Source organism: Pseudomonas sp. 2848 (genome assembly GCF_003253945.1).
Lineage (GTDB): Bacteria > Pseudomonadota > Gammaproteobacteria > Pseudomonadales > Pseudomonadaceae > Aquipseudomonas.
This window is the reverse complement of the sequence record NZ_QKZD01000005.1, coordinates 166,414-281,183: the sequence shown is the minus strand read 5'-3', so window position 1 is coordinate 281,183 and position 114,770 is coordinate 166,414. Positions and strand designations below refer to the sequence as shown.

The following is a 114,770-nucleotide window of genomic DNA, read 5'->3' as shown; positions in this document are numbered from 1 at the left end:
CTTGCTGGTATTCGAGGATCGCCAGGGGCAGCGCATCAGCCTGTTCCTGCGCTCACCGGGCGAGCATTTCGAGCGAATGCCTACCGGCCAGCGCACCGATGGCCAGCTGGAGGCTCGCTATTGGTCCCATGGCGATTACAACTTTGCCCTGGTCAGCGCGGCGGACGATGCCCGTGGCGAGCAGCTGCGGCAGGCGTTGGGGGTCAGTCTGTAGGGCGTGATCAAGGCGCTAAACGAGTGTCCTTTCCATGGCGCCCACCACCAGACCCTCCATCAAGCCCATGCCCTCAGCTTCACCCAGGCCCTTGCCGCGCAACATCCCGGGCAACTGGTTCAACAGCGTTGCCAGCACATGCCCAGTGGCCGCCAGGGTTTCCCCGGCCAACCGCGCCTGTGGCGCAATCAGGCGTAGCAGCCCGGTTTCGTAGCGCTCGCGCAAAGCCGCAAGGCGCGCCTGTTGGTCCTCGCTCAGGCAGCAGAAATCCCGCTCGGCCAGGCGGAACTGCAACGGCCGCTCGCCATGCAACTGCCAGTGCGCGGCGATCAGGCAGGCCAGTACCGGCTTGCCCTGGGCCCGCGCCCGGCGCCCCTGGTCCAGGGTCGCCTGCAGTTCCTCGTACAACTCCTCGATAAGGTCGTACAAAAGGTCCTGCTTGCTGGGGAAGTGGTGGTATAGCGAACCTGCGGTCAAGCCCACGTGCGCCGCCAGCTCACGCATGCTGACCTGGCCGAAGCCTTTCTCGGCGAACAGGGCCATGGCCCGGTCACGCCGCTCCTCGAAATTGGCGCAGCGCAGCGCCGCAGTGACCGGGGCCATGGCGCGGTTCCTCTAGTAGGTGAAGAAGCCGCGGCCGCTCTTGCGCCCCAGGTAGCCGGCGGCAACCATTTCCTTGAGCAGCGGCGCGGGGCGGTACTTGCTGTCGTTGAAGCCTTCATGGAAGGCCTCCATGATCGCCAGCAGCGTGTCCAGGCCCACCAGGTCGGCCAGCGCCAGCGGGCCGATCGGCTGGTTGCAGCCCAGGCGCATGCCGGTGTCGATGTCCTCGGCGCTGGCCAGGCCTTCCTGGAACACGAAGATCGCTTCGTTGATCATCGGCACCAGGATGCGGTTGACCACGAAGCCTGGGCGGTTGCCGGCGGTGATCGGGGTCTTGCCGAGCCGCTCGGTGACCAGCAATGCCTGGGCATAGGTCGCGTCGCTGGTCTGCAGGCCACGGATGATCTCGACCAGCGCCATCATTGGCACCGGGTTGAAGAAGTGCACGCCGATGAAGCGCTGCGGCTGCTCGATGCTGGCCGCCAGCTGGGTCACCGACAGCGACGAGGTGTTGGTGGCGATCAGGCACTCGGCGCCGACGTTGGCCGCCACCTGCTGCAGGATGCGCTGCTTGAGGGCGAGGTTCTCGGTGGCCGCCTCGATCACCAGTTGCGCGCTGGCCAGCTGGGCGTAGTCGGTGCTGGTGCGGATGCGCGCCTTGGCCGCGCTGGCCTTGTCGGCGTCGATGGTGCCCTTGCCGACCTGGCGCTCGAGGTTCTTGCCCAGGGTCGCCACGCCACGCTCCAGCGCCGCGTCGGAAACGTCCACCAGCAGGACCTGGTAGCCGGCCAGCGCGCACACCTGGGCGATGCCGTTGCCCATGGTGCCTGCGCCGATCACGGCGATGTGTTCGATGTTCATGCTGCTGACTCCTGTCAAACGCGTTCGAAGACGATGGCGATGCCTTGACCGCCGCCGATGCACATGGTGGCCAGGGCGTAGCGGCCCTGGACGCGGTGCAGTTCATGGATGGCCTTGGTGGCGATGATCGCGCCGGTGGCGCCGACCGGGTGGCCGAGGGAAATGCCCGAGCCGTTGGGGTTGACCTTCTCCGGGTCGAAGCCCAGGGCGCGGGCCACGGCACAGGCCTGCGAGGCGAAAGCTTCGTTGGACTCGATCACGTCCAGGTCGCTGACCTTCAGCCCGGCTTTCTCCAGCACCTTCTGCGTCGCCGGGATCGGGCCCAGGCCCATCAGCGCCGGCTCCACGCCGGCGTGGGCGTAGGCGACGATCCGCGCCAGCGGCTTGAGGCCCTGGCGGCGTACGGCGTCGCCGCTGGCCAGGACCAAGCCGGCGGCGCCGTCGTTGATGCTGCTGGCGTTGCCGGCGGTGACCGTGCCGTCCTTCTTGAACACCGGCTTCATGCTGGCCAGTTGTTCGGCGCTGGCATCGGTGCGCACGTTCTCGTCCACGGCGAACTGTACGCTGCCTTTGCGGGTCTTGATCTCGATCGGCACGATCTGGCCGTCGAAGCGGCCTTCGGCGATGGCGCGGGCGGCGCGATGCTGGCTGGTCAGGGCGACCTCATCCTGCATCTCGCGGCTGATGCCATGGGCCGCCGCGACGTTCTCGGCGGTGATGCCCATGTGGAAGTGCTCGAACGGGTCCTGAAGAATGCCGACCATGTAGTCGATGCCTTGCAGGTCGCCCATGCGTGCGCCCCAGCGCGCTTGCGGCAGCAGGTAGGGGCCGCGGCTCATGGCTTCGGCGCCGGCGGCCAGGGCGATGTCGCTGTCACCCAGCAGCAAGCCCTGGGCGGCCGAGACAATGGCCTGCAGGCCCGAGCCGCACAGGCGGTTGACGCTGAAGGCCGGGGTTTCCTTGGGGATGCCGGCGTTCATTGCCGCGACCCGCCCCAGGTAGGCATCGCGTGGTTCGGTGGGGATCACGTTGCCCATCACCACATGGCCGATCTGCTCGGCGGACACGCCCGAACGCTCGATGGCGGCGCGGGTGACCTGGGTGGCGAGGTCGGCCAGGGGCAGGTCCTTGAGCGAACCGCCGAAGCTGCCGATGGCCGAACGTACCGCACTGACGACGAAGATTTCTGTGCTGCTCATGGGGGCTCCGTATTCGAAGGCGTGGCGGGGCGCGGGAGGCTCTGCGAGAATGGCGCCCACACCCAGCGGGGGTGGATCGAGTCTAGGCAATGGCCTGCGGGCGGCCTATGCCGGATCTGTTCAGACAACCTGGCATTTTTTGCCACTCAGCATAGACAGCGGACTTTTGCCATGCGCGATAGCGATACGGTCGCGGTGTACTTCCTCAATGCCATGGTTCACGCCCTGCGCGACCGGCCCCAGGCGCGGGACGCCCATCTGCGGGCGGTGGGCATCGACCCGCAGGTACTGGCCCAGCCGCTGGCGCGGGTGCCGGCCAAGGCCTTCGCCCAGTTGTGGCTGGCGCTGATCGACGAGCTGCACGATGAGTTCTTCCAGCTCGACAGCCACGGCATGCCCCTGGGCAGCTTCGCCCTGATCTGCCGCGGGTTGATCCAGGAACCGACCCTGGGCAAGGCGCTACGTCAGTGCCTGGGCAGTTTCGCCCTGTTCCTGCGTGACCTGAACGGCAATGTCACGGTGCGTGGCGCGCGCACCGTGATCAGTGTGGAGTCGAGCATCGCCGATCCGCTGACCCGGGTCTACGCCGAGGAAACCTACCTGGTGCTGGTGATCGGCCTGCTGTGCTGGCTGGCCGGCCGACGCATCGCCATCGACCGTACCGAGCTGGCCCTGGCGCGCCCGGCGCAGGAGGATGACGCATTGCTCTGGGGGCCGGACCTGCGCCTGGGCAGCGGGCGCACCGAGGTGGAGTTCGACAGCGCCTGGCTGCGCCTGCCGGTGGTGCAGGATCTGGCGGGGTTGAAGGGCTTTCTGCGCAGTGCGCCGCAGGGGCTGGTGATCCGCTTTCGCAACCAGAATGGCCGGGTGGCGGAGGTCTATCGTCATTTGCGCGCCCTGCATTACGGGCAGTGGCCGACGCTCGACGCCATGGCCGCACGGCACAAGCTCAGCGCCAGCAGCTTTCGCCGCCAGTTGGAGCGCGAAGGGCGCTCCTACCAGCAGATCAAGGACGAGGTGCGCCGGGCAATGGCCTTCGAGCTGCTGCGCGAAGGCCATCTGAGCATCGCCGAGATCGCCGAGCACACCGGCTTCCAGGAGCCCAGCGCGTTTCACCGGGCGTTCAAGAAGTGGACCGGACAGAGCCCGGGCAGCTACCGGGCCAAGCGTGCCGCATCGGCTTGATCAGCGGTCAGGGCTGCAAGGGCTCGGGCCTGAACAACGGCTTCTTCATCACCGCTTTGATCCACACCACCGCGATCAGTGAAACCACCGCCAGCACCAGCCCGGCGGTGCCATAGATCTTCAGGCTCATCTCGGGGCTGGGCGATGCGTTCCAGATCGCATACAGCATGCCGCCGATGCCGAACAGTTGCGGCAGCGGATAGAACCGCGTGCGGAACGGCCGAGCCAGGTGCGGGTAACGATGGCGCAGGGCGATCACGTCCAGGTGCACGATGATGTAGGCCAGCAGCCAGGCCAGCGCGGCGGCCAGCAGCAACAGGTTGATCGCCGCCGCGTCCTGGCCCATCAGCAGGATCGGCAGCCCGGTGATCGCCGCCACGAACAGCACGGCGACCCACGGTGTGCGGGCGCGCGGGCTGAGCTGCTTGAACTGGGGGAACGCCTGGCCATTGCAGGCCATGCCGTAGAGCATGCGCGGGATGGCCGCCAGCGAGGTGTTGAGGGTGCTGCAGGTGGCGGTGACCGCGGCGATCACCAGGAACACTTCGCCGGTCTTGCCGAACACCGTGGTGGCGAACAGGTAATGGGGCAGGGCATCGCTGCCGAGCGCCTCGCGTGGCACCAGGAATAGCGCGCCCAAACCGTACAGGCCGATGGTGATGAAGATGACGGTGAGGCCGATGATCATCGAGCGCGGGATGTTCCGCTCGGGCTTGCGGGTTTCCTCCACCAGCGAGCAGACGAACTCGGCGCCGACGAAGCCCCACACGGCCATGGCGGTCAGGGCCAGCACCCCGGCGCCCATGGGGTTCCAGTCACCCTGCAGCAGGGTGGTGGTGACACCCTCGGCATGCCCTTCGCTGATCGCGGCAACCCCGAGGATCAGCAGCACGATGACCATGACCACAGCCATGGCGCTCTGCAGCTTGGCGAAGAGGTCGATCCCCATGAGGTTGAGGCCGGTAAACAGGGCGAGCACGCCAAAGGCCACCGAGTATTGCGGGAACACCCCGGGGTAGACCTTGCCGACGATCAGGTCGAGCAGCAGCAACTCGGCCGACAGCGCGAACATGGCCACCACCACGTAGCCGGAAAAGGTCGCGAGGATGGCCGGGAAGTGCCCCAGCGCGACCTCGGTGTAGCTCGACAGGCTGCCGGCGCGCGGCACCAGCAGGGCCAGCTCCGAGAACGAGAACGCATAGCTCAGGGCCAGCAGGTAGGCCAGCCCGAGGGGCACGATGAAGCCCAGGCCGGCGGCGCCGACCCCCTGCAGCATCATCACCATCACCCCTTGCGACACCACCAGGCCGACGGCCACCGCCAGCAGCGAGCCCAGCCCCAGGACCCGGCGAAAGCCGGCTTGATCGTGCTGCACGCTGGCAGGCACGGACGCACTTGCACTCATGACAGTTCCCCGCTCTTTGTTGTTTTAGTGCGCAGATACTGGGACAGGGTGGCAGGCGGGGAAATTAGTAAATATGTGGTTGGTGCAAAGGAAAAAGCTGGGTTGGCCGGGGGTTGTTGCGCATTCCTTTCGCCGTGGTTCGTCGCCACGACAAGCTGGCTCCCACAGGGACAGCGCAAGGTTTGAGGTTTGCGCGGTCGGTGTGGGAGCCGGCTTGCCGGCGAAAGGGCCGCAGGGCGGCCCTGGTGCTCAGAATGTCGCCTTGACCTGCAAGCCGAGCACCAGCGCGTTGTCGATGTCCTTCCCGGAAAACGCCCCCGGCTCGACGATGTACTGCACGTCCGGGCGCAGGTTCAGCCACGGCGTGGCCTGGTAGCCGTAGCTCAGCTCAATCAGTTGCTCGGCGCTGTCGATGTCGGGGAATGGCTGGCCGGCATTGAATGCGGCATCCTCGAGCACGTCGCGGCTGCGCGGGTTCGGCACTGCGCGCCCGTAACCCAGCGCCACGGTATCCCGAGGCCGGCCCGCGAACGGCTGGTACAGCACCACGCCGGCACCGTACCACTTGGTGAATGGCGAGGCAGCCTTGCTCGAGGCCGAGTACTGGCCGAAGGCGTGCAGGCTGCGCCCCGGCAATGCCGGGTCGTTCCACACGGCCTGGTCGACCAGCAGGTAATGGCCACCGCGACCGGCGACTTCCTCGCTGCTGCCGATGCGTTTCACGTTCGAGCTGTCGTAGTAGTAACCGACCTTGTATTCGCCCGGCAGCTCGCCACGCAGCTTGTAAACCAGTTCCAGCGGGAGCACGGTGCCGGTGCTGTGCTTGGGCCCCAGGTGCCAGGCACGGCTGGAATTGCCGTTGCTCTCGGGGTCGACGTTGAACGCCGCAACGCGCAGTTGCCAGTCCGGCGCCAGGTCGTACTTGAGCCGCGCACCTAGGTGAGCGTTGGGGTAGTTGGTCCAGCCGCTGCCGCCGGACATGTTCAGCGGGTGGCCGCAGAAGCCGGCGTTCATGAAGTTGCACAGGATGCCGCTGTCCAGCCCGCCGAGGTCGTTGCCCATGGCCATGTAGCCGAGCTTGAGGTTGAGCGAAGGTGACAGGTTGCGCTCGTAGCTCAGTTCGGTGAGGCGGGTGTAGAGGCCACCGTAGTTTTCCTGGATCGGCAGGCGGTTGCCCACCAGGTCCTCCGAGGCGCTGTTGCCGCGGCGGTCGTTGATGGTCAGCTGGACCTTGCCGCCGTTGTCGAGGCCGTACAGTTTCGACAGGTCGAACTGCGCGCCCAGCTTGAGGTTCTGCGAGTAGCGGGCTGAACGGTGCAGGCCGCCGTGGGCGTTGTAGGCGGTCTCGCCGCTGTAGTCGCCGGTGAAGGTGATGCCGTCTGCCGCGAGCTGGTGGCGCAGGCCGCCCCAGTCGCCGGTCAGGGTGTTGTCGGCGGCGAATGCAGTGGTGCTGGCGAGGGCAAGGAGCAGGGTGGGGGTGAGGCGTGAAACGGATGACATTGCGAAGTCTCGGGTGGTCTGAAAGGGCCTCATCGCCGGCAAGCCGGCTCCCACAGTGAGTGCGCGCACCCTGTGGGAGCCGGCTTGCCGGCGATACAGGCGACGCGATTTATGGCAATGCGTACGCCATCACATAGTCGCCGCGGTCGGTCGACTGGCGCGCACCGCCGGCAGTGACCACCACGTACTGCTTGCCGGTCCTGGGCGATACATAGGTCATCGGGCCGCCCTGGCTGCCGACCGGCAGGCGGGCTTTCCAGATCTCGCTGCCGTTACTGCTGTCGTAGGCGCGCAGGTAGAAATCCTGGGTGCCGGCGATGAACACCAGGCCTCCCTGGGTGGACAGGGTGCCGCCGAGCGTGGGCAGGCCGATCTTGATCGGCAGGTGCATGCGGATGCCCAGGGGGCCGGTGTCCTCGACGGTGCCCACCGGCACCTGCCAGGCGACCTGGCGGGTCTTCATGTCGATGGCGCTCAGGGTACCGAACGGCGGTGCCTGGCACGGGATGCCAGCCACCGACAGGAAGCGGTTCTTGTTCACCGCATACGGGGTGCCCTTGAGCGGCACCGCGCCCATGCCGGTGTTCAGTGCTTCGCCACCGGCGGCGGCATCACCCTTGTTCTGCGACGGGATCATCTGGATCCACAGGCCCAGGCGCATGTCGTTGACGAAGATGAAACCATGCACCGGGTCGGTGGAAATGCTGCCCCAGTTCATCCCGCCCAGCGAGCCCGGGAAGCTCAGCGACAGGTCGGTGCCGGGCGCGGTGTAGAGGCCGTCGTAGCGCATCTTCTTGAAGTCGATGCGGCACAGCAGCTGGTCATAGGGCGTGGCGCCCCACATGTCAGACTCGGTCAGGGTCTGCGCGCCGATCTGCGGCATGCCTACCGATTTCGGCTGGGTTGGCGAGTATGGCTCGTTGGGGATGTTGCTTGGCTTGACCGGCACTTCATCGACCTGCGTGAGCGGCTTGCCGGTGGCGCGGTCGAGCACGTAGATCTGCCCGGCCTTGGTGCCGATCACCACGGCCGGCACGCTGCTGCCGTCATCCTTGGTGAAGTCGATCAGGCTTGGCTGCATCGGCAGGTCGAAGTCCCAGAGGTCGTTGTGCACGGTCTGGTAGACCCACTTCTGGTTGCCGGTGGTGGCGTCCAGGGCCAGCACCGAGGCGCCGTAGGTGTGGTCGAGCTTGTTGCGCTCCACGCCGTAGATATCGGTGGACGAGGAGCCCATCGGCAAGAACACGGTGTTCATCGCCGGATCGTACGACATCGGCGCCCAGCTGTTGGGAGTGCTGCGCACGTAGGTGCCGTCGCCTTGCGGGGCAGCGCGGTCTTCCGGGTTGCCGGGGTCGAAGGCCCAGCGCTGGGCCCCGCTGATCACGTCGAAGCCACGGATGACGCCGCCGGGCATGTCGGTCTGCACGTTGTCGGCCACGCGCCCGCCGACCACCACGGTAGTACCGGCCATCAGCGGTGCCGAGGACAGCTGGTAGTAGGAATCCGGGACATCGCCAAGGCCGGCCTTGAGGTCGACCTGGCCGTTTTCGCCGAAGCCCTGGCAGAACGCGCCGGTGTCGGCGTCGACGGCGATCAGGCGGCCATCGATGGTGTTGGTCAGCAGGCGGCGCTGGCAGTTGGCGCCGGCCGGCACGCTGGCCAGAGTGATCGGTGAACTGTTCGGCTGGCTCGGTTGGGCGATCGGCGTGGTGGCGTCGAAGTAGGCCATGCCACGGCAACGCTGCCAGACCTTGGACTGGGCGTTAATGGCGTTCTTCCACAGCTGCTTGCCGGTGTCGGCGTCCAGCGCGATCAGGTTGTTGTGCGGGGTGCAGATGAACACCTTGTCGCCGACCTGCAGCGGGGTGAGCTGGTCTTCGGCGCCATTGCCGTCGCTGAGGGCGACGTCGCCGGTGTGGTAGGTCCAGGCGACCTTGAGCTTGTCGACGTTGCCGCGGTTGATCTGGTCCAGGGCGGCGAAACGGCTGCCGCCTTCGGTGTTGCCGTAGTGGGCCCAGTCCTTCTGTTGCTGGCCGGGCTCCACCGGGGTCAGGCCCGGGCCGTTGCCGGTGGGGGCGACGCTGGGGTGGGCAACGAACATGTTGCCGGCGGCGATCGCCAGGGCCACGGCCAGCACGCCGGCGATGCCATAGGCACCGCGCGCCTTGTGGCGCACCAGTAGCGGGTAAACCAGCGCGACCACCAGGCCGATGGCGGCGAACATGAACAGGCGCGAGAACAGCGGCCAGAACACCAGTCCGCTGTCGGCCACGGCCCAGATCGCGGTGCCGGCGAGGAACAGGGCGTACAGCCAGGCGCCGGCGGGTTTGCCTCGGGCGATGAGCAGGCCGGCGAGGGCCATGGCCAGGCCGCCGGTCAGGAAGTACCAGGAACCGCCCAGGCCGGCCAGCTTGAGGCCGCCGGCGGCCAGGAGCAGGCCGAGCAGGGCGATGACAACGCCCAGGCCGACCAGGATGAAGGTTGAGGCGCCACGGGCGCGGGGTGAGTCTTTCATGCCAGGGATCTCGCAGGTGGAATACCGGCAGTTTAATCCCTTAGCAAGCTAATTAACAAGTTAGTACATTTTAAGTCGGGACCGATTGTCGCAGGTCGAGCAGCCGATTCATCTCCCGCTCCCGCGCAGCCACGCGCCAAAATGAACTCAGGCCTGCAACCCTTCCATCAGGCAGCGCAACGCCCCTTTCACGCGCTCGGCGGCCGCCTGCGGATCGTCCTGGGCAATCACCCAGATACCGCTGTCGCCCATGGCGCCGTTGAGCAGGTGGGCCATGGCCACGGCATCGAACGCGCGCAGCCTGCCGGCCTGCTGCAACTCGACCAGGCCCTGGGCCATGGGACCGATGTAGCTGGCCTCTTCCATCTCGCGCAGGCGCGGGCCGAGCACGCCGGGGGCATCCTGCAACAGGATGCGCCGCAGCGCCGGTTCATGCAGCAGGTCGTAGTAGTACAGGCAGGTGTCGATATAGCCCTCCCACGGATCGGCGTGGGTGGCGTAGCGGGCATCGATGGCCTGGTTGATCTCGTCGAGCAGGTGTTGCACCACGGCGGTGAACAGCCCGGCCTTGCCGCCGAAGTGGTGGTGCAGGGCGCCGCGGGTGAGGTCGGCTTCAGCGCACAGGTCGTCCATCACCACGGCGGCAAAGCCTTTTTCGGCGAACTGGCGACGGGCAACGGCGATCAGCCGTTCGGTGGTGTCGGCGCTCATGGCGGCGCGGCTGCGGCGTGGGGTGGGCATTGAGGCTCCGATGAAAAAAGACGATGGATGCAAATTAGCATACGTTGCGTATGTCAATAAATGGCATTAGCATACGCGGCGTATGTCAATTGGAGGTTGTCACCGTGTCTGCCCTCGTTTCGCGTAAACCCACTGCCTGGCTGGGCGAGCTGCCGGGCCTGCTGCGCCTGGCACTGCCGCTGGTGCTGGGCCTGTCGGCGGCCGAGCTGATCAGCCTGACCGACACCGTGCTGCTGGCCTCGCTGGGCACGCTGGTGCTGGCCTGTGTCGCGCTGACCAGCAGTGCCGGGCTGATTTTCCATGCCGGGCTGTACGGCATGCTCGCCACCCTCAGCGTGCGCGTCGGCCACGCCTTCGGCGCCGATGATCCGGGCGAGGTGGCACGCACGCTGCGTGGCGGCCTCGGCTATGGGTTGCTGGTCGGCATCCTCGGCTGCCTGGCCATGCTGGCCACGTTGCCGCTGGTGCAATGGCTGGGCGTGCCGCTGCCGGATGTGGCCCTGCTGACGCCGTACTGGCAGGCCATGGCGGTGTTCCTGATTCCGTACTGCCTGGCGGTGGTGTTCAAGGACGTGCTGGAGGCCATCGGCCGGCCTTGGGTGGCCGTGCTGCTGGTGATGAGCGCAGTGCTGTTCAACCTGCCGCTGAGCTATGGCCTGATCCATGGACATTTCGGCTTGCCGGCGCTGGGGTTGCTGGGTGCGGGCATCGCCGGGGTGATCGCCGAGTCGCTGGCGGTGCTGCTGGCCCTGGCCTATTGGCGGATGGCGCCGTCGTTGGCGCGCTATCGCCAGGCGCCACAGGGGCCGCGTTTGTCCTGGCGCACGCTGCTTGGCGAGGGCTGGCCACTGGGGTTGGGCTACCTGGCCGAGGCCGGCGCGGTGGTGATCGCGGCATGGATGCTTGGCTGGCTGGGCAATGCCGCGTTGGCCGCCAACCAGGTGGTGCAGTCGATCGGCGCGCTGCTGTACATGCTGCCGCTGGGCATGGCCGCGGCGGTGAGCATTCGCATCAGCCAGGCCCAGGGCCGCGGCGAGACGGCGCGCATCCGCGCCATCGGCAGCGCCACCTTCGCCAGCGTCACCGCCTGGATGCTGGTGGCCACCGTGCTGCTGGCGCTGTTCGGGCGGCGCATCGCCGAGGCCATGAGCGACGACCCGCAGGTCATCGCCATCGCCGTGCCGATGTTCGTGGTGGTCGCGGCGATGCAGGTGGCCGACGGCCTGCAATCCACCGCGCTGGGCGCCTTGCGTGGCCTGCAGGACTACCGCTGGCCGGTGGGGGTGACCTTGGTCAGCTACTGGTTGCTGGCGCTGCCGATGAGCTACTGGCTGGCCTTCCATTCCGCGCTGGGCCCGGTGGGTGTGTGGGTGGGCTTCGCCTGTGGCCTGGCGGTGTCGGCGGTGCTGCTGCCGTGGCGTTTCTATCGGCTGCAGGCAAGGCCGCTCACCGCGGCGCTGGTTCAGCCCTGATAGAAAACCGCCAGCCACACCGTGGCCACGCCGGGCTCGGTCCACTCCACGCGGTGGCGGCAGCGGGGCGGGATGTCCAGGTGGTCGCCTGCGCGCAGCACGCGGGTGTGCGTCTCGTGCTCCAGGCGCAGCCCGGCGCTGCCGCTGAGCACGACCACCCATTCGCCCTCGGCCTGGTCGTACCAGAACCCCTCAGGGCTGGCCTGGCCGCTGGAGACGATGCGTTCGATGCGCAAGCCCGGCCGCCGCAGCAGTTCGGTGAATTGCTCATCGGCCTCGGGGGTCAGCGGTGGCAGGGCGGTGAACAGGTTGTCGGGCATGGGACGGCTCACGGGTGGTTGATTGCAGAGGGGCAATTGTAGGAAGGTTTCGGCTTTTGCCCCACGGAAAACCACGATGGACAAGCTGCTGGCGATCAAGGTGTTCATGGCCACCGCCGAGACCGGGGGTTTTTCCGCCGCCGCGCGCAGGCTGGGGGTGGCGACGTCTTCGGTGACCCGCCAGGTCGATGCCCTCGAACAGGCGCTCGGGGCCAGCCTGCTCAACCGCTCCACACGCCAGGTCAGCCTGACCGAGGCCGGCACCAGCTACTACCAGCGCGCCCGCGAGATCCTCGAGGCGTTGGCCGAAGCCGACGCCAGCGTCGCCGACCGTGGCGAGGAGCCGGTGGGGGTGCTGCGCCTGTGTCTGCCGGTGGAGTTCGGCCGGCGGGTGATTGCCCCGCACCTGGGGGCGTTTCTCGCCCGTCACCCGGCCCTGGAGCTGGACATCGACCTCAGCGACCGTTTCGACGACCTGCTCGACGGGCGCTACGACTTGGCCATCCGCCTGGGCGAACCGGCGCCCGGCGATGAACTGGTGTGCCGGCCGCTGGGCCGCTTCGAGCGTTGGCTGGTGGCAAGCCCCGCGTACCTGCGTCAGCACCCGCCGCTCGGCGAACCGCGACAACTGGCCGATCACGCCTGCCTGCGTTTTCGTTACGGCCAGTCGGCGCGGCCCTGGCGCCTGAGCCAGGGCGAGCAATGCCTGGAACTGGATATCAGCGGCCCGCTGCGCAGCGCCAATGCCGACCTGTTGCGCGAGGCGGCGATCGCTGGCAGTGGGGTGGCGTTGCTGGCCGACTGGCTGGTGCGCGAGGATGTCGAGGCCGGGCGCCTGCAACGGCTGTTCGCCGACTGGACGGTGAGTCCGGGCAATGCCAACGCCAGCATCAACGCCCTGTACCTGCCCAATCACCGTGGTTCGCGACGGGTGATGGCGTTCGTCGCCTTCTGTGAGGGGCTGCTGGCAGGCTGAGGCGTTGCGTGTCGCGCAAAGGCCTGTTGCGCAGGTGATGGATTCTCCCCGGGGCGAATGTCCGTCACCCTTCGCGCACATCCTTTCGCAAGCCGAGGTACCCTCGAATGAATCCCTCCCTCGCCGTCGCCCAGCCGGCGGCCCCAGGCCTGAGTCGCGCCCTGGTGATGCTGCTGGCGTTCTGCTGCGGCGCCATCGTCGCCAACATCTACTATGCCCAACCCATCGTCGGCCTGATCGCCCCGGAGGTTGGCCTGTCCACCGAGCGGGCCGGCCTGATCGTGTCCCTGACCCAGATCGGCTACGCCCTGGGCCTGTTGTTCCTGGTGCCGCTGGCCGACCTGCTGGAGAACCGCCGGCTGATGGTCGCCACGGCGGTGCTGGCCGCCGGCAGCCTGTTGCTGGCTGGCACCAGCGGCCATGGGCAGGGCGAGGTGTTCCTGCTGTACGCGTTGCTGATCGGCTTCAGTTCGGTGGCGGTGCAGATGCTGATACCGCTGGCGGCGCATCTGGCGCCGGAGCGCGAGCGTGGCAGGGTGGTCGGCAACATCATGGGTGGGTTGCTGCTGGGGATCCTCCTGGCGCGTCCACTGGCAAGCCTGGTGGCGGACCATTTCGGCTGGCGTGCGGTGTTCGTCGGTGCCGCCGGGTTGATGCTGGCGATCATCCTGCTGCTGGCGTCGACCCTGCCGCGCCGCGTCCCCGAGCACAAGGCCAGCTATGCCGGGTTGATGGCCTCTTTGCTGGTGCTGTTGCGCCGTTATCCGGTGTTGCGCCAGCGGGCGTTGTACCAGGCGCTGATGTTCGCGGCGTTCAGCCTGTACTGGACGGCGGTGCCGCTGGCGCTGGCCGCTGAACATGGCCTGTCGCAGAGCCAGATTGCCCTGTTTGCCCTGGTCGGGGCGGTGGGCGCGGTGGCGGCGCCGTTGGCCGGGCGGTTGGCCGATACCGGACATGGACGGCGCGCTTCGTTGCTGGCGCTGAGCCTGGCGCCGCTGGCGTTGCTCGGCGGCCTGAGTACCGCGGGCATGAGCGTGATCGGCCTGGGGCTGACCGGGGTGCTGCTGGATTTTGCCGTGCAGATGAACCTGGTCATCGGCCAGCGCGAGGTGTACGCGCTGGATCCGGCCAGCCGTGGCCGCTTGAATGCCCTGTACATGACCAGCATCTTCCTCGGCGGCGCCGTGGGCTCGGCGCTGGCCAGCGGGGTGTATGCGCAGTTCGGCTGGCAGGGGGTGGCGCTGTTGGGGGCTGTGTTGCCGGCCGTGGCACTGATGCTGTTCGTGGTGAGGGCGCAGCGGGCCTGAGGGCGACCACTTCAAGCCATCCCGACCTAATAATTTTGTCAGTAGCCGAGGCGTTCCTGCCGTAGCACGCTGTGGCGACACCAACCATGCAGGGCACGGAGGCTTACCATGAGCAGCACCAGCAGCGTTGTCCACCATCCATTCGGGGTGGATCCATGCGATCAGCAGAACCACGCGATTTTCAATGCCACCACGCAGAAGTGCAATGCCGTGGACCCGCGCACGGGGTTGTTCGAAGCCTACGTGCCCTTGCCCTCGATTGTGGGCGGCGACGGTGAAGGCCCTGTGGTGGACATGAGCCTGTTCTATTCACCCTTGGTCAACAACCATGCCGGTCTGGGGGATGGCTGGTCGTTTGCCTTTACCTGTTATCGGGAAGAACAGCAGCAATTGACGCTGCATTCGGGGGAGGTGCTGAGGGTTGAGAAAGGCAAGGACCTCGAGGCGCATGGTGTAAAGGTGGAATGGGACGAAGATAACCCGCTTGTAACAGTGAGGCGCCCAGATGGTCGGAAAGATTCGCTAGAGCAAGTAGGAAACAGCAAAGTATGGATGCCCCAGAGCATAAGCTCTCCCACTGCCGATGTAGAGCTGACGTGGCAGCAACAAGCTCTCGAACCGTCGGTAAAGAAAAAATACGCCGAATTGCTTCAAGGTACTCTGGAAAAGAAAGCACTTGGAGCCAGTTACATTCGCCTTGCGCAGATCTCGGACGGTAGCCGTACGTTGGTCGAGCTTACTTATACCGATACCGAGGTCACGCTGGCCTATTGGCCGGATGAGGCCAGCGAGCATGTGAGCTTCACACTGACCCTGGCGGACTATGCCTTGAAACGGGTCGACGCCCCCGACGGCAGTGCTTGTGAATTCAAATATCAAGAGCATGCCCAATGTGGTCGCCTGCTCAACGAACTCACGACATTCGAAGGAGTGAAGGAGGCGGTGGCCTACAAGGATAACGGGCTGACGTTCAAAGATAACCCCAAACTGTCGGCATTGCCCTGTGTCAGCCAGCACACTATTACTCCCCGAGGTGGGATGAGCCAACCTATTGTGACGACCTATGATTATCAGCGGGACAACGCCAGTGATGGCCAGTACTCAACCACTACCTCTCAGGGAAACGGCGCGTGCAAGACTGTGTATTACTACAATAAATCCCATGAGCGAGTAAAGGAGACGACCAGCGAGGGCGCATGTGAGATAACGAAGGAGTATTCAAATTCGAATGCGAAGACAGCAATCAAGGTTTCATATTCGAATGCGAGTACAGGGTGTCGAAGCATCAACGATGAAAGTGTTTTTGGAGCGGGTCGCTTGTTGAGAAAGACTACTCCTGATGATAGTCGATTGTTTAAGGTGGCAAGTAGTAGTTCGGAGTTGGATAGTTATTGTAAGCATATGGGGTTTAAGGTCGAGCACTCCGATTTAAATGTCAAAGGCGGTCCTGAAGAGGTAGTGCTTGAGAAAATGTATGCTTCACGCCTGCGCGCGGACCTATTTGCGTGGGCTAAGTTAACCGTTGAATCGAAAATTGCTTATCGGGGTCCGTTATTAACGATTGTTGTGATGAGCTTTTCCACTGGGCAAGTGGCGAAGATACGGGAACTCAGAACGTACGATAGAGATACAGGTAGGCTAGCGGAGGTATCTCACGATTATCAAGATGCTGAGGGCCAGTGGGTACCTATCAGCAAAAAAGAACTTTATGTTGAGGTAGACGAGCTTGAGCGGCTTGCCGGTACGCGGGACGCGGAGAGCGAAACAACCAGCGTTCTCAGTGGCCGCCTGATTGAGCAGACGGATGTACAGGGCAACCAGACCACCTATGACTATGACGATTATGGCCGCCTGGAGACCCTCACGCGCTGCGCCCAAAGTGATACGTTCAAGCAAGTGACCACCTACAGCTACCCCAGTGTCGGGCGCCTGGAGATCACCGAGCCCGATGGCCGGCAGCGGGCCACCGAGGACGATGGCCTGGGCAACCTGATCGCCGAGTACGTGCGCGAGGATGTCAAGAAACCCTGGCGCCAGACGCTGAAAGTCGAATACGACAACCGTGGCCGCAAGAGCAAGACCATTCGCTACGACTACCTGGCCGACGGCACCCAGGTCAGCGAGTGGTGCGAGCTGAAGTACGATGGTTGGAACCAGGAGTGCCAGCAAACCTACAGCACCGGTCAGCAGGTGTTCAACCAGTATGACCCGGTGGCGCATACCCGCACCGAGTGGAGCGGCCGGGCGACGGACAAGCAGCGCAAGGTCACCACCTACAACGATGACAACACCGTGGCCAGCATCGTCTGGACGGATGCGCAGGGCAAACAGTGCCAGCAAGAAACACTGACCTACACCCACGCCGCACAGGTAGAAACCCGCACGATCGAGGGTGAAGGCAGTTGGCGGTGCACCACCTACACCTATGATGCTGCCGGGCGCATGCTCAAGCAGGCCCATGATGAGCGGACCAGCGTCGATGCCAAAGAAAAAACCACCTACGCCTACAGCTACAAGTACCCCGCCAACTGGCTGATGACCGAGCCCACCAAGATCAGCCTGGATGGCCAGGCGCTTGGCGAGCGCGAGTTCGACGGCTTGGGTCGGGTGAAGTGTTTGAGCCGCGGCGATATCAGCGAAACCTACAAGTACGCAGGCGTCAACAGCGTGCCGGAGTCACGCACGGGGGCCGACGGTGTCACGCTGGCGTTCGAGTATTTCCCCGAGCTGGGCAACCAGGTCAAGAGCGTGACCGGCAAAAGCGCCGATGACAAGCAGCTGGGCAAACAGACGTTCACCTATGCCCATGGCAGTAGCAGCCAAGCCACGGCGAGCGAGGGCGGGCAGGTGATCACTTTCGATCATCAACGCAATCAATGGACCAAGCAGCAGGCCAAACTGAGCGCCAAGGCCAGTACCACGGTAAGCCGCAGCGTTTCCGAAGGGGGGCGTCTGCTGTCTGAAACCGACGCGGCCGGTAACAAGAGCGTGTTCAGCTACAACGGCAAAGGGCAGCGCAACAAGGTGGTCAGTGGCGACACCACGACCCAACACACCTATGACGAGCGTGGGCGCCGGGATACCGATACGATCACTGTTGGCAACGACAAGGTCACAGTAACGTACGCCTTCGACGGCAGCGGCGCGGAAACGCAGCGGCAATTTACCCTGGACAAGGCCTTCGACCTGAGCATCAAGCGTAAGTACAGTGGCGAAGGGCGCCTGAAATTCATCGAGCTCTACGACGAGCAGGCCAAGAAAACCCTGGGCTCGCACACCTACAGCTATACCGTGGGCGGTGCCGTGGAAACCTGCAGTTCGACCGGTGTCTGGCAACCGAAGACACCCAAGGGCACGGCGATCAGCAAGCAGGCGTTCACCTATGACAACCTGGGCAACGTGAAAACCTGCATCAGCACCTTTGACAAGCAGAGCTGTACTTCCACCTATTCCTACGACAGCGCCAAGGGCTATCGGCTGCAGAAGGTCGAGCATAGCCATGCCGACTACAAGCCCGTCGTGACGATCGTGTACGACGCGGCCGGCCGCGTGACCAAGGACGCAGCCGGCAAGACCTACGCCTACGACTGGCTGGGGCGGCTGGTGCAGTCCGGCTCGCGGCACTACACCTACGACCCGCTGAACCGCTTGGCCAGCAGTGCCGACAAAGAGGGCGCCACGCCGCACCAGTTGATCCACGAAGGCTACCGTGTGCGCGGCGAGTACCCGGTGGGCGAGCACAAGGACCAGCGTATCGTGTTGCCGGGCAGCAGTGCCTGCCTGGTACAGAAAAACAAGGCCGGCACCAGCGAGCGCACGTTGCTCAACCTGTGCGATGAGGATGGCAGCGTGCTGGTCAGCTTCGACGTGGTATCGCGCAAGCCGGTGCACCACGCCTACAGCGCCTATGGCGCGCACAGCTCGGACGAGCAGGGTGCCCTGCACGGCTACAACGGTGAATACCGCGAGGCCGAGGGCGACCAGTATCCTTTGGGAAGTGGCTATCGTTGGTACGCGCCGCAACTCATGCAGTTCCAGGCCCAGGATGGTGCCAGCCCGTTCGGCGAGGGCGGGCCGAACGCCTATGGCTACTGCGACGGCGATCCGGTGAACCACACCGACCCGACCGGGCAGTGGAAGTTGCAACGCGAGTACTGGGACTATACGGCCTGCGAACCGGCACCGATAAGTTTGGGCAAGCACGGCACGCTGGTCAGCGCGATCATCTTCGGTGGGATCACGGTGCTTTCGGCGGTGATGACCGGCGGTACCTCGCTGATGATCACCGCGGCGCTGGTGGGCCTGGCGGTGGCCTCGGCGGCGACTGCCGTTGCCGGGGCGATCGTTGCCGAAAGCGACCCCGAAGCGTCGCGGATCCTGGGTTGGGTGTCGTTGGGCGCGGGCCTGGTAGGCGGAGTGGCGCAGCTGGGTAAGAAGCTTGCCAGGCTCACCGTGCAACTGGCGCGTTCGGGCAGGCAGGTTGCGCGGCAATTGCTGCAAAAAGGAGCCAATGCCTTGCGCAGTCTCCGGCAAGGGCCTGGCCGGCTGCCGAAAAGTGTGGTCAAACCGGTGCCTGGCGCGTTGCGTAGCATCGCCAAGGAGTCGTTGGGCGAACTGCGCATCGGGACATTCGATGGCTTGCGCCCGAACATACGGACCGATTACACCGGGGCCCTGCAGGGCATCGTCAAGGAAGACGGCCCATTGAAACTGGCCTTCAAGGCGCTGGGCGTTGACGATGTAAGTACGGTCGTGTCTGGCGTAACCGGCGTGCTGGATGTTACCGAAGCGTTTGAGGATGGCGCGCTGAAAAGCGCCAATTCGTGGGTGGGCAACTTCAACATCCTGCCATAGGGGCAATTGGGTGCGCTTGTTCAAACTAAAATGACCTTGCCACCCCCAGGCGTTGCTGGGGGCCGGGTTGCCCGCGATAGCGTTCCAGCAAGCGTCAGTCTTTGGCTGATCGAATGCCATCGCGGGCAAGCCGCACCTGCAGATACATTCAGCGCCCCAGCGGCAAGGCCACGCCGATCAGCGCAAACAGGCCGCCACAGGCGCGGTTGAACCCCCGGCCACCCTTGGCCAGCCACGGCCGGATGCGAAATGCCAGGCGCGCCAGCAGGTACTCCACCAGGCACTCGACACTGGCGAAGGTCGCCGCCATCACCACGAACTGCAGCAGCAGGCCGCGCTGCGGGTCGATGAATTGCGGCAGGAACGCGCCATAGAACAACAGCACCTTGGGGTTGGCCAGCGCCGACAGGCAGCCCTGGCGGAACAGCCCGGCATTGCTCAGCGCGGTACTGCCGCGGGGCAACTCGAGATGCAGCGCCGGGGTGCGCCACAGCTGGATCCCCAGCCAGACCAGGTAGCCCCCGCCCACCCACTTGAGCACCGTCAGCACCGAGGCCGAGGCGTGCAGCAGGGCACTCAGGCCGAACATGGTCAGGGCGATCAGGGCGCTGAAACCGAACACTCCGCCGCCGATGGTGAACAGCGTGCGCCGGGCGCCGTACAGCGCGCCATGGGTCAGGGCCAGCAGGCTGTTGGGGCCTGGGGTCAGTGACAGGCCGATGCTGGCGAGCAGGTAGATGAGCCAGGTGTCGAGTGCCATGGGTGTGCCTTGTCGGTGGTGAGGGCGCCAGTGTAGGGCAGGGTGGTAGCAATGCAGGGTAGTATTCGGACAACTGATGGTCATATCCGGACATTGCCATGACACCCGACCTGCGTCTGCTGATCCTGCCGCTGCCGGAATTCGCCTTGCTGCCCTTCGGCGCCTTCCTCGACAAGCTGCGCTTTTCCGCCGACGACGAGGACTACAGCCGCCAGCGCTACTGCCGCTGGACCGTGATCGGCCTGGACCTGGCGCCTGTGCCGTCCAGCAGCGGGGCCATGCTGCAGGTGGAAGCGACGCCTGCACAGGTCGACTGGAGCGCCTACGACCATCTGGTGCTGTTCGGCGGGCGCAATGCCAGCGCCACGGCAGCCTTGGCGCCGCGCTACCGGGCCTTGCTGAAACAGGCGGCCAAGGCGGGGGTGAGGCTGGTCTGCGTCGACAACGCGGCCTTCCTGCTGGCGGCCTGTGGCCTGCTGGACGGTCATCAGGTGGTGGTGCACTGGCGTCATGAGGCCGAGTTCCGCGTGGCGTTTCCCCGTGTGCGGCTGCTGACCGGGCAGTTGTATTGCTTCGACGGCAGCCGTATCACCTGCGCCGGCGGCACGGCGGCCATCGACCTGGCGGTGGAGCTGATCGCCCGCGCCAGCGGCCGCGCCCGAGCGCTCAAGGGCCTGGCCGACATGCTGGTGGATGAAAGCCGCGACAGCCGCCACGCCTTGCGCTCGCTGGAGGCCGGCGCCGGGGAGGGGCGCCAGGTGCAACGGGCCACGGCGCTGATGCGCCATCACCTGGCGGCGCGGCTGCCGGTGGAGGCGCTGGCGGCGGAGCTGGGGATCAGCCGGCGCCAGCTCGACCGCCAGTTCCAGGCCTGCCATGGCATGAGCGCCAAGGCCTGGTGGCAGGAGCTGCGCCTGCAGCAGGCGCGCTGGCGATTGCTCAACTCCAGCCACAGCCTGGCGCAGATCGCCGATGAAGTGGGCATGGGCGATGCCAGTTACCTGGGCAAGTGGGTGCGGCGGCGCTTCGGTTGTACGGCGCTGGCGCTGCGCAGGTCCGAGCCGGACTCATCGCGGGGCAAGCCTGCTGCCAGCGTCTGACCCGCGGCGTGCGGGGCGTGGGAGCGGGCTTGCCCGGCGATGTGGGTTTACTGCGGCGTACCGAACAACCCTGTCCAGTAGATCCCCGCGTCGCTCTTCGGGTCCACCGCATACGCCGCCCCCAGTTCGCGGAAATCCGCGTTCATCAGCGTGGCACAGTGCCCGGGACTGGCCAGCCAGCCATCGACCACCTTGCGCGCGGTATCGCGCCCGGCGGCGATGTTCTCGCCGATCTGCCGGTACAGGTAGCCGGCCAGTTCCGCGCGGTCGCCCGGCGTGCGGCCATCGCGGTCGATATGGTCGAAGAAGTTCTGGTTGGCCATGGCCCGGGTGTGGTTGGCGGCGACGCCGGCCAGGGTTGCGCTCCAGGCCAGCGCCGGGGCGGCGGGGTAGGGCTGGCCGCCACACTGGCGCGGCAGGTTGCGCGCGGCGTTGATCTCCTGCAACAGCTTCTGCCCTTCGGCCTGCCAGTCGCCCAGGCGCCCGCTGAGCAGCGGGCGGGCCAGGACGATGCGCCAGTCGCGCCCCTCCTGGCTGACACCGATATCGACGAACTGCGGGTCGAGCACCACCTGGCAGAAGCTCTCCTCAATGGCTTTCATCGCCGCCTTGGCATCCCGTGGGCCGGACAGGCTGATGGCCTGCACGTTGACCATCGGGTAGGCGGCGCGGGTCATGGCCTGCTGCAGGTCGCGGGTGCCCTCCGGCGACAGCGCCAGGCGGGTGTCGCTGTTGAGCGGCGGCAGCTCCAGCGAAGCCTCGCCGCCACAGCGCTGGGCCTGGCTGCGGTAGACGTTGATCGTATCGATCAGTTGCGCCTCTTCGCCGGCATACACCTGGCTGCCGGTCGCGGCAAGCAGGCCCAGCGTCAGGCCGAGGCAGGCAACGGATGGGACGCGCATGTGGATCTCCCTGTAACTGGCAGCGTCTGGATCTGCGCTGCCCATCCTACACAAGCGCAAGGCTTTTGGCCCGGCCCTGTGCGCTATGAAAACCAAGCCTTGCAATCGATTGCAGTCGGCAAAAGAGGGGGTAGACCGCTGGTCGGCAAAAAAGTGCGGTTGTTTGGTAATAATTCGCACTATCGGCTAGAAACACTACTCAGTCACTTCCAGTTTCTCATCCGCCAGGACGGCCCTGACCCTTCCCGGGAGCCCTCCATGACACGTGCCTGCCCGTATCAATCGACCCTCCTTGCGCTGTGCTGTTCCGTTGCCGTCAGCGCCCATGGCGCAGAGGGCGCCATCGAGCTGGATGCCACCGCCGTCAACGCCGAGGCGCTCAAGGCGCCTGCCGGCGAGCTGCCCGAACCCTATGCCGGCGGCCAGGTGGCCCGTGGCGGGCAGATGGGCGTGCTGGGCAACCAGGACATGATGGACGTGCCGTTCACCATGACCAGCTACACCGCGCAACTGATCGAGGAGCAGCAGGCCAAGGACATCGGCGACGTGCTGCTCAACGACCCCTCGGTGCGCCAGTCGTTCGGTTTTGGCAACCAGTCCCAGGTCTTCGTCATCCGTGGCCTGCCGCTCAATGGCGACGACGTGGCGTTCAATGGCCTGTACGGCGTGCTGCCGCGGCAGATGATTTCCACCGATGCGGTGGAGCGGGTCGAGGTGTTCAAGGGGCCCAATGCCTTTCTCAACGGCGCCAGCCCGACCGGCACCGGCCTGGGCGGCAACGTCAACCTGCAACCCAAGCGCGCCGGCGATACGCCGACACGCCGCTACACCCAGGACATCAGCAGTGACGGGCGCATCGGCGAGCACCTGGACATTGGCCAGCGCTTCGGCGCGGACAATCGCTTCGGCGTGCGCCTGAACCTCTCGCAGCGCGAGGGCGAGACGGCGGTCGACGACCAGGACCAGCGCAGCAAGCTGTTCGTCGCCGGGCTCGACTACCGTGGCGACAACTTCCGGGTTTCGGGCGATTTCGGCTACCAGAAGCAGCGGGTCAACCATATGCGCAACTCAGTGCGCCTGGGCGCCGGCCTGACCGATATCCCCCATGCGCCGGACGCCGACCACAACTACGGCCAGGACTGGGCCTGGACCGAGACCGAGGACACCTTCGGCATGCTCCGCGGCGACTACGACTTCAACGACAACTGGAGCGGCTACCTGGCGGGGGGCGTCAAGCACACCCACGAGAACGGCTTCTACGGCACGCCGATCCTCACCGACGCGGCCAGCGGCGACGCCACCATCGGCGGCTCGAAGATCCCCCACAACGAGGACAACACCACCTTCATGGGCGGCATCAATGGCCGCTTCCATACAGGGCCGCTCAGCCATCAGCTGAATATCGGCGCGGCGAGCATCTGGACCCAGCAGGAGAACGCCTTCGTCTTCTACAACTCGCAGGCCACCAATATCTACCGCACCGACCCGTTGCCAAAACCGACCACGCCGACCTTCGTCGGCGGCAAGCTGGACGACCCCGGCGTGACCGGCAAGACTCGCAACCGCAGCATCGCGCTGTCCGACACCGTGGGCCTGTTCGATGACACCCTGCTGCTCACCGTGGGCGTGCGGCGCCAGCAATTGCGGGTGGAGGGCTACGCCTACGACGGGCCGGGCCCGGACCTGGGACGCAACGCCTTCTATGACGAGGCGGTCACCACGCCGGTGTACGGCATCGTCTACAAGCTCAACCCATCGGTCTCGCTGTATGCCAACCGTATCGAGGGCCTGGCCCAGGGCGCCACGGCATCAGGGCAGGTGATCAATGTCGGCGAGGTGTTCCCGCCGGCCAAGACCAAGCAGGTGGAGGCGGGGGTCAAGCTCGATTACCAGACCTTCGGCGCCAACCTGGCGGTGTTCCGCATCGAGCGGCCCACCGATGGCTTCGTCGACGGCAATGTGTTCGTCCAGGATGGCGAGCAGGTCAACAAGGGGCTTGAGCTCAGTGTGTTCGGCGAGCCGCTGCCGGGGCTGCGGTTGATGGCCGGTGGCACGCGCATGGACACCGAGCTGAAAAACACCCAGGGCGGCACGGCCGATGGCAACCACGCGGTAGGCGTGCCGACCTTCCAGCTCAATGCCAGTGTCGATTGGGATGTGCCGGGGCTGGAGGGCGTGGCGCTCAATGCGCGCATGCTGCGCACCGGCGGGCAGTACGCCAACCCGGCCAACACCCTGAGCCTGCCGACCTGGAACCGTTTCGACGTTGGCGCGCGCTATCGCTTCAAGGTGCAGGAAAAGGCGGTGACCCTGCGGGTCAACGTGGAGAACCTGACGGACAAGAACTACTGGGCGTCGGCCAATGGGGGGTATTTGACCCAGGGCGACCCGCGACTGGTGAAGTTCTCGGGGAGCATTGATTTCTGAGGTCTAGACGGTACGTGTGTCGGCTGTGCGGGCCTCATCGCCGGCAAGCCGGCTCCCACCCCGACAGCACCGCCCTCAAGCCAGGCGCCATCCCTGTGGGAGCCGGCTTGCCGGCGATGCGGCGTGTCAGCGGCGCCGTTCCCGCCGGCGAACGTGCTGCCTTACCAGAGCGCTACTGCCGCCGCGCCGATCACCCGGCCAAACACCGCCAGCGCCGTGTCCACGTCCGCTTCGCTGGTGTAGCGCCCGACGCTCAGGCGCACGCTGTTGCGCGCCTGGCGTTCGTCGAGGCCGAGGGCCAGCAGCACGTGGGACGCCGCATTGCTCGCCGAGTTGCACGCCGAAGTGCTCGACAGCGCCAGCTCGCCCGCCAGGGCCAGGCTGTTGAAGCCCTTGGCGTCGATGCACAGGTTGAGGGTGTGGGGAATGCGCTGCACCGCACAGCCGTTGAGCGTGACCCCGGGCATTGCCAGCAGGCCGTCGCGCAAGCGCCGGGCGAGTTGCTCCAGGCGCTGGTACTCCACCGCGCCGGGCTGGCCGGCCAGGGCGAAGGCGCTGCCCATGCCGACGATCTGGTGGGTGGCCAGGGTGCCAGAGCGCAGGCCGCGCTCATGGCCGCCGCCGTGCATCTGCGCACGCATCGCCGGGCGGGCGCGAGGGCCGACGTAGAGGGCACCGATGCCCTTGGGACCATAGACTTTGTGTGCCGAGAACGACATCAGGTCGACCGCCTGCTGCGCCAGGTCGATCCGAACCTTGCCCACGGCCTGCGCCGCGTCCACGTGCAAAAGCGCACCGTGTTCGCGGACGATTGCCCCGATAGCGGCAAAGTCGGTCACCGTGCCCAGTTCGTTGTTCACCGCCATCAGCGACACCAGGCCGGTGTCCGGGCGCAGCGCGGCCTGGACCGCTTGGGGCTGGATCAACCCTCGGGCATCCGGGGCCAGGCGGGTCACCGCCCAGCCCAGGCGCTCCAGTTCGGCGGCGGTGTCTAGGATGGCCTTGTGCTCAAGCTGGCTGGTGATCACATGCCCCGGCTGCGCGCAGCCCTGGGCGATGCCCTTGAGCGCGAGGTTGTTCGATTCGGTGGCGCCGGAGGTCCAGACCAGCTCGTCGGGCTGCGCGCCGACCTGCACGGCCACCTGATGGCGGGAATGCTCGACGGCTTCGCGGGCCGCCTGGCCGTGGGAATGGCCGCTGGAGGCGGGGTTGCCGAAGTTTGACTCACGGCCCAGGCAGGTGAGCATGGCGGCGATGACCTGGTCATCGACCGGCGTGGTGGCGGCGTAATCGAAGTAGAGCGGGGTGCTGGGCATGATCAAGGGCGGGTCCGTGCGTGGACGCCGCCTGTCGGCATCCATGGACTCATGCTAGGGAAATGGCGATATGAATGTTTTCCAATTTTTCCAGCTTGTGGGGCTTTCAGGAAAAACTTCTACTCGCTATTTGCTTGGATGTAGAAATATTTTCTTGGCGTATCAAAGCCACTGCCATGGCGCCTGTTTGGTAACCATCACCAGCACGATCAGGAACATCCCGGCAAACCCCACCACCCCCATACACAGCCATGGGCGATACAGCCGCTGGTAGGTCTGGCCCAGTGCCGCGCCGCTGTCGGCTGCCTGGGCGGCGAGGCGCTGCATGCGCGTCTGCAACAGCAGCACAGGCAGCCATAGGGCGCCGACCGCGAAGAAGATCAGCAGCGCGGCGCGTAGCCAGTCGGCGGACCACGGCATGCCGCCCATGCTGACCATGGCGTAGCCGGTCAGCAGTTGCAGTACGCCCGCCGGCGTGGTGATCCAGGCGTCGAAGCGCACCACCATCCGCGCCACAGCGGCGATCACCCGCGGATCGCCGCTGCGATTGGCGGCAATCAGGTACAGGTACGAGCCCATGCCGAAGCCGAAGAGAAATACCGCGGCGATGATGTGCAGGTACTTGAGCAGCAGGTAGCTCATCTCAGGCGCGCCTGCGCTGCAAGCCGACGCTGTAGCGCACCTTGTCCGGCTCGCCGATGGCCGCCAGGTACTGTTCGACGCTGATCTCGCCGACGCAGGGGCGGGCGCCCGGTTCAGGCTGGTAGCCTGCGACGACCCTGGCCATCAGCGCCACCGCCGCGCAGCTGGGAATCTCCGGGCCCTTGTCGTCGCTGGCGCTGACCTGGGCCTGCAGGCGCAGTGGCTGCCCTTGCGGGTCCAGCCCGCGGACATCCAGGTACATCGCGCTCTTGCCATCGCCCCAGCGTTCGAAACGGCTGCCCAGCCGATGCAGGCGTCGCGCCCAGGGCAGCGGGTCGCGCACAAGGCCCAGCTTGACCAGCCGCGCCAGTGTCGCGTTGGCCAGGCCACCAAGCATCAGCCCGGAGCCGGCCTTGAATGCCAGGTCACGGGCGCCATAGCGTTCGGCGAAGATGTCCATGTCCGGCACGTCGACGTTGTGCAGCAGGCGCCAGCCCAGGCCCGGCAGATGGCGCAGCTGCAGGCCGAGCCAACCGTCGACGCTGCACGGGCGGCCGTCGCGCCACTGGCGGATGGGCCGACCGGCATAGGCCAGCACGCCTTCGATGGTGGACAGGCCGGGCATCTTCGCCGAGGACGAAATGCCGTGCTCGATGCGGTCGATGCGGCTGAAGAGGTGGCGCTGTTCGTCGAGAATCGCCGACGACAGGCTGGGCACCGAGCTGCAGCCGCTGAGCAGGGTGACCTGGGCCTGGCGCGCGCGCTCGTCCAACTGGGCGATGCCATTGACAAACAGCCGGCAGTCGGACAGGTCGCAATAGTGGCTGCCGGCTTCGATGCAGGCTTCGGCCACGCGGTAGGGCTGGCCCTGGAAGGGGCCGCCGGTGTGGATCACCCAGTCGATACGCAGGTCGCGTAGGGCTTGGGCGAAGCCTGGGGCCATGGCGTCGCCGTACCAGCTTTCGCTGCCGTTCAACCGTGCGGCCAGTTGCGAGAGGCTGTCGGCATTGCGGCCGGCGATCACCAGTTGCACGGCGGACATCTGGTTCAGGTGGCGGCAGATGATACGGCCGAAGTTGCCGTAGGCGCCGATCACCAGGATTCGGGGAGACATGCTGGGGTCCTTGTGCATGTGTCGAGGAACGCGATGGGCTGCAAAGCAGCCCCGGTGTGGTCAGGCGTCGTAGCCGAGGTTCGGCGCCAGCCAGCGCTCGCTCACGGCAATGTCCTGGCCCTTGCGTGCGCTGTACTGCTCGATCTGGTCCTTGTCGACCTTGCCCACGGCGAAGTACTGCGCCTGCGGGTGGGCGAAGTACCAGCCGCTGACCGCCGCCGCCGGGAACATGGCGAAGTGCTCGGTGAGGAACACGCCGCTGGGGCCGGTCTCGCCGATCGCGGTGCCGTCGAGCAGGCGGAACAGGGTTTCCTTCTCGGTGTGGTCCGGACAGGCCGGGTAGCCAGGCGCCGGGCGGATGCCGCTGTACTGCTCCTTGATCAGCGCCTCGTTGTCCAGGTGCTCGTCCTTGGCATAGCCCCAGTGCTCCTTGCGCACCTGTTCGTGCAGCCACTCGGCGCAGGCCTCGGCCAGGCGGTCGGCCAGGGCCTTGACCATGATCGAGCTGTAGTCGTCGCCCTTGTCCTGATAGGCCTTGGCCACTTCCTCGGCGCCGATGCCGGCGGTGGTGATGAAGCCGCCGACATAGTCGGTCACGCCGCTGGCCTTGGGCGCGACGAAGTCGGCCAGCGACCAGTTCGGCTTGCCGTCGGGCTTGATGGTCTGCTGACGCAGGTGGTGCAGGGTGGCCAGGGTCTCGCCGGCGTCACCGTACACCTCGATATCGTCATCAGCCACCTGGTTGGCCGGCCAGAAGCCGAACACCGCGCGGGCGCTGATCAGTTGCTCGTCGATCAGCTTGTCGAGCATCTCGCGGGCGTCCTTGTACAGCGCCGTGGCGGCTTCGCCGACCACTTCGTCGGTGAGGATGCGCGGGAACTTGCCGGCCAGGTCCCAGGAAATGAAGAACGGCGTCCAGTCGATGTACTCGGCCAGGGTGCGCAGGTCGATGTTCTCCAGCACCTTGACGCCGGTGAAGGCGGGCACCGCGGCCTGGTAGGCGGCCCAGTCGTACTGCGGCTTGGCGGCGATGGCCTGGGCGTAGCTCAGGCGCTCGGTGCGGGCGCTGCGGTTGGCGGTGCGCTCACGCACCTCGACGTATTCCTGGCGGGTCTTCTCGACGAAACCGCTCTTGAGTTCCTTGGACAGCAGCTGCGTGGCCACGCCCACCGCGCGCGAGGCGTCGGTGACGTAGATCACCGCATCGTTGGAGTACTTGGGTTCGATCTTCACCGCCGTGTGCGCCTTGGAGGTGGTCGCGCCGCCGATCATCAGCGGCAGGTGGAAGTCCTGGCGCTGCATCTCGCGGGCGACATGGACCATCTCGTCCAGCGACGGGGTGATCAGCCCGGACAGGCCGATGATGTCGCACTTCTGCTCGCGGGCGGTCTGCAGGATCTTCTCCGCCGGGACCATCACGCCCATGTCGACGATGTCGTAGCCGTTGCAACCGAGCACCACGCCGACGATGTTCTTGCCGATGTCGTGCACGTCGCCCTTGACCGTGGCCATGAGGATCTTGCCCTTGGCTTCGGGCTTGTCGCCTTTCTCGGCCTCGATGAACGGGATCAGGTGGGCCACGGCCTGTTTCATCACGCGGGCGGACTTCACCACCTGGGGCAGGAACATCTTGCCGGCGCCGAACAGGTCGCCGACCACGTTCATGCCGCTCATCAGCGGGCCTTCGATGACTTCGATGGGGCGCGCCGACTGCTGGCGGCACTCTTCGGTGTCTTCGACGATGTAGGCGGTGATGCCCTTGACCAGCGCATGCTCGAGGCGCTTGTCGACCGGCATCGAGCGCCATTCTTCGTTTTCCACTTCCTTGGTGGCGCCACCGCCCTTGTAGTCATCGGCGATGGCCAGCAGGGCGTCGGTGCCGTGCGGGGTGCGGTTGAGCACCACGTCCTCGACCTTTTCGCGCAGGGCGGCGGGGATCTCGTCGTAGATCTCCAGCTGGCCGGCGTTGACGATACCCATGGTCAGGCCGTTCTTGATCGCGTGGTAGAGGAACACCGAGTGGATCGCCTCGCGCACCGGGTTGTTGCCACGGAACGAGAACGACACGTTGGACACGCCGCCCGAGCTCAGGGCATAGGGCAGGTGGTCGCGGATGTAGGCGCAGGCCTCGATGAAGTCGACGGCGTAGTTGTTGTGCTCCTCGATGCCGGTGGCGACGGCGAAGATGTTCGGGTCGAAGATGATGTCTTCGGGCGGGAAGCCGACTTCGTTGACCAGGATGTCGTAGCTGCGCTGGCAGATCTCGCGCTTGCGCGCGGCGGTGTCGGCCTGGCCGACCTCGTCGAAGGCCATCACCACCACGGCGGCGCCGTAGCGCTTGCACAGGCGGGCATGGTGCTTGAACTGCTCGACGCCTTCCTTCATGGAGATGGAGTTGACGATGCCCTTGCCCTGGATGCACTTCAGGCCCGCCTCGATCACCTCCCACTTGGAGGAGTCGATCATGATCGGCACCCGGGAGATGTCCGGCTCGCCGGCGATCAGGTTGAGGAAGCGGACCATGGCGGCCTGGGAGTCGAGCATCCCTTCGTCCATGTTGATGTCGATCACCTGGGCGCCGGCCTCGACCTGCTGCAGGGCGACTTCCAGCGCCTCGGTGTAGTTTTCCTCGCGGATCAGCCGGGCGAACTTGGCGGAACCGGTGATGTTGGTGCGCTCGCCGACGTTGACGAACAGCGACTGGCGATCGATGGTGAACGGCTCGAGGCCCGACAGGCGGCAGGCCTTGGGGATGTCCGGGATCGCCCGTGGTTTGTACTTGGCCACGGCCTCGGCGATGGCCTGGATGTGCGGCGGGGTGGTGCCGCAGCAGCCGCCGATGATGTTGAGGAAGCCGCTGGCGGCGAACTCCTCGACCACCGCGGCCATCTCGGCCGGGGTCTCATCGTACTCGCCGAAGGCGTTGGGCAGGCCGGCGTTGGGGTGGGCGGAGACGTGGGTGCCGGCCTTGGTCGACAGCTCTTCGAGGTACGGGCGCAGGTCCTTGGCGCCGAGGGCGCAGTTCAGGCCCACGGAAATCGGGTTGGCGTGGCGTACCGAGTTCCAGAACGCCTCGGTGGTCTGGCCCGACAGGGTGCGGCCGGAGGCGTCGGTGATGGTGCCGGAGATCATGATCGGCAGTTCGATGCCGTCGTCCTCGAACACCTGCTGCACGGCGAAGATCGCCGCCTTGGCGTTGAGGGTGTCGAAGATGGTCTCGATCAGGATCAGGTCGGCGCCGCCCTCGATCAGGCCACGGGTGGCCTCGATGTAGTTTTCCACCAGCTCGTCGAAGGTGACGTTGCGGTAGCCGGGGTCGTTGACGTCCGGGGAGATCGAGCAGGTGCGACTGGTAGGACCGAGCACGCCGGCGACGAAGCGTGGCTTGTCCGGGGTCTCCAGGGTCTTGGCGTCGGCCACCTGGCGGGCGATGCGCGCGCCTTCGACGTTGAGCTCGTAGACCAGTGCCTCCATGCCGTAGTCGGCCTGGGAAATCTGCGTGGCGTTGAAGGTGTTGGTCTCGAGAATATCGGCGCCGGCGTCCAGGTAGGCTTTCTCGATCGCGGCGATCACATCGGGGCGGCTGAGCAGCAAAAGATCGTTGTTGCCTTTGACATCGCTTGGCCAATCGGCAAAGCGCGTGCCACGATAGTCGTGTTCCTCGAGGCGGTAACTCTGGATCATAGTACCCATGCCGCCGTCGAGGATCAGGATGCGCTCTTTGAGTGCGTTCTGGAGTGCTTGTAAACGAGCGCTGCGGTCGGACATAGGACTACCTGGTCGGGCAAATAACAGAAGGTGCCGAATAATAACAAAGCTGCACGGATTTTAGGCGTATCGCCCATTCGCATGAATTTCCCTCATGTTAGCGCGACGCCCCCAACACCTCAGGACCCGCCAGGCACATCGTGATGGCTTCAAGTAACCAGGACATTCGGCACATGCTGCATCGCATACTTGCCAGCGCCTTCGCCTTGCTCATCAGTGGCGCGGCGTTCGGGCAGGCCCCCCAATCGAGCCCTACGATTTCATACACCCGGGATATCCAACCGATCTTCACCGAGAAGTGCGTGGCCTGCCACGCCTGTAACGATGCTGCCTGCCAGCTCAACCTGGGCAGCGCCGAGGGCGCCGAGCGCGGCGCCTCGAAGGTGCCGGTCTACCAGGGCGAGCGCAGCCAGGCGGTACCCACCACGCGGCTGTTCTACGATGCCCGCGACGAAGCGGGCTGGCGCAAGCAGGGCTTCTACTCGGTGCTGGACAAGCAGGGCAGCCAGGCGGCGCTGATGGCGCGCATGCTCGAACTGGGCCACAAGACTCCGCTCACGCCCAACGCCAAGCTGCCCGAAGAGATCGTGCTGGGGCTCAACCGCAACAACATGTGCCCGTTGCCGCATGAATTCGACGCCTATGCCGGCGCCCATCCCAAGGAGGGCATGCCGCTGGCGGTCACCGGGCTGACCGACCAGGAGTACCAGACCCTGCAGCGCTGGCTGAGCGCTGGCGCGCCGGTGGAAAAGACCCCTATCCAGCCCAGCGCCGCAGAGGCGAAGCAGATCGCCGACTGGGAAGAACTGCTCAATCGCCCCGGTTCGACCGAGGCGCTGGTCGGCCGTTGGCTGTACGAGCACCTGTTCCTCGCGCACATCCATTTCGTCGGCGGTGAGCAGGGCCATTTCTTCCAGTGGGTGCGCTCGCGCACGCCGAGTGGCCAGCCGGTGGACCTGATCGCCACCCGCCGCCCCAACGACCCGCCGGGCACCGATTTCTACTATCGGTTGATCCCGGTGCAGGGCGTGATCGTGCACAAGACCCACATCACCTACCCGATGGGGCCGCAGAAGCTCAAGCGGGTCAAGCAGCTGTTCTACAGCGGCGACTGGCACGCCAGCGCACTGCCGGGCTATGGGCCGCGGCACCGGTCCAACCCGTTCGAGACCTTCGAGGCGATCCCGGCGGTGGCCCGCTACCAGTTCATGCTGGACAACGCCGAGTACTTCGTCCGTACCTTCATCCGTGGCCCGGTGTGCCGCGGGCAAATCGCCACCGACGTGATCCGCGACAACTTCTGGGCGCTGTTCCAGGAGCCGGCCCACGACCTGTACATCACCGACGCCCAGTACCGTGGCGAAGCTACGCCGCTGCTGGCCATGCCAGGGCAGATCGACGACGTGGGCAGCGTGCTGAGCCTGTGGCACGCCTACCGCGACAAGCGCAACGAGTACGAAGCCCTGCGCCGTGAAGCCTATGCCGAACAGCCGGCGCCAAGCTGGTCGACGCTGTGGGCGGGCAACGACAACGCGTTGCTGAGCATCTTCCGCCACTTCGACAGCGCCTCGGTGACCAAGGGCCTGATCGGTGACGTGCCGCTGACCATGTGGTTGTTCGACTACCCGCTGTTCGAGCGCACCTACTATCAGTTGGCGGTGAACTTCGACGTGTTCGGCAACGTCTCGCACCAGTTGCAGACGCGGCTGTACTTCGACCTGATCCGCAACGGCGCCGAGGTCAACTTCCTGCGCCTGATGCCTGCGGGCAAGCGCGGCGAGATCCTCGGCGACTGGTACCAGAATAGCGGCAAGGTGAAGATGTGGATGGACTACGAGGACATCGACACCAGCACTCCGAGCGCGCTGAAACTGGACAAGCACGATCCCAAGCGCGACTTCGGCCTCAAGCTGCTGCAACGCACCGGCAGCCTGAACGCCGCGCCGGACCCGATCAACCGCTGCCAGGGCGCCTATTGCTCGCGGCCCGGCCTGTCCGCGGAGTTCCGTGACGCCGAGCAGTCGCTGAGCCGCCTGGTGTCGCGCCCGGCGGCGGGGCTCAAGGTGATCGGCCAACTGCCCGAGGCGAGCATGCTGCGCATCGAAGGGCAGGGCGGCCAGCGCCAGGTCTACAGCCTGCTGCGCAACCGCGCGCACAGCAACGTGGCGTTCCTGCTTGGCGAGGCCTACCGCTACCAGCCGGGCCTGGACACCCTGACCTTGTATCCGGGCGTGCTCAGCAGCTACCCCAACTTCATCTTCAATATCCCGACGGCCGATGTGCCGGAGTTCGTCGAAGATATGGAGGCGGCGCGTGACGACACCGACAAGTTCGAACGCATCGTCATGCGCTGGGGCGTGCGCCGCAGCCATCCTGAGTTCTGGCACTACTTCCATGACCTGAACAGCTACATCAAGCAGACCCAGCCGGTGGAGGCCGGGGTGCTGGACATGAACCGCTACGAGAACCTCTGATCGGTTGGCCGGGACTTTCCCGGCATCCTGCGGTCGGAATCGGTAGGTAGGCCCTGGGCTGCTCTGCAGCCCATCGCCAGCAAGCCGGCTCCCACAGAAGTGCGCGAACCCTGTGGAGCCGGCTTACCGGGCCTCAATGCACCGCCGATCACAGGGTATTTCATGCTGTATTCGCTTCAGGCTCTCCGGGCATTCGCCGCCTGGCTGGTGGTCTGCCACCACTTCCGGCAGATCTTCTTCGACTTCCACGCCACCGGCCCCATCGGCCAACTGCTCGCTGATCGCGGCGCGGTGGGGGTGGACATCTTCTTCGTCATCAGTGGCCTGGTGATCTACCTGTCGACCCGCGACAAGGCCATCGCCCCCGGGCAGTTCCTGCTCAACCGTGCCTTGCGCATCGTGCCCGCCTATTGGTTCTACACCCTGCTCATGGCCGTGCTGATGCTGGCGGCCAGCTGCTGGATGCCGCACCAGGTGTTCGAGTGGCAGCACCTGCTGCTGTCGCTGCTATTCATTCCGGCGGAAAACCCCGGTGGCTACGGGTTGTATCCGACGCTCAATGTCGGCTGGACGCTGAACTTCGAGATGTTTTTCTACCTGCTGTTCGGCCTGGCCTTCCTGGTGCGCCAGCGTCATCACCTGTTGTTGGTGACGGCGGCATTGCTGCTGGTAAGCGAAGTGCTGGGGCGCCTGGGTGTGCTCAGCCGTTTCTACAACAACGACATCGTCTACGAGTTCCTGCTGGGCATCGGCCTGGGCGTGCTGTACCGCCGCGGGCTGATCCGCGAAGGCCTGTGGTTGCCGCTGGGGCTGCTCGGCCTGGCAGGGTTCGCGCTCTATCACCTCGACGCTTCGCAGCGCCTGTTGCACTGGGGCCTGCCGAGCGCGCTGGTGGTGCTGGCGTTCATTGCCCTGGAGCCGTACTTCAAGGGTAACCAGGTGCTCAAGGCGCTCGGCGACTGTTCCTATTCGGTGTACCTGGTGCATGTGCTGGTGCTGTACGGCGGCCTGTTCATCAGCGAGTGGTTGCGCCTGAACCCTTACCTAGTGTTCGCCTTGTGCGTGCCGTCAATCGGACTAATGTCGTGGCTCAGCTACCAATGGCTGGAACGTGGCCTGTATTGGCGGCTCAAGGGCTGGTTGGCCGCCGGTGCGGCGCGGGAACCGGCGTTGGCGCTATCCCGAGTCAAATGCTAGGACTTTGTTACCCGGCCGGGTTGGCGTACACTGCCGGCAAGTCTGTGAGGAACTTCCATGAGCGCTATAACCATTACCGACGCCGCCCATGATTACCTGGCCGATCTGCTCTCCAAGCAGAACACGCCTGGCATCGGCATCCGTATTTTCATTACCCAGCCGGGCACTACCTACGCCGAGACCTGCATTGCCTACTGCAAGCCGGGCGAGGAGAAGCCCGACGACCAGCCGGTGGGCCTGAAGAGCTTCACCGCCTACCTCGATGCGGTCAGCGTGCCGTTTCTCGAGGACGCGCTGGTCGACTACGCCACCGACCGCATGGGCGGCCAGCTGACCATCAAGGCGCCGAACGCCAAGGTGCCGATGGTCAACGAGGACAGCCCGATCAACGAGCGCATCAACTACTACCTGCAGACCGAGATCAACCCGGGCCTGGCCAGCCACGGCGGCGCCGTGAGCCTGGTGGACGTGGTCGACGACGGCATCGCCGTGCTGCAGTTCGGCGGTGGTTGCCAGGGCTGCGGCCAGGCCGACGTGACGCTGAAGGAAGGCATCGAGCGCACCCTGCTCGAGCGTATTCCCGAGCTCAAGGGCGTGCGTGACGTGACTGACCACAGCCAGAAGGAAAACGCGTACTACTGATCGCCAGTGGTGACGCCATCGCGGGGCAAGCCCGCCCCACGCCTGGCAGCAGCTGCATCCAGGCGTGGGGCGGGCTTGCCCCGCGATGTTTTTCAGGCTTTGTGCATTGATCCTTAGCAACAAAGTGTTACGGATTCAACCCCTGCGACAACCGGTCGCGCCCCGTAAACAAAGGGCTGCAGCCCGATCAGCCGGATGTCGGGTGGATGGTGCGGGGGTGGCGTGACAGAATGCCCCGGTTTTCTGGCCGGCCCATCCCAGGGGTCGGCACCTTCCCTGTAAAGGATGGTTCCATGAATGATCTGTTGACCCGGCGCGCGGTTGTCGCCGGGATGGGCGTACTGGGGCTTGGCCTGCTGGCGGGCTGCAGCCCGGCCAGGGGCCTGGACTTCAAGTACGGCAAGAACATGAGCAACGAGATCCTCGGGCGCAAGTTCAAGCTCAAGGACCCGCAAGGCAACGAGCGCACCTTGTCGAGCTTCTACGGCTCGATGCCGATGATCTTCTTCGGCTTCACCCAGTGCCCGGCCGTCTGCCCGACCGCCATGGCGCGTGTGGCGCAGATCCGCAAGATCCTGCGTGGCCGCGACCGCGACCTGTTCCAGCCGGTGTTCATCACCCTGGACCCGGAGCGCGACACCCCCGAGGTGCTCGATGCCTACGTCAAGGCCTTCGACCCGTCGATCGTCGCCCTGACCGGCACCCCCGAGGAAATCGACGCGGTGGCCCGTGAATTCAAGGTGTTCTACGAGAAGGTCCCGGCCGGCGATACCTACACCATCTCTCACTCGTCCACCAGCTACGTCTACGATACCCGTGGCACCCTGCGCCTGAGCCTGGGCCATTCCCTGAACGCCAAGGAATGCGCTGAAGACCTGGTCACCCTGATGGAGATCTGCTGAATGTCGATGCAACCGATCAAGCGCGGCCTGGCCGCCCTGGCACTGATGAGCCTGGCCCTGCCGGCCCTGGCCCAGACCACCGTAAGCGACGCCTGGGTACGCGCCAGCGTGCCGCACCAGCATGCCACCGGGGCCTTCATGACCCTGACCGCCAGCAGCGACAGCAAGCTGGTCAGCGTCGCCTCGCCCGTGGCCAAGACCGTGCAGGTGCACGAGATGACCATGAACGGCGACGTGATGGGCATGCGTGAAGTGAAGGCGGTCGAGTTGCCGGCCGGCAAGGCGGTGAAGCTGGACCCGAACGGCTTCCACGTGATGTTGATGGGCCTGAACCAGCAGGTGAAGGAGGGTGAGCAGGTGCCGCTGACCCTGACCATCGAGGATGCCAAGGGCGCGAAGGAAACCCTGCAGGTACAGGCTCCGGTGCATGCGCTCAACGCCGAGGCCGGCGCTGGCCACGACCATATGCACATGAACCACTGATGCAGCACCCATCGCGGGCGATGCGGCGCTCCGACGAGCCTGCTCCCCGCGATGGTTGTCAGCGGTCAGCTACGAAAACGTGGCAGCGGCCGTTCGATGTTCAGCGAGGTCAGCGTCTTGCGCACCTGGGCGTCTTCGGCCTCGAGTGCCTTGAGGCTGGCGCGGATCTTGCCGGCGGCGGGCACGTCGCCCTGGCGGTCGATCCAGTCGGCGATCTCCTTGCAGGCACTGCTCAGGCAGGCCTGGCGCTGGCTCATCAGCGACAGGAGCGTGGTGATTTCTCGTTCGGACATGGCGGGTTCCTCCGTTCAGCCTTGTGAGTGTAGCAGCGGCTGCAGCCGACGGTGTCAGCCGCGCAGATAGCGCAAATAGCCCAGGCTCAGCGCGCAGATGGCCAGCGTGATCAGCAGCAACCCAGGCGCCAGCATCTGCAGCATGCCGACCAGTATCAGCCCCGCGCCGATCTGCAGGTAATACAACAGGCCGAACACGGCTGCCGCGGTACCCCGGCAATCGGCGTAGGCCACCAGTGCCGAGCCGAGCAGCAAGGGGATGGCCATGGCGAACGCGACCATTACCAGGGCCATTGGCGCGACGATCCACGGTGATTCACCGATCGCCGTCATGCCCAGCGCGCCGAGCACGAGCAGCAGCGCGGCACCCTTCATCAGGGTGGCGGCCGCGACTGCGCGCCCCAGCAGCAGGGCATTGAGCCTGGCGCCAGCCAGCGAGCCGAGGGCCAGGGCCACGCCCGAATAGCCCATCCACTGTGCCTGCCCCAGGCGTTCGAAGACGAACGGCGCCAGGCTGTACCAGGCGAACACGGCGATATTGAACAAGGCCACCAGCGCACTGGCCAGCAGCACCCGGGGGGCCGCCAGCAGGCGCATCAGCACCTGGCGCAACGGTGTCAGTGCGGGCGCGGCGGCCTGGGTCTCGGGCATCGCCTGCCAGCCCCAGGCCAGCAATGCCGATGCCAGGATCAGCTGTGCGGCCAGCACGCCGCGATAGCCGAACGCCTGGTCCAGCCAGCCGCCACCGAGCATGCCCAGTGCGGGGCTGATGGCCAGGCACGCGCCGATCAGGGAGAACACCCGGGCCAGTTCCGCGCCGTGGTAGCGGTCGCGCAATGCGGTCTGGGTCACCACCGAACCGACCGCGGCGGCGAAAGCGGCGACCATCCGCGCTCCCAGCAATTGGCTGAAATCGCTGGCCAGCAGTGCCGCCAGCGCCGCCAGGGCGTACAGCGCAAGGCCCGCGAGCATGGTCGGCCGCCGGCCCTTGATATCGCACAACCGACCCCAGAACAGCACACCGACCGCGAAGGCGACGAAGTACAACGACAGGGTCAACGAGGCATCCGCAGCGGAAACCGCGAAGCCTTCGGCCAGCGATACGAGTGCCGGGCTGTAAAGGGTTTCGGCTATTTGCGGGAACATGAGCATGGCAGTGGTGAAAGCCAGCCACCAACGATTTTGCATGGGCTTGTCCTCTGCAGTTGATCGGAGGCCCATGGTAGGGTTGGCAAGCTGTGATCCATTATCGTGATCAGGCCATAAAATCAATGAAACAGGACAAGCTGCAATGGCATGGCTCGCACCCGATAGCGCTTTTGACCCGGACGCCCACTGCGCACCGGTGATCGGCATCTGCTCGGCCCTGGGCGACCATGATTCCGGCAACCACTGGCATGTCCGAGGCCAGGTGCTGTTCACCCGCCAGGGTTGCGTGCGCATCGATTCGCCGGGGCTGCTGTGCCTGTTGCCGCCGAGCCGCGCGGCGTGGATACCGGGCGGCCTGGCACACCGCGCGCGGATGCGCGAGACGGTGGATTACCGCTCGGTGTACCTGGATGCGACGGCGGCGGCGGGGCTGCCGGAGCAGGTGACGATCCTCGACGTCAACCCATTATTGCGCGAGTTGCTCGAGCGGATTGCCCAGGCACCCTTCGACAGCGACTGGCGGCATGGGGCCAATCATCATTTGCTGGGCTTGTGTCGTGCCGAACTGCAGAGCGCGCAGCGCCAGCCAATGCTGCTGCCGCTGCCGCGCGACCGACGCCTGGCGCGCCTGGTGGACGGCCTCGATCGCTTGCCGCCGGCGCTGGGCGAACTGGCACGGCAAGCCGGGGCCAGTGAAAAGACCATCGGCCGCCTGCTGCGTCGCGACACCGGGATGAGTTACCAGCAATGGCGCCAGCAGTGGCGGTTGCTGCGGGCGGTCGAGCGCCTGGCGCTGAACGTGCCGCTGGGGGAGATCGCCGATGAACTGGGCTTCGCCAGCGACAGCGCCTTCATCGCGTTCTTCCGCGGCATGACCGGGCTGACGCCGGGCGCCTGGAGTCGTGCCGCTACGCCGGGTTGAGGCAGGCCTGGCGATAGGCGCCCGGCGGCACGCCATAGGCCTGCTTGAACTGCCGGCTCAGATGGCTCTGGTCGGCAAAACCCAGGGTAAAGGCGACTTCGAGGACGGCTTGGCCGCGTTTGAGCAGTTCCCGGGCGCGTGCCAGGCGGCGCTGCTTGAGCCAGGCATGCGGCGGCAGGCCGGTGGCCTGGCGGAATACCCGGGCGAAGTGGAACGGCGAAAGGTTTACCGCAGCCGCCAAGGCCTCCAGCGACGGCGGATCGGCCAGCTGGCTCTCCAGCAGCTCGCGGGCGCGGGCCACGGCCAGCGGTTCGTTGCCGGGGGCGACGGGTTCGGCGCAATGGCCATGACGTTGCACCAGTGCCAGCACGGCCTGGCGCCAGGCGGTCTGTTGCTCCAGGACGCTGGCGCAGGATTCCGAAAGCCGGTGCAGGTGGCTGAACGTGGCGGCCAGGGCCGGGTCCTGGATCACGCTGTCCTTGAACCGGGGCAGGCCATGGCGGCCCAGTTCCAGTTCGTCGAGCACGCCGGTGACCCGTTCATGCTCGGGGTAGAACCCGCGGTAGCGCCAGCCAGCCTCGTGGGCGGTGGCGCCGGTATGCAGCTCGTCGGGGTTGATCAGCACCATGCTGCCCACCGGCGCCAGGTGCTCGCTGCCACGGTGCCAGAAGCGCTGGGCGCCGGACTCGATCACGGTGAACACATAGCCTTCGTGCACGTGCGGGGCGAAACGCTGCTGGATGTAGCGGGCGTGCAGCATCTCGACATCGCCCAGGGCGGGCGCCTGCCACAGGTGGGCCTGTTCGCGCAGGGGCGTGGTCATGCCAGCCAGCTGCGCAGGAGGAAGAAGATCAGCATGCTCGCCAGCATGCTCAGCAATACGCTGCGGGTCAACAGCACCAGGGCGATGGCCACCAGCGAACCGAGCAGGTAGGGGTTCAGCGGGCTCAGGTCGAGCTGGTGCCCGGGCAGGAAGATGATCGGCCCGCAGATCGCGGTGAGCATGCCGGGCACCGCAAAACCGAGGAACTGCCGCGCGTTGGAGCTCAGGCGCAGGGGTAGGCGCGGTTCGAGGAAGGCGTAGCGGTTGAGGAACACCACTGTGCCCATGGCGAAGATCAGCAGCCAGATCATGGGCGGCCTCCGGAGAACTTCTGGCAGACGAAACCGGCGGTCATGCCCAGCAGGCCGGCGGCGACCAGGGCGGTCTCCCAGTGCCAGTAACTGAACAGCACCGAGCAGAACAGCGACACCGCCACGCACACCACGGTCGGCAGGTTGCGCACCAGCGGCGCAATCAGTGCGACGAAAGTGGCGACGATGGAGAAGTCCAGGCCCAACTGATCCAGGTGCGGGATGTTCTGGCCGAGGACAATGCCGGCCAGGGTGAACAGGTTCCACGCCACATAGAACGTCAGGCCCACGCCCAGGGCGTACCAGCGGTTGAACTGCTGCTGGTCGTGGTGGCTGGTCAGGGCGAAGAACTCATCGGTGAGCAGGAAGCCCAGGCCCAGCCGCCAGCGAGTCGGCAGCCCCGACAGCACCGGGCGCATCGACAGCCCGTAGAGCAGGTGCTGGGAGGTCAGCAGCAGGGTGGTGAGCAGGATCGAGAACAGGTTGGCGCCCCCTTTGAGCAGGCCGATGGCCACCAGTTGCGCGGCACCGGCGAAGACGATGGCCGACAGGCCCTGGCCTTGCCAGGCGCTGAGGTTGGCTTCGATGGCCATGCTGCCTGCGAGCAGGCCCCAGGGGGCAACGGCCACGGACAGCGGCAGGATGGCGATGGCGCCGTGGAGGAACGCTTGGCGGGCGAGGGGTGGGCTGGGCATGGAAGCGGCAACGAATCGACAGGGCAGACAAGCATGCCAGACAGGTCAGAGGGTGGCTTGAACGATCTTGCTTTGTTGTCACCTTTGCTGGCCGCGTCAAAGGGCAAGCCCACAGGCTTGAGCAGCGGGCTTGCCCTTTACTTCAACGCAATTCGACCTGCGCGCACAGTCCGCCTTCGGCGCGGTTGCGCAAGGTCAGGCTGCCGCCCATGGCCTGGGTCAGCTGCTGGGCGATCGCCAGCCCCAGCCCGGTGCCGCCGGTGCTGCGGTTGCGCGAGCTTTCGACCCGGTAGAACGGCTTGAGCACGTCGTCGAGCTCCGCCTCGGGGATCCCGGGGCCATCGTCGAGCACGCGGATCAGCGTCACGCCGTTCTCGCAGCCGACTTCCAGCTGCGCGGCGCCGGAAAACTTCAGAGCATTGTCCACCAGGTTCACCAGCACCCGGCGCAAGGCGTGGGGACGGGTTTCCAGGGTAGCCTGGGCGCTGCCGCTGCGATTCACCTGCGCGCCGCTGTCCTGGTAGTCGAACACCAGGCTGTCGAGAAAGGCGTCGAGGTTGACCCGGCACGGCGCCTCGGTGCCGCTGTCCATGCTGCGGGCATAGGCCACGCCCTCGCGCACCAGGTGCTCCATGGCGTCGAGGTCGTGCCACAGCTTGTCCTTTTCCAGCCCGTCGTCCATCTGTTCGACCCGCAGCTTCATGCGCGTGATCGGCGTCTGCAGGTCGTGGGAGATGGCGGCCAGCAATTGCATGCGCTCCTTGAGGTAGGCGGCGATGCGCGCCTGCAGCGCATTGAAGGCCACGGCGGCGTAGCGCACCTCGCGCGGGCCGCTTTCGTCGAGCAACGGACCGGGGCTGTTCGGGTCAAGGTCGTCCACGGCCTGGACCAGCCGGGTCAGCGGGCCGATGGCCAGGCGCACGGCGAGCCAGGTGCAGGCCAGCAGCACCGCCAGCTGGATCAGCAGCACCACCGGCAGCCAGGTGGCCACCGGCACCGGGGCCGGGGTGACGTCGATGGTCAGCGGCGCGCCGTCGGCCAGGCGTAGGTGGGCCTGGAAGTGCGCATTGGGGCCGGGGATTTCCTGGAAGGTCAGGCGGTAGCGGTCGCCGATGGCCTTGACGATCGAGTCGGCGGCCATCGGCGGGTTCTCGCTCGGCATGGCTTCGCCGGACAGCCCCTCGTCCAGTCGGTAGCGGTAGGTGCGCCGTTCCAGGCGCGACAGCCAGGCCGGGCGCTCGGCGGCGGGCAGGCGGTCGAGGATGGCGACCGAGGTCGACACGTCCAGCTCCAGGTTGCTGAGCATCATCGAGCGGCTACTGACATAGCGCTCGTACGCCTGCAGGCTGAAGGACAGGCCATAGGCCAGCACCAATCCTGTAAAGAAGATCAGCGCCAGGCGCGAGGCCAGGGTGCGTGGCCACTTCATGCCGGTGACTCCAGCAGCTGCACCGGCAGCGAAAACACATAGCCTTCGCTGCGCACGGTCTTGATGCAGGTGGGCTCGCGGGCGTCGTCGCCCAGGCGTTGGCGCAGGCGGCTGACCAGCAGGTCGATGGAGCGGTCGAAGATGTCCGCCTCGCGGCCCTGGGTCAGGTTGAGCAGCTGTTCACGGCTGAGCACCCGCTGCGGGTGGTCGAGGAATACCCGCAGCAGGCGGTACTCGGCGCCGGACAGCGCCACCAGGGTGCCTTCGCTGTCGAGCAGGTGGCGGGCGGTGGTGTCCAGGCGCCAGGGACCGAAGGCGATCAGGCGACCGCTTTCGCTGATGGTCAGGTTGGGCGGCAGCATGCGTGTGCGGCGCAGCACGGCGTTGATCCGCGCCAGCAGCTCGCGGGCGGAGAACGGCTTGGTCAGGTAATCGTCGGCGCCCATTTCCAGGCCGATGATGCGGTCGGTCTCGTCGTTGCGCGCGGTCAGCATCAGCACCGGCGTGTTGCGGTGCTTGCCGGCGCGCAGTTCGCGGCACAGCAGCAGACCGTCGTCGCCGGGCATCATGATGTCGAGGACGATCAGGTCGACCGTGTTGTTTTCCAGGAAGGCGCGCATCTGCCGGCCATCGGCGACGATGCTGGTGCGCAGGCCGTTCTTCTTCAGGTAGTTGCCGACCAGTTCGCGGATTTCGCGGTCGTCGTCGACGACCAGAATGTGATCGACATGCTCCATCGGGGTGTCCTTGTAGGTGAGGGTTGGGCGCAGTGTACCGAGCGAATCCGGGCTTGCCTGCCACGCTTTGTATTGCAGTGTATCTGGCGCTGCCGTGGATACAGGAGGAAGCACGTCACAGCCTGGGCGGACACAAGCGGGATACCTGGCGGGAGTGAAATGGCCTTACCGGGGAGCGACGCCTCCCCAATGCCAAGACCTCGCATCAGGAGAACCACCATGACTATCAAGACCCTCGCCAGCGCCGCCCTGTTCGCCGCCCTCGGCCTCGGCGCCATCACCGCCCAGGCCAGCAGCACTTCGCTCAACGAGGCCAGCGTGATGCAGTACCGCTACGGCGACAAGCTGGATGTGAAAAAGGTGCTGTCGGTGAAGGATGATCGCAGCAACACCTGTGGCGTGGTCAACACGCGCATGGACTACCTCGACTCCCAGGGCAAGCCGCAAAGCGTCGAGTACCGCTCCTACGCCACCAGTGGCTGCCATGACAACTGAGGCGCGCGGCAAGCGCCGCCTGCTCAAGGCCGGCGGCGTGGCCCTGGCCCTGCTCGGGCTGGGCCTGGCCGGCCACCTGCTGGCCCGCGACAGCTATGGCACCATGCCTTCGCTGGCCGGGGCCGAGCAGTGGCTCAACTCGCCGCCGCTGGACGGCCCGGCCCTCAAGGGCAAGGTGGTGCTGGTGGATTTCTGGACCTACGACTGCATCAACTGCCGGCGCAGCCTGCCGCATGTCAACGACTGGGCGCGGCGCTACAGCGCGCAGGGGCTGGTGGTGGTCGGGGTGCACACGCCGGAGTACGACTACGAGCATGACATCGACAGTGTTCGGGCGCAGGTGCAGCAACTGGGCATCGCCTATCCGGTGGCGGTGGATAACGGCTATCGGATCTGGAACGCCTGGGGCAACCAGTTCTGGCCGGCGCACTACTTCGTCGACCGCAAGGGGCAGGTGCGCCATGTGCACTTTGGCGAAGGCGATTATGCGGGGCAGGAGCGGGTGATCCAGGCATTGCTCGATGAGCAGGGCTGATCCTTTGTCCGTTCCGGCCCTATCGCGGGGCAAGCCCGCTCCCACGACCGCCGACTGGCAACCTGCGTGGGAGCGGGCTTGCCCCGCGATAGGGCCCGCCCAGGCAACATCATTCGCCGAGCCGCTGCTCCCGCGACGGCGGATAGCCGAAGTACGCCGCATAGCACTTGCTGAAATGCGATACCGAAACGAAGCCGCAGGCCACCGCCACCTCCATCACCGACAGGTCCGAATACTGCAATAGCCGCCGGCTCTTGGTGATGCGCAGTTCCATGTAGTAGCGCCTGGGCGAGGTACCCAGCTGGGCCTGGAACAAACGGTCGATCTGCCGCCGCGAGCGACCGGAGTAGGCGGCCAGCTGGTCGAGGCTCAGGGTTTCCTCGAGGTTGTTCTCCATCAGTTCGACGATGGTGCGCAGGTGCAGGCTCATGGATTTCTTCGCCCCGGGCCCGACCTGGCGATAGCGCGCGCCGGAGAACGACAGGATCTCTTCCACGCCTTCGGCCAGGGCATCGCCGTACAGGCGCCGTACCAGGCCGAGCATCAGCTCCATGGCGCCATTGGGGCTGGCGGCGCTCAGGCGATCGCGGTCCAGGGTGAAGCTGGCCGGGGTGATGCGCGTCTGCGGGCTGATCTCGGCCAGGCTGGCGCGCTGCTCGGGGTGCACGCTGCAGCCGTAGTCGTCGAGCACCCCGGCGCGGCCGAGGAACCAGGCGCCGTTCCACAGCCCGCCGAGGGTCATGCCGTGGCTGGCGCAGTCGCCCAGCAGGCGGTCGAGGTCGGGGTACTTCAATGGCGTGCGCAGGCCGCCGCACACCACCAACAGGTCGAGGTCCTGCAGGCTGCGGGGATCGAGCGGGCTGGCGATCAGTTCCAGGCCCAGGTCGCTGAGCACGCGATCACCGCCCAGTGACAGCGGGGTGGAGGTGAAGCTGTCGGCGCGCAGCAGGTTGGCGGTGACCAGCACGTCCATCGCCACGGTGAAGCTGGCCATGGAGAAGTGTTCGAGCAGGACGAAGTCGACGCGATAGGGGCGCTGGTTGCCGGCGTCTCCGGACTTGAGCCGCAGCATGTTGCTGGTGCTGGTCTTCTTGCTGAATTGGCGTGGCGTGGGCACTGCGGACTCCGCTTCCTGGCTGGCGGGGTCGAGTGTGCGGTGGGGCGGGGGGAAAGACAACAGGGCGTTGGATGCCGCTGAAAACACAGCGCCCCCTTGGGAGAGGGCGCCGGTCTCTGCCGCGCGGGGGTTAGAAGTCGCCGCGCAGGGTGAACATGTAGCTACGCGGAGTACCGTAGGTGGTGCCGCGGGTCCAGTAGCCCATCGAGTCGAAGTACTTGCGGTCGAACAGGTTCTCGACGTCCACGCCCACGGTCCAGTGCTCGTCGAGCTTGTAGGCGGCACGCGCGTCGAAGATCGCCCGGCCGCTGTTGTACGCCTCGTTGTAGGCATCGACGTAGGAGTTCTGCGCCGAAACGCCACCACCGACGCTCAGGCGGTTCCACTCGCCCGGGAAGGTGTAGTTGGTGTTCACGCGCACCATGTGTTTCGGGGTCTGCGCCGAGATCGGGCCACCTTCGGACGAGCTGGTGGTGTTGTAGGTGTAGCCAGCCGCCACTTGCAGGCCCGGCAGCAGTTCGCCGGTGGCCTCGGCTTCGAAGCCCTTGCTGCGGTTGATGCCGTCGCCGTTGACCCAGCAGCGGCCGGCCGGATCGGTCGGGCACTTGCCACGGTTGGCGGCGTCCTGTTGGGCCACGTCTTCCTGCTCGATGTAGAAGACTGCGAAGGACACGTTCAGGCGTTTGTCGAACAGCTCGCCCTTGATCCCGGTCTCGTAGTTCGAACCGATCGACGGGTCGAGCACGCTGCCGCTGACGGTGCGGTAGTTGGACTGCGGCAGGAAGATGTCGGCGTAGCTGGCGTACCAGGACCACTGGTCGTTCAGGTCGTAGATCGCACCGACGAAGGGTGTGAATTCCTCGTCCTGCCGGCTGGTGGTTACCTTCGGGCCGTTCCAGGCTTCGTTCTTGTACCAGCTCAGGCGACCACCGAGGACGAAGCTCAGGTCTTCGGTGGCGTGCAGGCGGGCGCTCAGGTAGGTGCCGTAGCGGGTGTCGATGGTGTCGTTCTTGGAGTCCCATCCCTGGCGCGCCAGCTCAGGAATATTGCTGTGGCTGGGATCAAACACATCGAGAGGAATAGGGGTGGGCAAGAACTCCGTGGCGTCCTTGTCGTTCATCTTGCGCTTGGACCAGTTGGCACCCAGGGTGAGCTGGTGAGTCAGGCCAAACGCTTCGAAGGTGCCATCCAAGTGGCCGTCGATGGCGTTGGAGGTGACATCGAACTTGTGATAGCTGACGTCCTTGACCACTGGACCACCTGGGGCGCCGTACTCCAGCGTGTCATTCACGCCCCACTCGATGGCGCTGCGGTTGTAACCGCCTTCGGAGTGAGACAGCGCCAGCTTGCCGGTCCAGTTGTCGTTGAATCGATGGGTGAGGTCGGCGAACACCTCGTCCATGTTGGTCTGCAACTTGGTCCAGTCCTGCCCGAGGTAGGTCGAGCGCTTCAGGTGCGGGTTGCTGCCGTCGGGGTTGTTGGGGATACCCAGCACGCTGTAGCCGTCGATGCGCGAGGTCTGGCGGCGCAGTCCGAGAGCGACGGTGGTGGCATCGTTGAGGTCGGCCTCGACGATACCGTACAGCAGCGGCCGCTTGGACTTGGTGACATCGGTGAAGTAGCCACGGTCCTCATAGGAGGCGACCATGCGTCCGCGCAGGGTGCCCTGGGGGTTGAGGCGGCCGCTGGCATCCAGGTCCAGGCGGTAGTTGTCCCAGGAACCGGCGCGGGTGATCACGGAAAAACGCGGGTCGGCGGTCGGGCGCTTGCGCACCAGGTTCACCGCGCCGCCCGGGTTGCCCGCGCCCACCAGCAGGCCGGAGGCGCCGCGCAGCACTTCGACGCGGTCGAAGATCGCCATGTCCGGGGTCATCCAGCCGGTGTAGGCGTAGGCCTGGCCGGGCACGCCGTCGACCATGTAGCTTTCGTCGGTGAGGTCGAAGCCACGGGAGCTGAAGTGGTGGTTGCCATAGCCGCGGTTGGCGCGGGTGATACCGGTGGTCTGGGCCATCACCTGGTCCAGCGAGACCAGGTTCTTGTCGTCCATCAGCTTGCGGGTGACCACGGTGACCGACTGTGGGGTCTCGCGCAGCGATTGCGCGGTCTTGCCGATGGTCACCGCGCCGGTGGTGTAGGAGTTGCTGCCCTCGGTGGTGGCACCCAACACCTGGCCATTGATGGTGGTGGCGTCCAGGGTCATGGCCGAGCCGGATTCAGCCGCGCCGCTGATGATCAGGGTGTTGTCCTGCACGCTGTAGCGAATCCCGCTGTTCTTCAGCAGCTCCCCAGCTGCCTGGGTTGGCGAGAAGCGGCCCTTGACCGGGCTGCTGCGCAGGCCCTGTACGGTCTCTGGGCTGAACAGCACCTGCAGGTTGCCCTGGCGACCCAGCTCTTGCAGCGCGCTGCTCAGCGATTGTGCCGGGATGTCGAAGTCCCTCTCCTGGGCTTGCACTTGCGCTGCGAGCGGCAGGGACAGGGCGAGGCCGAGGGTGGCCATGGCCGGCGAGGAGCGCAGCATCCGGCGCAGCATCAGCGCCTTGCTCAAGGGGGTCAGTGTGTTGGCTGGTAGTGGCATTTTTATGCTCTGGCTCAAGGTACGCAAAGTAAATGAAAATTATTCCGTTGCGAGTAGGACGCATGCGCATGCCAAAACCGGAAAAATATTTTCGGTTGGCAGGGGCCTGACCTGCGACTTCCCTGTAGGCAGGGGTGATTCAGCGTGCGGCTATAGGGGAACGAGCGGAGCGGCGGGGAATTTACAACGTGCGGGCGGTGGCGAGGACCACCGCCCGTGAGGCGGGGTCAGGCGGGCAGGGCGGGTTCCTGGTTGCGCTCGACGACGATCTGGCCGCCGTGCATGCGCACCAGTTGGTCGGCCACCGGGAAATAACGGTCGTCGTGGGAGATGACGATGATGGTCTTGCCCTGCTGTTTCAGTTCCGGCAACAGCTCGGTGTAGAACACGCGGCGGAAGGCCGGGTCCTGGTCGGCGGCCCATTCATCGAACACCAGCACCGGGCGCTGGTCGAGCCAGGCATTGATCAGCGCCAGGCGCTTGCGCTGGCCGGTGGACAGGTCGGTGGTGGTGAAGCTGCCGTCGCGGATGCTCACCTTGTGGGCGATATCCAGGCGCTCGAGGTACTTGCCGGCCTCGGGCGGCAGCTCGGCCTGGCCGGGCAGCGGCTCGTCGAACAGGTAGTAGTCGGCGAAGATGGTGGTGAACAGCTGGCGGTAGTCGTCCAGGCGCTGCGGGGTGACCGTTTCGCCATTGAGGCGCACCTCGCCTTGTTGCGGGCTGTACAGGCCCAGCAGCAGCTTGATCAGGGTGGTCTTGCCGCAGCCGTTCTCGCCGACTATGAAGACAATGTCGCCTTGGCGGATGCTCAGGTTCACCGGCCCCAGGTGGAACGGCTGGCTGCCCTCGACCTGCGGGTAGTCATAGCGCAGTTGGCGCAGCTCGATCGACTCGACGCTGGACACGGCTGGGGCGCGGTCGCTCACCAGCAGGTGCGGCTCCGGCGATGAGAAGCGCGCCGACAGTTCGGCGATGCGGCGCAGGGCGATCTGCGCGCGGCTGATGCTCGGCAGGTTGGTGATCAACTGCTCCAGCGGCCCCTTCATGTACAGCATCACCAGCACGAAACCACCAAGCACGGTGCGGTCGGTGCTCGGCCACAGCGCCTGGAAGGCGATGGCCACGCCGATGACGGCGAAGAACAACATCGAACCGAAGGTCTCGGCGCTGACGAAGATGTTCGCCGCGCGGATGTTGGCCTTGCAGATGCGCTCGGTGGCGCCGTGGATCAGCTGGTCATGCATGTGCTGGCGGCGCTTGCGCTGGATGCGCAGCTCCTTGGCGCCGCCGGAGAGAGCCTGGTAGTGCTTCTGCAGCTCGTCCTCGCCGTTGCGGGCGGTGAGGATGTTCTTCATGCCGAAGCGGTGGGCGAGGAACTGCGCGCCCGTGCCGATCACCACGGTCAGGGCGGTGATCAGCAGGATCTGCCAGGACAGCAGCGCCAGGTAGGCCAGGCAGCCGAGGGTGACGGTGAAGGCGATGACCATCGGCGCCACGGACAGGGCGAAGGCGCTGATGGTGCTGACATCGTTGAGCAGCACCGGGATCAGGCGGTGGGCACGGTAGCGCTCCAGTTGCGCGATCGGCGCCACCAGCACCTTGGCGGACAATTCGCGGCGCAGCCGCGCCACCACCTTCTGGCCCACGTAGTTGGTCAGCAAGTTCGAGCCGGTGGAGCAGGCCAGGGTCAGCACGCACAGGCCACCGAACAGCAGGGCGGTATGGGTGTCAGGCCCGCCGGCGGCATTCATCGCGCTGTTGATGGTGGCCAGCAGGGCGGTGACGCTCAGGCCGCTGACCACGCCAAGGGCCGCCGAAAGCGCGACCAGCATCCAGAACGGCTTGAGTATGCGCAGGGTTTCCTGGGCGAGGCTGGGTGTCTTGAGCGTCATGGGGGCATCTCGTGAGTATTCGTTGGCGCCGGGCAGGAGCAGGTCCTGATCTTGGTAGACGAGAGGGTTTTGCGCGGATTTAGTCGCCCGGCGCCGAGGGCGCCGGGGCGGGGCAGGGCTTACAGCTCGCGGGCGACGCGGAAACCGATCCAGTCGCCGCGCAGGGTGGAGCTGCGCTCGTTGCGGTTGCCCGAGCGCGAGAAGATCGGCGCCTCGGTGTAGTCGTTGCCGCGGATCACCCGGCGATCCTCGCATTCGCTGCTGTTGGTCTGCGGGCTGCCGTCGGTGGGGGCGCTGGCATAGCTGTCGACGTAGCAGTCGCGGGTCCACTCGTAGACGTTGCCGTGGCCGTCATAGATGCCGAAGGCATTGGGCGGGAAGCTGCCGACCGGCGAGGTGAAGGAGAAACCGTCGGTAGGGCCGTAGGTGTTGGCGTGCTTGGAGATCTGGTACTTCTGCTCGTCGTTGTCATCGAGCGGGAAGGGGAACGGCCCGGTGCTGCCGCCGCGCACGGCGTACTCGCGCTGGGATTCGCTGAGCACCTTGTAGACCTTGCCGGTCTTCTTCGACAGCCAGCCGGCATAGGCCTCGGCTTCGTGGAAGTTCAGGCACACGGCGGGCTGGCGGTCGCCTTGCTGGTAGCGCGGCACGCCGGCGATGCACTCGCGGCCCGGACGGGTATCGCCGTTGGGGACCTTGTAGCCGGTGGCCTTGAGGTAGGCCTTCCACTCCCCGTTGGTGATCTGGTATTGGCTGACGGCAAAGGCTTTCTTGAACGTGACCTCGTGCAGCGGGCCTTCGTCGTCCTGGCGGCCCTTTTCGTCATCCGGGGTGCCCATCATGAAGCTGCCGGCGGGCAGCACCACCATTTCCGGGCAGGTCTTGGCGCAGTCGCGGAACACGCTGCCAGGTTTGTGCGCGGGCGCCGCGGCCAGGGCCGGCAGGCTGCAGGCGACCAGCAGGGCGGCCAGGGTGAGGCGGTTCAGGGGTGCGGTCATGGGAAAGCCTTGTTCAGGGTTGCTGGGCAGACAGCGGGAGTTCGTGCTGTTGGACGAACTGAACGAGGCGATGTTTAAGGGGGATTTGTATCCAGGTGTGGTAGGGCTGCGCCTGTAATCGCGCAGCCCGTACGCAATCAGCCCAACTCAAGCCAGATCGGCGCATGGTCCGAAGGCTTTTCCATCCCCCGCAGCTCATAGTCGACCCCGGCGGCCCTGACCCGCGGCAGCAGCCCATGGGAGGCCATGATCAGGTCGATGCGCAGGCCGCGCTTGGGCTCGTCCTCGAAACCGCGGCTGCGGTAGTCGAACCAGCTGAAGCGGTCGGCCACGTCCGGGTACAGGTGGCGGAAGCTGTCGACCAGGCCCCAGCCCTTGAGACGCTCCATCCACTCGCGCTCTTCGGGCAGGAAGCTGCACTTGCCGGTCTTAAGCCAGCGCTTGGCGTTGTCCGGGCCGATGCCGATATCGCAGTCCTGGGGCGAAATGTTCAGGTCGCCCATCACTACCACAGGCTGGTCATTCTTGAACTGCCCTTCGAGCAGGGCCTGCAGGTCGCTGTAGAAGCGCTGCTTGGCCGGGAACTTGGTGGGGTGGTCGCGGCTTTCACCTTGGGGGAAGTAGCCGTTCATGATGGTGATCGGCGTGCCGTCGGCATCGGCGAAGGTGCCCCAGATGAAGCGGCGCTGGGCGTCCTCCTCGTCACTGGCGAAGCCCTTGGACAGCGACAGCGGTTTTTCCCGCGAGAGCAGGGCGACGCCATAGTGGCCCTTCTGGCCGTGGTAGTGCACGTGGTAGCCGAGTGCCTCGACGTCGGCCAACGGGAACTGATCGTCGCTGACCTTGGTTTCCTGCAGGCCGATCACGTCCGGCTGGTGTTTGTCGATCAGCGCCGCCAGCTGGTGCGGGCGGGCGCGCAGGCCGTTGATGTTGAACGAGACGATCTTCATGGAAAGACGATCCTGGTAAAAGCCACGGATGCTAGCCGACATCGCCGGCCACGGCCAGCATGGCGCCGCGCTGCGGGCGCTGCTAACGTGCTGGAGGAGGTGAACCCAGCGCCGGAATCTGGTTCCAAGGCCCTGTACGCCCATTCCAGGAGGACTGCCCGCAATGCCCGACGACATCGCCGCCCCGGCCCGGATCTGCCTGCTCGACGCTGGCTACGCCCGCGAGGCGCGTTCACTGCTCTACCATGCCTACCGCCACGAACCGACCTTCGCCTGGCTGTTCGAGGCCCAGCGCCCCGGGTACGAGCGCCGTCTGCGGGTGATGGTGCGCGAGTGGGTGCGCCAGCACTTTTATCTGCAATTGCCGGCGATCGGCCTGTTGCTGGAGGATCGCCTGATCGGTCTGGCGCTGATCGTGCCGCCGCAACGCCGGCTCGGCGTGGCCGACAGTTGGGCCTGGCGCCTGCGCATGATCCTCGGCACCGGCCTGCGCTGCACCCGCCGCTACCTGGATTACCAGGCCGCGCTGGCCGGTTGCCTGCCGGGGGACAAGGTGCATGTGCTGCCGCTGTTGGGCGTGCATCCGCAGTTCCAGGGCCAGCACTACGGCGAGCAACTGCTGCAGGCCGTGCATGACTGGTGCGCCGAGGACGCCGGTACCGAGGGCGTGGTGCTGGACACCGGCAATGCGCACTACCTGGCGTTCTACCAGCGCCAGGGTTATGAAGAGATCGGCGAGATCGCCGTAGGGCCGATCCGCGAGCGGGTGTTCTTCCACCCCAACCCGCGCTCGTCGAGGGTCGCGAACCTGTGACAGGCGTTTTCTGAAAGCCCCTTGGCCGTTGCGCTCTGGTAGCATGCCGCGCATGACGTATTCAGGAAGACTTGGCTGGGGCCTGCTGTTGCTGGCCGCCAGCTCCATGGCATGGGCGCAGAGCGAATTGCTGGTGCGGGTCAAACCCGCCAACAAGGCGCTCAAGTCCAATATCGAAGGGTATATCGGCAGCCTGGGTGACCGCGACGAAGAGGCCTTGCTGCGCTTCAGCCGGGGCGCCGAGGAGCAGGCGCGCAAGGCGGCCCAGGCCCTGGGCTATTACCAGGCGCGGGTCGAGACCGAGGTCAAGGCGCCGGCCGAAAAAGACAAGCCACCGCAACTGATCATCCAGGTCGAGCCCGGCGAACCGATTCGCCTGCGCAACGTGACCGTGCGTATCGAAGGGCCGGCCAGCGAGCTCAGGGTGTTCCGCATTCCCGACAGCAAGGCGCTGCGCCCGGGCGAGCAGCTCAACCACGGCACCTACGAGGACGCCAAGCGGCTGATCCAGAACCAGGCCTCGCGCTACGGCTTCTTCGCCGGGCGCTTTGAGCGCCAGCGCCTGGCGGTCGATCCGCAGGCCGGTGTGGCCGATATCGAACTGGTCTACCAGAGTGGCCCGCGCTACCGCCTTGGCGCGGTGAGCTTCGCTGGCGATGCGCCGCTGGACAACGACCTGCTGCAGCGCATGGTGGGGTTCAAGCCCGGCACCCCGTACGACTCGGAACTGATCGCCGAACTCAACAACGACCTGCAGTCCAGCGGCTACTTCGACAGCGTGCGCGTGGACGCCGCGCCCACCGCCGCAGTGGGCGAGGACATTCCGGTGGACGTCCACCTCGACACCCGCAAGCCACGCACCCTCGGCCTGGGCCTGGGTTTCTCCACCGACGTCGGGCCGCGCGGCAAGGCCAACTGGACCCGCCACTGGGTCAACCCGCAAGGGCACAGCTACGGCTGGGAAACCGAGCTGTCGGCGCCACGGCAGAACGTCGGCTTGTGGTACGACGTTCCGCTGGACCCGCCGCTCACCGACAAGCTGCGCTTCGCCGGCGGCTACCAGAACGAGGAGATTTCCGGCACCGATACCTTGAGCAAGCTGCTCACCGTCGGCCCGGAGTGGCACAGCAAGCTGCCCAGCGGCTGGCAGCGGGTGATTTCGCTGAAGTACCAGCGCGAGGAGTATCGCCTGGGCGACGACTCGGGGCTGAGCAACCTGCTGATGCCGGGTGTCAGCTTCTCCTACCTGCGCAGCGACAACCGCATCGATCCGCACAATGGCTACCGCCTGCAGTTCGACCTGCAGGCGGCCAAGGAGGGCCTGGGTTCGGACACCAACCTGATCCACGGCAACGTGCTGCTCAAGGGCCTGACCACCCTGGGCCAGAACCATCGCTTCCTTGGCCGCGTGCAGTTCGGCGGCAGTGCCACCAATGGCTACCAGCAGAACATCCCGCCGTCACTGCGCTTCTTCGCCGGTGGCGACCAGAGCGTGCGCGGCTACGACTACCAGTCGCTGTCACCGAAGAACAACCAGGGCGACCGCATCGGTGGGCGCTACCTGGTGGCCGGCAGCGCCGAGTACCAGTACTCGATTGCCGAGAAATGGCGCCTGGCGACCTTCATCGACCAGGGCAATTCGTTCAACTCGCTGGAACTGCCCAGCCTCAAGACCGGCGTCGGCATCGGCGTGCGCTGGGTGTCGCCGGTGGGGCCGCTGCGCCTGGACCTGGCCCGCGCCCTGGATGACGACGGTGGTTTTCGTTTGCACTTCTCCATGGGGCCTGAGCTGTGACGCGTGTAGTCAAACCCATCCTGCTGGCACTGCTGGGCCTGCTGTTGCTGATCGTCCTGGCGCTGAGCCTGGTGCTGGGTACCCAGGGCGGCAGCCGCTGGGTGCTGGGCCTGGTGCCGGGGCTGCAAGTCAGCGATTTTTCCGGACGCCTCGGCGGCAGTTGGCAGGCCAGCCAACTGCGCTGGACGGCGGGCGAAGACCGTGTCGAGGTGCAGGCCCCGCAACTGGACTGGTCGCCAGCCTGCCTGCTGCGCGCCACCTTGTGCGTCGAGCGTCTGCAGGCCGAGCGTATCGACATGGCCTTCGCCCCGGGCGAGGACAAGCCCGATAGCGGCCCGCTGCAACTGCCGACGCTGAATCTGCCGTTGGCCATCGAGCTGGGCGAGGTCAAGCTGGGCCAGCTGCGCCTGGATGGCAGCGACCTGCTGGGCGACCTTAGCCTGGCCGCGCACTGGACTGCGAGCGGCCTGCGCGTGGACAGCCTGCAACTGCGCCGCGACGACCTGCGCCTGGACGTGCAGGGCGACCTTACGCCCCAAGGCGACTGGCCGCTGCAGTTGCAAGGTACGCTGCAACTGCCCGCGGTCGATGGCAAGCCTTGGCAACTGGCGTTGAGCGCCAAGGGCGAGTTGCAGAAGTCCCTTGCCGTCGACGCCACCAGCAGTGGCTATCTGGACGCACGGCTGAGCGGTGAGCTGCAGGCCCTGGCCGAGCACCTGCCGGCCCACCTGAGCATTCGCGCGGACAGCTTCAAACCCGCCGCCGAGCTGCCCGACACCCTGCAACTCGACCAGCTGCGGCTCGATGCCCAGGGTGACTTGCTCAAGGGGTATCAACTGTCCGGCTCGGCCACGCTGCCCGCCGAGCAAGGGCCGATCGGCCTGGTGCTGGCCGGCAAGGTCGATGCCAAGGGTGCCCGGCTCGATGCCTTGGACCTGAACGCCAGCGACCAGCAACGCCTCAAGCTGCAGGCCAACGCCGACTGGCAGCAAGGCCTGAGCGCCGATGCCAGCCTCGACTGGCTGGACTTCCCCTGGTTGCGCCTGTACCCGCTGGAGACGGCGCCCCAGGTCACGCTCAAGCGCTTCAACGCCCAGGTGCAGTACCGCGACGGCAGCTACAAAGGGGTGGTCAACGGCGATCTGGACGGCCCGGCCGGCGCCTTCAGCCTAGCCAGCCCGTTCGACGGCGACCTCGGTCAGGTACGCCTGTCGCAACTGTTGCTCAGCGCCGGGCAGGGCAAGGCCGCCGGCAGTGTCGCCCTGCGTTTTGCCGACACCCTGGCCTGGGATGTCGACCTGCAACTGTCGGCCCTGGATCCGGCCTACTGGCTGGCGGAGCTGCCCGGCACCCTGGCCGGCCCGCTGCGCAGCCAGGGCGAATTGAAGCACGAACAACTGAGGCTCAAGGCTCAGTTGGACCTCAAAGGGCGCCTGCGCGGCCAGCCGGCGCTGGTCAAGGTCGACGCCGAAGGCGCGGGCGAGCGTTGGACCCTGGGCAGCCTGGCGGTGCAGCTGGGCGACAACCGCATCAATGGCAGCGCCAGCGTGCAGCAACGCCTGGCCGGGCGTGTCGACCTCGACCTGCCGCGCCTGGGCCAGCTTTGGCCGCAGCTGCAAGGGCAGGCCAAGGGCCGTCTGGACCTGGCCGGCACCCTGGCCGCACCGCAAGGCACCCTGACCCTGCAGGGGCAACAGCTGGGCCAGGCCGACAACCGCGTGCAGCGACTGGACCTGGATGCCCGGCTGGACAATGCCCAGCGCGGACAACTGACGCTCAAGGCCGGCGGTATCCGGGTGGGTGATACCGCCCTGGGCAGCCTTGATGTGCAAGGCAAGGGCGATCTTCGCCAGCAGGCTGCCACCCTGGCCCTCGACGGCCCGCAACTCAAGCTCGACCTGGCGCTGGATGGCGCCCTGGCCAAGGGCGACTGGCGCGGTCGCCTGGCCAGCGGGCGCATCCAGGCCGGCGGCCAGGACTGGCAGTTGCAGGCCCCGGCGCGCCTGCAGCGCCTGGCCAGCGGCCAGCTCGATTTCGGCGCCCATTGCTGGCGTTCCGGCCAAGCCAGCCTGTGCGGCGAGGACCAGCGCCTGGCGCCGGAGCCGCGCCTGCGTTACCACCTCAAGCAGTTCCCGCTGGACAGCCTGGCGCAGTGGCTGCCCAAGGACTTCGCCTGGCAGGGCCTGCTCAACGCCGACATCAACCTCGACATCCCGGCCAGCGGCCCCAAGGGCAGCATCCGCGTCGATGCCGGCGGTGGCACCCTGCGGGTACGCGACAAGGACCGCTGGGTCGACTTCCCCTATCAGGTGCTGCGCCTGGACAGCACCCTGGCGCCACGCCGGGTCGACACCCGCCTGGACTTCCGGGGCGAGCGCCTGGGTGAGTTGAATGTGAACACCCGTCTTGATCCCTTGGGCCGTAACAAGCCGTTGTCCGGTGATTTCCGCCTGGCCGGGCTTGAGCTGTCGGTCATTCGGCCGTTCCTGCCGATGGTCGAGCGCCTGGCCGGCCAGCTCAACGGCAGCGGGCGCCTGTCTGGCAGCCTGATTGCGCCCCAGGTCAATGGTAGCCTGGCCTTGAGCGGTGGCGAGGTCAGCGGCGCGGAGTTGCCGGTGAACCTGGAGGACCTGTCGCTGCAGGCGCTGATCGCCGGTGAGCAGGTGCAATTGAACGGCAACTGGCACAGTGGTGCGGCAGGGCGTGGGCAACTGACCGGGCATATGACCTGGGGCCAGGCGCTGGGTATGGACCTGCGCCTGAAAGGCCAGCAGCTGCCGGTCAGCGTCGAGCCCTACGCGGCGCTGGAAGTGGCGCCCGACCTGAGCATTCGCCTGCTGGACGACAAACTGGCGGTGACCGGCAAGGTGCAGGTGCCTAAGGGCAAGATCACCGTGCGCGAGCTGCCGCCGTCGACGGTCAAGGTCTCGGACGACACGGTGATCGTCGGCCACCAGACCGAGCAGGGCAAGCCGCCGATGGCGGTGGCGATGGACATCGATGTCGATGTCGGCAGCGAAAAACTGTCGTTCAAGGGCTTCGGCCTGACCGCCAACCTGCTGGGCCACGTGCATATCGGCGACAACCTCGATACCCGGGGCGAACTGAGCTTGGCCGACGGACGCTATCGGCAGTATGGGCAGAGCCTGACCATTCGCCGCGCGCGGCTGCTGTTTGCCGGCCCCATCGACCAGCCGTACCTGGACATCGAGGCGGTCCGAAAGGTCGACGACGTGATCGCCGGCATCCGCCTGAGCGGCAGCGCCGAGCAGCCGACCACCAAGGTGTTCTCGGAGCCGGCGATGAGCCAGGAGCAGGCGTTGTCCTACCTGGTGCTGGGCCGGCCGCTGAACAGCTCCGGCGAGGACAGCAACATGCTTGCCGAGGCGGCGCTGGGGCTAGGCTTGATGGGCAGCGCCGGCCTGACCGGCGGCTTGGCTTCGAACCTGGGTATCGACGACTTCCAGCTCGACACCCAGGGCACGGGCAACAAGACCAGCGTGGTGGCCAGCGGCAACCTCACCGAGCGCCTGAGCCTGCGCTATGGCGTGGGCGTGTTCGAGCCGGCCAACACCATTGCCTTGCGCTACAAGCTCAGCAAGAAGGTCTACCTGGAAGCCGCGAGCGGCCTGGCCAGCTCGCTGGATATCTTCTACAAGCGCGATTTCTGATCCAGACCGCCGACGTATTGGGTACGCATCGCAATACCTTGCTCCGGCGCCTGGAGCGCGCCCAGGCCTGCTGCCATTTCATTCGCCGACCACCGTATCCAGATTGCCGCGGCGCTCGAGCTGGTGCTGTGGAGCACACCGCTCGAGGACGGCGAAAAGTAGTTCGAGGTCGCCGTGGCAGCGACTTGACCTTCGCACGGTCGATTGCAGCAGAGTTGCCCCGCGCCTTCTGAGATTGGCAGGCACGGCATTCCCCCTTTGACCAGGCGCTGGCTACGCCTGTCTACGGATGTTGCCGATCTGTCGCAGGCTCAATCCATACTTGTCGGCGAGCAGGCTGCGTGACAGCCCGCTGGCGCTCTCCCGCTGGATCTGCTGGTTGCGCAGCTGGCGCTGGAAGTGGTCGGACTTGGGGATCTCCAGGGCAAGGCCGGCGAAACGCTGGATCAGCGCATCAAGCGCCTCGGGCGGCAGCACATCGGCCAGTTTCGTGCGTTGGCGATGCTTGGGGATGTACTTGGGGCGTCCGCCAAAGGCATGGGTCAGCCGGTAGGCGTTGTCCAAACCGATGCATTCGATCAGTGCCTGCAGCGACTGAGGCAGTTGGGTGAGGTCGATGTTGCTCAGGTCTGGCATTTCCACGAAATGGTTCCTTCCGTCATTGGGTTTGGCCGGCGCCGAGGTCCCGGTGGGCTGCGGCGACGGTTGCCACGGGGAGGTCCGCGTGGCGTGGCCAGATTTTCGAACAGCGACGGAAAAAGTCGCTAGGGCCGAAGCGGACCGGGGCTTGTAGTCGTCCTTGTCTGTTGTTTGCGGGCAGCCGGACGCCTTGAAGTAGGAAATGCCTTCACCCTTGCGCTGCAGGCCCCAAACCATCTAGAGAAAGGGTTCCATGATGGCTTACTGGGTAGCTTACCTAGACATGCACCTACGGGCGCATCTCGACGCTACCGTGGGGCAGGGGCAGGAAAGGGGGGATTGCTGCGTGGGGAGCCGGCAGGAACTGCAGCGAGGGGCAAGCGGCCGAGGTATCATGGCGTCGGCTCCGCTGGAGCCTCATGTCCCCGATGTCGCAAGGAACCTCCGATGACACACGTGCAGCGCCTGAAATATTCGATCCTGATCATCCTGGTGGTCCTGGGGATCATGCTTGGCCTAAGTTACCTGCAGAAGCAGGGCACTATCAGCGAGCAGACATTCCAGTACGTCGCCATCGCCATTGCGGTGGTCGTGGTGGTGATCAACGGGATCCTGCGGCGCAAGGTGAAACCCTGAAGCAGGCGGGCCGGCATATCCTTGCCGGCCATGTGCTCAGCGCGAGGCGGGTTGCTCGAGCACGGCCCGGGCCTGAGGGTTCAGGCTGTAGCATTTGTCGCTACCCAGGTTGATCACGCCTTCGCTGCACAGGCGCTTGAGCACCTCGCGCACGCTCAGGAACGACAGCGGGATGTCCAACTGCTCGAGTTGCGCATGCACGCCACGCACACCAATGCTGCGGCCATTGCGGCCGGCGGTGTGCAGGGCGTCGATGACCTTCAGGCGGATCAGGCTGGTGCGCAGGCCGTAGGCGCGCAGCAGCTCGCGGATCTGTTCGTTGCCCACGCGTTCCTCCTGGGAGGCGGCAGCCTGGCTGGGTGCAGGCTGCGCCGCTAGCGCTTGTTGCGGGTTGTACATGTGAATGCTCCTTTTCGTGGACTGTCCCGAAATCATCGGTGCCTCACATCTAAAGACGTTTGAGCTCGACAAAACTGCAACCCCCGGTGAAAAAAATCTGACACGTTCTGTTGAGAACGTTGCAGCACTGCGTCGAACGTAAAATTTTCATCTGGCCATTCGTCTGTTCGGGATGACCCCGATAAGCACGAGGAGTGCCTGTGATCCCTCTTCCCCTGTTTCGCCTGGGCTTTGCCGCTGCCCTGGTCGCTTCCAGCCTGACCCTGCAGGCGCGTGAGGTCGATGGCGAGGCCTCCGCGCAGATCCGTCGCACCAGTTTCGGCGTGCCGCATATCCTGGCCAAGGACGAGCGTGGCCTGGGCTACGGCATCGGCTACGCCTATGCCCAGGACAACCTGTGCCTGCTGGCTGGCGAAGTACTGACCGTCAATGGCGAGCGCTCCCGCTATTTCGGTGCCGACGGCAAGACGGTCGAGCAGCGTGACAATCTCTCCAGCGACCTGTTCTTTACCTGGCTCAACGAGCCTGCGGCGGTAGACAGTTTCCTCAAGGCGCAGCCGGTGGCGGTGCGCGACCTGCTTGACGGTTATGCCAACGGCTACAACCGTGCCCTGGGTGAACGGCGGGCCGAGGGGCTGCCGGCCGAGTGCGGGGCAGGGGAGTGGCTACGACCGATCACCAGTCGCGATCTGGTCAAGCTGACCCGGCGCTTGCTGGCCGAGGGCGGTGTGGGGCAATTCGTCGAGGCCGTGGTCGCCGCGACGCCACCCAAGCTGGCGGCGCAGCGCCCGGCGGTCGACTACAGCGTGGCCCTGGCGCGACAGGCGCAGTTCGCCGCCGAGCGTGGCAGCAATGCCGTGGCCGTGGGCGCTGAGCGTTCGGCCAATGGCCGCGGGCTGCTGCTGGCCAACCCGCACTTCCCGTGGATTGGCGGGATGCGCTTTTACCAGATGCAGTTGACCATCCCCGGCCAACTGGATGTGATGGGAGCGGCGTTGCCGGGCCTGCCGGTGGTCAATATCGGGTTCAACCGGCACCTGGCCTGGACCCACACGGTCGACACCTCCAAGCACTTCACCCTCTACCGCCTGCAACTGGACCCCAAGGATGCCACCCGCTACCTGTATGACGGCCAGTCGCTGCCGCTGGAGCGCAAGCTGCTAACGATCACGGTGAAGGGTAAGGACGGTACGCTTAGCCAGGTCGAACGCACGATTCACCTGTCGAAGTTTGGCCCTGTGGTGCAATGGCCCGGCCGTCTGGATTGGGACAATCACGCCGCCTACAGCCTGCGCGACGCCAACCTCGACAACACCCGGGTATTGCAGCAGTGGTACCGGATCAACCGTGCCGACAGCCTGCAGGCGCTGAAGGCGTCGGTGGGCGAGCTGCAGGGCATCCCCTGGGTCAACACCTTGGCAGTGGACGCTGCTGGCCAGGCCTTGTACCTCAATCAGTCGGTGGTGCCCTATGTCGACCAGGGGATGCTGGAGCAGTGCAGCAACCCGGGCGCGTCGGGCCCGCTGGTGGTGCTTGACGGTTCGCGCAGCGCCTGCCAATGGAAGGTGGATGCGCAGGCTGCACAGCCAGGCATTTTTCCAGCGAGCCTGTTGCCGAGCCTGGAGCGGCGCGACTATGTGCAGCACGCCAACGATTCAGCGTGGATGGCCAACCCGGCCCAGCCGTTGACCGGCTACTCACCGCTGGTCAGCCGTGCCGACCAGCCCTTGGGCATGCGCAGCCGCTTCGCCCTGCAGCGCCTGCAAGGTAACGCCAAGCTGGGTGTCGCCGAGCTGCAGCGCATGGTGTTCGATGACGAGGTGTACCAGGCAAGCTTGCTGATGCCGGACTTGTTGCAATGGTGCAAGGGCGTGGAGGCGGACATTCAGTCGGTGTGCGCCAGCCTGCAGGCGTGGACCGGCAAGGCCGACCAGGGCAGCGGTATCGGCCTGGTTCATTTCATCAATATCGCCGGCGCGTTGACCGAGCATCCGCAAAGCTGGCGCGTGCCGTTCGACCCGGCCGACCCGTTGCACACGCCTCGTGGCCTGGCGGTGGAGCAGGCCGCGGTGCGCAGGCTGCTGCACGAGGCGGCGCTGGGCTCGCTTGCGCAGGTGAGCGAGGCCGGTATCGCCGCCGACCAAAGTTGGGGGCAGATTCAGCAGGCCGCCGATGGCACGCCGGTGCCCGGCGGGCCGCAGGCGTTGGGCGTCTACAACGCGATGGTCAGTGTGCCGGTGGGGCCGGGCAAGCGCCTGGTGGTCAGTGGTTCGAGCTATCTGCAGGTGGTCAGCTTCACCGAGCAGGGGCCGCAGGCCCAAGGGTTGCTGGCGTTCTCGCTGTCGAGCGAGCGGGCGTCGGTGCATGCCGCCGACCAGACCCGAGCCTTTGCGGCCAAGCAACTGGCGCCGATACCGTTCACAGAAGCGCAGATCAAGGCTGATCCGCAGTATCGGCAGTATGTGATCAGCGAGCGGGACAAGGGACAGGTGGTCAGCGCCCAATAGCACCGTAGATGGCAGCGCGGGGCAAGCCCGCTCCTACGAGAGTTGTAGGAGCGGGCTTGTCCCGCGCTGTTTCAGGAGAAGTCGAACGGGGCCAGCTGGAAACCCTGTTCGTCCACCTGCAACGCCCAGCCCCGACGATCCCAGTCCCCCAGCACGATACGCCGCGCCGGCTGGCCGTCGACCACCAGCTTGTGCAATGCCGGCCGGTGGGTGTGGCCGTGGACCAGGGTGCGCACGCCATGGGCGGCCATCACCTTGGGCACTTCCTCGGGGGTGACATCGACGATCTCGGTGCTCTTCATGCGCACCTGCGTGCTGCTTTCGCTACGCAGCTTGCGCGCCAGCTTGTGCCGCGTGCCCAGCGGCAGGTGCCGCAGGATCCACAGGGTCAGCGGGTTGCGCAGGTAACGGCGCAGCTTCATGTAGGCCACGTCGCGGGTGCACAGGGTGTCGCCGTGCATCAGCAGCACCGCCTCGCCACCTAGCTCGACCACGCTGGGGTCGGCCAGCAGGGTGCAGCCGGCGGCGTCGCAGAACGCCTGGCCGATGAGAAAATCGCGGTTGCCGTGCATCAGGTAGATCGCCGTGCCGCTGTCGCTCAGCCGGCGCAGGGCCTGGCAGATCGACTGCTGGAAGGGCGTCATCGCATCGTCGCCGATCCAGGCCTCGAAGAAGTCGCCGAGGATGTACAGCGCCTTGGCGTGGCGGGCGCGGCCGTCGAGCAGATCAAGAAACGCCCGGGTGATGTCCGGGCGTTCTTCTTGCAGGTGCAGATCGGAGATCAGCAGTATCACTCAATGATCTCGGCTTTCTCGATGATCACGTCTTCTTTCGGCACGTCCTGGTGGCCAGACTTGGAACCGGTGGCGACCTTTTCGATGGCGTCGACAACCTCGGTGCCTTCGGTCACTTTACCGAACACGGCGTAGCCCCAGCCTTGGACATTCTTACCGCTGTGGTTGAGGAAGTCGTTGTTCGAGGCGTTGATGAAGAACTGCGCGGAGGCCGAGTGCGGCTCCATGGTACGGGCCATGGCGATGGTGTACTTGTCGTTCTTCAGGCCGTTGTCGGCCTCGTTCTGGATGCTGGCACGCTTGTCACGTTTTTCGTTCATGCCTGGCTCGAAACCGCCGCCCTGGATCATGAAGCCCTTGATCACACGGTGGAACACGACGTTGCTGTAGTGCCCGGCCTTCACATATTCGAGGAAGTTGGCCACGGTGATCGGGGCTTTTTCGTCATTCAGTTCAATGACGATATCGCCGTGGTTGGTGCTCAGTTTGACTTTGGACATGCTGAAATTCGCTCTTTCAAGGCATTCGGGAAATAGGGTGCGCGCTGCGCTCGGACAACCTGACGCAGGATCAGGCAGCCGCGGCACACGCCACTGGGGCGCCATTGTGCCGGATTGTAGACCGCTGCGGCGACAAAACGCGCCACTTTGTAGGTGCTCCGGCTGTCAGCAGCTTGACTGCTTCGGCTATGATAGGCCCTTTGATTCAATCGGCCTACCCGGCCGGCTACCTGCATTCAAGGACACTATGAGCAAGCCCACTGCCGACAACGCGCCAAACGCCGCTGCCAAAGGCGCCCCCGCCGTCCCTGTGAACTTCCTGCGGCCGATCGTCCAGGCTGACCTGGACGCGGGCAAGCACCAGAGCATCGTCACCCGTTTCCCGCCGGAGCCCAACGGCTACCTGCACATCGGCCACGCCAAGTCGATCTGCGTCAACTTCGGCCTGGCCAAGGAATTCGGCGGCGTCTGCCACCTGCGTTTCGACGACACCAACCCGGCCAAGGAAGACCAGGAGTACATCGACTCCATCCAGCGTGACGTCAAGTGGCTGGGCTTCGAATGGGCAGGCCCGGTGCGCTATGCATCCGACTACTTTGACCAGTTGCACGCCTGGGCCGTGGAGCTGATCAAGTCGGGCAACGCCTACGTCTGCGACCTGACCCCCGAGCAGGCCAAGGAATACCGCGGCAGCCTGACCGAGCCAGGCAAGAACAGCCCGTTCCGCGAGCGCAGCGTCGAGGACAACCTGGACCTGTTCGCCCGCATGAAGGCCGGCGAGTTCAAGGACGGCGAGCGCGTGCTGCGTGCCAAGATCGACATGGCCTCGCCGAACATGAACCTGCGCGACCCGATCCTGTACCGCATCCGCCATGCCCACCACCACCAGACCGGTGACAAGTGGTGCATCTACCCCAACTACGACTTCACCCACGGCCAGTCGGACGCCATCGAAGGCATCACCCACTCGATCTGCACCCTGGAGTTCGAAAGCCACCGTCCGCTGTACGACTGGTTCCTCGACAAGCTGCCGGTGCCGGCGCACCCGCGCCAGTACGAGTTCAGCCGCCTGAACCTGAACTACACCATCACCTCCAAGCGCAAGCTCAAGCAACTGGTGGACGAAGGCCACGTCGAGGCCTGGGACGATCCGCGCATGTCGACCCTGTCGGGCTACCGCCGCCGCGGCTACACCCCGGCCTCGATCCGCAACTTCTGCGAGATGATCGGCACCAACCGTTCCGACGGCGTGGTCGACATGGCAATGCTCGAGTTCAGCATCCGTGACGACCTCGACCGCACCGCGCCGCGCGCCATGTGCGTGCTGCGCCCGCTGAAGGTGGTCATCACCAACTACCCCGAGGGCCAGGTCGAGCAGCTCGAACTGCCGCGCCATCCGAAGGAAGACATGGGCGTGCGCGTGCTGCCGTTCGCCCGCGAGCTGTACATCGACCGCGACGACTTCATGGAAGAGCCGCCCAAGGGCTACAAGCGCCTGGAGCCGGCCGGTGAAGTGCGCCTGCGCGGCAGCTACGTGATCCGCGCCGACGAGGCGATCAAGGACGCCGAAGGCAACATCGTCGAGCTGCGCTGCTCGTACGACCCGGACACCCTGGGCAAGAACCCCGAAGGCCGCAAGGTCAAGGGCGTGATCCACTGGGTGCCGGCTGAAGGCAGCATCGAGTGCGAAGTGCGTCTGTACGACCGTCTGTTCCGCTCGGCCAACCCAGAGAAGACCGAAGACGGCGGCACGTTCCTCGACAACATCAATCCCGATTCGCTGCAGGTGCTCAGCGGTTGTCGCGCGGAACCTTCCCTGGGCCAGGCCCAGCCAGAAGACCGCTTCCAGTTCGAGCGCGAAGGCTACTTCTGCGCCGACCTGAAAGACTCCCAGCCGGGTCGCCCGGTGTTCAACCGCACCGTGACCCTGCGCGATTCGTGGGGCAGCTGAGGAACCTTCGTGCTTACCATCTACAACACGCTGAGCAAGACCAAGGAAGTTTTCAAGCCGCTGGACGGCAACAAGGTGCGCATGTACGTGTGCGGCATGACCGTGTACGACTATTGCCACCTGGGCCACGGCCGCAGCATGGTGGCCTTCGACCTGGTCACCCGCTGGCTGCGCAAGAGCGGCTATGAGCTGACCTATGTGCGCAACATCACCGACATCGACGACAAGATCATCAACCGGGCCAACGAGAACGGCGAGTCGTTCGACGCGCTGACCGCCCGAATGATCGACGCGATGCACGAGGACGAGCGCCGCCTGAGCATCCTCAAGCCGGACCTGGAGCCGCGTGCCACCGACCATATCCCCGGCATGCACGCGATGATCCAGACCCTGATCGACAAGGGTTACGCCTACGCGCCGGGCAATGGCGACGTTTACTACCGGGTCGGCAAGTTCGTCGGCTACGGCAAACTGTCACGCAAGAAGATCGAAGACCTGCGCATTGGCGCGCGCATCGAAGTCGACGAGGCCAAGCAGGACCCGCTGGACTTCGTGCTGTGGAAGGGCGTCAAGCCCGGCGAGCCGTACTGGGATTCACCGTGGGGCCCGGGCCGTCCGGGCTGGCACATCGAATGCTCGGTGATGTCCACCTGCTGCCTGGGCGAGAGCTTCGACATCCACGGTGGCGGCAGCGACCTGGAGTTCCCGCACCACGAGAACGAGATCGCCCAGAGCGAGGCGGCCACCGGCAAGCAATACGCCAACGCCTGGATGCACTGCGGCATGATCCGCATCAATGGCGAGAAGATGTCCAAGTCGTTGAACAACTTCTTCACCATCCGCGATGTGCTCGACAAGTACCACCCGGAAGTGGTGCGTTACCTGCTAGTGGCCAGCCACTACCGCAGCGCGATCAACTACTCCGAGGACAGCCTGCGCGACGCCAAGGGCGCGCTCGAGCGTTTCTACCATGCGCTGCGTGGCCTGCCGCGCGTGGCTGCCCAGGGTGGCGAGGCGTTCGTCGAGCGTTTCACCGTGGCGATGAACGACGACTTCGGCACGCCTGAGGCCTGCGCGGTGCTGTTCGACCTGGTGCGCGAGATCAACCGCCTGCGTGACAGCGACCCCGAGGCCGCCGCCGGCCTGGCCGGTCGTCTGCGCGAGCTGGGGGATGTGCTGGGTGTATTGCAACTGGAAGCCGATGACTTCCTGCGCGCCGGTGCAGAGGGCAAGGTCGATGCCGCCGAAGTGGAGGCGCTGATCCAGGCGCGTCTGCAGGCGCGCACCGACAAGAACTGGGCCGAATCCGACCGCATCCGCGACCAACTGGCCGCCATGGGCGTGGTGCTGGAAGACAGCAAGGGCACCACCACCTGGCGCCTGGCGGACTGATACTGCAACCGGGGCCGCTGTGCGGCCCAATCGCGGGGCAAACCCGTTCCCACGTCGACGCACCTGCAATTGGGTGTCAACGTGGGAGCGGGCTCGCCCCGCGATGCTTTTCAGGCTGCTACTTTGCCGGCCCCGCCAACGGGCAATGCAGCACCAGTTTTGCCCCACCCAGTGCACTGCTGGCCACCTCCAGCCCGAACCCATGCAGGTCGACGATCGCCGCGACGATCGACAGCCCCAGCCCGAACCCCGCGTGGCGATGGCCTTCCTCGCTGCGGTAGAAGCGCTTCAACACCGCCTCGCGCTCATCCGCCGGGATCCCCGGCCCACTGTCCTCGACTGCAATATGCACGCCGGCCTCGTCCTCGCTGGCGACGATACGCACCTGTCCGCCTTCGGGGGTGAACTTGATGGCATTGCCCACCAGGTTGGCCAGTGCCTCGAACAGCAACTCCCGGTCGCCATGCAGCGCCGCCAGCTGCGCAGGCTGCTCCAGGTGCAGGCGAATGCCGCCATCTTCGGCCAGCGGCAGGTAGAAGTCATGCAGCTCCACCAGCAACGCCTGCGGGTCGAGCCGGACAAAGCCGGCGCGGCGCTGTCGGTCTTCCAGTTCGCTGATGCGCAGCAGGCCGCGAAAGCGTGCCATCAGCGTGTCGGTCTCGCCGATCGCCTGGTCCAGCGCCTCGCCTTCGGCGGAGTCGCTGCCGCTTTGCTGGCGGATGCGGTAGAGCTGGGCACGCAGGCGTGTCAGCGGAGTGCGCAGGTCGTGGGCGATGTTGTCACAGACGCCCTTGACCTCGTGCATCAGCCGCTCGATGCGGTCGAGCATGGCGTTGACGATGGCGGCAAGCATGTCCAATTCGTCGCGCCGGGCCGACAGGGGCAGGCGGTGGGTGAGGTCGCCGGAGACGATCAGCTCGGCCTGGGCTTGGATCGCGCGGATGCGCTTGAGCGGCCGGCGCCGCAGCAGGTACCAGCCGGCAAAGCCAGGGATCAAGGTCAGCGAGATACCCCAGAGCAGGGCATCGAGGATGATTCTTGTCACCACGAACAGCGAGCCGTTGTCGCGCACCAGCACCAGCCAGCGACCGTCCTGCACCTTGATCGCCACGGCATCGCAGCTGTCGCGGGGCAGGTGGGGGTCGTCGGCGTCCAGGCATCGCTTGAGCTCATGGACCTTGCCGTCAAGGCCCAGCTCCGGGGGTATTGCACGGATGCGCCCGCCGATCGGGTTGAGCTGGGCGTCGAACAGGCCGTAGGCGTCGAAGCTGCGTTCCTCGAAGGCCTGGCTTGCCACCAGCGCGTCGTCCAGCTGCTTGCCGCTCATGTGGGCGAACAGGTGCTGGCGTTGCAGCATCGAGTGGCGGGTGAGCTTGTTCAGGTAGCTGCTGACCTCGAAGTACAGCACCCCCATGAGGATGCTGCTCCAGGCCACGAACAGGAAACTGTACAGCGCCAGCAGACGGCTGGTGGAGGAGCTCCAGCCCTTAGACGGGTTCGGCAATGGCATAGCCGGAGCCCCGCACGGTGCGAATCAGCGGGTTCTGGCCGGGCGAGTCGATCTTCTTGCGCAGGCGGCCGATGTGCACGTCGATCAGGTTGGTGCCAGGGTCGAAGTGATAGCCCCAGACCTCCTCGAAGATCATCATCCGGGTGATCACCTGGCCGGAGTGGCGCATCAGGTACTCGAGCAGCTTGTATTCGGTGGGCAGCAGGTTCAGCGCATGTTCGCCGCGGCGGGCTTCGTGGCTGATCAGGTCCAGCTCAAGGTCGGCGACCTGCAGGCGGGTCTGGGTCATCGGCACGCTGTTGCGGCGCAGCAGCACCTCGACCCGGGCGGCCATCTCGTCGGAGGCGAACGGCTTGGTCAGGTAGTCGTCACCGCCGGCGCGCAGGCCGCGCACACGCTCGTCGACGTCCGACAGCGCGCTGATCATCAGGATCGGCGTGGCGATCTTCAGGTTGCGCAGGGTGGTGACGATGGTCAGGCCGTCGACCTCGGGCAGCATGCGGTCCAGGGTGATCAGGTCGTAGCCGCCGGCGATGGCCTTGGCCAGGCCTTCACGGCCATTGTCGGCCCAGTCGACTTCCAGACCGTGGCTGGACAGTTCGGCGACGATTTCCTGGGCGGTGACAGCGTCGTCTTCGATGGTCAGTACGCGTGGCATGCTGGTTCCTGGGCGGCGAGTGGAGACCTGATTGTGCCAAAGAATAGACAACCGGCGATTTAAGAAAAATTCATCTACGCAATACTGCCGTGGCTGACCGGGCGATGGCGCAGCAGTAAAGGAAAAGGGGCGTGCCATTGCTGGCACGCCCCTTTCTCATGACGGCACAGGCTTAAACGACCTTGACGATCCAGCCCGCTGGCGCCTCGACGTCACCGCTCTGGATACCGGTCAGCTCGGCGTACAGCTTCTGCGTCACAGGGCCGACTTCGGTTTCGCTGTGGAATACGTGCAGCTTGCCGTTGTACTGGATGCCGCCGATCGGCGTGATCACTGCGGCGGTACCGCAGGCACCGGCTTCGACAAAGCGGTCGAGCTTGTCGATTTCCACGTCGCCCTCGATGACCTTCAGGCCCAGGCGCGATTCGGCCAGTTCCATCAGCGACAGGCGGGTGATGCCCGGCAGCACCGAGACCGACTTCGGCGTGACGAATTCGTTGTTGGCGGTGATGCCGAAGAAGTTGGCCGAACCGACTTCCTCGATTTTCTTGTGGGTCAGCGGGTCGAGGTAGATACAGTCGGCGAAGCCGGCTTTCTTGGCTTCATAGCCTGGCTGCAGGCTGGCCGCATAGTTGCCGCCGACCTTGGCCGCGCCGGTGCCTTGCGGGGCGGCACGGTCGAAGTCGGAGATGAGGAATTTGTGCGGGGTCATGCCGCCCTTGAAGTACGAACCGACTGGGATGGCGAAGACCGAGAAGATGAACTCGGGGGCGGTGCGCACGCCGATGTTGTCACCGGTGCCGATCACGAACGGACGCAGGTACAGGGCGCCCTTGCCGTGCGGTGGAACGAATTTTTCGTTGGCCTTGACCACCTGCTTGCAGGCTTCGATGAACTGTTCGGTCGATACCCGTGGCATCAGCAGGCGGTCGCAGCTGCGCTGCATGCGCGCGGCGTTCTGGTCCGGGCGGAACAGGTTGATCGAGCCATCCTTGCAGCGGTAGGCCTTCAGGCCTTCGAAGCACTGCTGGCCATAGTGCAGGGCGGTGGAGCCTTCACTGATGTGCAGCACATTGTCTTCGGTCAGGGTGCCCTTGTCCCACTCGCCGTTACGCCATACGGACAGGTAACGTTTGTCAGTCTTGATGTAGTCGAAACCCAGCTTGTCCCAGTTAATGCTTTCGTTACTCATGACACCCTCATTGCTCTTGCCCGAACACGGCGGGCTGCTTTTATATGCGCACCCCGCCACCTTAATACATCCGGCGCGGATCGGGAACGGCCAGTCACACAATCCGCCGGGCGTGTTCCTTCGGGTCAGTCGCTGTCGCGATGACGATTACGATGAACGAACAGGCCTGAGCCTGTGCAGAGCAGAAATGTCACCCACATAAACGACTCCACGCCCAGGTACAGGCCCTGAGGAAGGAACCGCCAAACCAGCACGCCTGCGACAAACAGAGACAGCCCGGCCCATTTGCGTACCGTTGCAGCGCGAAGGTTGTGGTGGAGCACGGCTGCTGCAAGGGTGAGCAGCGCCGCGGCGATGAAGGTATTCATGGGCGGGCCTGGATAATCAGCGATTGGCTTGACCGTTGCGGTCCGATGCCTCCGCTGACAGTCGCCTCTATGTACACCATCCTATCGCCCATGTGATAAGTCGGTAACCTGCTGCTAACCAGTGGGCCGATGCTTACCCCCAGCGCGGCGCCGGTTATTGGCGCGACCAAGCCGACGGGTACCCCAATAGCTGTGCTGATTAGCGCACCGACGTGCCCGCGTTGGTCATTTAGTGCATCGGCTTGTTCTCTGGTGAGCGCTTTTGAGATCGATACCCGAATCTGGCAGGGACGGCCCTTCGCCTGCATACGGTCATAGACCTGAATCAAGGTCTCCGTCACTCGGTAGCTGGCCTGCCGAGCGCTCGTGAAATCAAGCATCGCAAGTCGTGCGCGGTCTGCTGGGTGAATAGTCAGTTCATGAACATCAAGCACGATGCTGCGGTTGGCGATGACTTGATAGGTTTTCTCGAATTGCACTGTGACTTCCCTTTCGTTGCTGGGGCGTGTTTCCCAGGGCCTGACAGTGAAAGGTTTTTGCAGTTGAACGAAGCTCCGTGCTTCCGAATTGGTTGTGGGATTCTTCTGTAATTTTACCCGTGCGAGGGCTGGCCTCAGCGCAAGCGCCGGTTCCAGTCCCCGCCATGATCGCGCCAGCAGGCTTCTTCGCTGTCGAAACGCACATGCCAGGCCACATGGTCCAGCGCGATCCCCGCGTCGCTCAGCGCCTGGCCAGTCAGCGCGATCATCCGTGCCTTGTCCGTGCCGGCCAGCGCGCGAGCCTTGTCGGTGTCGTCGGTGAACACCCAGGTGATGCGCAGGCTGGCGGGGAAGTCGTTGAGGTCCACCTGGTGGGTGAGCCAGGCGAAACCGACGATCTCGCCCTGAGCAGTGGCGCAGGCTTCGGTCAGGCAGGCGACCATCTCCCGCTCCAGGCGCGCCAGGGCACGCTTGCCGCTGGCCATCAGACGTTGTCGATCTGCTGGCAGAAGCGCAGGCGGTTGCCGAACGGGTCGGCAACCTGCATTTCCAGGCCCCAGTCGACCGCCTCGGCCTGCGGGCGGGCGTAGCCGTAGCGCTTGGCCAGCAGTTCGCGCTCCAGCGCCTTGAGGTCCTCGACCCGGGCAAACACCGCCGAGCCGGGCGTGGCGTCGCCGTGGTGCTCGGACAGGTGCAGGATCAACCCGTCGCGGTGGATCTGCATGTACAGCGGCAGGTCCGGGGCGAAGCGGTGTTCCCAATCGAGCTGGAAACCCAGGAAATCAAGGTAGAACTCCCTGGCCTTGTCGACCGAGAAGATCCGCAGAATCGGAATGGCGGGGGCGAATTGCATGGGGGCATCCTTGGCTCGAAAAAGGGCAGGGTGGTCACTTTAGCCTACTTCGCCACGCCGGCAGGCACTTGAATTGCGCGTCCGGGCGCAGCCGCTCTGGCCCGCAGCCTTGCGGCATGACTGACGGTTCGAAAGTTTCATCATCGTTCATCTGCGCAGTTGGCCCGCTCCCTGCTATATCCCTCCAGCGAATATTGATCGAGTGGTCAGCCCGGCGCGCCTGCAAGCGCCCCGAGCAGGGCCCTCATCCGGCCGTCAGGCCATGGATTTCAGGGGTTTTAGGATGTCGTTGGCGCAGCAGATCGATCCACCGCAGGCAGACCCGGGCTGGAGCGCCCACCTGCAGTTGCGCTTCGTCCAGCGCGATGACGTGACCCGCCTTGGTGCGCGGCGTCATGTCGGACCTCTTTTGGTGCAGCGGCCGTTCTATCCGGAGGGTGCGCCATGCCATGTCTATGTGCTGCACCCGCCAGGGGGCATCGTCGCCGGCGACCGCCTCGAACTTGATGTCCACCTCGAGCCCGGCAGCCATGCCTTGCTGACCATGCCCGGCGCGAGCAAGTTCTACCGCAGCATCGGCCCTACCGCGCGGCTCGCCCAGCGCTTTCACCTCGCCGCCGGCAGCACTCTGGAATGGCTGCCGCAGGACAGTATATTTTTCAATGGCGCCCGCGCCTGCCTCGACAACTGTTTCAGCCTTGAGCCCGGTGCGCGCCTGCTGGCCTGGGAGACGCTGTGCCTGGGTCGCCCGGTGATGAACGAGCGCTTCGAAGAGGGCGCGCTGGACAGCCGCCTGCGCATCGAACTGCCCGGCGACCCCGGCCTGCACGAGCGCCTGCGCATCGAGGGCGGGCTGCTGGACAAGGTGGCCGGGCACCCGTTGCTCGCCACCTTCTGCGCAGTGCCCGCCGACTCAGCGATGCTGGAGCGGGTGCGTCAAGTTCTCGACGAACTCGACACCCCAGCCGGCGCGACGCTGCTCGGCTCACTGCTGGTGATCCGCCTGCTCGACCACGACAACCAACACCTGCAACGCAACCTGCAGCGCCTCTGGCACCTGCTGCGCCCGGCCGTGCTTGGCCTGGCGCCGTGCCCGCCGCGCATCTGGGCCACCTGAGAGAGCCGCCATGGAGCTGACCCCGCGAGAGAAAGACAAACTGCTGCTGTTCACCGCCGCCTTGCTGGCCGAGCGGCGCTTGGCCCGTGGCCTGAAACTGAACTATCCGGAGGCGGTGGCGCTGATCAGCGCCGCGGTGCTTGAAGGCGCCCGCGATGGCCGCTCGGTGGCCGAACTGATGAGCCTGGGCCGCGAGGTGCTGGTGCGCGAGCAGGTGATGGCCGGCGTGCCGGAAATGCTGCACGACGTCCAGGTCGAAGCGACCTTTCCCGACGGGACCAAGCTGGTGACCGTGCATGAACCCATCGTTTGAGGAGGCCGGCATGATTCCCGGAGAAGTCCAGGTCGCCGCAGGCGACATCGAGCTCAATGTCGGCCGCCAAAGCGTCAGCGTCAGCGTGGCCAACCATGGCGACCGCCCGGTGCAGGTGGGGTCGCACTACCACTTCTACGAAGTCAACGACGCCCTGGTGTTCGAGCGCGAGCCGACCCGGGGCTTTCGCCTGGACATTCCGGCCGGCACCGCGGTGCGCTTCGAGCCGGGGCAGGCGCGCACCGTGCAACTGGTGGCCTACGCCGGCAAGCGCGAGGTGTACGGCTTTCAGGGCAAGGTGATGGGCGTGCTGGAGGGCAGGGCATGAGCCGGATTTCCCGCCAGGCCTACGCCGACATGTTCGGGCCTACCGTCGGTGACCGCGTGCGCCTGGCCGACACCGCATTGTGGGTGGAGGTGGAGAAGGACTTCACGATCTACGGCGAGGAGGTCAAGTTCGGCGGCGGCAAGGTGATCCGCGACGGCATGGGCCAGGGCCAGATGCTCGCGGCCGAGGCCATGGACCTGGTGCTGACCAATGCGCTGATCATCGACCACTGGGGCATCGTCAAGGCTGATATCGGCGTCAAGCATGGCCGTATCGCCGCCATCGGCAAGGCCGGCAATCCTGATGTTCAGCCCGGCGTCACGGTACCGGTAGGGCCGGGCACCGAGGTGATCGCCGCCGAAGGCAAGATCGTCACCGCCGGCGGCATCGACTCGCATATCCACTTCATCTGCCCGCAGCAGGTGGAGGAGGCGCTGACCAGCGGCGTGACCACTTTCATCGGCGGCGGCACCGGGCCGGCCACCGGCACCAACGCCACCACCTGCACCCCGGGGCCCTGGTACCTGGCGCGCATGCTCCAGGCCGCCGACTGCCTGCCGATCAACATCGGCCTGCTGGGCAAGGGTAATGCCTCGCGGCCCGAAGCCCTGCGCGAGCAGATCGCCGCTGGCGCCGTGGGCCTCAAACTGCACGAGGATTGGGGCTCGACGCCTGCCGCCATCGACTGTTGCCTGGGCGTGGCCGAGGAAATGGACATCCAGGTGGCGATCCATACCGACACCCTCAACGAGTCGGGCTGCATCGAGGACACCCTGGCCGCCATCGGCGATCGCACCATCCATACCTTCCACACCGAAGGGGCGGGCGGCGGCCACGCGCCGGACATCATCCGCGCAGCGGGCCAGGCCAACGTGCTGCCGTCCTCGACCAACCCGACACTGCCCTACACCGTGAACACGGTGGACGAGCATCTGGACATGCTCATGGTCTGCCACCACCTGGACCCGAGCATCGCCGAGGACGTCGCCTTCGCCGAATCGCGCATCCGCCGCGAGACCATCGCCGCCGAGGACATCCTCCACGACTTGGGCGCCTTCGCCATGACCTCGTCCGACTCCCAGGCCATGGGTCGGGTCGGCGAGGTGGTGCTGCGCACCTGGCAGGTGGCGCACCAGATGAAGCTGCGCCGCGGCCCGTTGGCCCCGGACAGCAGCTACAGCGACAACTTCCGGGTCAAGCGCTACATCGCCAAGTACACCCTCAACCCGGCGCTGACCCACGGTATCGCCCACGAGGTCGGCTCGGTGGAGGTGGGCAAGCTGGCCGACCTGGTGCTGTGGGCGCCGGCGTTCTTCGCGGTCAAGCCAGCGCTGGTGCTCAAGGGCGGGATGATTGCCACAGCGCCGATGGGCGATATCAACGGCTCGATCCCGACCCCGCAACCGGTGCACTACCGGCCGATGTTCGGCGCCCTGGGTGCGGCGCGGCATGCCACGCGCATGACCTTCCTGCCCCAGGCCGCACTGGACCGTGGCCTGCCCGAGCAACTGAAGCTGCAGAGCCTGATCGGTGTGGCCCATGGTTGCCGGCGGGTACGCAAGGCCGACATGGTCCACAACACCCTGCAACCGCTGATCGAAGTCGACGCGCAGACCTACCAGGTTCGCGCCGATGGCGAGCTGCTGGTGTGCGAGCCGGCGCACGAGTTGCCGCTGGCGCAGCGCTATTTCCTGTTCTGAAGGAGCGAACATGATTGTCCTCACCCGTCGGATCACTGAGTCCGAAGCCATCACCGGCACCGTCACCCTGGATGTCGATAGCCGCATCAAGAGCCGCCTGCGCGTCACCCTGGACGATGGTCGCGAGGCTGGGCTGGTGCTCGAGCGCGGCCATCTGCTGCGAGGCGGCGAACTGCTGGCCGATGTTGAAGGCCAGCAGGTCATTCGCGTGCTCGCTGCGCCCGAGACGGTCTCGACCGTGCGCTGCGCCGATCCGCACCTGCTGGCCCGCGCCGCCTACCACCTGGGCAACCGCCACGTACCGCTGCAGATCGAGCTGGGTCTGTTGCGCTTCCAGCACGACCATGTACTCGACGACATGCTGCGTGGCCTGGGGCTGGAGGTGGTGACCGAACAGGCACCGTTCGAGCCCGAGGCCGGCGCCTACCAGAGCGCACCTCACAGCCATTCCCACGGCCATGACCACCCGTTCGTGCGCCTGCCAGCCCATTCCTGACCTCATCCTGGAGCCCACAATGAAAAAGACGTTCGCCCTGGTACTGCTGATGGTGGCCTTGCCGGCCTTCGCCCATCCCGGCCACGACAGCAACCCGTTGCAGGATGGCCTGCTGCACCCGCTGACCGGCCTCGATCACTTGCTGATGCTGCTCGGCACCGGCGTACTCGCCGCCCTGACCAGGCGCAACCTGACCTTGCCATTGGCGACCCTGGCCGCGATGTTCGGCGGCGCGGTCTGTGGCCATCTGTTCGGCGATGTGGTCGGCATGGAGCAGATGATCCTCGGCTCGCTGCTGGTGGCCGCTGCCGCCATGCTGTTGCCGAGCCGTCAGCTGCTGCTGTCGCTGATCATGCCGGTATTCGCCCTGTTCCACGGTTGGGCCCATGGCGTGGAAGCCACCCCCAGCGCGTTCTGGCAGTTCAGTGCCGGTTTCGTCACGGTCAGCGGCCTGCTGCTGGCGGCGGGCTTTGGCGTCGGTTGCCTGCTGCGGCGCCATGCCGGCCTGCAGAAGGCCTTCGGCGGCGGTTTGCTGGCGGGCGCTGCGCTGGTGCTGGCCGGCTGATGCACAGCGACCTAGCGCTGCTGCGCTTGCTGCAGTTGGCCAGCCCCGGCTTGCCGGTGGGCGGCTTCACCTACTCGCAAGGCCTGGAATGGGCCGTGGAAGCCGGTTGGGTGAAGGACGCCAAAGGCTTCGCCGCCTGGCAGCGCGAGCAGTTGCACGACACCCTCGGCTACCTCGACTGGCCGTTGCTGGCGCGCCTGTACAAGGCCTGCCAGGCGGACGATGCCGACGCCTTCGCGCACTGGAGCCAGTTTCTTTTGGCCAACCGCGAGACCGCCGAACTGCGCCTTGAGGAACGGCAGCGCGGCAGCGCCCTGGCGCGTCTGCTCGATGGCTGGCAACTGGGGCAGGAGCCGGCCTGGCGCGCCAGCCTCGAACTCAGCCAGCTGGGCGGCATGGCCTGGCTCGGGGTGCACTGGTCGATCCCGCTGCGCCAGCTCGCCCTGGGCCATGGCTTCGCCTGGCTCGAAGGCGCGGTGATGGCGGGGGTGAAGCTCGTGCCGTTCGGCCAGCAGGCCGCCCAGACCCTGCTGCGCGACTTGGGCGAGGAACTGCCTGCCGTGCTCGATCATGCCCTGACCCTGGACGACGAACAGCTAGGCGGTGGCCTGCCACTGTTGGCCATCGCTTCGTCGCGCCATGAAACCCAATACACCCGTTTGTTCCGTTCCTGAGGACTGCCACGATGCAAAACTACCAGCAACCCCTGCGTGTCGGCGTCGGCGGCCCGGTCGGCTCCGGCAAGACCGCGCTGCTCGAAGCCCTGTGCAAGGCCATGCGTGATCACTACCAGATCGCCGTGGTGACCAATGACATCTATACCAAGGAAGACCAGCGCATTCTCACCGAAGCCGGGGCCCTGGAGCCTGAGCGTATCGTCGGCGTCGAGACCGGCGGCTGCCCGCACACGGCGATCCGCGAGGACGCCTCGATGAACCTGGCCGCCGTCGAGGCGCTGGCGCGCCAGTTCGGTAACCTCGAGGTGATCTTCGTCGAGAGTGGCGGTGACAACCTCAGCGCCACCTTCAGCCCGGAACTGGCCGACCTGACCATCTATGTGATCGATGTCGCCGAGGGCGAGAAGATCCCGCGCAAGGGCGGGCCGGGCATCACCAAGTCGGACTTCCTGGTGATCAACAAGACTGACCTCGCGCCCTATGTGGGGGCGTCGCTGGAGGTGATGGAGCGCGACACCCGACGCATGCGCCCGGAGCGGCCGTGGACGTTCAGCAACCTGAAGAAGGGCGAGGGGCTGCAGGCAGTGATCGATTTCATCGTCGAGCGCGGAATGCTGGGGGGCAGGCGGTAGAGGTGCAGTAACCATGAGACAGAGCACAGCCCGCGTAGTGCTTCGCCTCACGGCTGCTGGCCCTGTACCTTGGCGCCAACACGTTCTCAAACAGGACTTCCTACAAAGTCAAAGGAGCGCTTTTAAGCGGCGAAGCGGTCTTTTCCTAACGCTGCCTGGCATGGATGACAGATAGAGTCTGGCGGGCTGCAGGAGAAAACGCTTTGCCTGCGCAAATGAAACCAGAAATCACTGAAAGGACACTGTATGAAAAAGGTTGTACTGGCCGCGTTGCTGGCATCTGCAAGCTTGACCCAGATTGCCTATGGCAATGAGCCGGTGAGCTCTCCCAAAGGCGCTTCACCGTTCTTCCAAAGCAGCAATGCGGAAAAGACGCTGCAGGTTGCCGCCACGTTTATCGGTGACATTGGATCGGGCGCATGCCCGGCCGGCACTGCTCGAACTTCAGCCGGTAACTGTCAGCCTCCTATTGAATTCGATTGATGTAGCGCGGGGTAGGCAGCCTGGTGAAATGGCCCTGATCTGCGGCGAATACAGCCGCATGCTCCGTCAGGGCCGATGTTATTGGCCAATGCATTGAAGTCAATTAGAGCCGGTCTCATTTACACCTGTGTCAGCGTGCCATTGATGACCGAGTCCACTGCGGCACCCGAACCCTCGCTCAGCGCTCTCTACCAAGCACATCGCGGCTGGCTCCAGCGACGCCTGGGCGACACCTGGGCGGACCTGGGTGGTATCGGCGACGGTCGGTTTTTGATCTCGGCTTATCGTGCCAATGCCTGGTTCGGCTTGTAGAACAGGAAGTGCGTGGTCTGGGCCGTCTTGCGATAGGCCTTGGCCCAGTCGGGGCGAACACTGCGGTCATGGAAGTACAGGGCGCCGCCGGTAGGGTCCTTGAGCTGCTGGTTAAGTGCCTTGCGGGCGATTTCCTTGGCCACCGCGTAGCGCTGCGCTTCTTCCACCTGATCGGGGCGCCCGTCGCACCACCAGGAGAACTGGCAGCTCTTGCTCTCGACCCCCTGCTTGACCACCGCGCAGATACTGTCGGGGAAGCCCTCGTGGCCAAGGCGATTGAGCACCACGCTGGCCACCGCGCTCATGTCCTCGGCGTCGGCGCCCTTGGCTTCCCAGTAGATGGTGCGGGCCAGGCAGGTGATGCTGTCGTCCATCGGCGCCTGGCCTGCCGGGTCGACGGCCTGGACTTCACCGGGGGTCAGGGTTTCCTGTTTTTTGGGCGGTGGGGCATCCTCGACCACCTTCTCCTCGAGCACTTGCGCCTTGTCTTCGGCAACCGCGGCCTGCTGGCTGTCGGCGGCGGGGAGGGGGCCTGCAAGCAGGGTCAGGGACAGACCGAACAGCATCCACGCAAGGCGCATGATCGAGACTCCGCGAGAGGGCTGTCCACAGTCTAGCCGTTCGGCTTCAATTCAGTGTCAGGCTCAGCACCAGGGGCAGGGTCGCAGCGGCAGCGATGGTCTGCAGGGCGATGATGGTGGCCATCAACGGTGCATTGCCGCCCATCTGCCGGGCCATCACATAGGACGACGACGCGGTGGGCAGGGCCTGGAACAGCACCGCCACCACCGCTGCCTGGCCACCCAGCCCGAGCAACCGGCACAGGCCCCAGGTGGTCACCGGCATGACCAGGAACTTGAATAGCGACGCCGCCAGCACCGGCCTGACCTGCTGGCCCAGGCGCGCCCCGCCGAGCGCCGCGCCGACGCACAGCAAGCCCAGGGGCAGCGCCGCCTGGCCCAGGGCCTTGACCGTGGGCTCCAGGCCGGCCGGCAGGCCGAGGCCGGTTACCCGCAGCAACAGGCCTGCCGCGCAGCCGATGATCAACGGGTTGGCGAAGATCGCCTTGAGCACTGTGGTCGGTGAGCTGTGGCGTGCGCTGAAGCGGGCGAACACCAGTACACAGAGCAGGTTGACCAGCGGCACGATGGCGGCGTTGGCCACCGCCGCCAGGGCGATGCCGGCAGTGCCGTAGAGGCCGGCGGCCAGGGTGGCGCCGATGTAGTTGTTGAAGCGCACGCCACCCTGGAACACCGAGGTGAAGTCGCCGCCGTCATGGCTGGCGACGACCTGGTAGAGCACCAGCAGCAGGGCGCCGAGCAGGGTCGAGAGCATCAGCACGCCGACCATGCCCAGTACCGGCACGCCTTCAAGGTTGGCGGTGGCCAGGCCGTGCAGGAACAACGACGGCAGCAGCACGTAATAGCTCAGGCGTTCGGCGCCGGGCCAGAAGGTTTCGGCGAGAAAGCCACGGACCCGCAGCCAGGTGCCCAGGGCGATGAGCAGGATGATCGGGACGAGAGTAGTGAGCAGCAGGTGGAGCATGGCGGGTGGTCCGTGGCCGGGTACGGGCACAGACTAGCGGAGTTGAGTGAGCAGAAAAAACGGTGTTTTCTTGAGTGACCGTTGAGAAAAAATGCATTGTCTACACCGCTGCGTAGCGCTTTCGCCAGTGTTCAAGCCTCGAGCGCGGTCTTCAACACCGCGCTCAGGTGCCGCCGCTGGCTCTTTTCATGTTCCAGCAGCACCATGCGCCGGGTCAGCTGCGGTTCACCGAAGGGCAGCACGGTGGCAGCGGGCAGCCGTTCCAGGTCGTCATCGCTCATGGGGATGACCGCCACCCCGAGCCCCATGGCCGCCATGCGCGCCAGGGCCTCCTGGCTGTCCAGCTCCATCTGCTCGTTGACCTGCAGGCGCTGACGGCGCAGTTCCTGTTCGATCTGGCGGCCGGCCCAGGCGCGTTTGTCGAAGCGCAGGAACGGCTGGCTGGCGAGCAGCGCAGACAAGCTCTGGCCTGCCAGATCCGGGCTGGCGATGGCCCAGAATCGGTCCTCGAACAGCGGCGTGTACTGCAGGCTTTGCGGGTAGGGGCTGACCGGTTCGGTAGTGATCGCCGCGTCCAGCTCGCCATCTTCGACCCGCCGGGCGAGTTCCGCAGACATGCCCGACACCACGCTGACATGCAGCTCGGGGTGGTGCGCCTTGATCCACACCAGTGCCCTGGGCAGGCGCCGGGCGAGTACGGTGTGGATCGCCCCGATACGCAGGCGACCGCGCAGGCTCGGGCCGCTGGCCAGGGTGTCGGCCAGTTCGTCGTAGGCAGCCAGGATGCCTTCGGCGCGGGCCACCGCCAGCTGCCCGGCCTCGGTCAGCATTACCTGGCGGCGGCTGCGGTCGAACAGGGCGACCTGCAGCTCGTCTTCCAGGGTCTTGATGTGCAGGCTCACCGCCGAGGGCGTCAAGCTCAGCAGGTCGGCGGCGCGGGCGAAGGTGCCATGGCGGGCGATGGTGACCAGGGTGCGCAGGGCTTTGAGGGACACGCAGGGCTCCGGTTCGTGACGTGGCAGGCTTACCCTGTCGAGGGCGTGAGAGCCTGGCTACGATACGCGAATGCGCGCCTCAACGCCCGGGGCGTCCGTATGCCTGGCTGATGCGGTCGATCACCATCGCCAGCGCGACGATCGCCAGGCCCGCCTCGACGCCTTGGCCGACGTTGAGGGTCTGGATACCGGCCAGCACGTCCTCGCCCAGCCCGCGGGCGCCGATCATCGAGGCTACCACCACCATCGACAGGGCCATCATCACCGACTGGTTGAGCCCGGCCATGATGCTTGGCAGGGCCAGCGGCAGGGCGATACGCCGCAGCTGTTGCCAGCGGCTGGCGCCCAGGCCGTGGGCGGCCTGCAGCAGCGACGGGTCGATCTGCGAAAGGCCCAGCTCGGTCAGGCGCACCAGCGGCGGCAGGGCGTAGATCAGCGTGGCGAACACTGCCGGCACCTTGCCCAGGCCGAACAGCATCAGCACCGGGATCAGGTAGACGAAGGCCGGCAGGGTCTGCATCACGTCGAGCACCGGCAGGATCAGGCGCCGGGCCAGGGGCCGGGTGGCCAGCAGGATGCCCAGCGGCACCCCGATCAGCACGCACAGGCCGGTGCTGACCAGCACCAGGGCGAGGGTCTGCAGCAGCTTGTCCCACAGCCCGAGCATGCCAATCAGTGCCAGCAGCAGTGGCAGCATCAACGCCCGGGCCAGGCTGCGGCTGGCATGCCAGGCCAGCAGGCCGACCAGCACCAGCAGCAGCCACCAGGGCAGCAGGCGGAGCAGGTTTTCCAGGCCTAGCAGCAGTTGCAGCAACTGGTCGGAGACGGTGCGCAGATGGTCGCCATAGTGCAGGACCAGCCAGTCGACCAGGCGGTTGACCCAGGCGGCGAAAGAAAATTGCAGGGCTTCGGGAAAACCACCGCTCACAGGCCGGCCTCGACCTTGGCGGCGTTTTCGGCGGGCAGCCAGGCCTTCCACACCGCAGGGTTTGCACGCAGGAAGGCGATTGCCGCGTCGCGGGGTTTCTGCCGGGTTTCGCTCATGTCGGCGAGTGCCTTGTTCAGGGTGTCGATGGGCAGGTCGACTTTCTCGAATACGGCGACCAGTTCCGGGTAGGCGTCACGAAACGCTTTCGATACCCCGATCGAGAGCTTGGCTGGCAACGAACGGCTGCCTTTGGGAGCGGGATTGGCGGGATCTGTGAGGGTGGCCCAGGCGGCTGCATCGAACGGGGGCTCTTCGAGGCGTACCAGGTCGTAGCGGCCCATCAGCGGAGTAGGGCTCCAGTAGTAGAACAGCACGGGCTTGCCGAGCTTGATCTTGGCGGCGATCTCGGCGTCGAGGGCCGCGCCGGTGCCGCTGCGGAAGTTGTTGTACAGCCCGTCCAGGCCATAGGCCTTGAGCTTCTGGCTGTTGACGGTCTCGGAAGTCCAGCCGCTGGGGCTGTTGAGGAAGCGGCCCTTGCCGGGCGCCTCGGGGTCGTCGAATACCTGGGGGTAGCGTTTGAGGTCGTCGACGCTGCGCAAGTCCGGCGCAAGGGGTTCGAGGTTGCGTGCCGGGTCGCCCTTTATGATGTAGGCCGGTACCCACCAGCCTTCCTCCGCGTTCTTCACCGTGTCGCCCAGGGCGAACACCTGGCCGGCCTGCTCGGCCTTGACCCAGGCGGGGCTGCGCCCGGCCCATTCCTCGGCGATCACTTGCAGATCGTTGCGCGCCAGGGCCACTTCCATGCTGACGGTGCTGCCGGGGAGGGTGTCGGTGGGGTAGCCGTAACCGCGTTCGACGATCAGGCGCAGGATTTCGGTGGTCAGGGCACCGCTTTCCCAGCCGATGGCGCCGAAGTGGATGGGTTGCTTGGCCGCAGCGGCGGAGTCGGTGCTGGCCAGGCCGAAGGCAAGGAGCAGGCTGGCCAGCAGGGTAGGAACTTTCTTCATCGGGGCCTCGTCGGTGCCGGTCCGTGGGTTCCGGCAAAAGTGTAGACGACGAGGCTTTTCAGCCGAGACCACCTGCAAGCGGCCCCGGCGTTTGGCAGTTAAACGCGGAACTGATCCATCAACCCCTGCTGCTGGTTGGCCAGGCTGTTGAGCGACTGGCTGACCCGCGCCGATTCGTTGGCCTGGCCGCTCAGCGACTCGGTCACGTCACGGATGGTGGCGACGTTGCTGTTGATCTCTTCGGCCACCGCGCTCTGCTCTTCGGCGGCGCTGGCGATCTGCAGGTTCATGTCGGTGATCACGGTCACCGCCTGGCCGATGCGCTGCAGCGCGGTGACGGCCTGGCCGACCTGCTCCACGCCGCCCTGGGCCTGGCGATGGCTGCTGTCCATGGCGCCGACCACTTCCTGGGTGCCGGCCTGCAGGGCCTCGATCACCTGGCGGGTTTCCTCCACCGACTCCTGGGTACGGCGCGCCAGGTTGCGCACTTCGTCGGCGACCACGGCGAAGCCGCGGCCAGCCTCGCCGGCACGGGCCGCCTCGATCGCGGCGTTGAGCGCCAGCAGGTTGGTTTGCTCGGCGATCGAGCGGATGACCTCGAGCACCGAACCGATCTTCTCGCTGTTGCGCGCCAGACCTTCGACCTGGGCCATGGCGCCGCTCATGTCGGCGGCCAGGGTGTCGATGCTGGTGGTGGTGCGGTCGATCACCGCCAAGCCTTCGCGGGTGGCCTGGTCGGCTTCACGCGCGGCCTGGGCGGCCTGGGCCGCGCTGCGGGCGACATCCTGGGCAGTGGCGCTCATTTCGTGGGAAGCGGTGGCCACCTGGTCGACCTGGCGGTACTGCTGCTCCATGCCGGCGCTGGTCTCGGCGGCGATGGCCGCGGACTGGTCGGCGGTGCCGCGGGCGGCCTGGACCGAGCGCTTGACCTCGGCGATGGTCGGCTGCAGCTTGTCGAGGAAGCGGTTGAACCAGCCGGCCAGCTCGCCCAGTTCATCCTGCTTGTCGTATTGCAGGCGGCGGGTCAGGTCGCCTTCGCCGCTGGCGATGTCCTTGAGCATGGCGGCCACGCCAAGGATCGGCCGGGTCACGCCGCGGGCCATCAGCCACACCAGCAGCAGGCCGGCGATGGCGGCGGCCAGGCCCAGGCCCAGTTCGAGCAGGGTGCCGCTGTTGTTGAGGGCGTCGAGTTCTACCTTGAGCGCCTCGGCCGGCCCGGTCAGGGCACTTTCCGGCACATCCAGCAGCACGCCCCAGGGCTTGCCGCCGGGGATCGGCTCGAAGGCGGCCAGTACTTTCAGGCGCTGCTGATCGTGGAGGATCTGCAATTTGCCTTCGGCAAGCTTGCGCACCAGTTCCGCGCCCTGGGTCCGGTCGACCTGGTCGAAGCGCTGGGCCAGCTTGCCGGCATCGGCGCTGTAACCGGCCAGCAGGCCCACGGGGCTGAGGATGCCGACGGTGGTCTGGCCTTCGTAAAGGCTGCGGCTGGCGGTCTGGCTCAAAGCCTGCAAACTGTTGAGGTTGATGTCGATGGACAGGGTGGCGATGACCTTGTCTGCGGCCTTGAGCGGGAAGACGATGCTGGTCATCAGCACCTGCTGGCCGTCGATGTCATAGAAGTACGGCTCGACCACGCACACGGTGCCGGTGCTGCGCGGGCACACCCACCAGGTGTTGGCCGGCTGGCCACTGGGGCCGATCTCGGTGTTGGCCATGTCGTGCTCGGGCAGCGCCATCGAGGTCAGCTGGCCGACCCGCGGCTGCGACCAGTACAGGGCGAAGCGCCCGGTCTCGTTGCTGCCCAATTCGCCCTGGCCGGCGAACAGCTTGTCCTTGCCATCCAGCGCGCCCGGTTCGAACACCAGCGACAGGCCGAGCAGGTCGGGGTTGGCCTGCAGCGCGGCACGCACCTGGGCAGTCATGTCCTGGCGCAGGTCGTAGGCGTCGAGGAAGCGCTTTTCCGCCTGCTCACGCAGGAACAGCACCTGGCGGGCGAAACCGGCGCCGTACTGGTAGGCGTCCATGAACTGACGACGGATGTTCAGGGCCTGGACCTCGCCCTGGGACTCGATGCGCGACTGGGCCGAGTCGGAGAGCATGCGCATGCTGCTGGCTTTCACCAGGTCCGAACTGTGGTCCATGCGGTACAGCGAAAGGCCGACGAGCAGGGTGACGATTGCCGCCAGGCACAGGCCCGCCAGCAGGGTGATCTTCCATTGGATGGAGAGTTGTCGCAGCAAAGGCATGGGGAAAATCCCTTGTAATAGGTTTGATGCTGCCGACTGTGTCGGCCTGCTCGGATTTTTCTTTATTCAAACGTTCAATTAAACCCTGCGACTTTCGTCTATTCCCTACAAAGGGCCGCGGCGCAGACGCTTTTGACTTCTGCCGGTCTGTGCTTCAGAGTGTGCGCCCTTCATAACAACATCCCCTGGTCCGGCCACTGCCTGCGCGCAGTCTGTCGCCGGAATGCCCGCTTTTTGTCTGTCGTAACGAGGTTTGCACACCATGAATGCAGTGATTGCCGCGGTCGGGCTCATGCTGATCCTGAGCCTGTCCCGTGTGCATGTGGTCATCGCCCTGATCATCGGCGCCCTGGCCGGAGGCCTGGTCGGTGGGCTGGGTATCGAGGGCACGCTCAAGGCCTTCAATGGTGGCCTGGGTGGCGGTGCCACGGTGGCGTTGTCGTATGCGTTGCTCGGCGCCTTCGCGGTGGCCATCGCCAAGTCGGGCCTGGCCCATGCCCTGGCCGATCGGGCGCTGGCGATGATCGATCGCCAGGGCCATGCCGACGGTGGCAAGATCAAGTGGCTGCTGATCGGCCTGATGCTGGTGGTGGCGGTGTCGTCGCAGAACATCCTGCCGATCCACATCGCCTTCATCCCGTTGCTGGTGCCGCCGCTGCTGTACGTGCTGACCCGCCTGCGCATCGACCGCCGGCTGATTGCCTGCGTGATCACCTTCGGCCTGATCACCCCTTACATGTTCCTGCCGGTCGGTTTCGGCAACATCTTCCTCAACGAGATCCTGCTGGCCAACGTCGCCCGCGCCGGTGTCGACGTGAGCGGGGTCAATGTCACCCACGCCATGGCCATTCCCGCTGCGGGCATGCTCGCCGGCCTGTTGCTGGCGGTGTGCTTCAGCTACCGCAAGAAACGTGATTACGACCTGGCGCGGATCGAGCAGGTCGAGCAGGTCAGCGTGCAGTACAACCCGGTGACCCTGCTGGTGGCCGGGGTGGCGATCGCCGCGGCGTTCATCATCCAGCTGTGGCTGGACTCGATGATCATCGGCGCGATGGTCGGTTTCCTGATCTTCTCGCTGTCGGGCATCGTGCGCTGGAAGGACACCGACGACCTGTTCACCGAAGGCATGAAGATGATGGCGATGATCGGCTTCATAATGATCGCTGCCTCTGGCTTCGCCGAAGTGATGAAGGCCACCGGCGAGGTGAAGAGCCTGGTTGAGACCTCGGCGCAGTGGATCGACCACAGCAAGGGCATTGGTGCCTTGCTGATGCTGCTGGTGGGGCTGCTGGTGACCATGGGCATCGGCTCGTCGTTTTCCACCGTGCCGATCCTGGCGGCGATCTTCGTGCCGCTGTGCGTGCAACTGGGCTTCGATCCGCTGGCCACCGTGTGCATCGTCGGTACTGCCGGTGCACTAGGTGATGCCGGTTCGCCGGCTTCGGACTCGACCCTGGGGCCGACCTCCGGGCTGAACGTGGATGGCCAGCACCACCATATCTGGGACACCGTGGTGCCGACGTTCCTCCACTACAACCTGCCGCTGCTGGCGTTTGGCTGGTTGGCGGCGATGACGCTCTGATTCCGAGGGGCCAGCGTGGGAGCGGGCTAGCCCCGCGATCACGGCGCAGCCGGTGCCATATGACGCATCGCTCCCACGCGCCCCAGGAGAGCACAGGCCGCCTCTGATCAGCCGCGGGTCGGCGCCGGCACGATACGGTTGAGGACGGTGCTGCCGTCCTTGCTGCGGGTCAGGTATACCGGCAGCACCTTGGGCAGCGTGTCTACCAGGCGTTCCACCTCGCGGGTGCTGTAGATGCCACTGATGCGAATGTTGGCGGTGCTGTCGTCGGCCAGGATGAGCGGTTTGTCCAGGTAACGGTTGATCACCGGCAGCGCCTGGCCGAGGCTGAGGTTGTCCAGCACCAGCCTGCCGCTGCGCCAGGCCAGGCTGTTGGCGTAGTCGTCGCTCTGGTTCAGTTCGGGTTCGAAATCGCCCTTGTGGTAGCTGGCCTGCATGCCCGGGCCAAGGCGATAGCCGCCGGAGCCGCCGCCGCTGCTGACCAGCACCGAACCTTCCACCAGCGTCACCTTGACCTGGTCCTTGTACTTCCACACGTTGAACTGGGTGCCGGTGACCCGGGTCTGGCCGTTGGCGGCGTGGACGATGAACGGGTGGCTGCTGTCGTGGGCGACCTTGAAGAACGCCTCGCCCTGGATCAGGGTGACCCGGCGCTCATCCTTGAAGTTCAGGAAGCGCAGCTCGCTGTTGAGGTTCAGCTCGACGCTGCTGCCGTCGCCCAGGCGTACCTGACGCAGGTGGTCGGTGGCTTCGAAATGCTGGTAGCCGTTGGGCAGCCAGCCCTGTTCCCAGCCGAGCCAGCCTGCCAGCGGCAGGGCGAGCAGGGTGATGGCCGCGGCGGAGGCGAACGGGCGCCAGTGGCGCGTCGCCGCCGGGCGCCGCACGGGCAGCGGGATTACCTGGGCGGTGCGCGGCAGCAGGTCGGCGGTGTCCCAAATTTCCAGCATCGCCTGGTATTCCTCGGCATGCCGCGGGTCGGCAGCCAACCATTGGCCGAACGCCTCACGCTCGGCCGCCGTGCAATCGTCGGCGTGCAGGCGCATGCACCAATGCGCGGCGGCATCGGTGATTGCATCGTCTTCGCTTGGAATGTGGCGGTCCTGATTCATCGCGGCTCCCGGTTTTGCGGCATTCTACCCCCGGGCGGGGGATTCCGAGAACGAGTTAATGGCGAATGACTTTCAATTGTGCGGTTTTTCGTCGTATCTGCGGTTGGGTATCATCTGCGACAGGGCAGGGGACTTCGTGGGCGTCGACAAGGGCGGTAGCGCCAAGCCTTGACTTTTTCTTGCGCCGCACGCTAGTTTCCCAGCCCATGAACCTATTCCCGCAGTACAGCGCCCTCAGCATTATTACCGCCATTATCAGATTGGCGGGCTAGCGCACACATGCACTGAACCCGCCCTGGAGGCGGGTTTCTTCTCTCTGACTCCTGGGCACGACAAAGAAACCAGGAGTCATCGATGACCAGCCTCAGCGCCACCCCTCGTCCCCCGGCAACCCCCCAACAACTGCTGTCCGAGCAGGTGCGCCGGATTCTCTCGGCGCCGGTGTACGACCTGGCCATCGAAACCCCCTTGCAAGCGGCGCCGGCCCTGTCGGCCAGCCTGGGCAACCAGGTCCTGCTCAAGCGCGAAGACCTGCAACCGACGTTCTCCTTCAAGATCCGCGGCGCCTACACCCGTCTGTCGCGCCTGACGCCTGCCCAGCGCGCCCGCGGCGTGATCACCGCTTCGGCTGGCAACCATGCCCAGGGTGTGGCCCTGGCCGGGGCGCACCTGGGCATCAAGGCCACCATCGTCATGCCGACCACCACCCCCTCCCTCAAGGTCGAGGGCGTGCGCTCACGGGGCGGCCATGTGGTGTTGCACGGCGAGAGCTTCCCCCATGCCCTGGCCCATGCCCTGCACCTGGCCGACCGTGACGGCGCCACCTTCGTACCGCCGTTCGATGACCCCGACGTCATCGCCGGGCAGGGGACCGTGGCCATGGAGATCCTGCGCCAGCACCCAGGCCCGTTGCATGCGATCTTCGTCCCCGTCGGCGGCGGTGGCCTGGTCGCCGGGATCGCCGCCTATGTCAAGTACCTGCGCCCGGAGGTCAAGGTGATCGGCGTCGAACCGCAGGACTCCAACTGCCTGCAGGCCGCCCTGGCCGCAGGTGAGCGGGTGATCCTGCCGCAGGTCGGTACCTTCGCCGACGGAGTGGCGGTGGCGCAGGTGGGGGCGCACTGCTTCGAGCTGTGCCGCCACTTCGTCGACGAGGTGGTGACGGTCGGCAGCGACGAACTGTGCGCCGCGATCAAGGACATCTACGATGACACCCGCTCGATCACCGAGCCTTCCGGGGCCCTGGCGGTGGCCGGCATCAAGCGCTACGTGGCCCGTGAAGGGCTGCAAGGGCAGACCCTGGTGGCCATCGACTCGGGCGCCAACGTCAACTTCGACCGCCTGCGCCACGTGGCCGAGCGCGCCGAGCTGGGCGAGCAGCGCGAGGCGATCATCGCCGTGACCATCCCCGAGCGCCCCGGCAGTTTCCGCGCGTTCTGCCTGGCCTTGGGCAAGCGCCAGATCACCGAGTTCAACTACCGCTACTACCCAGGCAAGGAGGCACGCCTGTTCGTCGGCGTGCAGACCCACCCGCAGCAGGACCCACGGCAACAGTTGCTGGCCAGCCTGGGCGAACAGGGCTACCAGGTGCTCGACCTGACCGACAACGAACTGGCCAAGCTGCACGTGCGCCATACCGTCGGCGGCCACGCGGCACCCGGCGCCGGTGAGCGCGTGCTGCGCTTCGAGTTCCCCGAGCGCCCGGGGGCATTGCTGAGCTTCCTCGAGCGCCTGGGCAAGCGCTGGAACATCAGCCTGTTCCACTACCGCAACCATGGCGCGGCACAGGCACGGGTGTTCGCCGGGCTGGAGGTGCCCGAGGACGAGTTGGCCGGGTTGCCACGGGCACTGGACGAGATGGGCTACCAGTACTGGGACGAGACGGAGAATCCGGCGTATCGGTTGTTCATGGGGTAGGCCGGCTTGCGCTGGATCAATGCCCACCTGCCCATTCCGGCGGATGCTGAAAACCTACCGTCAGCTTGAGAGGACCCCGGCCATGAGCAGCACGTTCTTCATCCCCGCCGTAAACATCATGGGCATCGACTGCCTGGAAGAGGCGATGGCGGCGATTGCCGGCTACGGCCTGCGCAAGGCGCTGATCGTCACCGACGTCGGGCTGGCCAAGGCCGGCGTGGCCGAGCGCATCGCCGGCATGCTGGCCATGCGCGACATCGATTCGCGGGTGTTCGACGGCGCCAAGCCCAACCCGAGCATCGCCAATGTCGAGGCGGGCCTGGCGATGCTGCGTCGCGAGGGCTGCGACTGCGTGATCTCCCTGGGCGGTGGCTCGCCCCACGACTGCGCCAAGGGCATCGCGCTGTGCGCCACCAACGGCGGGCATATCAGCGACTACGAGGGCGTGGACCGTTCGAGCAAGCCGCAGCTGCCGCTGATCGCGATCAACACCACGGCGGGTACCGCCAGCGAGATGACCCGCTTCTGTATCATTACCGACGAAGCGCGCCATGTGAAAATGGCCATCGTCGACCGCAACGTCACCCCGATCCTGTCGGTGAACGATCCGGCGCTGATGGTCGGCATGCCCAAGGGGCTCACCGCGGCCACGGGCATGGATGCCTTGACCCACGCCATCGAGGCCTATGTGTCCACCGCCGCCACGCCGATCACCGATGCCTGCGCGCTCAAGGCCATCAGTCTTGTCAGTGCCAACCTGCGCCAGGCGGTCGCCGATGGTGGTGACCTGGTGGCGCGGGAGAACATGGCCTACGCCCAGTTCCTGGCGGGCATGGCGTTCAACAATGCCTCGCTGGGTTATGTGCATGCCATGGCCCACCAGTTGGGCGGCTTCTACGACTTGCCCCATGGCGTGTGCAACGCGGTGCTGCTGCCCCATGTGCAGCGTTTCAATGCCAAGGTCAGTGCCGCGCGGCTGCGTGATGTGGCCAAGGCCATGGGGGTGAAGGTATGCGCGCTGGACGCTGAGCAGGGGGCCGGCGCTGCGATTTCGGCCATCGAGCACCTGGCGGCGGCCATCGGCATCCCGGCCGGGCTGGCGGAACTGGGGGCCAAGGTCGAGGATGTGCCGGTGCTGGCGGCCAATGCGCTGAAGGATGCCTGCGGGCTGACCAATCCACGGGTGGCCAGCCAGGTGGAGATCGAGGCGATCTTCAAGGCGGCGTTCTAGCCTGTTTTAGTCATCGCGGGGCAAGCCCGCTCCCACAAGGGCCGCGGGCCCCGGCACTTGTGGGACTTCCCTTCAGCGTTCGCGCATGAAGAACCCGGCTACATACTTGCGGAAGGTCTCCAGGCTCTTGAAGTCGGCATAGCGCTTGAAGTTCTCCGCATCCGGTTCCGGCCCGATCGGCTGCTCCAGCAGCGACACCGACAGTACCCGGTCCTGGTCAGAGGTCAGCACCAGTTCATCCATCACCTGGCCGCCGATCACCGGGCGGCGCATCAGCACCTTGACGCCCTTGCCAGCCATCCAGTCGATCAGCGACACCAGTGCCTTGAGCGGCTCGCGCTCTTCGTCGCGGTACACCGGGAACAGGTGCCCGCGCGACAGCACCGGTACGCTGGCCACGTGGATCAGTTCGTAGAAATGGCTGCCGGCGGTGGCCGGCGAGTACAGCGCCAGGGCCAGCAGCGGGCCGTTGGCGCGATTGCCGCCCCAGTACTGATGGTGGCCCTGGAAGTCGAAGCCGTCCTCGCTGCGGTTGTTGAACAGCTTGCGCCCCTTGACCTGGTCCACGCAGTCGAGCAGCAGGCCATGCCGGCGGTGGTTGCCGAACACCGTGGCCTCGCGCAGGCGTGCCTTGAGCATCATCATGTGCTTCATGTCCAGGCGGGTTTCCAGGTAGTTGCTGGCAGGTACCCGCTCCAGCAGCGGGTAGCGGCTGGCGACAGTGCGCAGGTCGGCGAACTGCGCGGTGAGGTCTTTTTTCAGGTGGCTGGCGTAGACATTCAGGCCGCTGGCCTCGATCCAGGTCAGCAGCAGCGATAGCAGGCGCTGCTGCTCGCGGCGCTCGCCGGGCTCGCGTGACGTTGCAGGTGCTTCACCGTCACTGGCGCGGCGATAGTCACCGAGCAGGCGCAGTGGCGCATCCGGTGCCAGCCAGGCCGCTGGTGTGGCGCTTTCCTCGGCGCGCTCGCCGGCCTCGCGCTCATCCTTGCTGAACGGGCAGCCGGGGGTGTGCTCGGGGGTTTCTGGATTGTTGCGCAGGAACAGGGTGCCGGTGCTGCCGTTCAACGACACGTTGAGCACCGGCAGGGCATCCTTGCGGCAGTCGCAGGCCAGCCATTGGTTGGCGCTGCGTATCTTCATCAGCCATTGGTTGGCCTGCAACAGGCGCGGGCCGGCGAGGGTGCCGCGGGCGAAGCCCACCAGCAGTTCGTCCTCTGCCGGGGTCAGGCTGCGCACCAGGGCGCCGGATTTTTCGATGATTCGCATTGAGGGGCAGCTCCAAGCTACAAGCCTCAAGCTTCAGGCAAAGCGCGGCGGCTTTCAACTTGAAGCTTGCGGCCTGGAGCCTGCCGATCACTGGCCGCCGAACAGTTTGGCGGCGCGGGCGCGGATTTCCTCGGGGCTGAGGTCTTCCTTGTGGGTGGAGACGAACCACAGGTTGTTGAACGGATCCTTCAGGGTGCCGCTGCGGTCGCCGTAGAACTGGTCTTGGACTTCGCGTATTGCTGTCGCGCCGGCGCGCAGGGCCTGGGCATAGACTTTGTCGCAGTCCTCGACATACAGGTGCAGGCCGACTGCCGGTGTCTCGATGGTTTCGCTGGGCTTGAGGCCGCCCTCCATGTCGCAGGGCGAGCCGAGCATCAGCGAGGAGTCGCCGATTTTCAGTTCGGCATGGCCGATGCTGCCGTCAGGGCCTTCGAGGCGGAACATTTCCACGGCGCCGAAGGCGTTCTTGTAGAACTCGATGGCCTTGGCGGCGTCCTTGATGCCTAGATATGGGGTAAGGCTGTGCTGGCCTTCGGGGATGGGCTTGGCTGCCATTTGCGTAATCTCCTTTTCACGTGGGGTGGGTTGCAACGCCTTGGTGATTAGAGTCGTCTACGCGGCCGGAAAATCGACTGTCGCCTTATATCGATTGTCTCTAAAAAGCGAATGGGCCGCGATGCGGCCCCATTTGCTTGCCAGCTTCAGAAGATGTAGTCGGTGGTCAGGAAGCTCGACTGCCGGTTGCGGATGATTTCGCTGATCAACGCCTTGTTCGCTTCCTGGAACTTGGTCGCCACCAAGGTGCGGATGGAGAACACGCGCAATGCGTCATGCACCGACAAGGTCCCTTCGGCGCTGTTCTTGCGGCCGTTGAACGGGTAGGTGTCCGGCCCACGCTGGCACTGGGCGTTGAGGTTGATCCGGCCGACCTGGTTGGCGAAGGTATCGACCAGCGCACCGATGGTCTGCGGGTCGTTGCCGAACAGGCTCAGCTGTTGGCCGTAGTCGGAATCGAGCACGTAGTCGATCACGCTCTGCAGATCGCTATAGGGCACCACTGGTACCAGTGGGCCGAACTGTTCCTCGTGATAGACGCGCATGTCCTGGCTGACCGGGTAGAGCAGCGCAGGGTAGAAGAACGAGCCGCGGCTCTGCCCACCGCCCTCGTTGAGCACCCGGGCACCCTTGGCGGTGGCGTCGGCCACCAGGCCGTCGAGGTAGTCAAGCTTGCCGGGTTCGGGCAGCGGCGTCAGCGCCACGCCGGGCTCCCAGGGCATGCCGGGCTTGAGCGCGACGAGTTTGCGCTGGAACTTGTCGAGGAATGCCTCGACCACGTCCTCGTGGACGAACAGGATCTTCAACGCGGTGCAACGCTGGCCGTTGAACGACAGGGCGCCGGTGACGGCCTCTTCGACGGCGTTGTCGAGGTCGACCTGGGGCAGGACGATGCCGGGGTTCTTGGCGTCCAGGCCCAGCGCCGCGCGCAGGCGGTGCGGGCGTGGGTGGAGCTTCTTCAGGTCGCTGGCGGCCTTGTGGGTGCCGATGAAGGCGAACACGTCGACCTTGCCGCTGGCCATCAGCGCGCTGACGGTCTCGCGGCCGCGCCCGTAGATGACGTTGATCACCCCAGGCGGGAAGCTGTCGCGGAAGGCTTCGAGCAATGGGCGGATCAGCAGCACGCCGAACTTGGCGGGCTTGAACACCACGGTGTTGCCCATGATCAGCGCCGGGATCAGCGTGGTGAAGGTTTCGTTGAGCGGGTAGTTGTACGGGCCCATGCACAGCGCAACGCCCAGCGGTGCGCGGCGGATCTGGCCAAGGGTGCCCTGCTCGAGCTCGAAGCGGCTGGAGCGACGGTCGAGGTCCTTGAGCGCCTCGATGGTGTCGACGATGTAGTCGCAGGTGCGGTCGAACTCCTTCTCCGAATCCTTGAGGTTCTTGCCGATCTCCCACATCAGCAGCTTGACCACCGCCGTGCGCTGCTCGCGCATGCGCGCCAGGAAGGTTTCGACATGCCCGATACGCTCGGCCACGCGCATGTTCGGCCAGGCGCCGCGGCCCTTGTCGTAGGCGGCCACGGCCGCGTCGAGCGCGGTGAGCGCCGTGTCGGCGTCGAGCAGGGGAGCACTGCCGAGGATGACCTGGCGCTCACTGTCGCCTTCCTTGAGCCAGACCGGGCTGCGCACGGTGGCCAGGGGGCCGTCCCAGTGCCGCAGTTCACCGTTGACCAGATAGTCGCGTTGCTCCAGGGGCGAACCGAGGCGCCAGGCTTCGGGGATGTCCTCGAGGGCGGGGAACAGCGAGTCGAGCAGACGGTCCATGGGTACTGCACCTCTCAAATCGGGATGATGAAACGCTTCAGCGTGCGAGCATGCGCCGACCCTCGGGAAATTACCAGCCCGGCGCCGTCGTTGCCGATCATTCTTCGAAAGGCGGCGGGAACGCCTCGGCGTCCAGCAGTCTCATTGCGCCGATCGCCAGGCCATAATCCATGGCCCGCGGATCTGCAAAGGTGCGCAGCCGTCGCCACAGCCGGGCTTGATCGTAGTCTGGCAGATCCTGCAGTCCACGCAGCTCGCGACGATATTGCAGCGGCAGCGCGTTCCAGATGGCCCAGTCGTCGGCATCGGTGTCCTCCAGCATTTCCTCGTAGTCGGCGTCGGCGACCAGCAAGTCGATGCCGTGCCGAACGTAATAGGCCTGGATCTGCTGGTTGACCCGCTCGCTGAGGTCCGCGCTTTCCAGCCACAGGTTCTGGGCCGCCACCCGCGATAGATGCAGGTCCTGCGGCAAGCTGGCGAAGCGGTTGTCACGCAAGTCGAAGACGGCGGGTCGCCAGTCTTCATCGCTACGAATACCGCTGGGCCAATCGACGAGTTCGCAACTGTTGAGGTTGAGCACATCCAGTTCGCCCAGGCGGTTGAGGTCGGGGCTGCGGGCCAGCGGGTTGTGCGACAGGTCCAGCATTCGAAGCGTGTCGAGACGATCTAGCGCGGCTTGATTCGCGTCGCTCCAGACCAGATTGTTACCTTGCATATCAAGGCATTCCAAGGTTTGCGCAGCGGCAACCGCTGGCAGCTGCTCGAAGCCGCAACCCATCAGATGCAGGCGTTGCAACCCTGGAAACCGTTCGAGAAACTCGGCAGGCAAGTGGCTCAAGCCGGGGTTTGCGCCCAGGTCGACTCGCTTGATATGAGTGAAGCGATCTGGCAGCGCCAGGGTCGCCAGGTCTTCGTTGGTCAGTGCCAGGTCGGTCAGGCTGATCTGGTGAATGTCAAGTCCTTCCTCCGCCGAGTACTCCGAGATCCGCTGCCAGTTGCTGACCAATCGTCGGGCGGCGGCATGGCGCGATGGGTCATTGCCAGCCCAGGCGCGTATCTGGCTGCGGAACTCCAGCAACTGCTGTTCCAGATCCTCAAGTTGCCGTGCCGGATCCAGGCCGGCCTCGAGCCACTGGCTCAACTGTTCGTTGACCTGATGGTCCGCGGTCTCAGGGTACAGTTGTCGGTAGCGGCGAAAGAGTGCGCCGACTTCGATGCGGGGGGCCTCAGGCGCCGGCGCCTCCATGCCGCCGCGTAACCGACCGCGCTTGCCCCATCCAGGCAAATGGCTGCCCAGCAGGCGTCTGGCCATGGCGCGGTCGGCCACGACCAAGTCGTGAATCCGTTGGCGCAGTTCATCGGCGCCGCTGGCAGTCAGGCCAAGGGCCTGACGATCAACCGAGGACAACGCTTGCAAGATCGCCCGACACAGATCGTTGTCCTGGCGCAGCGCGACCGGTCGCTCGCCCAGGTAGGCTTCGTAGCCGTCAGCCGACTTGAGCACGGTGCAGGTACGACCGGCATTTTCCGCTCCGGCGGCAAGCAGCACCGGCCCCTGGGGGGATGCGGCGCGCAGCTCGAGACGCAGTTCGCTCGGCCAGCCCGGCAGATCGGCCATGGCATTGATGATCAGCCGTTCGCTGTGCCCGTTGGCCAGCTGGGGCATGTGCAGTCCTTCCAGTGCGGCTTGCTCGACGCCTTCACTGACCTTCGCCAGGCGCAGGCGCTCGAGTGTCGCGCGCAGCGCGGCGGGTGGCGGGTTGTTTGCCAGGTGCAGCTGGCGCAGGGTGGAGGTACCCAGGCCATTGGCCCTGGCCGCGCCTTCGAGCGCAACATCCGGCATGTGTTGCAGGCGGCTGTCCAGGCGCCGGACCAAGGTCGCCAGCGACCAGTCGCGGGGTTGCTCATGGCTGCCGCGCCAGGCGCCTGCGCCATTATGTTCAAGTGGCGGCTGGAAAGCGGCGCTGTCATCGGGGTGCACGATGCGCCATTGCGCCTGGCGCGTATCCAGGCGCTGCTCGTAGAGGTGCCCATCCATGCGGATGAAGTGGCGGCCCTGATGCAGGAACTGCCCCTGTGCATTGGCCTCGAGTTCCTCCGGCAGCGCCACCGCACTGCGGTAGTCGGTCAGGTCGGGTCGCCACAGGCGTTGGCTGCCGTCATCGAGGGTGACCGGGTCGAGGCCGTCGAGCAACGGGCTGCCCGCCAGATGTCTGATCGCCTTGCCCGCCAGGTGCAGACCACCGATGACGGCCAGGTTGAGCGCCACCGATTTGAAGTGGCCGAAGGCCTCTTCGCGGTCGCCGACCTGCCAGGCCTCGTAGCCCTCGTAGGCTTCATCGAGCAGTTGATACGCCATCACTGCCGTCATGATCGTGCCCAGCGCCGGGACGAACATCCCGGCGATCATCAGCATGTCTAGGCCTGCTTTGTCCCAGAGAGCCTTGCGTGCTTTGCGAGCCTGCTCGTCGGCCTGTGCGCTGGGTACTGCCAGTTGCAGGGCTTCGTGTCGCAGACGCGCCACATGGTCGGCGTGGAGAAAATCGTACAGGTTGCCGTCGATCGGCACGGCGCACGCATGCAGGTCGGCATACGCGCTTTGGCGAAGCCGGCTGGCAAATGTGCCTTGCTGCTCGCGCGGCACGTAGTCCATGAAGCCTTGACGAAACGCGGCCTGTTGCAGATCGGCACGTAGTTGCCGGTGCAAGGCATCGAGGTCGTCAAAGGCTCGCAGGCTGTCGGCCTGAGCCGGCAGATAGAGGAGCACGCCGGCTGTACCTGTATCGATCAGGATCGCCTCGTGCAGGGTGATGCCGAACAGGCTCAGCTGACTGCAGGCCAGCGCCTTCCTATCGTCGAGCAACGCCTGTACCGCGTCCCGGCCTTTACCATCCAACTGGTTGCGTACCCGCGCCAGGTCTGCCGCCAGGCGCAGGCTGGCCTTATGAACGCGAACCGCCGCCGGGCGAACCAGCGGGAGCGTGAACAGGGCATCGAGATGGGCCTGGTAACGCTGGCCAATATCCAGTTCATGGCAGGTGGTAGCAAAGGCTGCTGGTGACAGGGCCAGTGGCTTGATCCGGATCTGCTCGCTGGGCAGCTCGATATCGACTTCGGTTTCGCTGTCGCCGAGCGTGGTCTTGCCGGTAACCAGGCCCTCGTTCACCTGCCAGTCGCCCTCCAGAGCGAGCGCGCTGTCGCGATCGAAGGTGACGGTTTCAGCGAAATTCTGCAGGGCGGCCTGCAGCAGGCTACGGTGTTCGTGATGGATGGTGTAGACCTGGAAGGTATAGAACCGCTTGACCACAATCAGTGACGTGCTGCGAAGCGGCGTGCTCAAACCGTGTTGCTTGCGCAGGCGCTCGGCGAGCAGGGGTTCGGCGAATTCGTTGATGTTCTTCAGGCCGCGCAGGTGCCTGGCCAGCGTGCGTTGGCTGCGCATCAGGCGAGCCTGGCTGGCCTTGACTGCTTCGCGCAGGTGTGGCGCGGCATTGGCGAACCAGGCCGCCTCGCTGTCGGGCAGGCCCTGGGACGGCATGATGCCTTCGTGGAGCCGCTGCCAGTGTTCGGGCGTGGCTTCCCGCGCCCAGGCCGGCAGGCGGCGCTCAAGGATATGTTGGTGCGGGTTGGGGGTATTCGATGTCATGTTTGGCTCCTCGTAAAGCCCGCATCAGAGCAGTCGCGATGGCACCGACGGTGGTGCATATGCATCCCGGCCCCCGGGCTGGGAAAACAGGCCTCAATATTGGCCGCGCAACGCCGATAACTGCTAAATCGACTGCCATCGCCTGCCTATGACCATTCCCCAGCATTCTCCTGAACCTACGCATCTGCCATCCGGCACCTTGCGGAACACGCTCAACCGCCTGTTGCCGGTCGGTCTTGCCCTGGTGGGCATCGGCCTTTCGGTGGCCCTGGGTCACCTCGACGCGCAGCGCGAGCGCAGTGAGCAACTGGGCAACCTGGCAGCCCACCTGGCGGGGATGCGTGGTGCGCTGGAGGCGCAGTTGGGCGCGGCGTTCGGCGAGGCCGAAGGCATCGCCCAGCTGATCAGTGCCGACGGCGGCATCAGCCCCGCGCACTTCCATGGCATGGCCCGCGATGCCTTGCAGTCGGTGCCCTACATGCGCCATATCGCGCTGGCGCCGGATGATGTGATCAGCGATGTCTACCCGTTGGCCGGCAACGAGCGGCTCATCGGGCTGGATTACCGCCAGTTGCCGGAGCAGTTTCCCCTGCTGCGCTCGGCCCGCGAGCATGCCCAGCCGGTGCTGGCCGGCCCGTTGCAGCTGTATCAGGGCGGGCGGGCGTTGATCTACCGGCGGCCGGTATTCGTCACTGGCAACCGCGGCGTGCGTTTTTACTGGGGCAATGTGTCGATCGTTGCCGATATCGACCGATTGCTGCATACGGCGGGGCTGCGCCCGGACACCGAGTTCGAGCTGGCCGTGCGTGGGGGCGATGGCAAGGGCGCCGAAGGCGCGCTGATCTGGGGCGACCCACGGCTGTTCGACGAGCCGCAGGTGAAGATGACCGTGGAGGTGCCGGGCGGCCTCTGGCAATTGGTCGCCGCGCCACGGGGTGGCTGGTCGGGGCTGGACCTGTTCGGCTCGCCGCTGTTCCTGTTCGCCTTGAGCTGCACGGGTGTGTTCAGCCTGTTCGTCGCGCAGCTCAATCGCAAGCAGCGTCTGCTCGAGCAACGCAATCGCGAGCTGCAGCGCTACCAGGCCCAGCTCGAACGCCTGGCCCACTACGACACCATCACCGGGTTGCCCAACCGAATCCTGTTCCAGCAGCAACTGAGCACTGCCATTTTACAGGGCCATGGCCTGGCGGTGCTGATGCTCGACATCGACGGTTTCAAGCAGGTCAATGACAGCCTGGGGCACCCGATGGGCGATCTGCTGCTGCAGCAGGCGACCGCACGCTTCCTGCAGGAGCTCGACAGTCAGGACCGGCTCTGCCGCCTGGGCGGCGACGAGTTCGTGTTCATGCTGCAAGGCGCCCAGGGGCAGGTGAGCCAGCAGGTCCGCGCCTTGCTGCGTTGCCTGCAGCGGCCATTCGACCTTAATGGCAACGCCGCCCTGGTTACTGGCAGCATTGGCCTGGCCTGGTGCCCGCAGCATGGCGAGGACGCCGACAGCCTGTTGCGCCATGCCGACACCGCCATGTACGCCGCCAAGGAGGCCGGCCGCGATGCCTGGCGGCCTTATCACCCGGACATGACCGAGCGCCTGCAGCAGCGCCTGGAGCTGGAGCGCAATCTGCGCCGGGCGCTGGAGCACAACGAGTTCGAGCTGTGGTACCAGCCCAAGGTTGACCTGTTCAGCGGGCAGCTGGAGGGCGTCGAGGCGCTGTTGCGCTGGCGCGACCCGGAGCATGGCCTGATCTCGCCCGGTGAGTTCATCCCCCTGGCCGAGCGCACCGGGTTGATCATCCCGCTCGGCGAGCGGGTGCTGGAACTTGCCTGCGCCCAGTTGGCCGAATGGCGCGCCAGTGATGGCCTGCCCGGGCCGCTGGCGATCAACGTAGCGGCCCTGCAGATTGAGCGCAGCGACTATGTGACCAGCCTCGCCTCGGCGCTGGAGCGCCACGGCCTGCCGGCCAACCTGCTGGAGGTGGAGATCACCGAGAGCCTGCTGATGGAAAGCCAGCAGCAAGCCTGCGCGGTGCTGGCGCAATTGCAGGCCATGGGCGTGGCCACGGCGGTGGACGACTTCGGTACCGGTTATTCGTCACTGGCCTATCTGCGCGCGCTGCCGATCGACCACCTGAAGATTGACCGGGCCTTCATCAAGGACCTGCCCGCAGACGACGACGCGGTGGCCATCGCCAGGGCGATCATCGATCTCGGGCATGCCCTGGGGTTTCGCATCACCGCCGAAGGCATCGAGACTCAGGAGCAGTACGATTTCCTGCGCCACGCCGGTTGCGACCAGGGGCAGGGCTTTTTGCTCGGGCGGCCGATGCCGGCCGAGGCACTGCGCGGCTGGCTGGCCGACAACCACGAGCGCCGGCATCGGCCGCCGGGGCGCTAGCGGGTGGGCTTTCAACCCATCTCCTGGATGCCCAGGCTCGCATACCCCACCCGTGGCACCTGCCCCAGGCGCTGCTCGACCAACGCCAGCAGCGATTCGCCGCTGGCCAGGTAGGCATCGCCGAAATCGTGCCCGCCCAGCGCGCTGGGATGGGCGACTACCTCCAGCACGCCGTGTGCGGGGGCCAACCCGGCCTTGAGGTCGGCCGGGGTGCAGACGAAGTCGGCGGTGCTTCCGGCGAGCTGGCGCAGGCGCCGGTTGAGCAGGCTCTTGAACATGCGCTTGGCCGGCCCGATATTGTGCCCCACATTGCGTGCCAGGCGGATCGGCACCCCTTGGACGCGGGCGAAGCGGGCGACGATGACGCCCACTGGCCAGATGTTGTGCACGTGCTGGTGCGAGTCCAGGTGGCTTGGCATCAGGCCATGATCCAGGCAGTGTTTCCACTGGGCCTCCAGTTCCGCTTCCACGGCGGCCCGCTCGCGCCGCGACAGGTGCAGGGTGCGTTGCTTCAGGCGCAGGTCGAACTCGCCATGGGGCGTGCAGAAGCGCGGCTCGGCGAGGATCGCCGGGCTCAGCGGGCGGCCGTAGGTGAGGTTGAAGTGCAACCCCACCCGTCCCTTGAGCGCCGGCTGCTGGGCCAGCATGCAGGCGGTGGCGAAGGCCGGCATGTTGGCCATGGCCGTGGCCGAGCTGATCAGCCCGGCCTGGAAGGCATGCAGGATGACTGCGTTGGTGTGGGCGCTGAGGCCGAAATCGTCAGCGTTGACTATGACCTGGGATGGCATCCGGGCGCTCCTGTGGCGGGGTGGGGGCGACAACATCGGCTTCCTGGCGCGGCGAGCGTCTGCGCAGGCGTGGCTTGAACCAGTGCCAGCAGCGTAGCGCCAGCCCCAGCAGCACGCCGTCGGGGCGCCAGCTGTAGCTGCTCAGGCGCCACTGTTCGACCTGGCCGGTCATGCGCTCGTGCAACTGGTGGCTGGAGTTGTCCAGGCTGACCCGCGAAGCGTCGACCCACTTCCAGTCTTCCTCCAGGCCCCAGTGAATCCATTCCTCCAGCAGCACGCGGCCACTGCCCAGGTCGCGGTACTCAGGAACGAAGGCCAGGTTGTAGTCGTACACCCGGCCGCGCTCCAGCAGGCCCAGGCGGTAACTGATGCAGCGCCCGTCCAGTTCCAGCAGCACCAGGCACACCAGGCCTTCGCCGGCCAGGGCGGTGAAGGCCTGGTACATCCATGGGCGACGCTGGGGGCCGGAGAAGATGCCGACCTCGTCGTCGCCTTTCCAGCTGGTCGCTTCGACGGCGCTGATGGCGTCGAGCAGTTCACCCATGTTCTCGGGAGTGGCCACGACCCGGCGCACGCTGGCACCGCAGGCCTTGATGCGTTTGCGCGCGCGGCGCAGCTTGTAGCGTGGGTCGCCGCTGACTTCCTGGCGGTCCTGTTCGTTGATGCGGTGCACCGGCACCCGGCAGGTCAGGCGCTGCTGCCAGGTGGAGCTGGCGCCGGCCCACTGGCGCAGCCAGCCATCGTGCTCGGCGCTGTCCGGTACTTCACTCAACTGCAGCAAGGCATGCGGTAGCCGCTTGCGTATGGCCTGCAGGACCTGGTCGGCATATAGCGCCGGCAGGTCGATGAGCAGGGCGATGCGGTCGCTCAGCGGGTATCCCAGGTGGCGCACCACCGGGGCGAACAGCGGGCCGAACGGTTCGCGGGCACGGATCAGCGGCAGGCACAGGCACAGGCGTTCGTCCTGGTAGCCGAGCAGGACCTGCAGCCGCTGGCCCGGCAGCAGGGCTGACTCGGCGGCGCGCAGCCAGCCGAGGTGGTTGAACGGCGTGCTGTCGGGCAGGCGCCTGCGCAGCGCCTCGTAGTCGGCGGCGGGAAAGTCGCCGGCGCGCAGCGAGGCGCACCATTTCAGTTGCAGGCCCATGGGGGTCAGCCCGCCGTGGCCGAGGAGGCCGGAGCCTCCGGCTTGCGCAACGGCTCGAGTCGCGAGGCGGTGTAGCGGCTTTCGCGGAAGAACTTCCAGCGGCCAAACAGGCAGTACACGTTCATGATCCGTCCTTGTTCCTGATAACCCATGCGCAGGTGCAGCTTGAGCGCCGGAATATTGTGCTGCTCGCACACGTCCACCACCTTGGTGCAGCCCTGGGCGGCCATGGCCTTCCACAGTTCCAGCTGCAGGTCCACCGACAGCTCGGTACCCCAGTATTTGCGGATCAGCTCGCCGCCGAACTCGAAGAACTCCCCCGGCCCGACCGGGAACCAGCAACCGTAGTAGTGACGGTCGTGGTAATGGCGACTGCTGCCCCAGATGAATGCCACGGCGTCGTTGTCGTCGTTGAGGAACATCAACCCGGTATGGCCTTCGGCGGCCAGCTCGCGCATGGTCTCGACGCGGTCGCCGAAGTGGTGGGCGAAGGCGCGCACGTTATGCACGGTGATGTGCTCGACCCGCAAGGTGCCGTAGGGCTTGAGCCGGTGCGGCGGCACCGGGCTGACCAGGTCGCGCTCCATCCACAACAATTCCCAATGATAGAAGACGTAATGCCGGAAGGCGCTACGGCAGGTGTCTCGCAGTCCCTTGCGCTTGATGCGGTCCTGGATCTTGGTGAATGCAGTCATCGTGCCTCCTGGGCATGGCTGATCGAGGTGCGTCTCATGACGCGCTCCAGGTCAGGGCGAATACGGTCTGCCCTGGCAGTTGAAAATGGATCTGCCCATCGGTGCAGCTGAAGCTGGCGCGGCGGCTCTGGTTGTCGGGGCCGAACAGTTCGAGCTGGCCGCTGGGGCAGCCGCCGAGGGTCAGCGCCACCTGCTGCAGGCGCTCGGCCTTGTTCACCCCCAGCAGGCTGCGCTGGTGCTGGCGGGCCATGGCCAGGGCGTCGACCTCGAAGGCGTCGTTGTCCAGGGCCAGCACCTGGTCCAGCCAGTGGCGCTGGATGAACTGCTGGGCCAGGCCTACCGGCTTGAGTTCGTAGCGCTGGCCGCCGGCATCGCGCAGCATGCCCTTGGGCCATTCGGGCTCGTCGGCGACATGGAACCAGTTGAGCATGTCGAGCAGGCCGTCACTGGCGGCGTTGATCACCACCGAGGCCCACCACAAGCCGGCGTAGTGGGTGTTCTGCTCGTAGGGGCTCAGGCTCGAGCCGCTGGACAGGTTGGTCTGGTCCAGCAGCAGCGCCTTGCGCGGCCGGCCTTGGCCATCCAGGCCCACCAGCGCGGCAGCCTGGCGCACGCTGTCGCGGTAGCTGCGGGTGGCGAGCAGGTCGCGGACCATCCATTCGTGCCAGGCCAGGGCGTCGATCTGCGCGCCTTGCTCGGCCAGCAGGCGCCGCGCCCAGTCGATGCCGCGGCGCTGCTTGCCGTCGTCGGTAAAAGGCCCGCCGAGCAGGCGCGAGGAGGCCGGCATGGCGATGCGCACGCCGGCCTCGTGGGCACCGGGATACTCGCGCACGCGTTTGGCCATGGCCTGGAAGAAATCGCGGTAGCTGGCGTAGTCGCGGTAGTTGAGATTCGGCTCGTCGGCGAAGGCCAGGTAGTGAGTGCCCTTGCCGCCCAGGGCCTTGGTCGCCTCGAGCCAGGCGTCCAGCCCGTCCGTGCTGGTACGGTCGCTGCGCAGGTCGGCGACCCGGGCGCTGCCGGCCAGCAGGGTGATGTCCTGGAGAATGCCGAAGCGCTGCTGGTAGAGCTTGCGCCAGGCGTTTTCGAAGTCCGGCTGGCGTTGCAGTACGTCGACGAAGCTGTAGAAGCCGGCGGCCTGGGGGCGCAGGGCATCCAGCGCGGCGAAGCTCGAGGCTGGTGGCAGCACGTAGGGCAGGGCGACGCCCAGCCGTGGGGTGTGGCCGAGGACCTTGTCACCCAAGGCAAGGGTTACCTGGCCCGGCAGTTGTGGCAGCTCGCCCAGGTCAGCGGCGCGCTGGGCGAACAGGTTGGCGCTGCCGTCGAGCCAGAACGCCGCCTTGCCGCTGCCCTGCAGGCCCAGTCGCCAGATCTCGTCACGGCCGCTGGCGGGCAGCGCCTGTTGATCGAAGCGCCAGTAGGCACGGTAGGGCTTGAGTGGTAGCTGAATGCGCCGGCCATCGCTCAGGCGTTCGGCGAACAGGCCATGCACGCCGCCGTGGTGCTTGCCGGCCAATACCGCCTGCTCGCCGGCCTTGACCCGGAAATACAGGGTAACGCCTGGCCCGACTTCAGCGCTGAAGTGCACCTTTGCCGGGGCGAACAGCGCGCGGGTGCTGTTGTCGTGCTGGATGCGATAGTCACGGAAGCTGTAGCCGGGCACCTCCAGGCGATAAGCGCCGCCGCCCGCCGCCAACGGCCAGCGTTGCTCGCCGCGCACCTGCGCGGCTTCGATCCGCCGATTGCCGGCCAGGCGGCCCTGGCCGTCCAGCAGGTACAGACGCTCGGCGTTGGCATCGGCCTGCCAGGCGGGCTGCCACTGGATACGCAGTTCGTCGGCGCGGTCGGGGAGCAGGTACAGGCTGCCGTCGCGGATATCCGCCCACTGCACCGGCGCGGCGAACACGCCCTGCGCCAAGAGCGCGCCACACAGCAAGGCGGCCTTCATGCCGCCCTCCGCTGCAGCATCTGGCGCAGCGGCGCCAGGTCGGCGGGCAGGATGATCAGGGTCTGGCCCAGCGGCACGCCGCTGAGGCGGCAGTACAGCACCAGCATCGCCACGGTGACCGCCAGGTAGGCGATGGACGAAGCCGCGGCCGCGCCGACGATACCCCAGGCCGGAATGAGGAAGATGTTGAGCACCAGGTTCAGCGCGGCACCAGCGCCCATCATCAACGACACCGTGCCGGGACGGTTCTTGCCTAGCAGGTCCAGGCGCAGGATGCTGGCATAGCACAGTCCCACCAGGCCCGGCAGCAACGCCAGCAGGGCCGGGTAGGCCGGGGCGTAGTCGGCGCCGAACAAGGTGACGATCAGCCAGTGGCCGATCAGCGCCATGCCCAGGCAGGCGCCGAGCATCACCGTGGCGGTCAGGCGCAGGGCCAGGGGAGTGATGCGCTCCATGCCGGCATCCTGCTGCAGCAGGCGCTTCATCAGCGGTGTGGTCACCGCCTCGGGGACGATCAGCAGCAGTTCGGCGGCGGCGCTGGCCATGGCGTAGTGGCCCAGGGCGGTGCTGCCGAGCAGCGCGCCGATGAACAGGTAGTCCGAGCGCAGGATCAACTGCTGGAACAACAGGTCGGGGTGGCTCTTGGCGCTGTAGCTGAGCAACTCACGCTGGCCACTGCGGTCCCAGCGCAGCGCCAGCGGGTACTGGCGGCGCAGCCACCACAGACCCAGCGCCAGGACCAGGGCGATGCCGCACAGCCAGCTGATCAGCGCCGCTTCCAGCGCCTCGTCTCGCCACATCCAGAACAGCCCGAGGAACAGCAGCAGCGGCGCCAGCGACTCGGTCAGGCGCAGGGCGTTGAAGGCGCCGACGCCGCCGCTGGCGTTGTGCAGGGTCAGCAGGCCGCTCTTGAGCACGGTCATCGGTACCGCCAGCAGCAACAGCCAGGCTAGCAGGCCCAGTTGCACGGTGACTTCCAGGTCGGCACCGAACTCGCGCACCAGGAATACGCAGGCCAGGGTCAGCACGCCGGCCAGCAGGCAACCGTAGACCAGCACCTGGGTCAGCAGCAGGCCCATGTCGCGCTGCTTGGCCGCCTGGTAGCCGATCGCGCTGTTCAGGCCGCCGCTGGTGGCGGCGCTGATCAGGTCGGGCAGGGTACTGAGCAGGGCGAACAGGCCGCGCTCGCTCGGCCCGAGGATGCGCGCCAGCAGCACGTTGCGCAGCAGGCGCAGGGCGATCATCGCAAGCTTGGTGCCCATGCTCAGCGCCAGGTGGCGCAGGTAGCTGTTGCGGTTCATCAGCGTTCTCCACGACTGATGCGCCAGGCCAGCAGCGAGGGCCGGCTGGCATTGCGCTGGCTGACGCCGATGCGCGGCAGGGCCAGCGGATCGTCATGCCCCTGGCAGATGCCCGGGCGGGTGCTGAGGGCGTAGGGGTAGCGATGCGCGGCGACCTGGGCACGCACGCGCTCGTCGTGGTCGCCGTTGGGGTAGCAGTACACCGGCAGCGGTGCGCGGCAGCCTTGGTTGAGTGCCGCATGGCTGCGGGTCAGTTCTTCGTTGAGGCGATGGTCGTCCAGGTAGGGCAGCAGGGCATGGCTGGCGCCATGCGGGCCGAAACGCACCAGGCCTGAGTCCTCCAGGGCGCGCACCTGCTGCCAGTCCATGGCCTGGGGCAGCGACTCTGTCGGGCAGGCGTCGGTCAGCACGTGCAGGGCCTGGGGGCTCAGGCTCTTGAGGGTCTGCAGGTAGCGCGCCAGCACCAGGCTGCGGGCCTTGCTGTGGTCGTGCATGAAGTAGGCCGCCGGCAACGGTCGGCCGAGTTTGCGCAGGCGTTCGATCAGTTGCCGCCGGGCCTCTTCGCCATGGCTGCCCCACAGTGTCTCGCCGACGCTTTCCCACCAGAAGCGCTGGCGGCTGCCGATGTAGTCGGTGGACAGGAAGATGCTCGCCGGCACCTGGTGACGCTGCAGCAGCGGGAAGGCGTTGACGGCGTTGTCGCGCCAGCCGTCGTCGAAGGTCAGGGCTACCTTGGGGCGGCAGTCGGCGCGGGGTTCCTCGTGGCTCTGCAGCAGGTCCATGAGGCTGACGCAATCGAAATGCCGGGGCAGCCAGCGCAGCAAGCCCTCGAAGGCCCGCGGGCCGACGCACAGCTCGTTGCGGTGGGGCAGCGCGGCGCTGGCGTCATCGGCCAGCACCCGGTGCAGCATGAGGATCACCCCGGCGCCACGCAGCTCGGCGCGTCCGCGTGGCGAGTTGAAATAGAACCAGCCGCTGGCCTGCTTGATGTGGGTCTTGATCGGCATGTCCGTCGCTCATCGATTCTGGTCGGGGTTCCATTGGCTGTAGCTGTGCCCGCGCAGGAACTGCCACAGGCCCACGCTCATGCCGGCGAGGGTGACCAGCACGAAGGCGGCCAGGCGGAACGGGCGGGGCAAGCGCCGGCGGGCGTCGAGCAGGCCGGCGATGGCGGCGGCGTAGCCGAGCAGTTGCAGGGCCAGGGTCAGGCGGTAGAAACCGGGCTCGGCGGCCAGCCACAGGTTGGCCAGCAACAGCGGCAGCAGCAGTACCGGGGCCAGGCGGCGGATCAGCTTGTGGCTGATCAGGGCGATGGCGTACAGGCCGTGGCGCGCAGGATTAAGCAGCTCGCGGCGGGCGGCCAGGCTCAGCAGGCCACCGACGGTGACGCGCTGGCGGCGGCGGAACTGCTTGTCGGCCTCGTCGACGCCCTGGTCGAGCACCACCGCCTCGGGCACATAGACGATGCGCAGGCCTGCGGCCGGTGCGCAGGTGCTGATGAAGAAGTCGTCGTTGACCTGTTTCGGGATTGGCTGGTACAGCCCCCGGCGCAGGGCCAGCAGGGCGCCGTCGGCCGAGACCATGCAGCCGGTGCGGTTCTCCACCTTGCGCACCCAGGCTTCGTAGTGGCGGTACAGGCTGTCGCCGATGCTCAGGCCCTTGCCCGGGGCGGGAATGATCATATGCCCTGCAGTGCCGCCGACCTGCGCGTCGGCGAAGGGTGCGAGCAGCAGGCCGAGGGTGTCGGTCGACCACTGGTTATCGGCGTCGGTGAACACCAGCAGGTCGCCCGTGCACACCTGCACGGCATTGTTCAACGCACCGGCCTTGCCCAGGCGTGGCAGGTCCAGCACCTGCACCCGGAGGTCGCCCAGGCCACGGGCCAAGGCCACGGTGCGGTCGCTGGAGCCGTCGCTGGCGACCACCACCTGCAGCTCCGCGGCTGCGTAGTCCTGGCCGAGCACGCTGGCAAGCTTGGCTTCGATATGCCGCTCTTCGTTGTGCGCGGCGATCACCACACTGACCCGTTGCGCGGGCAACGGCATGGCGGTGCGACGGGCGAAGAACGGCGCAGCCAGGGTCAGCAGCAGCGGGTAGCCGACCCAGGCGTACAACGGCAGCAGCAGGCATAGCCAGAAAATGAACTCAGCCACGGGCGGGCCTCCTTGCGGTGCGGTTGAACAGGCTGAGGATGAAGGCCGCGCCGGCCAGGTGCAGGCGCAACCAGTGCAGGCCCCAGAGTTGCAGCGTGAGCAGCGGGTCGCGGTGTCTGCGGCTCTGGCGCAGGCTGAGGAACAGTGCGGGCAGGGCGCTGACCAGCAGGAAGAACAGCGCGACATGAGGGAAGCCGTCGAGCAGCGCCGACAGGGCAACGGCATCCAGCACCCAGGCGCCCACCGAGAGCATTGGAAAACGCAGCAGGCGCAGGCTCACGCCATGGCTGCGCAGCAATTGCAGGTGGCTGCCCTGGCGCCACATCTCCTTGCCCAGCCACTCGCGCCAGTTGGCCTCGTAGCCCCAGTGCAGTACCGCGGGCTGGCGCAGCACGCGAAGGCGTGCGCCGGCTTCATGCAGGCGCAGGGTGAAGTCCTTGTCCTCGCCGGTGCGCAGGCGCTCATCGAAACCGCCGACCTGCTCGAACCAGTGGCGCCGCATCAACAAGTTGGGGGTGGGCAGCCAGGTGCAGTCCTGCACTGTCTGCCCGGTGCGCAGGGTTCGCCGTTGCCAGGCCTGGGCGAACCAGGGCGCATGGCGCGGGGTGTCGCAGTCCAGGGCGAAGACATCGCCTTCGCCTCGGCGTTGCAGGTCCAGCAGCAGGGCCAGCCAGTGTTCCGGGACCTCGATGTCGGCATCGAGGAAGGCCAGCCAGTCGCCTTGACTGGCGTTCACGCCGGCATTGCGCAGGGCGCCGATGGCCACGCCCGGCAGGCTCAGCACCTGGGCACCGTGGGCGCGGGCGATCGCCGGGCCGTCGTCACTGGAGCCGTTGTCCACCACGATCAGTTCGCAGGCCAGCCCGGCTGCGCTGGCCGAGCGCCGGGCGGCATCGAGGGTGCGGCCGATATGGCGGGCTTCGTTGAACATCGGGATGATGATACTCACCCGGCTCATCGGGCCACCTCCACGGGCTGCTGTTCACGCGCCTGGCCAAGCAGCACGCTGGACAGCGCCAGCATCAGCCACAGGTACTTGTGGCTCGGGGCGCTGAGGAACATCAGGAACAGGCCGATGGCGAGCATGCTCATGGTCAGGTGGGTCATCAGGTCGGCGCGGTCCGGGTCGCCGGCCGCGCGGAAGGCGGCGCGGGCCTGCCAGAAGTTGCGCAGGGCCAGGGCAATCATGCCGACGAACAGCAGGCCCGCCGGCAGGCCGACCTCGCTGAACAGCTCCAGGTAGGTGTTGTGAGCGCGGCGGTAGAGGTCGGTGGTCTTGCTGTTGACCGGGGCGAAGGCCTTGGAGAAGCCCGTGTCGGCATAATGCAGCGGGAAGGTGCCGGGCCCGGTGCCGAGCAGCGGGCTGTGGCTGATCATCTCCTTGCCCACCACCAGGTAGGAGGCGCGCCGGCCCAGCGACTCGTCCTGGTGGGCGTTGACCCCGGACTTGAGCAGCATCAGCGACTGGATGCGCTCGGCGTAGCCGGCGGGCATCAAGGCCACGCCCAAGGGTAGGACAATGGCCAGGCCAAGCATGGCGAAGCCCAGGTGGCGCGGGCGGATGCGCGTCAGCTGTTCGCGGTAGTTGTGCAGCACGATGCCCAGGCTGATCAGCAATACCACCAGCCCCGAGCGCGATTCGGTCTTGGTCATGCCCACCAGCAGCAACAGGCAGCAACCGGCCCAGAACAGCTTGACCGGGATCTGCCGCGCCTTGATCGCCAGCCACAGCCCCAGGGGCATGGCGATGGTGATCAGCAGGGCGAAGGCGTTGGGGTCGAGCATGGCCGAGGCGCGGCCCTGCTCCTGGTATTTGCTGGAGAAGATTGCGAACAGGCAGGTTACGCACACGCTGACGGTGACCAGCCGCGCCAGCAGCGGCAGGTTGAGGTCGCGACCGACCAGCAAGGTAATGACGAACACCACCAGGCCCACCAGCAGCTCACGCAGGTGCCCGCCCGACAGGGCCACGTCGTCGCTGGCCCACAGGCTCAGCAGGTAAAGGGCCATGAACGGCAGCAGCAGGCGCCATTGATTGCTGCGCAGGCGCTCGCCGGGAAGTTGGCGCACTGCCAGTTGCAGGCTGAGGATCAGCACCAGGCCGATGCCCACCAGCTTGGCGCCGGACACCAGGCCGTCCTTGAGCAGCCCCTCCAGCGGCACCAGGGTGGCGATCGCCAGCAGGCCCCAGGCCGGTTTGCGGTACAGCACCAGCACGCCGGCCAGGCCGATCACGCCGCCGGGCGCCAGGAACGGGTAGGGGCTGGCCAAGAGACCCAGGCTCAGCAAGGCCACCAGGGCCACCAGCGACAGGGGAATGATCATGCGACAACCTCCTCGGCCGTGCCTCGATACACCTGGGCCCAGCGTTGTGCCAGGGTTGGCAGGTGGTAGCGTTGACGTTGAGTCTGGCGAGCCCGGGCAACCAGTTCGTCGGCCTGCTCGGGGTCTTGCAGCAGCGCTTCGAGATGCTCGCCCAGTTCGGTCGTGGCCAAGGGACGGGCGAGCAGGCCGTTGTGGCCGTGCTCGATGACGTCGGGGATGCCGCCAACACCGAAGGCCACCACCGGCACGCCATCCTGCATGGCTTCCAGCAGGATCATCGGCGTGCCTTCGGTGCGCGAGCTGATGACCAGGGCATCCAGGCGTTTCATCCAGCCGCGCATGTCGCGCTGGAAGCCCGGCAGGGTGATGCGCTCGCCCAGACCGGCAGCGTCGATGCGCTGTTGCAAGGCATCGCGTTCAGGGCCTTCGCCAAGCATCACGGCGTGGACCCGCGGTTGGCGTTGACACACCGGGATCAACGTGTCGAGGAACAGGTCGGGGCCTTTTTCGCTGGACAGCCGGCCAACGTAGGCGGCTAGCCAGGGGGCGCCGCCTGGCTGTGCCGCTCCCAGGCCATCCTTTGCCTGCGTTTCACAAATCTCGGGCAGCCCATTTGGAATCACCTGCAGCTTGGCCGCTGGCACCCCGGCATCGCGATGGATACGGGCAATGCTCTCGGCCACGCACACCACCGTGTCCACTGTCGGCGTGCGGCACAACTGCAGGCTCAGCCAGGTGTAGAAACGCTGTTTGCGGCTGCGCGGGGTAAAGCCATGCTGGGTGCTGACCATTGGCAGGCGCCACAGCGTGGCGCCGATCCAGCCGAACAGCTGGCCCTTGAAGTTATGACTGTTGACCAGCGGACGTTCGCCGCGCTGCGCGCCGAGCACCTTGAGCACCGCTCCCAGGCCGTGGCAGGTATCGCACTCGACACCCGCCTCGCGAAAGCGCGCCACCAGGTCCGCCGGGGCATCGAGGAACAGCACCCGATGCTGGCCGGGGGTGGCCTGGCAGTGGTCCAGGAGCATGCGCTCGGCGCCGTAGAACCCGCCGCTGCTCAGCAGGTGCAGGATCGGCCGGCCGGCGTGCAGCGCGGCGTTCAATTGCGCACCCAGTGCCACAGGCGTGGCAGCGACCAGCTCTTGTGCGGGTTGGGCAGCGCCGGGGACTGGTCGTTGATCACCAGCAGTACCGGCAGGCCCAGCTCGTGGCTGATCTGCGCCGGATGCTTGAAGCGGTGGTCGAAGAACTCCCTGACGTAGACCACGGCAATCGCCAGCAGCAGGCCGGTGACCAGGCCGAATGGAATGATCAGGCCGGGTTTCGGGAAGCTCGCCGCGGTGGGCTCGTAGGGGGCGCTGAGGATGCGCGCGTTGGACTGGCTGCCATCGAGCAGGCCCTGGCCACGGCTTTCCTCGTAGCGCTGGGCGTAGGTGGAGAAGGCCTTGTGCAGGGCATCGATCTCGGTGTCCAGCTGGCGGGTCTTGCTCTGGGTCTCGCGCAACTGGAGGATGCGCTTGCTGTAGTCGGCGATGCGCTGGGTCTTCTGCTCGATCACCTGCTGGGTCACGGCCAGGTCCTGCTGGCGTTCACGGATGCGGTTCTCGACGATCTTGAGGAACTGCGCGCGCAACTGGGCGATCTGCTGGCGGGCCATGACCATCTGGTCGGAGCCTGGCTGGAACACCGTGGCGTCACCGTTGTAGCGGGCCAGCTGGGTGGTCAGCTGCTCGCCGAGCTGCTTGATCTCGCGGTCTTCGAAGGCGACGTTGTCGACCGTGGTGGTGAAGGTGTAGGGGAAGGCGTAGTCGGCCATCTTCGCCTTGTTGGCCGCGGCCAGGCTGCTCTGCAGGTAGTCCAGCCACTTCTGGTTCTGCAACTGGCGGTCACGTTGCAGGTTGAGCGCCTGCTCTTCGGTGTTGATGGCGTTGAGGCGGAAGGTGATCTCCTCCTTCGGATCCGACGAGCCGATGGCGGTGAGCAGGCCCAGGCGCTGGCTTTCCAGGTCGCCCAGGCGGGCCTGGTAGTGCAGCTTCTTCTGCTCGTAGAAGGCTTCCGGCAGTTCATTGGACTGCAGATCCTGGCGGTTGGCCAGGAAGTTCTCCAGCAGGCGGCTGACGAACAGCGTGCCCAGCTTCGCGTCATTGGCGCTGTAGGTGATGGAAATCACGTTGGAGCCGGGCAGGGTCTCGACCTTGAGGTCCTTGACCGCCTGGTCGGTGAGGGTGTCGAGCTGGGTGTCGCGATCGTCCGCCACGGTGTTGCCGAACAGCCGGTGCAGGGGCTCGATCACCGTGTGACGCAGCGGGTCGAGCACGGTGCGCCGCAGCAGGCCGGGCTCGTCCGGATAGTGGCCTTCCTTGCGCAGCTCGCCGATGGTCTGGCGGATCAGGGTTGGCGAGCGCAGGATGTTGCTCTCGGTCTCCATGTCGGCCAGCGACGGCGGGATGAACTGGTCGGCCTGCTGGCTGAGCGCCGAGGTGGTGTCGCTCTGCGAGAGCTTCTTGGACTGCACGATGACTTCGGCGGTGATGTCGTAGCTCTGCTTGAGTACCAGCGGCAACAGCACGGCGATCACCGCGAACACCAGGAACACCCGTTTCACCAACTGGCGGTTGGCGAAGAAGATGCGGAAGAACTCATGTACGTAGTTTTCTTTCGGTTGCGTGGTCATGGTCCGTCCCCCGGTCAGTCGTCGCTTTCTTTATTGTCGACGCGGTAGCTGAAGCTGAAGCCGAAGCCCTGGAACAGCACCACGTCGGCCAGTTGCCGGGACAGCTCGGCGGCGCTGGCCAGCTTGGTCTTGGGCACGTAGAGCATGTCTTCGGGCTGCAGGTAGGCGAGTTTCTGGCTGCCGCCGGAGAGTGCCTGGTCGACGTCGTAGTTGACCGCATGCACGGTGTTGCCCTCGCGACGCATGATCACCACCGAACCGAGCTTGGCCTTGAGGGTCGGGCCGCGGGCCAGGGTCAGCGCCTCGAGCACGGAGATCGGGCGGCGGATCTGGAAGGCGCCGGGCTGGCCGACTTCGCCGAGCACGTAGATCTCGTTGGCGGCGGTGGACTTGAGCAGCACATCCACGCTCATGCGCCCTGGCAACGTGGCGTAGCGCTCGTTGAGGTAGTCGCGCAGCTGGTTGACGGTCATGCCTTGCAGCGGCACCGAGCCGATTTCCGGGAAGGTGGCGCGGCCGTCGTTGCCCACGGTGATGTCGCGGCTCATGCCGGTGCCGGGGTGGCTGAGGGCGTTCTTCAGGTTGACCTCGTCGGTCATCGGGCTCACCACCCGCACGGTGACCTGGTCACGGTTGGGCTTGAACACCCGCTTGTCCTGGTAGGCCTGGCGGATGGCGCTCTCGGCTTCGCCGGGGGTCATGCCCTCGACGCGCACCGCGGCGTTGGTGCTGGGCAGGGTGATGGTGCCGTCGGGCTGCACCAGCTGGTTGCCGTTCAGGCCGCTGGCGGCCATGAAGTTCAGGTCCAGGGTGTCGCCGGACTGGATCCGGTAGGCCCCGGCCGAGCGGTTGCTGACATGGAAAATCACTTCCAGCACGTCCTGCGGGCGTAGCACCTGTTCGCGGCGGGCGACTTCGGTGGCCTGGCTTTCGGCGGGAGGCGCGGTGAGGATCTGCACCGGCATCTCGCGGTTTTCCT

The 114,770-nt window shown here is 66.0% G+C and carries 96 protein-coding genes and 1 pseudogene (2 of these 97 only partly in view); 36 read left to right on the top strand and 61 right to left on the bottom strand.

Features of this window, described 5'->3' with window-relative positions; all coding sequences use genetic code 11:
* Positions 1–214: the end of an anti-sigma factor gene (locus tag DFS21_RS12430; RefSeq protein ID WP_111532400.1), read on the top strand. It extends 539 nt beyond the left edge of the window; only the last 214 of its 753 coding nucleotides appear in the window; its start codon lies off the left edge, out of view; the stop codon is at positions 212–214.
* 15 nt (positions 215–229) lie between these two features.
* Here DFS21_RS12430 and DFS21_RS12425 read toward each other — a convergent pair whose 3' ends face one another.
* The 3 genes from DFS21_RS12425 to DFS21_RS12415 are packed head-to-tail and all read right to left on the bottom strand — an operon-like array spanning position 230 to position 2,877.
* Entirely contained in the window at positions 230–817 is a 588-nt protein-coding gene (locus DFS21_RS12425; RefSeq protein WP_111532399.1) for a TetR/AcrR family transcriptional regulator, read from the bottom strand.
* 12 nt (positions 818–829) lie between these two features.
* Positions 830–1,678 (bottom strand): 3-hydroxybutyryl-CoA dehydrogenase, encoded by an 849-nt coding sequence (locus DFS21_RS12420; RefSeq protein ID WP_111532398.1) that lies wholly within the window; start codon positions 1,676–1,678, stop codon positions 830–832.
* 14 nt (positions 1,679–1,692) lie between these two features.
* Complete coding sequence (locus DFS21_RS12415) at positions 1,693–2,877, bottom strand: acetyl-CoA C-acyltransferase family protein (protein ID WP_110699455.1); 1,185 nt, start codon at positions 2,875–2,877, stop codon at positions 1,693–1,695.
* 171 nt (positions 2,878–3,048) lie between these two features.
* Here DFS21_RS12415 and DFS21_RS12410 point away from each other — a divergent pair, with 171 nt between their 5' ends.
* Positions 3,049–4,062: an AraC family transcriptional regulator gene (locus DFS21_RS12410; RefSeq protein WP_111532397.1), complete on the top strand. Its 1,014-nt coding sequence runs from the start codon at positions 3,049–3,051 to the stop codon at positions 4,060–4,062.
* 7 nt (positions 4,063–4,069) lie between these two features.
* Here DFS21_RS12410 and DFS21_RS12405 read toward each other — a convergent pair whose 3' ends face one another.
* The 4 genes from DFS21_RS12405 to DFS21_RS12390 form a co-directional block, all read right to left on the bottom strand.
* A complete protein-coding gene (locus DFS21_RS12405) occupies positions 4,070–5,467 on the bottom strand; it encodes an APC family permease (RefSeq protein ID WP_111532396.1) in 1,398 nt (465 codons plus the stop codon).
* 249 nt (positions 5,468–5,716) lie between these two features.
* Positions 5,717–6,967: a carbohydrate porin gene (locus DFS21_RS12400; RefSeq protein WP_111532395.1), complete on the bottom strand. Its 1,251-nt coding sequence runs from the start codon at positions 6,965–6,967 to the stop codon at positions 5,717–5,719.
* A 109-nt stretch (positions 6,968–7,076) separates the two neighbouring features.
* Positions 7,077–9,482, bottom strand: coding sequence for a glucose/quinate/shikimate family membrane-bound PQQ-dependent dehydrogenase (locus DFS21_RS12395; RefSeq protein ID WP_111532394.1), 2,406 nt, complete (start codon positions 9,480–9,482; stop codon positions 7,077–7,079).
* A 147-nt stretch (positions 9,483–9,629) separates the two neighbouring features.
* Positions 9,630–10,223, bottom strand: coding sequence for a TetR/AcrR family transcriptional regulator (locus DFS21_RS12390; RefSeq protein ID WP_110699444.1), 594 nt, complete (start codon positions 10,221–10,223; stop codon positions 9,630–9,632).
* A 104-nt stretch (positions 10,224–10,327) separates the two neighbouring features.
* On the opposite strand from DFS21_RS12390, the gene DFS21_RS12385 reads away from it, so the two are divergent.
* Positions 10,328–11,695 (top strand): MATE family efflux transporter, encoded by a 1,368-nt coding sequence (locus DFS21_RS12385; protein ID WP_158539550.1) that lies wholly within the window; start codon positions 10,328–10,330, stop codon positions 11,693–11,695.
* Here the strand turns inward: DFS21_RS12385 and DFS21_RS12380 are convergent.
* Positions 11,686–12,015 (bottom strand): cupin domain-containing protein, encoded by a 330-nt coding sequence (locus DFS21_RS12380; protein WP_110699440.1) that lies wholly within the window; start codon positions 12,013–12,015, stop codon positions 11,686–11,688. The two genes, DFS21_RS12385 and DFS21_RS12380, sit on opposite strands and share 10 nt — an antisense overlap.
* Before the next feature lie 76 nt (positions 12,016–12,091).
* Between DFS21_RS12380 and DFS21_RS12375 the strand changes: the two genes are divergently transcribed.
* The 3 genes from DFS21_RS12375 (at position 12,092) to DFS21_RS12365 (ending at position 19,152) form a co-directional block, all read left to right on the top strand.
* Positions 12,092–12,991 carry a LysR family transcriptional regulator gene (locus DFS21_RS12375; RefSeq protein WP_111532393.1) on the top strand — a complete coding sequence of 300 codons (900 nt, stop codon included), beginning with the start codon at positions 12,092–12,094 and terminating at the stop codon, positions 12,989–12,991.
* 107 nt (positions 12,992–13,098) lie between these two features.
* Complete coding sequence (locus DFS21_RS12370) at positions 13,099–14,298, top strand: MFS transporter (protein ID WP_110699436.1); 1,200 nt, start codon at positions 13,099–13,101, stop codon at positions 14,296–14,298.
* Positions 14,299–14,406: 108 nt separating this feature from the next.
* The gene (locus DFS21_RS12365) at positions 14,407–19,152 is read left to right on the top strand and encodes an RHS repeat domain-containing protein (protein WP_111532392.1); all 4,746 of its coding nucleotides are present in this window, start codon (positions 14,407–14,409) and stop codon (positions 19,150–19,152) included.
* Between the two features lie 148 nt (positions 19,153–19,300).
* Here DFS21_RS12365 and DFS21_RS12360 read toward each other — a convergent pair whose 3' ends face one another.
* Positions 19,301–19,912, bottom strand: coding sequence for a LysE family translocator (locus DFS21_RS12360; RefSeq protein WP_111532391.1), 612 nt, complete (start codon positions 19,910–19,912; stop codon positions 19,301–19,303).
* Between the two features lie 98 nt (positions 19,913–20,010).
* On the opposite strand from DFS21_RS12360, the gene DFS21_RS12355 reads away from it, so the two are divergent.
* Complete coding sequence (locus DFS21_RS12355) at positions 20,011–21,012, top strand: GlxA family transcriptional regulator (RefSeq protein ID WP_110699429.1); 1,002 nt, start codon at positions 20,011–20,013, stop codon at positions 21,010–21,012.
* Positions 21,013–21,059: 47 nt separating this feature from the next.
* Here DFS21_RS12355 and DFS21_RS12350 read toward each other — a convergent pair whose 3' ends face one another.
* On the bottom strand, positions 21,060–21,914 hold the full coding sequence (locus DFS21_RS12350) for a CAP domain-containing protein (protein ID WP_110699427.1): 855 nt from the start codon (positions 21,912–21,914) through the stop codon (positions 21,060–21,062).
* A gap of 258 nt (positions 21,915–22,172) precedes the next feature.
* Here DFS21_RS12350 and DFS21_RS12345 point away from each other — a divergent pair, with 258 nt between their 5' ends.
* Positions 22,173–24,341, top strand: a complete 2,169-nt coding sequence (locus tag DFS21_RS12345; protein ID WP_111532390.1) for a TonB-dependent siderophore receptor — start codon at positions 22,173–22,175, stop codon at positions 24,339–24,341.
* A 161-nt stretch (positions 24,342–24,502) separates the two neighbouring features.
* Here DFS21_RS12345 and DFS21_RS12340 read toward each other — a convergent pair whose 3' ends face one another.
* From DFS21_RS12340 to metH, 4 genes are all read right to left on the bottom strand, one after another.
* Positions 24,503–25,657 (bottom strand): cysteine desulfurase family protein, encoded by a 1,155-nt coding sequence (locus DFS21_RS12340; protein ID WP_110699737.1) that lies wholly within the window; start codon positions 25,655–25,657, stop codon positions 24,503–24,505.
* 162 nt (positions 25,658–25,819) lie between these two features.
* Entirely contained in the window at positions 25,820–26,299 is a 480-nt protein-coding gene (locus DFS21_RS12335) for a DUF2269 domain-containing protein (protein ID WP_110699423.1), read from the bottom strand.
* A 1-nt stretch (position 26,300) separates the two neighbouring features.
* Positions 26,301–27,413 (bottom strand): saccharopine dehydrogenase family protein, encoded by a 1,113-nt coding sequence (locus DFS21_RS12330; RefSeq protein WP_110699421.1) that lies wholly within the window; start codon positions 27,411–27,413, stop codon positions 26,301–26,303.
* A gap of 60 nt (positions 27,414–27,473) precedes the next feature.
* Positions 27,474–31,181, bottom strand: coding sequence for a methionine synthase (gene metH / locus DFS21_RS12325; RefSeq protein ID WP_111532389.1), 3,708 nt, complete (start codon positions 31,179–31,181; stop codon positions 27,474–27,476).
* Between the two features lie 173 nt (positions 31,182–31,354).
* Between metH and DFS21_RS12320 the strand changes: the two genes are divergently transcribed.
* The 5 genes from DFS21_RS12320 to DFS21_RS12300 all read left to right on the top strand — a co-directional run bounded on the left by DFS21_RS12320 (position 31,355) and on the right by DFS21_RS12300 (position 36,879).
* On the top strand, positions 31,355–33,655 hold the full coding sequence (locus tag DFS21_RS12320) for a fatty acid cis/trans isomerase (RefSeq protein ID WP_110699417.1): 2,301 nt from the start codon (positions 31,355–31,357) through the stop codon (positions 33,653–33,655).
* A 162-nt stretch (positions 33,656–33,817) separates the two neighbouring features.
* Positions 33,818–34,852, top strand: coding sequence for an acyltransferase (locus DFS21_RS12315; protein WP_111532388.1), 1,035 nt, complete (start codon positions 33,818–33,820; stop codon positions 34,850–34,852).
* A gap of 57 nt (positions 34,853–34,909) precedes the next feature.
* Complete coding sequence (gene nfuA, locus DFS21_RS12310) at positions 34,910–35,494, top strand: Fe-S biogenesis protein NfuA (RefSeq protein ID WP_023630602.1); 585 nt, start codon at positions 34,910–34,912, stop codon at positions 35,492–35,494.
* A 293-nt stretch (positions 35,495–35,787) separates the two neighbouring features.
* The gene (locus tag DFS21_RS12305; RefSeq protein ID WP_110699413.1) at positions 35,788–36,396 is read left to right on the top strand and encodes an SCO family protein; all 609 of its coding nucleotides are present in this window, start codon (positions 35,788–35,790) and stop codon (positions 36,394–36,396) included.
* The gene (locus tag DFS21_RS12300; protein WP_111532387.1) at positions 36,397–36,879 is read left to right on the top strand and encodes a copper chaperone PCu(A)C; all 483 of its coding nucleotides are present in this window, start codon (positions 36,397–36,399) and stop codon (positions 36,877–36,879) included.
* A 65-nt stretch (positions 36,880–36,944) separates the two neighbouring features.
* Here DFS21_RS12300 and DFS21_RS12295 read toward each other — a convergent pair whose 3' ends face one another.
* Complete coding sequence (locus tag DFS21_RS12295; protein ID WP_023630605.1) at positions 36,945–37,172, bottom strand: hypothetical protein; 228 nt, start codon at positions 37,170–37,172, stop codon at positions 36,945–36,947.
* A gap of 54 nt (positions 37,173–37,226) precedes the next feature.
* On the bottom strand, positions 37,227–38,360 hold the full coding sequence (locus DFS21_RS12290; RefSeq protein ID WP_111532386.1) for an MFS transporter: 1,134 nt from the start codon (positions 38,358–38,360) through the stop codon (positions 37,227–37,229).
* A gap of 103 nt (positions 38,361–38,463) precedes the next feature.
* On the opposite strand from DFS21_RS12290, the gene DFS21_RS12285 reads away from it, so the two are divergent.
* Positions 38,464–39,243 carry a helix-turn-helix domain-containing protein gene (locus tag DFS21_RS12285; RefSeq protein ID WP_110699409.1) on the top strand — a complete coding sequence of 260 codons (780 nt, stop codon included), beginning with the start codon at positions 38,464–38,466 and terminating at the stop codon, positions 39,241–39,243.
* Here the strand turns inward: DFS21_RS12285 and DFS21_RS12280 are convergent.
* The 5 genes from DFS21_RS12280 to DFS21_RS12260 form a co-directional block, all read right to left on the bottom strand.
* Positions 39,230–40,066, bottom strand: a complete 837-nt coding sequence (locus tag DFS21_RS12280) for an AraC family transcriptional regulator (protein ID WP_110699407.1) — start codon at positions 40,064–40,066, stop codon at positions 39,230–39,232. The two genes, DFS21_RS12285 and DFS21_RS12280, sit on opposite strands and share 14 nt — an antisense overlap.
* The gene (locus tag DFS21_RS12275; RefSeq protein ID WP_111532385.1) at positions 40,063–40,377 is read right to left on the bottom strand and encodes an AzlD domain-containing protein; all 315 of its coding nucleotides are present in this window, start codon (positions 40,375–40,377) and stop codon (positions 40,063–40,065) included. Before DFS21_RS12275 ends, DFS21_RS12280 begins: the two co-directional genes overlap by 4 nt.
* On the bottom strand, positions 40,374–41,072 hold the full coding sequence (locus DFS21_RS12270; protein ID WP_111532384.1) for an AzlC family ABC transporter permease: 699 nt from the start codon (positions 41,070–41,072) through the stop codon (positions 40,374–40,376). Before DFS21_RS12270 ends, DFS21_RS12275 begins: the two co-directional genes overlap by 4 nt.
* A gap of 142 nt (positions 41,073–41,214) precedes the next feature.
* Positions 41,215–42,501 (bottom strand): HAMP domain-containing sensor histidine kinase, encoded by a 1,287-nt coding sequence (locus DFS21_RS12265; protein ID WP_046855863.1) that lies wholly within the window; start codon positions 42,499–42,501, stop codon positions 41,215–41,217.
* Entirely contained in the window at positions 42,498–43,238 is a 741-nt protein-coding gene (locus DFS21_RS12260; RefSeq protein ID WP_046855862.1) for a response regulator, read from the bottom strand. Before DFS21_RS12260 ends, DFS21_RS12265 begins: the two co-directional genes overlap by 4 nt.
* A 219-nt stretch (positions 43,239–43,457) precedes the next feature.
* Between DFS21_RS12260 and DFS21_RS12255 the strand changes: the two genes are divergently transcribed.
* Positions 43,458–43,733: a DUF2790 domain-containing protein gene (locus DFS21_RS12255; protein WP_110699403.1), complete on the top strand. Its 276-nt coding sequence runs from the start codon at positions 43,458–43,460 to the stop codon at positions 43,731–43,733.
* Positions 43,734–43,752: 19 nt separating this feature from the next.
* A complete protein-coding gene (locus tag DFS21_RS12250) occupies positions 43,753–44,268 on the top strand; it encodes a thioredoxin family protein (RefSeq protein WP_110699735.1) in 516 nt (171 codons plus the stop codon).
* A 109-nt stretch (positions 44,269–44,377) separates the two neighbouring features.
* Here the strand turns inward: DFS21_RS12250 and DFS21_RS12245 are convergent, their stop codons facing one another.
* The 5 genes from DFS21_RS12245 to xthA all read right to left on the bottom strand — a co-directional run bounded on the left by DFS21_RS12245 (position 44,378) and on the right by xthA (position 51,800).
* A complete protein-coding gene (locus DFS21_RS12245; protein ID WP_046855860.1) occupies positions 44,378–45,385 on the bottom strand; it encodes a GlxA family transcriptional regulator in 1,008 nt (335 codons plus the stop codon).
* A 130-nt stretch (positions 45,386–45,515) separates the two neighbouring features.
* Complete coding sequence (locus tag DFS21_RS12240; protein WP_111532383.1) at positions 45,516–47,960, bottom strand: TonB-dependent receptor; 2,445 nt, start codon at positions 47,958–47,960, stop codon at positions 45,516–45,518.
* A gap of 227 nt (positions 47,961–48,187) precedes the next feature.
* Positions 48,188–49,852: a cyclic peptide export ABC transporter gene (locus tag DFS21_RS12235; RefSeq protein ID WP_102682353.1), complete on the bottom strand. Its 1,665-nt coding sequence runs from the start codon at positions 49,850–49,852 to the stop codon at positions 48,188–48,190.
* 119 nt (positions 49,853–49,971) lie between these two features.
* On the bottom strand, positions 49,972–50,850 hold the full coding sequence (locus DFS21_RS12230; protein WP_110699399.1) for a formylglycine-generating enzyme family protein: 879 nt from the start codon (positions 50,848–50,850) through the stop codon (positions 49,972–49,974).
* A gap of 137 nt (positions 50,851–50,987) precedes the next feature.
* A complete protein-coding gene (gene xthA / locus DFS21_RS12225) occupies positions 50,988–51,800 on the bottom strand; it encodes an exodeoxyribonuclease III (RefSeq protein ID WP_102682351.1) in 813 nt (270 codons plus the stop codon).
* A 163-nt stretch (positions 51,801–51,963) separates the two neighbouring features.
* On the opposite strand from xthA, the gene DFS21_RS12220 reads away from it, so the two are divergent.
* The 3 genes from DFS21_RS12220 to DFS21_RS12210 are packed head-to-tail and all read left to right on the top strand — an operon-like array spanning position 51,964 to position 58,080.
* Positions 51,964–52,614, top strand: coding sequence for an N-acetyltransferase (locus tag DFS21_RS12220; RefSeq protein ID WP_102682350.1), 651 nt, complete (start codon positions 51,964–51,966; stop codon positions 52,612–52,614).
* 52 nt (positions 52,615–52,666) lie between these two features.
* The gene (locus DFS21_RS12215; protein ID WP_111532382.1) at positions 52,667–54,409 is read left to right on the top strand and encodes an autotransporter assembly complex family protein; all 1,743 of its coding nucleotides are present in this window, start codon (positions 52,667–52,669) and stop codon (positions 54,407–54,409) included.
* Positions 54,406–58,080, top strand: coding sequence for a translocation/assembly module TamB domain-containing protein (locus DFS21_RS12210; RefSeq protein WP_111532381.1), 3,675 nt, complete (start codon positions 54,406–54,408; stop codon positions 58,078–58,080). The genes DFS21_RS12215 and DFS21_RS12210 overlap by 4 nt, the downstream gene beginning before the upstream one ends.
* A 273-nt stretch (positions 58,081–58,353) precedes the next feature.
* Here the strand turns inward: DFS21_RS12210 and DFS21_RS12200 are convergent, their stop codons facing one another.
* Positions 58,354–58,722: a Mor transcription activator family protein gene (locus DFS21_RS12200; RefSeq protein ID WP_102682324.1), complete on the bottom strand. Its 369-nt coding sequence runs from the start codon at positions 58,720–58,722 to the stop codon at positions 58,354–58,356.
* Positions 58,723–59,166: 444 nt separating this feature from the next.
* Between DFS21_RS12200 and DFS21_RS12190 the strand changes: the two genes are divergently transcribed.
* Positions 59,167–59,355 (top strand): hypothetical protein, encoded by a 189-nt coding sequence (locus DFS21_RS12190; protein WP_023632313.1) that lies wholly within the window; start codon positions 59,167–59,169, stop codon positions 59,353–59,355.
* Positions 59,356–59,391: 36 nt separating this feature from the next.
* Here the strand turns inward: DFS21_RS12190 and DFS21_RS12185 are convergent, their stop codons facing one another.
* Positions 59,392–59,754, bottom strand: coding sequence for a fe2+ zn2+ uptake regulation protein (locus tag DFS21_RS12185; RefSeq protein ID WP_110699391.1), 363 nt, complete (start codon positions 59,752–59,754; stop codon positions 59,392–59,394).
* A 200-nt stretch (positions 59,755–59,954) separates the two neighbouring features.
* Between DFS21_RS12185 and DFS21_RS12180 the strand changes: the two genes are divergently transcribed.
* A complete protein-coding gene (locus DFS21_RS12180) occupies positions 59,955–62,261 on the top strand; it encodes an acylase (protein ID WP_371926822.1) in 2,307 nt (768 codons plus the stop codon).
* 71 nt (positions 62,262–62,332) lie between these two features.
* Here the strand turns inward: DFS21_RS12180 and DFS21_RS12175 are convergent, their stop codons facing one another.
* On the bottom strand, positions 62,333–63,055 hold the full coding sequence (locus DFS21_RS12175) for a UDP-2,3-diacylglucosamine diphosphatase (protein ID WP_110699389.1): 723 nt from the start codon (positions 63,053–63,055) through the stop codon (positions 62,333–62,335).
* Positions 63,052–63,555 (bottom strand): peptidylprolyl isomerase, encoded by a 504-nt coding sequence (locus tag DFS21_RS12170; RefSeq protein ID WP_110699387.1) that lies wholly within the window; start codon positions 63,553–63,555, stop codon positions 63,052–63,054. The genes DFS21_RS12175 and DFS21_RS12170 overlap by 4 nt, the downstream gene beginning before the upstream one ends.
* Before the next feature lie 247 nt (positions 63,556–63,802).
* Here DFS21_RS12170 and DFS21_RS12165 point away from each other — a divergent pair, with 247 nt between their 5' ends.
* Both DFS21_RS12165 and cysS read left to right on the top strand, forming a co-directional pair.
* A complete protein-coding gene (locus DFS21_RS12165) occupies positions 63,803–65,506 on the top strand; it encodes a glutamine--tRNA ligase/YqeY domain fusion protein (RefSeq protein WP_023630094.1) in 1,704 nt (567 codons plus the stop codon).
* Between the two features lie 9 nt (positions 65,507–65,515).
* Positions 65,516–66,898, top strand: coding sequence for a cysteine--tRNA ligase (cysS, locus tag DFS21_RS12160; RefSeq protein ID WP_110699385.1), 1,383 nt, complete (start codon positions 65,516–65,518; stop codon positions 66,896–66,898).
* A 118-nt stretch (positions 66,899–67,016) separates the two neighbouring features.
* Here cysS and DFS21_RS12155 read toward each other — a convergent pair whose 3' ends face one another.
* The 7 genes from DFS21_RS12155 to DFS21_RS12125 form a co-directional block, all read right to left on the bottom strand.
* On the bottom strand, positions 67,017–68,408 hold the full coding sequence (locus tag DFS21_RS12155; RefSeq protein ID WP_111532380.1) for a HAMP domain-containing sensor histidine kinase: 1,392 nt from the start codon (positions 68,406–68,408) through the stop codon (positions 67,017–67,019).
* Positions 68,386–69,066: a response regulator transcription factor gene (locus DFS21_RS12150; protein WP_110699381.1), complete on the bottom strand. Its 681-nt coding sequence runs from the start codon at positions 69,064–69,066 to the stop codon at positions 68,386–68,388. The genes DFS21_RS12155 and DFS21_RS12150 overlap by 23 nt, the downstream gene beginning before the upstream one ends.
* Positions 69,067–69,238: 172 nt before the next feature.
* Positions 69,239–70,258, bottom strand: coding sequence for a branched-chain amino acid aminotransferase (locus DFS21_RS12145; RefSeq protein ID WP_038706002.1), 1,020 nt, complete (start codon positions 70,256–70,258; stop codon positions 69,239–69,241).
* A 125-nt stretch (positions 70,259–70,383) separates the two neighbouring features.
* Complete coding sequence (locus DFS21_RS12140; protein WP_110699379.1) at positions 70,384–70,626, bottom strand: hypothetical protein; 243 nt, start codon at positions 70,624–70,626, stop codon at positions 70,384–70,386.
* Positions 70,623–71,105, bottom strand: coding sequence for a hypothetical protein (locus DFS21_RS12135; protein ID WP_110699377.1), 483 nt, complete (start codon positions 71,103–71,105; stop codon positions 70,623–70,625). Before DFS21_RS12135 ends, DFS21_RS12140 begins: the two co-directional genes overlap by 4 nt.
* 134 nt (positions 71,106–71,239) lie before the next feature.
* Positions 71,240–71,593, bottom strand: a complete 354-nt coding sequence (locus tag DFS21_RS12130) for a hypothetical protein (RefSeq protein ID WP_110699731.1) — start codon at positions 71,591–71,593, stop codon at positions 71,240–71,242.
* The gene (locus tag DFS21_RS12125; RefSeq protein ID WP_046855821.1) at positions 71,590–71,958 is read right to left on the bottom strand and encodes a glyoxalase superfamily protein; all 369 of its coding nucleotides are present in this window, start codon (positions 71,956–71,958) and stop codon (positions 71,590–71,592) included. Before DFS21_RS12125 ends, DFS21_RS12130 begins: the two co-directional genes overlap by 4 nt.
* Positions 71,959–72,241: 283 nt before the next feature.
* Between DFS21_RS12125 and DFS21_RS12120 the strand changes: the two genes are divergently transcribed.
* The 9 genes from DFS21_RS12120 (at position 72,242) to DFS21_RS26465 (ending at position 78,269) form a co-directional block, all read left to right on the top strand.
* A complete protein-coding gene (locus DFS21_RS12120) occupies positions 72,242–73,075 on the top strand; it encodes an urease accessory protein UreD (protein ID WP_111532379.1) in 834 nt (277 codons plus the stop codon).
* A 10-nt stretch (positions 73,076–73,085) separates the two neighbouring features.
* A complete protein-coding gene (locus DFS21_RS12115; RefSeq protein ID WP_111532378.1) occupies positions 73,086–73,388 on the top strand; it encodes an urease subunit gamma in 303 nt (100 codons plus the stop codon).
* Between the two features lie 10 nt (positions 73,389–73,398).
* Positions 73,399–73,716 carry an urease subunit beta gene (locus tag DFS21_RS12110; protein ID WP_110699374.1) on the top strand — a complete coding sequence of 106 codons (318 nt, stop codon included), beginning with the start codon at positions 73,399–73,401 and terminating at the stop codon, positions 73,714–73,716.
* On the top strand, positions 73,713–75,416 hold the full coding sequence (gene ureC, locus DFS21_RS12105) for an urease subunit alpha (RefSeq protein ID WP_102682313.1): 1,704 nt from the start codon (positions 73,713–73,715) through the stop codon (positions 75,414–75,416). The genes DFS21_RS12110 and ureC overlap by 4 nt, the downstream gene beginning before the upstream one ends.
* A 10-nt stretch (positions 75,417–75,426) precedes the next feature.
* Complete coding sequence (gene ureE / locus DFS21_RS12100) at positions 75,427–75,912, top strand: urease accessory protein UreE (protein WP_111532377.1); 486 nt, start codon at positions 75,427–75,429, stop codon at positions 75,910–75,912.
* A gap of 19 nt (positions 75,913–75,931) precedes the next feature.
* Positions 75,932–76,477 carry a HupE/UreJ family protein gene (locus tag DFS21_RS12095; RefSeq protein ID WP_110699368.1) on the top strand — a complete coding sequence of 182 codons (546 nt, stop codon included), beginning with the start codon at positions 75,932–75,934 and terminating at the stop codon, positions 76,475–76,477.
* Positions 76,477–77,151 carry an urease accessory protein UreF gene (locus tag DFS21_RS12090; protein ID WP_110699366.1) on the top strand — a complete coding sequence of 225 codons (675 nt, stop codon included), beginning with the start codon at positions 76,477–76,479 and terminating at the stop codon, positions 77,149–77,151. Before DFS21_RS12095 ends, DFS21_RS12090 begins: the two co-directional genes overlap by 1 nt.
* A gap of 11 nt (positions 77,152–77,162) precedes the next feature.
* Entirely contained in the window at positions 77,163–77,786 is a 624-nt protein-coding gene (gene ureG, locus DFS21_RS12085) for an urease accessory protein UreG (RefSeq protein ID WP_110699364.1), read from the top strand.
* Positions 77,787–78,032: 246 nt separating this feature from the next.
* Positions 78,033–78,269, top strand: coding sequence for a hypothetical protein (locus DFS21_RS26465; protein ID WP_146230415.1), 237 nt, complete (start codon positions 78,033–78,035; stop codon positions 78,267–78,269).
* Between the two features lie 281 nt (positions 78,270–78,550).
* Here DFS21_RS26465 and DFS21_RS12080 read toward each other — a convergent pair whose 3' ends face one another.
* The 7 genes and pseudogenes from DFS21_RS12080 to DFS21_RS27265 form a co-directional block, all read right to left on the bottom strand.
* Positions 78,551–79,162 carry a cell wall hydrolase gene (locus DFS21_RS12080; protein WP_110699362.1) on the bottom strand — a complete coding sequence of 204 codons (612 nt, stop codon included), beginning with the start codon at positions 79,160–79,162 and terminating at the stop codon, positions 78,551–78,553.
* 46 nt (positions 79,163–79,208) lie between these two features.
* Positions 79,209–80,126, bottom strand: a complete 918-nt coding sequence (locus tag DFS21_RS12075; protein ID WP_111532376.1) for an AEC family transporter — start codon at positions 80,124–80,126, stop codon at positions 79,209–79,211.
* A gap of 131 nt (positions 80,127–80,257) precedes the next feature.
* The gene (locus DFS21_RS12070; protein WP_094011215.1) at positions 80,258–81,121 is read right to left on the bottom strand and encodes a LysR family transcriptional regulator; all 864 of its coding nucleotides are present in this window, start codon (positions 81,119–81,121) and stop codon (positions 80,258–80,260) included.
* A gap of 79 nt (positions 81,122–81,200) precedes the next feature.
* On the bottom strand, positions 81,201–82,049 hold the full coding sequence (locus DFS21_RS12065; protein WP_110699358.1) for a proline/glycine betaine ABC transporter permease: 849 nt from the start codon (positions 82,047–82,049) through the stop codon (positions 81,201–81,203).
* Complete coding sequence (locus tag DFS21_RS12060) at positions 82,046–83,056, bottom strand: ABC transporter substrate-binding protein (protein ID WP_110699356.1); 1,011 nt, start codon at positions 83,054–83,056, stop codon at positions 82,046–82,048. The genes DFS21_RS12065 and DFS21_RS12060 overlap by 4 nt, the downstream gene beginning before the upstream one ends.
* Before the next feature lie 98 nt (positions 83,057–83,154).
* Positions 83,155–83,910 (bottom strand): methyl-accepting chemotaxis protein, encoded by a 756-nt coding sequence (locus tag DFS21_RS27270; protein WP_371041468.1) that lies wholly within the window; start codon positions 83,908–83,910, stop codon positions 83,155–83,157.
* Positions 83,911–84,012: 102 nt separating this feature from the next.
* A pseudogene (locus DFS21_RS27265) lies at positions 84,013–84,978 on the bottom strand (HAMP domain-containing protein); the annotation flags it as partial.
* Positions 84,979–85,564: 586 nt separating this feature from the next.
* Here DFS21_RS27265 and DFS21_RS12050 point away from each other — a divergent pair.
* A complete protein-coding gene (locus DFS21_RS12050) occupies positions 85,565–86,884 on the top strand; it encodes a Na+/H+ antiporter family protein (RefSeq protein ID WP_102682302.1) in 1,320 nt (439 codons plus the stop codon).
* A gap of 107 nt (positions 86,885–86,991) precedes the next feature.
* Here the strand turns inward: DFS21_RS12050 and DFS21_RS12045 are convergent, their stop codons facing one another.
* Positions 86,992–87,993 carry a FecR family protein gene (locus DFS21_RS12045; RefSeq protein WP_110699352.1) on the bottom strand — a complete coding sequence of 334 codons (1,002 nt, stop codon included), beginning with the start codon at positions 87,991–87,993 and terminating at the stop codon, positions 86,992–86,994.
* A gap of 354 nt (positions 87,994–88,347) precedes the next feature.
* On the opposite strand from DFS21_RS12045, the gene ilvA reads away from it, so the two are divergent.
* Both ilvA and yiaY read left to right on the top strand, forming a co-directional pair.
* The gene (gene ilvA, locus DFS21_RS12040) at positions 88,348–89,910 is read left to right on the top strand and encodes a threonine ammonia-lyase, biosynthetic (RefSeq protein ID WP_111532375.1); all 1,563 of its coding nucleotides are present in this window, start codon (positions 88,348–88,350) and stop codon (positions 89,908–89,910) included.
* Between the two features lie 82 nt (positions 89,911–89,992).
* A complete protein-coding gene (yiaY, locus tag DFS21_RS12035; RefSeq protein WP_110699348.1) occupies positions 89,993–91,141 on the top strand; it encodes an L-threonine dehydrogenase in 1,149 nt (382 codons plus the stop codon).
* A gap of 72 nt (positions 91,142–91,213) precedes the next feature.
* Here yiaY and DFS21_RS12030 read toward each other — a convergent pair whose 3' ends face one another.
* The 4 genes from DFS21_RS12030 to DFS21_RS12015 all read right to left on the bottom strand — a co-directional run bounded on the left by DFS21_RS12030 (position 91,214) and on the right by DFS21_RS12015 (position 98,374).
* Positions 91,214–92,407 carry a hypothetical protein gene (locus DFS21_RS12030; protein ID WP_110699346.1) on the bottom strand — a complete coding sequence of 398 codons (1,194 nt, stop codon included), beginning with the start codon at positions 92,405–92,407 and terminating at the stop codon, positions 91,214–91,216.
* Positions 92,408–92,494: 87 nt separating this feature from the next.
* Positions 92,495–92,962, bottom strand: a complete 468-nt coding sequence (locus tag DFS21_RS12025) for a VOC family protein (RefSeq protein ID WP_110699344.1) — start codon at positions 92,960–92,962, stop codon at positions 92,495–92,497.
* 146 nt (positions 92,963–93,108) lie between these two features.
* Positions 93,109–94,728 (bottom strand): NADP-dependent glyceraldehyde-3-phosphate dehydrogenase, encoded by a 1,620-nt coding sequence (locus tag DFS21_RS12020; protein WP_110699342.1) that lies wholly within the window; start codon positions 94,726–94,728, stop codon positions 93,109–93,111.
* Positions 94,729–94,825: 97 nt separating this feature from the next.
* Complete coding sequence (locus DFS21_RS12015; RefSeq protein ID WP_111532374.1) at positions 94,826–98,374, bottom strand: dermonecrotic toxin domain-containing protein; 3,549 nt, start codon at positions 98,372–98,374, stop codon at positions 94,826–94,828.
* A gap of 148 nt (positions 98,375–98,522) precedes the next feature.
* Here DFS21_RS12015 and DFS21_RS12010 point away from each other — a divergent pair, with 148 nt between their 5' ends.
* Positions 98,523–100,766 (top strand): bifunctional diguanylate cyclase/phosphodiesterase, encoded by a 2,244-nt coding sequence (locus tag DFS21_RS12010; protein WP_250888427.1) that lies wholly within the window; start codon positions 98,523–98,525, stop codon positions 100,764–100,766.
* 11 nt (positions 100,767–100,777) lie between these two features.
* Here the strand turns inward: DFS21_RS12010 and DFS21_RS12005 are convergent, their stop codons facing one another.
* The 12 genes in view from DFS21_RS12005 to DFS21_RS11950 are tightly spaced (at most 34 nt apart) and all read right to left on the bottom strand, a layout consistent with a single transcriptional unit that may run on beyond the window.
* Complete coding sequence (locus tag DFS21_RS12005; protein ID WP_110699727.1) at positions 100,778–101,554, bottom strand: ChbG/HpnK family deacetylase; 777 nt, start codon at positions 101,552–101,554, stop codon at positions 100,778–100,780.
* Positions 101,526–102,698: a GNAT family N-acetyltransferase gene (locus tag DFS21_RS12000; protein WP_102682293.1), complete on the bottom strand. Its 1,173-nt coding sequence runs from the start codon at positions 102,696–102,698 to the stop codon at positions 101,526–101,528. The genes DFS21_RS12005 and DFS21_RS12000 overlap by 29 nt, the downstream gene beginning before the upstream one ends.
* A gap of 5 nt (positions 102,699–102,703) precedes the next feature.
* Positions 102,704–103,393 carry a GNAT family N-acetyltransferase gene (locus tag DFS21_RS11995; protein ID WP_111532373.1) on the bottom strand — a complete coding sequence of 230 codons (690 nt, stop codon included), beginning with the start codon at positions 103,391–103,393 and terminating at the stop codon, positions 102,704–102,706.
* A gap of 34 nt (positions 103,394–103,427) precedes the next feature.
* Entirely contained in the window at positions 103,428–105,338 is a 1,911-nt protein-coding gene (locus DFS21_RS11990; RefSeq protein WP_111532372.1) for a hypothetical protein, read from the bottom strand.
* Complete coding sequence (locus tag DFS21_RS11985; RefSeq protein ID WP_111532371.1) at positions 105,335–106,639, bottom strand: oligosaccharide flippase family protein; 1,305 nt, start codon at positions 106,637–106,639, stop codon at positions 105,335–105,337. The genes DFS21_RS11990 and DFS21_RS11985 overlap by 4 nt, the downstream gene beginning before the upstream one ends.
* Positions 106,639–107,646, bottom strand: coding sequence for a polysaccharide deacetylase family protein (locus DFS21_RS11980; protein WP_111532370.1), 1,008 nt, complete (start codon positions 107,644–107,646; stop codon positions 106,639–106,641). Before DFS21_RS11980 ends, DFS21_RS11985 begins: the two co-directional genes overlap by 1 nt.
* A gap of 9 nt (positions 107,647–107,655) precedes the next feature.
* Positions 107,656–108,792, bottom strand: coding sequence for a glycosyltransferase (locus tag DFS21_RS11975; protein ID WP_111532369.1), 1,137 nt, complete (start codon positions 108,790–108,792; stop codon positions 107,656–107,658).
* Positions 108,785–109,750, bottom strand: a complete 966-nt coding sequence (locus DFS21_RS11970) for a glycosyltransferase family 2 protein (protein ID WP_111532368.1) — start codon at positions 109,748–109,750, stop codon at positions 108,785–108,787. The genes DFS21_RS11975 and DFS21_RS11970 overlap by 8 nt, the downstream gene beginning before the upstream one ends.
* Entirely contained in the window at positions 109,747–111,117 is a 1,371-nt protein-coding gene (locus DFS21_RS11965; RefSeq protein WP_110699328.1) for an O-antigen ligase, read from the bottom strand. Before DFS21_RS11965 ends, DFS21_RS11970 begins: the two co-directional genes overlap by 4 nt.
* Positions 111,114–112,220, bottom strand: a complete 1,107-nt coding sequence (locus tag DFS21_RS11960; RefSeq protein ID WP_250888428.1) for a glycosyltransferase family 4 protein — start codon at positions 112,218–112,220, stop codon at positions 111,114–111,116. Before DFS21_RS11960 ends, DFS21_RS11965 begins: the two co-directional genes overlap by 4 nt.
* The gene (locus DFS21_RS11955; protein ID WP_110699326.1) at positions 112,217–113,791 is read right to left on the bottom strand and encodes a Wzz/FepE/Etk N-terminal domain-containing protein; all 1,575 of its coding nucleotides are present in this window, start codon (positions 113,789–113,791) and stop codon (positions 112,217–112,219) included. Before DFS21_RS11955 ends, DFS21_RS11960 begins: the two co-directional genes overlap by 4 nt.
* 14 nt (positions 113,792–113,805) lie before the next feature.
* Positions 113,806–114,770: the 3' portion of a polysaccharide biosynthesis/export family protein gene (locus DFS21_RS11950; RefSeq protein WP_102682285.1), read on the bottom strand. Its footprint extends 55 nt past the window's final position; the window shows 965 of its 1,020 coding nt (coding positions 56–1,020); its start codon lies beyond the right edge, outside the window; its stop codon occupies positions 113,806–113,808.

Bases quoted from the DNA above. Each gene is read 5' to 3' on its own strand.
- DFS21_RS12165 (WP_023630094.1), top strand. From the start codon at position 63,803: ATGAGCAAGCCCACTGCCGACAACGCGCCAAACGCCGCTGCCAAAGGC.
- DFS21_RS12050 (WP_102682302.1), top strand. From the start codon at position 85,565: ATGAATGCAGTGATTGCCGCGGTCGGGCTCATGCTGATCCTGAGCCTG.
- DFS21_RS12285 (WP_110699409.1), top strand. From the start codon at position 38,464: ATGGCATGGCTCGCACCCGATAGCGCTTTTGACCCGGACGCCCACTGC.
- DFS21_RS12305 (WP_110699413.1), top strand. From the start codon at position 35,788: ATGAATGATCTGTTGACCCGGCGCGCGGTTGTCGCCGGGATGGGCGTA.
- DFS21_RS12295 (WP_023630605.1), bottom strand. From the start codon at position 37,172: ATGTCCGAACGAGAAATCACCACGCTCCTGTCGCTGATGAGCCAGCGC.
- DFS21_RS12025 (WP_110699344.1), bottom strand. From the start codon at position 92,962: ATGGCAGCCAAGCCCATCCCCGAAGGCCAGCACAGCCTTACCCCATAT.
- DFS21_RS12365 (WP_111532392.1), top strand. From the start codon at position 14,407: ATGAGCAGCACCAGCAGCGTTGTCCACCATCCATTCGGGGTGGATCCA.
- DFS21_RS12215 (WP_111532382.1), top strand. From the start codon at position 52,667: ATGACGTATTCAGGAAGACTTGGCTGGGGCCTGCTGTTGCTGGCCGCC.
- ureG (WP_110699364.1), top strand. From the start codon at position 77,163: ATGCAAAACTACCAGCAACCCCTGCGTGTCGGCGTCGGCGGCCCGGTC.
- DFS21_RS12320 (WP_110699417.1), top strand. From the start codon at position 31,355: ATGCTGCATCGCATACTTGCCAGCGCCTTCGCCTTGCTCATCAGTGGC.
- DFS21_RS11955 (WP_110699326.1), bottom strand. From the start codon at position 113,791: ATGACCACGCAACCGAAAGAAAACTACGTACATGAGTTCTTCCGCATC.
- DFS21_RS11965 (WP_110699328.1), bottom strand. From the start codon at position 111,117: ATGATCATTCCCCTGTCGCTGGTGGCCCTGGTGGCCTTGCTGAGCCTG.
- DFS21_RS12280 (WP_110699407.1), bottom strand. From the start codon at position 40,066: ATGACCACGCCCCTGCGCGAACAGGCCCACCTGTGGCAGGCGCCCGCC.
- DFS21_RS12095 (WP_110699368.1), top strand. From the start codon at position 75,932: ATGAAAAAGACGTTCGCCCTGGTACTGCTGATGGTGGCCTTGCCGGCC.
- DFS21_RS12345 (WP_111532390.1), top strand. From the start codon at position 22,173: ATGACACGTGCCTGCCCGTATCAATCGACCCTCCTTGCGCTGTGCTGT.
- DFS21_RS12240 (WP_111532383.1), bottom strand. From the start codon at position 47,960: ATGCCACTACCAGCCAACACACTGACCCCCTTGAGCAAGGCGCTGATG.
- DFS21_RS12115 (WP_111532378.1), top strand. From the start codon at position 73,086: ATGGAGCTGACCCCGCGAGAGAAAGACAAACTGCTGCTGTTCACCGCC.
- DFS21_RS12145 (WP_038706002.1), bottom strand. From the start codon at position 70,258: ATGAGTAACGAAAGCATTAACTGGGACAAGCTGGGTTTCGACTACATC.
- DFS21_RS26465 (WP_146230415.1), top strand. From the start codon at position 78,033: ATGAAAAAGGTTGTACTGGCCGCGTTGCTGGCATCTGCAAGCTTGACC.
- DFS21_RS12045 (WP_110699352.1), bottom strand. From the start codon at position 87,993: ATGAATCAGGACCGCCACATTCCAAGCGAAGACGATGCAATCACCGAT.
- nfuA (WP_023630602.1), top strand. From the start codon at position 34,910: ATGAGCGCTATAACCATTACCGACGCCGCCCATGATTACCTGGCCGAT.
- DFS21_RS12190 (WP_023632313.1), top strand. From the start codon at position 59,167: ATGACACACGTGCAGCGCCTGAAATATTCGATCCTGATCATCCTGGTG.
- DFS21_RS12235 (WP_102682353.1), bottom strand. From the start codon at position 49,852: ATGACGCTCAAGACACCCAGCCTCGCCCAGGAAACCCTGCGCATACTC.
- DFS21_RS12390 (WP_110699444.1), bottom strand. From the start codon at position 10,223: ATGCCCACCCCACGCCGCAGCCGCGCCGCCATGAGCGCCGACACCACC.
- DFS21_RS12330 (WP_110699421.1), bottom strand. From the start codon at position 27,413: ATGTCTCCCCGAATCCTGGTGATCGGCGCCTACGGCAACTTCGGCCGT.
- DFS21_RS12355 (WP_110699429.1), top strand. From the start codon at position 20,011: ATGACACCCGACCTGCGTCTGCTGATCCTGCCGCTGCCGGAATTCGCC.
- metH (WP_111532389.1), bottom strand. From the start codon at position 31,181: ATGTCCGACCGCAGCGCTCGTTTACAAGCACTCCAGAACGCACTCAAA.
- DFS21_RS12030 (WP_110699346.1), bottom strand. From the start codon at position 92,407: ATGCGAATCATCGAAAAATCCGGCGCCCTGGTGCGCAGCCTGACCCCG.
- DFS21_RS12255 (WP_110699403.1), top strand. From the start codon at position 43,458: ATGACTATCAAGACCCTCGCCAGCGCCGCCCTGTTCGCCGCCCTCGGC.
- DFS21_RS12260 (WP_046855862.1), bottom strand. From the start codon at position 43,238: ATGGAGCATGTCGATCACATTCTGGTCGTCGACGACGACCGCGAAATC.
- DFS21_RS12010 (WP_250888427.1), top strand. From the start codon at position 98,523: ATGACCATTCCCCAGCATTCTCCTGAACCTACGCATCTGCCATCCGGC.
- DFS21_RS12300 (WP_111532387.1), top strand. From the start codon at position 36,397: ATGTCGATGCAACCGATCAAGCGCGGCCTGGCCGCCCTGGCACTGATG.
- DFS21_RS12415 (WP_110699455.1), bottom strand. From the start codon at position 2,877: ATGAGCAGCACAGAAATCTTCGTCGTCAGTGCGGTACGTTCGGCCATC.
- DFS21_RS12270 (WP_111532384.1), bottom strand. From the start codon at position 41,072: ATGCCCAGCCCACCCCTCGCCCGCCAAGCGTTCCTCCACGGCGCCATC.
- DFS21_RS12060 (WP_110699356.1), bottom strand. From the start codon at position 83,056: ATGAAGAAAGTTCCTACCCTGCTGGCCAGCCTGCTCCTTGCCTTCGGC.
- DFS21_RS12375 (WP_111532393.1), top strand. From the start codon at position 12,092: ATGGACAAGCTGCTGGCGATCAAGGTGTTCATGGCCACCGCCGAGACC.
- DFS21_RS12075 (WP_111532376.1), bottom strand. From the start codon at position 80,126: ATGCTCCACCTGCTGCTCACTACTCTCGTCCCGATCATCCTGCTCATC.
- DFS21_RS11985 (WP_111532371.1), bottom strand. From the start codon at position 106,639: ATGAACCGCAACAGCTACCTGCGCCACCTGGCGCTGAGCATGGGCACC.
- DFS21_RS12380 (WP_110699440.1), bottom strand. From the start codon at position 12,015: ATGCCCGACAACCTGTTCACCGCCCTGCCACCGCTGACCCCCGAGGCC.
- DFS21_RS12265 (WP_046855863.1), bottom strand. From the start codon at position 42,501: ATGAAGTGGCCACGCACCCTGGCCTCGCGCCTGGCGCTGATCTTCTTT.
- DFS21_RS12335 (WP_110699423.1), bottom strand. From the start codon at position 26,299: ATGAGCTACCTGCTGCTCAAGTACCTGCACATCATCGCCGCGGTATTT.
- DFS21_RS12090 (WP_110699366.1), top strand. From the start codon at position 76,477: ATGCACAGCGACCTAGCGCTGCTGCGCTTGCTGCAGTTGGCCAGCCCC.
- DFS21_RS11980 (WP_111532370.1), bottom strand. From the start codon at position 107,646: ATGCCGATCAAGACCCACATCAAGCAGGCCAGCGGCTGGTTCTATTTC.
- DFS21_RS12420 (WP_111532398.1), bottom strand. From the start codon at position 1,678: ATGAACATCGAACACATCGCCGTGATCGGCGCAGGCACCATGGGCAAC.
- ilvA (WP_111532375.1), top strand. From the start codon at position 88,348: ATGACCAGCCTCAGCGCCACCCCTCGTCCCCCGGCAACCCCCCAACAA.
- DFS21_RS11990 (WP_111532372.1), bottom strand. From the start codon at position 105,338: ATGAAGGCCGCCTTGCTGTGTGGCGCGCTCTTGGCGCAGGGCGTGTTC.
- DFS21_RS12405 (WP_111532396.1), bottom strand. From the start codon at position 5,467: ATGAGTGCAAGTGCGTCCGTGCCTGCCAGCGTGCAGCACGATCAAGCC.
- ureC (WP_102682313.1), top strand. From the start codon at position 73,713: ATGAGCCGGATTTCCCGCCAGGCCTACGCCGACATGTTCGGGCCTACC.
- xthA (WP_102682351.1), bottom strand. From the start codon at position 51,800: ATGAAGATCGTCTCGTTCAACATCAACGGCCTGCGCGCCCGCCCGCAC.
- DFS21_RS12220 (WP_102682350.1), top strand. From the start codon at position 51,964: ATGCCCGACGACATCGCCGCCCCGGCCCGGATCTGCCTGCTCGACGCT.
- DFS21_RS12425 (WP_111532399.1), bottom strand. From the start codon at position 817: ATGGCCCCGGTCACTGCGGCGCTGCGCTGCGCCAATTTCGAGGAGCGG.
- DFS21_RS12370 (WP_110699436.1), top strand. From the start codon at position 13,099: ATGAATCCCTCCCTCGCCGTCGCCCAGCCGGCGGCCCCAGGCCTGAGT.
- DFS21_RS12275 (WP_111532385.1), bottom strand. From the start codon at position 40,377: ATGATCTGGCTGCTGATCTTCGCCATGGGCACAGTGGTGTTCCTCAAC.
- DFS21_RS12120 (WP_111532379.1), top strand. From the start codon at position 72,242: ATGTCGTTGGCGCAGCAGATCGATCCACCGCAGGCAGACCCGGGCTGG.
- DFS21_RS12140 (WP_110699379.1), bottom strand. From the start codon at position 70,626: ATGAATACCTTCATCGCCGCGGCGCTGCTCACCCTTGCAGCAGCCGTG.
- DFS21_RS12410 (WP_111532397.1), top strand. From the start codon at position 3,049: ATGCGCGATAGCGATACGGTCGCGGTGTACTTCCTCAATGCCATGGTT.
- DFS21_RS12340 (WP_110699737.1), bottom strand. From the start codon at position 25,657: ATGCCCAGCACCCCGCTCTACTTCGATTACGCCGCCACCACGCCGGTC.
- DFS21_RS12005 (WP_110699727.1), bottom strand. From the start codon at position 101,554: ATGCCATCCCAGGTCATAGTCAACGCTGACGATTTCGGCCTCAGCGCC.
- DFS21_RS12155 (WP_111532380.1), bottom strand. From the start codon at position 68,408: ATGCCATTGCCGAACCCGTCTAAGGGCTGGAGCTCCTCCACCAGCCGT.
- DFS21_RS12185 (WP_110699391.1), bottom strand. From the start codon at position 59,754: ATGTACAACCCGCAACAAGCGCTAGCGGCGCAGCCTGCACCCAGCCAG.
- DFS21_RS12150 (WP_110699381.1), bottom strand. From the start codon at position 69,066: ATGCCACGCGTACTGACCATCGAAGACGACGCTGTCACCGCCCAGGAA.
- yiaY (WP_110699348.1), top strand. From the start codon at position 89,993: ATGAGCAGCACGTTCTTCATCCCCGCCGTAAACATCATGGGCATCGAC.
- DFS21_RS12125 (WP_046855821.1), bottom strand. From the start codon at position 71,958: ATGCAATTCGCCCCCGCCATTCCGATTCTGCGGATCTTCTCGGTCGAC.
- DFS21_RS12015 (WP_111532374.1), bottom strand. From the start codon at position 98,374: ATGACATCGAATACCCCCAACCCGCACCAACATATCCTTGAGCGCCGC.
- DFS21_RS12350 (WP_110699427.1), bottom strand. From the start codon at position 21,914: ATGCGCGTCCCATCCGTTGCCTGCCTCGGCCTGACGCTGGGCCTGCTT.
- DFS21_RS12080 (WP_110699362.1), bottom strand. From the start codon at position 79,162: ATGCGCCTTGCGTGGATGCTGTTCGGTCTGTCCCTGACCCTGCTTGCA.
- DFS21_RS27270 (WP_371041468.1), bottom strand. From the start codon at position 83,910: ATGGAGCAGCAGTACCGCCAGGTCGACCAGGTGGCCACCGCTTCCCAC.
- DFS21_RS12110 (WP_110699374.1), top strand. From the start codon at position 73,399: ATGATTCCCGGAGAAGTCCAGGTCGCCGCAGGCGACATCGAGCTCAAT.
- DFS21_RS11970 (WP_111532368.1), bottom strand. From the start codon at position 109,750: ATGAGCCGGGTGAGTATCATCATCCCGATGTTCAACGAAGCCCGCCAT.
- DFS21_RS12400 (WP_111532395.1), bottom strand. From the start codon at position 6,967: ATGTCATCCGTTTCACGCCTCACCCCCACCCTGCTCCTTGCCCTCGCC.
- DFS21_RS12020 (WP_110699342.1), bottom strand. From the start codon at position 94,728: ATGGACCGTCTGCTCGACTCGCTGTTCCCCGCCCTCGAGGACATCCCC.
- DFS21_RS12230 (WP_110699399.1), bottom strand. From the start codon at position 50,850: ATGACCGCACCCCTGAACCGCCTCACCCTGGCCGCCCTGCTGGTCGCC.
- DFS21_RS12395 (WP_111532394.1), bottom strand. From the start codon at position 9,482: ATGAAAGACTCACCCCGCGCCCGTGGCGCCTCAACCTTCATCCTGGTC.
- DFS21_RS11995 (WP_111532373.1), bottom strand. From the start codon at position 103,393: ATGACTGCATTCACCAAGATCCAGGACCGCATCAAGCGCAAGGGACTG.
- DFS21_RS12315 (WP_111532388.1), top strand. From the start codon at position 33,818: ATGCTGTATTCGCTTCAGGCTCTCCGGGCATTCGCCGCCTGGCTGGTG.
- DFS21_RS12360 (WP_111532391.1), bottom strand. From the start codon at position 19,912: ATGGCACTCGACACCTGGCTCATCTACCTGCTCGCCAGCATCGGCCTG.
- DFS21_RS12290 (WP_111532386.1), bottom strand. From the start codon at position 38,360: ATGCAAAATCGTTGGTGGCTGGCTTTCACCACTGCCATGCTCATGTTC.
- ureE (WP_111532377.1), top strand. From the start codon at position 75,427: ATGATTGTCCTCACCCGTCGGATCACTGAGTCCGAAGCCATCACCGGC.
- DFS21_RS12000 (WP_102682293.1), bottom strand. From the start codon at position 102,698: ATGGGCCTGCAACTGAAATGGTGCGCCTCGCTGCGCGCCGGCGACTTT.
- DFS21_RS12170 (WP_110699387.1), bottom strand. From the start codon at position 63,555: ATGTCCAAAGTCAAACTGAGCACCAACCACGGCGATATCGTCATTGAA.